This is a genomic window from Brevibacterium sp. NPDC049920, from assembly GCF_040656435.1.
Lineage (GTDB): Bacteria > Actinomycetota > Actinomycetes > Actinomycetales > Brevibacteriaceae > Brevibacterium > Brevibacterium pityocampae.
Genome location: NZ_JBFAMF010000004.1, coordinates 115,344 through 229,131, shown reverse-complemented (window position 1 = coordinate 229,131; position 113,788 = coordinate 115,344). Strand labels below are relative to the sequence as shown.

The following is a 113,788-nucleotide window of genomic DNA, read 5'->3' as shown; positions in this document are numbered from 1 at the left end:
GGCGACTTGCCCGGCTTCGTGCGACCGTCGGCCGTCAGCGTCCAGTCCACGGTCTGGCCCGGTTCGAGGTTGGTCACGGTGACCTCCACGCCGGACTTCTTGAGGTCCTTGACGGAGACACGGTCCCGATCGACAGAGGCGACCGGATCGAGATCGTAGGCGACGACGTGGGCCGCGTAGGCCATCGCCGGCACCATGATGCCCATGGCCTCCTGGTCGACGTTCTCGTAGGTGTCGTCGATCGTGTGGTAGTTCCGGTCCTGCTGGACGCCGGCGGTGCCGCCGAACAGCTCCACCTCTTCCTCGGTCTTGATCGCGTCGGCACCGGTGAACAGGCCGGAGACCGGGATGCCGTTGTCGATGAACGCCTGGTAGTCGGAGCGACCGGAGAACTCGGTGCCGACGTGCGGCTGGCCGATCGAGTCGAAGTAGCCGGTGAAGATCTCCTCGAGCTCCGCCGATCCCTCCGGCACGTTGACGCCGTCGGGGATCGGGACGTCCGAGCCGTCGGAGTCGAGCGTGCCGATGACGTAGTTCTCCGAGCCGATCATGTCGTAGTTGAGGTACGAGGAGATCCGCTCCTTCTCCTCGTCGCTCAGCGACGCGACGTACTCGGTGGAGCCGACGAGACCGATCTCCTCGGCACCCCAGAATCCCATCCGGACCTGGTTGTCGACGTCGTGCGGCTGGGCGGCGAGGCCTTCTGCCACGGCGAGCAGCCCGGCCACGCCGGAGGCGTTGTCGTTGACGCCGGGGCCTTCGGCTACGCCGTCGAGGTGCGCGCCCATCATCTGCACGTCGTCGGGGTCGCCAGCCTTGGTCTCGGCGATGACGTTCCAGGTCTCGATGTCCTCGAAGGTCGTCTCCACGGTGAGGTCGCCGAGCACCGGGGTGTCCCCGGCGGCGAGGATCTGCTCGCGCAGCGCATCGCCCTCGGCGAGCTCCATCGAAGCGCCCGCGATGTTGCCCTCGACGCGGTCGCCGACGGTGCCGTTGAGCGCGCCCGGGGAGTGGTTGTAGATGATGACGGCGGCCGCGCCGGCCTCGGTCGCGGCGGTGACCTTCTCGCCGAAGGCGCAGACACCGCGCTGCACGAGCACGATCGTGCCGGCGTTGGCGTCGCTGTAGTCGCCGGTCTCGCAGCCGAGCTCCCCGCCGGCCTTGTCGCCGTAGGCGTCGTCGGTGGGCAGGGTGACCGCGGTGTCGGTGAGCGGGGCGTCGGTGCCCTCGGCGTTCGACAGCGTGGAGAACGTCTCCTGCGCCTCGCCCTCGACGCTGAAGGAGACCTCGCCGAAGGTCTGGGTCGGCACGGTGAAGGTGTCGCGCGTGACGTCGAACTTGCCGCTGGCCTCGAGCACCTTCTCGACGTATTCGCTCGCAGCCTTGTAGCCGGGGGTGTCGACAGCACGGTAGCCCGCGTCGGCGTGGTCGAGGGAGATATCGGAGAGCTCCTGGAGGTGGGCCAGGGCGGCCTCTCCGGTGACATCCATATCGGTGTGCACGGAGATGGGCGCCGCGAGCACGGGGCCCCCGGTGGCGAGCCCGAGCGCGGCGGCCGCGGTGACGGCGAGCGCGCTGTGGGTGAATCTCTTGGACATGTCGACCTTTCGTTCCTTCGTGTGTGATGAGCCCCTGTCGGTCCATGCGGTGGTGCCGGAGCTGCGCGGACGCGATCAGTGATCACTGGGCGGAGTGCCCGGAGGACTGGGTGTCGCTATGGGCTGTGCGTGGTGCGAAGGTCACGTTTTGGTGACGCGCATCACATGGTCCACCACGGTAGTACACAGCCAGTTCTCATTTGAGGCCCGAAAGTCACGAAACGATAACGAAAAAACGGCAATTGTCTTGACATCCGAGACATCGATAACTTCTCAGACTCGAGTGGAACAGTGATCCCATGGTGCATCCCGAGGACCCGAACACCGCCCCCGCCCGTGACGACCTGCTCTCCGCAGAGGACTTCCTCTCGCTCCCGAGCGAGACCCTCGCCGAGGGCGAGCGCGGCCGCATCGACGCCACCCGGATGGGAGCGGTCGACCTCCTCGTCCTCCGCTTCGACACGGCTGTCGCCGTGGTCTCGCGCTTCGGCGCGCAGGTGCTCGCCCATCGTCCCGCCGGCCGGCCCGACACCCTCTTCACCTCCTCGCTCGCCCGTTTCGACACCGGGGCGGCGATCCGCGGCGGGATCCCGGTGTGCTGGCCCTGGTTCGGCCCCGCATCGACCCCACAGCACGGCTGGGCGCGCCTGCACACCTGGGACGTCGAGGCGCTCGCCGTCGACGGCACCGGGGCCGAGGTGCGCCTCGGCTTCTCCCATCGCGGCGCCGCGGCAGGCCTCACCGTGCGCCTCGGCGACGGGCTCTCCGTCGAGCTCGCCCACCGCGCCGATCCCGTGCCGGAGACCACCACCGGGGCTCCCCTGCGGGCCGCGCAAGCACCCGGTGCCACCCCGGCCCCGCCCGAACCGCCCGTCACCGCCGCGCTCCACGCGTACTTCGCGGTCGGCGACGCGCAGCGCACCGAGATCGCAGGAGTGACCGACCGGACGCTGCACGTCCCGGCCGAGGGCATCGACTCGGTGTTCCCGCTCGCCGGAACCGCGGGCACCGCCGACCACCGCATCGTCATCACCGATCCCGCGCTCGGCCGGCGCCTCACCGTGACGACGAACGCGACGGACGCCGTCGTGTGGAACCCCGCACAGCAGCTCGGCGACACGACAGCCCGGGCGCACCACGGCTTCGTGTGCGTCGAGCCCGCCCGGATCTCTTCACCGCTGCCCCCCGGCGACACCCTGCGCATGCACCTCGCCGTCGACTGAGGCGCGCACCGGCCGCAGTCCCCCCGGCGAGCCCGGACCCGCGCCTTCCCAACAGCCCCCCCGCGCCTTCCCAACAGCCCCCCACGCCTGCCCCGACCTGTCGCACCCGTCATTCAACCAATTGCGCAAGTGTTGAATTCATGCGCGGATCCTCATATGCTCATGACCGTGCCCGAACGCAGAGCAGTCCCCCAGGAGCCGAGCTACAAGCTCATCCATCGCTGGCAGCGCCACCTCGCCAACGAGCGCCTCGAGGAGCGCGTCTACCGCAGCCTCGCCGACCGCAAGACCGGCCAGGAGCGGGAGATCCTCCTCGGCCTCGCCGACGCCGAGCACCGCCACCAGCAGCACTGGATCACCCTGCTCGGCCCCCATGCCGAACGGCGCCGCCTGCCCGACCTCGGCACCCTCATCCTGTCCGTGCTCGGCCGCATGTTCGGCTCGGTGTTCGTCCTCGCCCTCGCTCAGCAGTCGGAGACGAGCTCGCCCTATGACAGCGACTGGTACGCCACCGACGCGATGGCCGCCGACGAGAAGATCCACGCCGAGGTCGTCCGAGCGCTCGCCGCCCGTTCCCGCGCCAAGCTCTCCGGCAACTTCCGCGCCGCGGTGTTCGGCGCCAACGACGGCCTCGTCTCCAACCTCGCCCTCGTGCTCGGCGTCGGGGCCGCCGGCGTCTCCACCGGCACGATCCTCCTCACCGGCATCTCCGGCCTGCTCGCCGGCGCGCTCTCGATGGGGGCCGGCGAATACGTCTCCGTGCGCTCCCAGCGCGAGCTCCTCGAGGCCTCGACCCCGGACCCGGAATCCCGCACCGCGATCGCCGCCCTCGACATCGACGCGAACGAGCTCGCCCTCGTGTTCCGCGCCCGCGGCATGGACACCGACGAGGCGGAGGCCGCCGCCGCCGAGGCGATCCGCACCGCCTCCCACCCGGGCGGCCGTCACGGACTGCACGTGCCCGCCGAAGGCGAGCACGAGGAGCTCGGCACCGGCCTCGGCGCCGCCTCCTCCTCGTTCTGCTTCTTCGCCTCCGGCGCGGTCATCCCGATCCTGCCCTACATGTTCGGCATGTCCGGATACCCCGCGATCATCCTCGCCGCCGTGCTCGTCGGCCTCGCGCTCCTGTTCACCGGCGGCGTCGTCGGCGTGCTGTCCGGCCGCGCGCCGCTGCCGCGGGCGCTCCGCCAGCTCGCGATCGGCTACGGAGCGGCGGCCGTGACCTTCGCCCTCGGCCTGCTGTTCGGCACCGCGATCGGCTGACGCGAGCGCTGCGCCGGCGGGCGCGGCGGGCGGGTACAGTCGCTCGCATGTCCCGGTTCACCCTGAGCGATGAGGCGCGCGCGTACCTCGCGGAGAATGCGCGCCGCAATCCTGTCCCCGCCCCGCAGCTCACCCTCGCCGAGGCGCGCGCCGCCGCCGTCGACCTCGCCTGGCGCCAGTCCGCACCGGTCCCCGTCGCCGCGGTCCGCGATACCTTCGCCGTCGGGCCGGCCGGCTACGTCCCGCTGCGCATCCACGACCCGGGGCCGGCCCCCGCGGCGGGCCCGCAGGGAGCCGCGGGCACCTCGGGCACGGATGCCGCGGATCCGGCTCCGGCCCCTGCGGAATCGCCCCTGCGCCCCGCGCTCCTCATGCTGCCCGGCGGAGGCTGGGTGACGGGGACCGCGGAGATCGCGGACGTCGCGGCCCGCCGACTCGCCGTCGACGCCGGCGCGGTCGTCGTCACCGTGACCTATGCGAAGGCCCCCGAGCACCCGTTCCCGCTCCCCCTCCTCGACTGCGTCGCGGCCTTCGCCTGGGTCGTCGCGCACGCCGCGGAGCTCGGGGTCGACCCCGCGCGGATCGGGATCATCGGGGACTCCGCGGGCGGGAACCTCGCCGCCGCCACCGCACTCGCCCTGCGCGACGCGGCGGAGATCCCCGTGCCGCAGCACCGGGCGGCCGCGGGGGCCGACCCCGCCGTCCCACCCGTCCACCGCTGCACGAGCACCCACCGACCGGCGGCCCTCGTCCTCCTCTATCCCGCCACCGACGCCGCCTGCGACACCGCCTCCTACCGCGACTTCGCCACCGATCACGGGCTCACCGCCGACCGCATGGCCTACTACTGGGACTGCTACACGGACGCGGGATCGCGCTTCCACCCGCTCGCCTCGGTGGGGCGGGCGGAGCTCCACGGACTCCCGCCCACCATCGTCGTCACCGCCGGCTGCGACGTGCTCCGCAGCGAGGGCGAGGCGTTCGCCGCCGGCCTCGCCGCGTCGGGCACGTCGTGCGAGCTCTGGGAGTACCCGCGCACGGTCCATGGCTTCTTCCACTCCGATGGGGTGCTCCACGACGCGGCGGAACTCCTCGACCGCCTCGGCCGCAGGCTCCCCGCCCTGCTCGACGACCGCGCATCGCTCTAGGATGAGCCTCATGTCAGCTGCCCCCGTGTCCGACTCGCTCGCGCTCATCGACCTCGCCGGCGCGGAGTTCCGCCTCGTCGACCCCCGCGCCCCGCACCTGCGGGTCGACGACCTCGCCCCGCACCGCGGCGACGGCATCTTCGAGACCGTGCTCGTCACCCGGCTCGCCGGCGCCGACCACCTCCACGCGCGCGAGCTCCACTTCTCCCGGTTCCGCGCCTCGGCCGCGATGCTCGACCTGCCCGCACCGGACCCGACGCTCTGGCACGCCGCGCTCGACGCGGTCATCGCCGACCATCGGGAGCGGCGCGGCGACGACGAGGCGTTCACCGTCCGCTACAGCATGAGCCGCGGCCTGGCCGAGGCCTCGGGCTGGGTGCTGTCGATCCCCCTCGACGCGAAGTACCCCGGGCAGCGCGCGCACGGGATCGACGTCATCACCCTCGACAAGGGGTTCCCGGCCTACGTCGGGCAGTCGGCGCCGTGGATGCTCATCGGCGCCAAGACGCTGTCCTATGCGACGAACCAGGCCGCCGCGCGCTGGGCGGCGTCCCAGGGCGTCGACGACGTCATCTTCCTCTCCCACGACGGCCGGGTGCTCGAGGGCCCCACCGCGAACGTCGTGATCCGCCGCGGCGGCGAACTCCTCACCCCCGACCCCAAGGCCGGGCTGCTCCACGGCACCACCCAGCAGACGATCTTCGCCCACGCGGCCGAGGCGGGCCTCCTGTGCTCCTACACCGACCTCACCGTCGACGACCTCACCGCTGCCGACGGCGTCTGGCTCACCTCCTCGGCCCGCATCAGCGTGCCGCTCAACACCCTCGATGGGGAGGAGCTGCGGCGCGACCCGGAGCTCTCGGAGCAGATGCTCGCCTGGGTGCTCGGCGGCTGAGACCCGGAGCCGCGCGCCGCACCCGGGCACGCACCCCGGAACCTGCGCACGCACCGCACCGGATCCCGCGCCTTCGGACTAGGCTGGACCCGACACACCCGATTCGACTTCTGAGGAGACCACTCGCATGGGCGGAAAGATCGCTTGGCAGATCATCGGCGTCGGCGGTGCGGCACTCGCCGCCATGGCCGCGCGCAAGACCCTCGGCCTGGTCTGGGAGAAGACCACCCACAAGCCGGTGCCGATCAACACGCAGGACGACGAGATCGGGCTCGGCGAGGCACTCGCCTGGACGATCGTCTCCGGCGTCGGCATGGCCGTGGTGCAGCTCGTCGTGCAGCGCGCCGCCGCGACCACCGTGCGCAACAACTGGGGCGAGACCGCCCTGCCCAAGAAGCTCCAGAGCGCCGCGCGCGTGAGCAAGGACGACGAGCGCGGCTGAGCCGCACCGGCGGATGCCCGGAGCGCGTGGGCCACTCACCCGCGCGCTCCGGGCATCCGCTCCGCCGCACCATCCCGGAGTCCTCCTCCGGCACAGCTCCGACACCGGGCGCTTCCCGCGCATGTGTCCAGGTCATGGGCGATTCTGATCAATCGTTCAGGCCCCGGTTACAGTAGGCTGAGCAGTTCAGTAGAATTGCCGCACAACTGTATCCGCGCCCGACTTCCCCTCGGGCCACCTGGGAGGTTCACTCATGCACGCCCTGCAGATCCTCGCGATCATCATCGGCGTCGGCGCGACCATCGTCGGCTGGTCGTTCTTCCTGACCCGGGTCGGGAAGTTCGTCGGCTTCTTCAAGCTCGGCGCCCCGACCGCCGCCGGGGAGCGGACCTCCGAGCCGGGGAAGCGCACCGGAACCCTGATCAAGGAGTTCCTCGGCCACACCCGCATGGCCCGCCTCCCGATCGTCGCGATCGCCCACTGGTTCACGATGATCTCCTTCGGCGTGCTCGTCCTCACGCTCGCCCAGGCCACGATGCAGCTGTTCGACCCGCACGCGGTCCTCCCGCTCATCGGCCACTTCTTCCCGTACGAGTGGATCACCGAGTTCTTCGCCGTCACCGGCCTGCTCGGCATCATCGCGCTCATCATCATCCGGCAGCGGAACCATCCGCGCGATCTCCATCGCAAGTCGCGCTTCTTCGGCTCGAACTTCTGGCAGGCGTACTACGTCGAGTTCACCATCCTCATGGTGGCCCTGTGCATCGCCCTGCTCCGCGGCCTCGAGTACGTGCTCCAGGGCCGCGCCGGCCAGGAGAACCTGCTCCTCCACTTCCCGCTGACCTTCTGGATCGGCGAGCTCTTCTCCGGCCTGTCGACCGGCGCCGTCGAGGCCCTCATCGTCGTCATCGCGCTCGTCAAGATCCTCGTCTCCTACGCCTGGATGGTCACCGTCGGCCTCACCCCGACCATGGGTGTCGCCTGGCACCGCTTCCTCGCGTTCTTCAACATCTGGTTCAAGCGCCATGCGGACGGCCGCACCAGCCTCGGTGCCCTGCAGCCCATGCAGAACAAGGGCGAGGCGATCGACCTCGAGGCCATGGAGGACATGGACGAGGACGCCGTGCTCGGCGTCGGCAAGGTCGAGGACTTCACCTGGAAGGGCCTGCTCGACTTCTCGACCTGCACCGAGTGCGGTCGCTGCCAGAGCCAGTGCCCGGCCTGGAACACGGAGAAGCCCCTGAGCCCCAAGCTCATGATGATCAACCTCCGCAACCACGCCGACGCCAAGGCGCCGTGGCTCAAGGCCGCGGAGCAGGCGAAGGCCGAGGCGACGCCCCCGGCCCCGCTGCCCGAGGACGCGGACAAGAAGGCGAAGAAGGCCCACGCCAAGGAGATGGCCGCCTACCAGGGCATCACCGACCCGCACGAGAACCTCGACCTGCTCGGCACCCTGTCCCAGGCCGCCCAGACCGAGGCGGTCCGCCCGCTCGTCGGCGCCCAGGACGTCGAGGAGCTCGCAGAGATGGGCGTCATCGACCCCGATGCCCTGTGGTCGTGCACCACCTGCGGCGCCTGCGTCGAGCAGTGCCCCGTCGACATCGAGCACGTCGACCACTTCGTCGACATGCGTCGCTACCAGGTGCTCATCGAGTCGGCCTTCCCGACCGAGCTGTCCGGCCTGTTCAAGAACCTCGAGAACAAGCAGAACCCGTGGGGCATGTCCCAGCGCAAGCGCATGGAGTGGGCGAAGAACCTCGACTTCGAGATCAAGCAGGTCGGTGCCGACATCGAGGACCTCGGCGAGGTCGAGTACCTGTTCTGGGTCGGCTGCGCAGGCGCCTTCGAGGACCGCGCGATGAAGACCACGCAGGCGATCGCGGAGCTGCTCCACACCGCGGGCGTCGACTTCGCCGTGCTCGGCGACGGCGAGTCCTGCACCGGCGACCCGGCCCGCCGCGCCGGCAACGAGTTCCTCTACCAGATGCTCGCGCAGGCGAACGTCGAGGTGCTCAACGAGATGAAGGCGCGCAAGATCGTCGTGTCGTGCGCGCACTGCTTCAACACGATCGCCAACGAGTACCCGCAGATCGGCGGCAAGTTCGAGGTCGTGCACCACACCCAGCTGCTCAACAAGCTCGTCCGCGAGAAGCGCCTCACCCCGGTCGCCCCGGCCGCCGGTGAGACCGTGAGCACCCCGGTGACCTACCACGACCCGTGCTACCTCGGCCGTCACAACGGCATCTACACCCCGCCGCGCGAGCTCATCGGCTCCCTGCCGGGCCTCGAGTACCGCGAGATGGAGCGCTCCCAGGAGCGGTCGTTCTGCTGCGGCGCCGGCGGTGCGCGGATGTGGATGGAGGAGACCATCGGCTCCCGCATCAACATCAACCGCACGCAGGAGGCCGTGGCCACCGGTGCCGAGCAGATCGCCGTGGGCTGCCCGTTCTGCCGCGTCATGCTGTCCGACGGCCTCACCGCCGAGCAGTCCGAGGGCAACGCCTCGGAGGGCGTCGAGGTGCTCGACGTCGCGCAGATGCTGCTCGCCGGCGTGCGCCGGGGCCAGGGCGGACAGGGCGGTCGCACCGACGCCGAGGAGCCCGCTCCCGTCTGATCCGCAGGACCGGGAACGCGCTCACATCACCGGATCCCCCGCACGGCCTGCACCGCTGGCCGGACGGGGGATCCGGTGCGTCCGGGCACGAACGGTGCCGCGGCCCGAGCTCGCGGGAGCGCGGCCCCTGCGACTCGGGGCCTCCTACTCGAAGGGCAGGGTGACGGCGCCGAGGCCGGCGAACTCGGCGCGGACCACCTGGCCGGCGGCCACCGGCACGGCCGCGCACACCGAACCGAGCATGACGACGGAGCCGGCACGCATGACCGTGCCGCGTGCACCGAGCTCGTTCGCGAGCCACACGAGGGCGTTGAGCGGGTTGCCGAGGACCGCACCGCCGGCACCCGAGGCGACGGTGCGGCCGTCGACCTCGAGGACGCAGCCGGTGAGGACCGGATCGAAGTCGTCCCAGCGGATGCGCCGGGTGCCGAACGCCGCGGCTCCGAAGCTCGCGTTGTCGGCCACGGAGTCGACGACGGTGATCCGCCAGTCGGCCACCCGGGAGTCGATGATCTCGAGCGAGGCGAGCGCGTGGTCGATCGCGGCGAGCGCCTGCAGCGCGGTGACGCCGGGCCCGGCGAGATCCTGGCCCAGGACGACGGAGATCTCCGGCTCGATCTTCGGTGCGATGAACCGGCCGGTGTCCACGGGAGCCCCGGACAGCAGCAGTCCGCTGCGGGTGAGCACCCCGAAGTCCGGTTCGCGGACACCGAACTGGTCCTGCATCGCGCGCGAGGTCAGACCGATCTTGTACCCGACGACCGCATAGCCGGATCCCACTCACTCCTCGATCTGGAGACGCTGCACCGCGTAGGCGTCGTCGAGGTCCATGCCGGGGTGGGCCGCGCTCGGCTGCGGGATCGGCGTCCCGGTGCGGTGCGCCTCGGCGAGGGCGGAGGCGAGTGCGGAGCGCTGGGTGTCCTCGAGCATGGTGTCCTCCTGGCGGGCGGCTCCCGGCGGGTCTGTTCCGGCAGGAGCCGGTGGGGGCTGAGGTCAGTCGGCGCCGAGCGCGTCGAGCGCGGCCCGCACCTGGGGGACGGTGAGCTGGCCGGGTGCGGAGATCTCGCCGACGGCGGCGAAGGTGGCCGCGGAGCCGAACTCGCTGCCGACGAGGCGGGTGGCCTTGCCGAGCTCGCCCATGGAGATCGCGACGACCGGGATCGGCAGGGTGGCCTGGGCGCGCTCGCCGACGCTGAGCACCTCGAGCACGTCGGTGCGGTGCTCGGGCATGACGGCGATCTTCGCGACGTCCGCACCGGCCCGGTGCATCTTCGTCATGAGGCTCATGAGGTGCTCGGCCGGAGGGGTGTGCTCGAAGTCGTGGAAGGACGCCAGCACGGACACCCCGGCGTCGTGGGCGCGGCCGATGAGCGACTCGGCGGTGTGCCGCTGGAACTCGATGTCGACTGCGGCGGGGGCGAGCTCGATGAAGGTGCTCACGAGCCCGGCGTAGGCGTCGTCCGTGAGCGGGGCGAAGCCGCCCTCGCCCCGGGTGCGGACGGTGACGAGGACGGGCTGGTCGGCGGCCGCGCGCAGTGCCTCCCAGCCCTCGCGCACGATGCCGCGGATCCCTTCGAGCTCGTGGGTCTCGAGCGGGTGGTCGGCGCCGCGGAGGACGTCGAGGGCGTCGACGCGCCATTCGATGACGTCGACGCCCTCGGCGCACCGGGCCGCCTGCTCGCCGAGCGCGGACGGGGTGGGTGCGGTGAGCGGGACGATGACGGCGGGAAAGGCATCCGCGGGCGCGAAGGGCAAGGGCTTCATGCGTCCCACTGTAGTCCGCCCGCGCGGCGTCTCATCCCTCGAACAGGCGGCTGCCGATGTAGTCGCCGTCCGCGATTCCCGGCGGGATCGCCCACACCGTCGAACCGATCGGGGTGGTCCACTGGTTGAGCAGGTCCATGCCGCCGAGCCGGCGCTGGATGGGGAGGAACTGGCGTCCGATGTCCGCCTGGTACGAGGCGAACATCAGTCCGGCCGTGCTCACCCGGCGGGACCCCGACGGGCCGGTGCCTGCCGTGGAGGCCTCGGGCACCCCGTGGTAGTTGTACACCCGCCGGAAGATCTGCTCCTCCGGCTTCGCCTCGTTCCGGGACCGCGCCACGTGGCTCGCCGGCGAGATCCTCGTGAGCCCGCGGGCGTCCACCGCGGTGAGGTCCGGGACATCGTGCTCGTCCGTGCCGGTGAGCGGCGCGCCGGAGGCGAGGTCCCGGCCGACGGCGAACTCACGTGCCGGCCGGTCCGCCTCGTCCCAGGTCTCCATGTCCATCGCGATGTCGCGCAGCACGAGGGTGGTGCCGCCCTCGCGCAGCCAGGCGGGATGATCCGCGCCGAGGTCGAGAGGCGGCTCGCCGCGGGCGGAGAACACCGGATCCGCCCGGCCGGTGCTCTCTCCCCAGACGAGGCGGGCGAAGTCCTCGGAACCGGGGCCCGGATTGGCGGTCCCGTCGACCTGGCCGAACATGTTGCGCTGCGTGGTGCCGGTCGGATCGGACCCGTAGGCACGGCGGAACGCGGTGCGCGACCAGGCGACCGCGGCGAACGCGCGCGCGTCCTTGAGCAGCATCCGTGCGGCGTGCGCGACGGCGAGCGCATCGTCGCCGCAGATCTGCAGGAGCAGGTCGCCGCGGCTGCGCTCCGGTTCGAGACGGTCGATCGTGAACTCCTCGAGGGGTCGCAGCCAGTCGGGGACGTGGCGGCGGCCGGCGAGCGCGACGAGTCGCTCGCCGAATCCGAACGTCACGGTGAGCCTGGCCGGCTGCGGCGTGAGCTCGGGCTCGGGGTCGGCGAGCGGGGCGCGGCCCTGGGTGAGGGCCGCGGCGTCGTCGGTGAGCAGCCGCAGCATGCTCACCGCTCGGCGCGCGGTCGTCTCCTCCTCGAGATCGATGCCGATGAAGAGGGCGTGGGCCTGCGGAATCGTCTCGACCCCGGCCTGGTGGCGGGCGTGGAAGGGCTCGAGGCGGGCTCCGTTGAGGCCGGAGGTGTCGGGCAGCGCGGCGGGTGCCGGTGCCGGGTCCCGCGGTGCGAGGAGACCGGCGCCGACCCCGGCGCCGACACCGAGGACCGAGGCGCCGAGGACGTGGCGGCGACGGATGTCCATGGGTTCAGCTCCTGGAGGTGTGTGGTGGTGGATGGGCAGCGCATCGGAGTGGGCAGTGCGCTGGAGTAGGCGGAGATGGTGGGCAGTGCGTCGGGGTGGGTGGAGACGGGACCGGGGCGGAGCCGGCCCAGCACCGGTGAGGAACCGGTCCCAGGAGGAGCGGGTCGAGGTGCTCCGCGGCCCGGGCACCTCGCGCCCGGGCCGCGGTGCACCCTCGGCCGGTCAGTGGCCGTGGTCCTGCACGTACTCCTCCTGGGCGCCGGTGAACTCCTTGGCGACGACCGTCGTCTCGACCTCGCCGCCGGCGGTGAGCAGGGTGATCGTCACCTCGTCGCCGGGGAGGATCGGCTCCTGCAGGTCCATGAGCATGACGTGGTCGCCGCCGGGCTCCAGGGAGAGGGAGCCGCCGGCGGGAACGAGGAACCCGCCCTCCTTCTCCTGCATCATCGTGCTCCCTCCGTCGTCGCTCGCGGTCTCGTGGAGCTCGGCGGATCCGGCGGCCGCGCTCTCGGCCCCGGTGATCCGGAGTTCGGAATCGGTGGGGTTGCGCAGGGTGCCGAAGGCACCGGTCATCCCCTCCTCGGCGGCCTTGACCCAGCCGTCCTCCCAGACGAGGGGCGCTGCGTCGGAGGCCTCGGCAGCGGCATCTCCGGTCTCGGAGCCGCCGGGGTCCGCTGCGGCCCCCGCAGTCGGATCCGCAGCGCCGGATTCGGACGGGCCGGGTGCGGAGCTCCCTGTCGGACCGCAGGCGGCGAGGCCCAAGCTCAGGCCGATCGCGGTCGCGGTGAGGAGCGCTCGGCCGAGCCCTGGAGCGACTGCTCGCGAGGTGGCCCGGGTCGTGGTGGTCGGTGCTGTAGCGGCCAGTGCTGTTCTGGCCGGTGCTGTGGTGGTCGGTGTCTTCACGGTGTGTCCTACTGGGGGTGATCGGTCGAGCCGCTCGGCACCGGGGACAGGAGTCGGCACCGCCGCGCTCCGCCGTGGTGCCGCGCCGGCAGCCGCAAGGCCGGTCGGCCGGTTGGGCAGACGGGCGGACCGGCGGGAAGGCCGGCGAACCGTCGTCGAGCGCGCGATCAGTTGGGCCGGGGCCATGGGCTGGGCCGGCGATTGCGCCGAATGCTGGACCGACGGTCCATCACGGCCGGCGGGCCGCCGCGGGGGCGGGTCAGCGGGAGCGTGCGTGCACCTCGGCGTCGGAGCGATCGACCGATCGGTGGATGGGATGAAGCACCCGAGCGGGTGCGCTGTGCCGGACGACGGCGGCGTCAGGCAGGGAGCGCCGACGGGGGCCCCCGGCGGAACTGCGCGCCGAGGACCGCCGTGGAGACCCGCATGACCAGCGGGGACCGCGGAATGCGGGGCGCACGGCGCTGCGCGGGCCGGGCACGCGGAGCGAGGAGGAGTGCGAGCGGGGCGAGGAACTCGTCGAACAGTGCGAGCAGCATCCCCTCGCCGTGCCGCAGGAAGGCGACGGTGAGGACGGTGGCGCACAGGTGGGCAAGCAGCATCGCCGAACCGGTCCCGGCGCCCGCCGTGTGGGCGGCGTGGGCCGCGCTGTCCGCGGTGCCGAGCACGAGCAGTTCCGCACCCGAGTGCATGCTGCGCACCTCGATCGGGCCTGCGGAGAACACGGTCATGGTGCCGTGGAGGAGCACCTGGGCGAGCGCGACGACGGCGGTCAGGGAGAGGACGCCGAGGCGCCGGCGGGCGAGCATCGCCCCCACCCACAGGGTGAGGACGAAGGCGACGACGACGGCGAGCACGGATCCGGCTCCCCCGGCCCCTGCATGGAAGACGAGGGCGGTGAGCGTCGCGCCGGAGGCGGCGGCCAGTGATCGCCACAGGCGCACGTGCCCGGACATCCGATCGCCTCCTCCTGGCTGTCGCCGTTCCTGCGGGCCGCGGTGGCGAGCGAACGACAGCGCCACCGGGTCGGCGCCATTCTACCAAGCGTAGAAGTGCCTGATCCCGACGGGAGGAGCACGTGCGGATGCACAGCCGGGGAACCGGCCTCGCGCCACGGCAGTCGGGGGGCGACTCCCCAGGTCAGAGGCTCGGGATTGTGATCGCGCGGGCCGTTTCCGACCGGCCGGGAGTAACGATCCCGTAACTCCCCACTGGCGAGCATCGTCCCAGGTGAGAAGGTAATAAGTGGCCAGATTCGCACCTCGGCCACGGGATGGGACCGCTCGCTGAGACAGTCCTGACGACGCCGGTCGATATGGTCGATGAGTCAGAGGTGGAGCACACCCGGGGTCCCCACGCGCTTCTCGCACCGTCTTCCGCGGTCGTCCGCGACGCCCAGCGCAGCACCGAGCGGCCCCGCAGCCGGCACCGGCGAGCTCGCTCCACTGCACGCACCGACAGGAAGGACTCGTCCTCGTGACAGCTGTCCGCGCCTCCCACGTCTACAAGGTTTTCGGCCGCAACGGGAAAGAGGTCGTCCAGGGCCTCAAGGCCGGTAAGACCCGGGACGAGCTCAAGAGGCTCGGCACCGCGGCCGTCATCGACGCGAGCTTCGAGGTCGAGAAGGGCGAGAGCTTCGTCGTCATGGGCCTCTCCGGCTCCGGCAAGTCGACTCTCATCCGGATGATCAACGGCCTGTGGGCCCCCACCGCCGGCACCGTGGAGGTCGCCGGTCAGGACATCTCACGGATGAGCTCCGGCCAGCTGCGCAAGCTCCGCAGCGACAACATCGCAATGGTGTTCCAACACTTCGCGCTCCTGCCCCACCGCACGGTGCGGGAGAACGCGGCATACGCGCTCGAGATCAAGCAGGTCTCGAAGACGCACCGGCTCGAGCGCGCCGACCACTGGCTCCAGGTCGTCGGGCTCGGCGGCTGGGGCGACAAGTATCCCGGCCAGCTCTCCGGCGGCATGCAGCAGCGCGTCGGCCTGGCGCGCGCGCTCGCCGCGGAGACCGACATCCTCCTCATGGACGAGGCGTTCTCCGCACTCGACCCGCTCATCCGGCGCGAGATGCAGGACCAGCTCGTCGAGCTCCAGTCGACCCTCAACAAGACGATCATCTTCATCACCCACGACCTCAACGAGGCGATGTACCTGGGCGACCGGATCGCGGTCATGCGCGACGGCCGCATCGTGCAGATCGGCACGGCCGAGGACATCCTCACCGACCCGACCGATGAGTACGTCGCGAGCTTCGTCCAGGACGTCGACCGCACCCGTGTGCTCACCGCCTCGTCGATCATGCAGAGGCCGACCGCGGTCATCACCGACACCGCCGGGCCGCGCATGGCGATCCGGATGATGGAGGACGTCAAGACCTCGGGCCTGCTCGTCACCACCCGCGACCGGCGGCTCGTCGGCCAGATCAGCGACCGGGCCGCCGTCAACGCCTCGCGCGAGGGCGCCAAGGACCTCCGCAGCGTCATCACCACGGAGAACGTCCTCACTGTGCGACCCGAGACCCCGATGTCGGAGCTGTTCGCCCAGAGCTCCTCCTCCCCCGTGCCGCTGGCCGTGGTCGACGAACAGGACCGTCTCATCGGCGTCGTCCCGCGCATCGCGCTGCTCAACTCGATGGCGAGCGTCAGCCCGTCGACCGGCGAACTGCCGATCACCCGGCTGTCCGACAGCGACACCGGCCAGCAGGCGGAGGCTGATGAGGTGGTCGCGAGTCGGCCGACCGCCGGCGATCCCGCCGGTGCTTCCGCGGTCGGCGGCGCATCCGCAGTCGACTATGCATCCGACTCCGCCCCAGAGGGCGTCTCGGGCGAGGGGCCGAACGACATCGACGATGCCGGACGACCGGGAGCGGCCTCACCGATCGGCGGCACCGCCCCCTTCGTCTTCACTCCCCCGGAGTCGGCCGGCGCGTCCGCATTCGGCGGCGAGTCTCCCGAAGCGGAGCCCCCGACCGGCCCCGATGCCCCCGCACCCACCGACGAGAAGGGAGTCTGAGCCATGGAGTTCGATTTCTTCAACCCGCGCATCCCGTTCGGTCAGTGGATCGAGAGCTTCATCGATTGGTCCACCGAGACCTTCAGCCTCCTGCTGAGCCTCCTCTCCACCGTGCTCGGCGGTCTCTACGACTTCTTCTTCTGGGCGCTGAGCTCGCCGGTGTACCTCATCATGATCGTCGTCCTCGCCGCACTGGCCTGGCTCGCGAGCGGCTGGAAGCTCGCCGTCTTCACCCTCGTCGGCTTCTATCTGATCCGCGCGCTCGACCAGTGGACCAACTCGATGTCGACGCTCGCTCTCGTCATCGTCGCCGTCCTCATCGCAGTCGCGATCTCGATCCCGCTCGGCATCCTCGCCGCCAAGTCGGACATCGTCTCGACGATCCTCAAGCCGGTCCTCGACTTCATGCAGTCGATGCCGGCACTCGCCTACCTCGTGCCGATCATCGTGATCTTCGGCATCGGCCAGGTCCCGGGAGCGATCGCCACGATCATCTTCGCGCTGCCCCCGGGAGTGCGCCTCACCGAGCTGGCGATCCGCCAGGTCGATCCCGAGGTCGTCGAGGCCGGACAGGCGTTCGGCGCCTCGGACGGGCACATCCTCTCCCGGATCCAGCTGCCCCTGGCGATGCCGACGATCATGGCGGGCATCAATCAGGTGATCATGCTCGCCCTGTCGATGGTCGTCCTCGCCGGCATGGCCGGAGCGCAGGGCCTCGGCGGTGCGGTGATCTCCTCGATCAGCTCGCTCAACATCGCTCTCGGTGTCGAGGCCGGGCTCGCCGTCGTCATCATCGCCGTCTACCTCGACCGTGTCACCGCCGCGCTCGGCAACCGCTCCGCCCTCGAGCGGGCTCGATCCGCATGACTCGACCCGGGCACGGGCGCCGACCCCGGTGCTCGCTGCGCGGCTCTTCAGCCCCATCGCACTGACCATCTTCCGATACCAGCATCTGATCCACCGAGGAGGAACCATGAAACTCACCACGATGTCCAAGGTCGGCGGCGTCCTCGCCGCCTCCGTGCTCGCACTCACCGCCTGCGGCGTCTCGAACGAGGGCGGAAATTCCGGAGGAGGCGGAGACGAGACCGCCGCCGGCGGCGGCTCCGAGGTCGACTGGTCCGACTGCACTCCGGGTGAGGAGTCCGCGGACACCAGCTCGATGGAAGCCGATTCGGACACCGACATCACCATCGGCGCCTTCGACGGCTGGGACGAGTCCTTCGCCGCGGCCCACCTCTACAAGTACCTCCTCGAACAGGACGGCTACACCGCCGACGTCCAGTCGTTCCAGGCCGGGCCGGGCTACACCGGCCTCGCCGAGGGCGACATCGACGTCATCCTCGACGGCTGGCTGCCCCTGACCCACGCCGACTACCTCGAGCAGTACGGCGAGGACATCGAGGCGCACGGGTGCTGGTACGACAACGCCAAGCTCACGCTCGCCGTGAACGAGGACTCGCCGGCCCAGTCGATCGCCGACCTCGCGGAGATGGGCGACGAGTACGGCAACCGGATCGTCGGCATCGAGGCGGGCGCAGGCCTGACGAAGACCACCGAGGAGTCCGCCATCCCGACGTACGGCCTCGAGGACTACGAGTTCATCGTGTCGTCGACCCCGGCGATGCTCTCGGAGCTCAAGAAGGCGACCGACAGCGGGGACAACATCCTCGTCACCCTGTGGCGTCCGCACTGGGCCTACGACGCCTTCCCGGTCCGTGACCTCGAAGATCCCGAGGGTGCGATGGGCGAGGCCGAGCTCATCTACAACTTCACCCGCTCCGGATTCAGCGACGACCACCCGAAGGCCGGTCAGCTGCTGAAGAACCTCGTCATCGACGACGAAGCCCTCTCCAGCCTCGAGAACGTCATGTTCTCCGAGGAGAACTACAACGGTGAGGACCTCGACGGTGCCGTGGAGGAGTGGGCCGGCGACAACGCCGAGTTCTTCGAGAACTGGAAGTCGGGCTCGATGGCCGGCTGATCCCGACCCGACCGACGAGGAACGGCCCTGCAGCGTCACGCTGCAGGGCCGTTCCGTGTGCAGGGCCGTTCCGACAGCTGCTCTCCACAGCATCCGGTGGATGAATCCTGCCGCGCGAAACTCTGTTCGAATATACCCTTGCACTGTTCGATTCCATCGGCTAGCATGATTGTATGATTCGAACACATTATTCATTCGATGACGATTGGATCGGAATGCGTAGAGGAAGCGACGGCGATGCTCACTGTGCATGAGCCCACGGGCTACCGCAGCCGCCACACGCGTCCTTCACCGGCGCTGGTCTCCGAATCGGACCTCAGCGCGATCACCGCAGGCTTTCCCGAGGTCCTCGAATCGATCACCGCCATCACCCGCCTCGCGGCCGACATCCGGGCGCACGCCCGCAGCCTCAGCGCGTCGGACATGCTCGCCGGTCTGCGTGGGATCGAGGACCTGCGTCGCCGCCTCGATGGCCTGTCGGCCGAACTCACCGCCCAGTTCTCCCGTGAATCCGATACCGCTGCCTATGGCGCGCGCAGCACTCGCTCGCTGCTGCGGGAGAAGCTGCGCATCTCCGGCGGGGAGGCGCAGAGGCGGCTGCGACTGTCGGAGGCAGTCGGTTCGCGTACGAGCCTGACCGGGGAGAGCATGGAACCGGAGATGCCCGCACTCGCCGAAGGCATCCACTCCGGCACCTTCTCCGCCTGCCAGGTCACCGGTGCCGCCCGGGTCGCACACGAACTGCCGTCGACGGTGTGGGAAGCCGAAGCTCCGACGATCGACCGGCTGTTCGCCGAGAACCTCAACACGGTGCAGGTCGCCGACATCCCCACCCTCAGCCGACGGGTGCTCGATCGCCTCGATCCGGATGGGGAGATGCCGAGCGAGCGCACGCACCCCGACCGCTACCACGTGACGCTGTCCTCGCGGAAGAACGGCGACTGGTCGCTCACCGGACTGCTCACTCCCGCGACCGGCACCGCCCTGCACGCACTGCTCACCGACCGGTCCGCCGACCGCGCGGACCAGCGCTCAGGGGATCCGCGATCAGGCACGCCAGGATCGATTGACGCGGGCTCCTGCGAAACCTCACCCCCGAGCGGTGGTGACGGAGCCTCACCCCCGAGCGGTGGTGACGGAACGACCGCAGACATCCCTCCGCGCACAGCAGAAGCAGCAGATTCACCCGCCGGATGGAGCTTCCTCACTCCATCGGCCACGGGTGTCACGCGGGACGGAGAGCCGGCCCATCATCATGTGGAGCCTGATCGCCGCCCCGACGGCGTCCGCCGGCACGAGCGCTTCTCACAGCTCATGACCTCCGTCGCCCGTGATCGCACGCAGCACGGCCCCGGGTTCGCTCTCATCGTCAGCGCGACAGCAGAGCAGATGGCCCGGGGCCGCGGAGAGGTCGAGACCCAGGCCGGGACCCCGATCCGGCTCGAGGATCTGCTCGCGCTGTCAGCCGGCGGTCAATTCTTCTACCACTCGACCAAGCCGGGCACCGAGAAGGTCGAGATGCGCACCGAGAACCGCTTCGCGAACAAGAAGCAGATGGTCTGCCTCACCGCACGCGACCACGGGTGCACCTTCCCCGACTGCGACATGCCCGCCGGCTGGTGCGACGCCCACCACATCGTTCCCCACGCCCGCGGAGGGCCGACCGACACCGAGAACCTCACCCTCGTCTGCGCCTTCCACCACCACCAGCACGAGCGATGGGGCTGGGAGGCCGTGATGATCGACGGGCTGCCCGCCTGGCGCCCGCCGGGATATCTCGATGCCTTCCGCGAACCGGTCTTCCACTCCCGCTTCCGCGCTCGGCTCCTCGAGCTCCCCGCCGCACTCGTCAGCACCCCGTCCGGAGCGAACGGCAGAGAGGAAGCACGCCGACGATCATGGGACGACGATGTGCCGCCGTTCTGAGAGCGTGGGGTCGCTCAGCTCTGTGCGCGTGCGGTCCCTCAGATCTGAGAGCGGGTGTCACTCAGTCCTGAGCGCGTGCGGTCGCTCAAGGCGCGGGCCGGTCGCTCAAGGAGACAGAGCGTCACATCCGCAGCCAGACGTCGGCGACGTCCTTGATCATCGCGCCGGACTCCTCGGCGTCGGAGAGCCACTCGACCGGCGTACCGGAAAGATCGCGGGTGCCATCGGCGAGGACGATCACATCGAAGTTGCACGCCAGCGCCGCCATCGCGGTGTGACGGATGGCCTCCTGGACGTCGACGCCGCCGATGATGATCCGGTCGACCGCGAGGTCATGGAGACCCGCCGCCAGATCATCGACACCGTCGAATGCATCGGCGGACTCCGACACCAGGCCCAGGTCGTCCCCGACCTCGAACACCGACTCCGGCAGCTCCGGGGCGCCCGGCGCCACGGGTGCCGACACGAACACCACGACCCCGCCGGTGGCCCGTGCACGGGAGATCAGATCAGCGATGACCTCGGTGATGCCCGTCGCCTCCGCGCGCGTCTCCTCCGTGTTCATCACCATGAGTGCGTCCATGGGATTAGCATGCCATAGTGAGGCATCACCCGATCGGCGCGGACATTCGGCCCCATCCCGGGGCGGCGGACACGCGGATCCACGCTCGACCGAGCGGCACACGAGGAGGCACAGGATGTCCGACCCGAGCGACGAGGCGCCTCCCGGTCCCGGCGGAATGCCGGGCGGCTCCGCGCCGGGTGAGCCACCTCGACGCCCCGACACCGCCTCGACCTCCGGCACCTTCGTCCTCTACACCGACGGCGAGGACTCGACTCACCTCTCCACGATCACCGAGGCCGCCGATGCGCTCGCCGCGGCACCCGCCAACCCCGACGCCCCGCCGTTCCTGTGGATCGACATGCTCCGACCCACCGACGCCGAGCTCGCCGAGCTCGCCGCACGCTTCGACCTCCACCCGCTGGCCGTCGAGGACGCCGTGGAAGCCCATCAGCGCCCCAAGTACGAGCGCTACGGCTCCACCGACTTCATGGTCCTGCGCCCGGCGGCGCCTTGGCCCGGACGCCGACCTGCGCACTCCCCCGTGAACCGGTTCGCCGAGGCGCCCGCTGTCGACTCCGGCCCCGCCGAGCCCCGGTCGTCAGCCGCCCTGACGACCGCGCACGCCGCCCCGCGGGCCCCGCACACCCCGGAGGCCGCGGAAGCCGACGCCGCAGGGCTCGACCGCACAGCCCCGGAGGAGGCCGAGATCACCGAGGTCGTGATCGGCGAGCTCCACATCTTCCTCGGCACCGACTTCATCATCGTCGTCCGGCACACTCCCGCCTTCGACATCGACGCCGTGAGGACCGTGTTCGAGGACGACCCGCGCTTCCTCGACCACGCCCAGTTCTCCGCGCTCTACCGGATCATGGACCGGGTGGTCGACGACTACGACCCTCTGCTCATCTCTCTCGAGGATCGCGCGGACGGTCTCGAGGAGCAGCTCTTCGGCACCGGCCCCATCCCCTCTCAGCAGGTGTACCGGCTGTCCCGCGAGCTCATCGAGCTCGAGCGCGCGGTGAGTCCCCTGTCCCCGCTCATGTCCGCCGTCTCCACCGTCCTCGAGCAACACACCGCTCCTCCGGACCTCGCCCGCGGGCTGCGCGACGTCGCCGACCACGTCCACAGCGCCACCGAGCGCATCGAGCGGCTCCGCCAGCTCCTCCGGGAGATCTTCACGGTCAACTCGACCCTGATCTCCGAGCGCCAGAACGAGGACATGCGCCGCATGAACGAGCTCTCGATCACCCAGAACGAGCACATGAAGAAGATCTCGGCGTGGGCCGGCATCCTCTTCTTCCCGTCCCTCGTCGCCGGCGTCTACGGCATGAACTTCCAGCACATGCCGGAGCTCCACTGGCTCATGGGATACCCGTTCTCGCTCGCGATCATGGTGGCCGGCTGCGCGATCTTCTATGTCATCTTCAAACGCGTCGACTGGCTCTGAGCACCGGCCCGCCCGTCGACGACTGCCGCGCGACGGCGCGGACCTTCCGGCGGCGCTAACCTAGCGGCGACGCTAACCTACCGACGGCGCCGTGCGCCCCGTCTCACCGGTAGCCGAGCCCGTCCCGCGCCTGCTCACGGAGGGCATCCACCGTGCGTGCGATGAGCGGACGCTCCCGCGCACCCCGACGGATCGCGGCGACCACCCGTCGGTGGGGTGCCGCCGGGCCGGCGACGGGGGCCCGGACCACCCGGTAGTCGCTCGAGATCCGCGCCAGCCGCGGGACCAGCCCGATCCCCAGACCCTTCTCGATGAGCGTCGCCTCGGTGTCCCACTCAGCAACTTCGTGCGCCACCCGGGGTGTCGTCCCGGCGGCCGTGAATGCCGCGATGAACAGGGCTCGGTACGGAGTCCCCGGTCGCGCCGCGATCCACGGCTCCTCACCGACCTCCTCGAGGGAGATCGACTCCCGCCCGGCCAGGCGGTGGTCCGCCGGCAGCATGATGTCGAGCGGATCATCGAGGAGCGCGATCCGCTCGTAGCGGGGATCGCCGGCCCCGGCGCTGGCCTGCATCGACACGACGATCGCCAGGTCGAGGCGGTCGGCGAGCAGGAGGTCGAAGCAGCGCTGCGGGTCCGCCTCGACGATGGAGATCCCCAGCCCGGGGGCCTCGGCCCGCAGCCGCACTGCGACCGGCGCGAGCAGCGCCGCCGTGGCTGTCGACATGCCGCCGAGCCGCAGCTGCTCCGCCTCCGCTCCGCCATCCGCGGCGAGGGCTGCACGCACGCCCTCCCAGTGCGTGAACAGGCCGTCGGACTCCTCGACGAGCCGCCTGCCGGCCGAGGTGAGCCTCAGCCCGCGTCCGTCCTTGTCGACGAGTCGCAGTCCGAGATCCGCCTGCAGCCCTCTGAGCTGGGCGGACACTGCCGACGGGGAGTAGTCGAGTGCCTCGGCGGCAGCCGTCACCGACCCGCAGGCGGCGAAAGTGCGGAGCACGGTGAGCCGATGATCGATCATCCACCTATTCTGCACGATACTGTCGATTTTCTTGCGCTTTTATTCGTCACTCACCGCTCGTACGCTGAGAGGACATGAGGATTCCGGGGCCGCCCCGGAGCCTTTCGGCCCCATCGCCGTGGAGCACAGATCATGACACTCGACTCGGTCCAGCACACCTCGGCAGCCCCGGCCCGCCGAGCCGCTCCCCCATCTCCCGCCGTGGGAGACGCCGCGTCCCCCGAGCGGCTCCGCACCCTCATCGACCGGCGTCGCCGGTGGACAGCGCTCGAATCGCCCTTCTACTCCGACCCGGCGATCTTCGCCCACGACATCGCCGGGATCTTCGATCGTCACTGGTTCTTCGCCGCCTCGGTCGCGGAGATCCCCGAGCCCGGCGACTTCGTCACCATCGACGTCGGCAGCCGCTCCATCATCCTCATCCGCGACGACGACGGCGGGGTGAATGCGCTGCGCAACGTCTGCCGCCACCGCGGCGCCCGCGTGCTCACCGAGCCCAGCGGAAGCGTCGGCAACCTCGTGTGCGCCTACCACTCGTGGACCTACGGCCGCGACGGCTCGCTCATCCACGCCGCCGCGGCAGGTGCGGACTTCGACCCGGGCTGCTTCGGTCTCCGCAAGGTCCACAGCATGACGGTCGCAGGCCTGGTCTTCCTCTGCCTCGCCCCCGAACCACCCGCCGACTTCGCCGCGGTCGCCGAGATCTTCGCCCCCTTCGTCGAACCGCACGACATCCCCCGGACGAAGGTCGCCTTCCAGCAGGAGATCGTCGAGGAGGGCAACTGGAAGCTCGTCATGGAGAACAACCGCGAGTGCTACCACTGCGACGGCCACCCCGAGCTCGCCTGCTCCTACTTCACCACCTGGGGCCTGGAGGAGCACGAGGTGCCCGAGCACCAGATCGACACCTGGCACCGCTCGGTGCTCGCCGACCACGAGCTGCGCGATCGCTGCGAGCGCTACGGCATCCCCTGGCAGGTGTACGACGCCCCGGATTCCCGCGAGGCCGGGATCCGGATGGGCCGCGATGCACTCGACGGGGACGGCGAGTCCTTCTCCGCGACCGGCCGGAGACTGAGCGAGAAGCTGCTCGGCGACCTGCCGGACTTCCGACTCGGCGACGGTTCGCTCCACCTCCAGCCCAACAGCTGGTTCCACCTGCTCGCCGACCACGTCATCACCTTCGCCGCATTCCCCATGAGCGAGAACCGCACCCTCGTGCGCACCACCTGGCTCGTCGCCGACGACGCCGTCGACGGGGTCGACTACCGCGCCGAGGACCTCACCCACGTATGGCGGCAGACGAACATCCAGGATGCCGGCTTCGTGGGTCTGACCCAGCGCGGCGTCACCGATCCCGGCTACGTCCCGGGCCCCTACACCCCGACCGAGCACCAGGTCGAGGCCTTCGTCAACTGGTACACGATGCGCATGCAGGAGTACATCCGATGACCGCAGAGACGCAGCTCCATCCCCATTCCGGATTCGCCGACACGGCCGCGGAGGACTTCCCCCGTGATGACGCGGGACGAGAGCACCGTGCCCTCGCCGAGGCGTCGGCGGACATGGCCACCGGGCCGGCGCTGCCCCAGGAGCACGTGTGGTGGCGGACCATCGGCCCCCGGTCCCCGGCGCGGCGCGGTGTGCGGATGCCGTGGGTCGCCGACCCGTCACAGCGGGCCGACCGGACGGCGTCCGCGGAATCACCCGGGCTCGAGGCCGCGGCCGAGGCCGTGATCGCACGCACCCCGGCACCCATGCACGCCCACGAGTTCGACATCGAATGCCTCGCCGTCACCCCGGAGACGCCCGAGATCATGAGCTTCACCTTCCGGCGCCGCGACGGCCGGCCGCTCGGGTTCCGGCCCGGGCAGTACCTCAATGTCGTCTTCCCCACCGACGCCGGACCGCGGGAGCGGAACTACTCCCTGTCGTCGTCCCCGACCGACCCCGCAGCCTTCCGGCTGAGCATCAAGCGGGAGGATTCCGGCACGGTGTCCCGCTGGGCCCACCACCACGTGCGCCCCGGCACCGTGCTCGAGGCGCTCGGACCGCTCGGCGGCTTCCACCTGCCGGACTTCGACCGGCGCGCCCGCTACCTCCTGCTCGCCGCCGGGGTCGGCGTCACCCCGCTCATCTCGATGGCGCGCACCCTCCACGCGCTCGACGGCAGCGCCGACGTCGTCGTCCTCCACCACGCGAGCACACCGCGCGACTTCGCCTTCGCCCGCGAGCTCCGCATCCTCGACGAGACCGATCCGCGGTTCACCGTCCGCTTCAGCCTCGGCGACCGGCCCAGCTCGGACTGGCGGGGGCTCACCGGCCGGCTCAGCGCGGACGCCCTCGGCGCGCTCGTCCCCGACGCCTGCGGCCGGATGGTGTTCGCCTGCGGGCCCCCGGACTACCTGGCGCGGGCCCGCGCGGTTCTCGCGAAGCTCGGCGTCTCCCCCGTCTCCTTCTTCACCGAGACCTTCGATGACACGACCACTATCGCGGGCACGGGGATCATGGATCTCACCGGAGCCGGTGACGGGCCGCGGGCCGGGGAGCGCACGCCACGCGATGGCGGCGCGAGGCCTGCCGGCGGCGCGCTCACCCGCGATGCCGCGCCCGCCGCGGCCTCGCCTCAGCGCGACAGCGCGGATACCCGCCCGTGGGTCACCTTCGCCCGGACGGGCACCTCGGCCCCGGTCGAGGACGGGGACACGCTGCTGAGCGCCGGCCGGCGGGCCGGCGTCCCCCTCCGATCGAACTGCGCCTCCGGCATGTGCGGCACCTGCAAGGTCGGCCTGCTCTCCGGGCCGGTGGAGATGAAGCACGCCGGCGGCATCCGACAGCGTGAGATCGACGCCGGCACGATCCTCCTGTGCTGCTCGACCCCGGACGGCGACGTCGTCGTCGACGCCTGAGCCCCGGCTCGCACAGGGCCGGCCGGTCTCAGACCTGCACCACCGGCTGCACACCGCCGGGTTCCGCATATCATCGGGAGTACGAGGCGACGCAGTCCGCGCGCCCCGCCGCTCCGATCGCAGAGGATCCGCATGACCACCGAGAACGTCCGCCGCGCCCTCGCTTCCGGCGACCTGTCCCTGGGCACCTTCGTCATCGAGTTCGCGACCGAGGGCATCGGCGCTCTCACCACCCGCGCCGGAGCGGACTGGGTGCTCTACGACCTCGAGCACACCGGCTGGTCCCTCGACCGGATCCGCCCCGCCCTGGCGGTGTCCCGCCGGGAGGAGATCGCCTCGTTCGTGCGCGTCATCGGCACCGCCCAGCACCTGGTGTCCGGCGCCCTCGACGCCGGGGCCGAAGGGATCATGGTCCCCTACGTCAACTCCGCGGAGCAGGCCGCGGCCGTGGTGTCGTGGATGAAGTACCCGCCGCTCGGCGTGCGCGGCTCCGCGATGGGCATCGCCCACGATCTCTACACCGGCGGCAAGCCCGGCACCAAGCAGGCCGCAGCCAACGAGTTCACCCTCTTCCTCCCGCAGATCGAGACCCCGGAGGCCGTCGCCCACGCTCGTGCGATCGCCGCGGTCGACGGCGTCGACGTGCTGTTCGTCGGCCCGATGGATCTGAGCACCAACCTCGGCGCGCCCGGCGACTTCACCACGGTGGAGTTCCGCGATGCCCTGGCACGGGTGGGCGAGGCCGCGCGCTCCGCGGGCAAGGCCGCGGGCATCTTCTCCGTCGACGACGAGCTCACCCGCGCGGCGATCACCGAGGGGTTCCAGGTGATCTCCCACACCGCCGACTTCGCGATCTACCAGAGTGCCCTGCGCTCCCAGCTCACCGCCATGCGGTCCTGGGCCTCCGACTCCGGGGAGTGACCTCCCGGTCGGGGTGGGCGGCTGCGGAGCGGCCGCCTCCAGGGTGATCGCTCGGCCGACATCATCGATTGCGGAGTGGCCTTCTGCGGCACCGCCGGCTGCGCGGGTGACCGCTCAGCCGGCCCAGTCGGGCATCGGCACGAACCGGCCGTCGACCTCGACGAAGTCCGCCGCCGGCTGCAGCCGGTGCTGGCCCGCGACGTCCTCGGTGGGCGCGGTCGCTGCGTACTTGAGCGTGAACAGGCGACCCTCGGCGGTATAGGCGATGTCGGCACCGTAGAGCATCGTCTGAGAGGTCCCGGCGAAGATCTCCCGCGGAGACATGTCGACCTGGTAGCTCCAGAAGTAGCCGTTGCCGAACTGCCCCTTCCGCTCGGCGATCTTGGTCGTCCCCGCCTCCTGATAGCCGTAGCTGCGAGTCGTCTCGATGTGCTCGGCCGCGGTCTCGCTCAACACCGAATCCGAGCAGTAGATCGAGATCGTCGGGTCGTCGAGCGCGGCGGTGCCCTCGACGAAGGTCACGTAGTCGCCGGCGGAGGAGCCGACGGAGAACCCGTCGGGGACCGCGACCCGCATCGGGACCCCGCACCCCTCGGAGAACGGCACGTCGACGAGCTGGTAGCCGTCGGCAAGAGCCGGTCCGGTCTCCGTGGGCGTCGGGGTGGGGCCGGCGGTCTGTGCCACGCGCACCCCCATCACGCCGCCGCCCTCCTCGGAGGTGCGGACCTGGAAGGCTCCGCAGCCGGCCAGCAGAACGGCCGCGCCGGCGGCGCACAGGGCCTGGATGCGCCGGCGCATCAGTGCCGGGGCTCCGAGCCCGAGGTGGTGTCCCGCGGAGGCTCGTCGCCCTCACCGGAAGGGGCCTGCTGGGCCTGCCGGGACGGAGCCGCACCGCGCTCATGGGCCACCGGGCCGCCCTGCTGAGGCGCGGAGCCGTACTGCTGTGGCGCGGAGCCGTAGTGGTGAGGAGCGGAGCCGTAATGCTGGGGAGCGGGCGCCGGTCGTTCCATGGGAGCCCGGTCCATCGCCCGCTGCTCCGACCCGCCCTGCTGATACGGCTGCGCCGCAGGTGCCTGCTGGTACGGCTGGGCCTGGCCCGGGCCGCCCGGGCCCACCGGCCCCGAGCCGTACTGCTGGGGGCCTGAACCGACGTTCTGAGGTCCCGAGCCGTACTGCTGCGGCACCGAACCGACATTCTGCTGGCCCGGCCCGAGGTCCTGCGGCCCCGGCGCGTGCTGCTGCGGTCCCGACCCCATCGGCTGCGGGGGCGGCGCGGCCGGCCGCGGCGGCTTGAAGTGCTGGTAGGGACCCGAGTCGAACGGCACCTGATCGCCGAAGGTCTCGCCGGTCGCGGAATCGTGGAGCTCGCCGTTGACCCGCTGCAGGCGACGCTTCGAGGTGCGCCTCGGGGTGCCGAGGATGCGTCCGTCGAGCTCGGCCTCGGAGGGCTGACGCGGCGGCAGGAATCCGCCGGCGCCCCCGCCGCGGCTGCTGTCGTTGAACGGTTGCACCGGGGCAGACGCCGCGGCGGCCTGCGCCCCGTCGTCGTGGGGCGCGCCGGGTGCCTGTGCGTCGCCGAGCACCGGGAGCACGAGCCGCACCGAGGTGCCCACGCCCTCCTGGCTGAACAGCTCGACCGATCCGCCGTGCCGGGCGATGATCGAGCGGACGAGCGACAGGCCCATGCCGGAGCCGGCCACGGAGCGCACGCGCTTGCCGCGTGACAGCTCGTCCCACACGGTGTCCTGCTCATCGGACGGGATGCCCTGCCCGGTGTCGGCGACCTCGACGACCACCCAGCGGTGGTTGCGGATGATCTGCTCGTTGGCGCGGAGCTCGACGACGTCGGTGTCCGCGGAGTACTTGATCGCGTTGCCGAGCAGGTTGAGGATCGCCGACAGCAGCAGGTCCTCCTCGCCGGCGACATCGGGCAGCTTCCACGGGGCGCGGGCGACCGTCGCGACGATCATCCGGTCCTCGGCGCCGGGTGCGGTGCGCGCATCCTCGACAGCCTGGTGGATAAGTCGATCCATGTCGACGCGGGTGAACTCGATCGTGCGGGACTCGACATCGGCGAGCTTGCGCAGATCGGCGAGCAGGCGCGCGACCCGGCGGGCCGAGGTGTCGATCTGGCGCACGACGGGCGCGATCTCGTCCGGGTTCGGGCTGTCGTCACGGATCATCTCCCGCACCGTCGCCGCGGAGGTGCGCAGCGCGGTGAGCGGGTTCTTGAGCTCGTGGTCGAGGCGGATGAGCATCCGATTGCGGCGGGTGAGTGCGTCCCGCTCCGCCGTCCGCCGGTTCTCCGCCACCAGCCGCGCTTCGCGCCGCTGCAGCCAGCGCCACGCGAGGTAGGCCGCGCCGGCGAGCAGCAGCAGACCGACGAGCAGGAGGACGAGGAAGAGCCAGATCCGGATCTCGAAGACGAGGAAGGTGTTCATCGGCCGCCCAGATCGTTGGCGCCGCGCACCTCGGCGACGAACCGGTAGCCGCGGCCCTGGACGGTCGCGATCCACCGCGGGTTCGCCGCGTCCTCGCCGAGCACGCGTCGCAGCTCGGCGACGCGGGAGTCGACGGCGCGGGTGCCGACGGCATCGTCGAAGCCCCACAGCACCTCGAGCAGGCGGGTGCGCTCGATGAGCTCGTCCTGGTGCACCATGAGGTACTCGAGCAGCGTGAAACCCTTGGGGGTGATGACGAGGTTGCGGTCGTTGATCCATGCGCGGCGGCCCACCCGGTCGAGCTTGAGCCCGAACGTCGAGATCAGCACCGGGGCGTTCGCCAGCGGCGGCCCGTCCTGACGGGTCCGGCGCAGCACCGCGCGGATCCGGGCGATGAGCTCGTGCGGGTCGAAGGGCTTGTTGAGGTAGTCGTCGGCGCCCTCCTCGAGCGCCATCGCCCGCTCCACCGCCTCGCCCACCTGGGTGAGCAGCAGCACCGGGACCCAGTTCTCCTCGCTGCGCAGCGTGCGCAGCACCTCGCGGCCGTCCGCACCGGGCATGAGCACGTCGAGGACGCACACGTCGGGCTGATGGCGGCGGATCTCATCGAGGGCGAGCTTGCCGTCCGGGGCGCTGATCACCCGGAATCCCGAGCGGCTGAGGAAGGGCACCACCGCGCCCAGCACATCGGGCTCGTCGTCGGCGACGAGGACGAGCGGTCGATCGTCCTGGGCGAAAGCTGAGGTCATGTCTGCGAGTCCTTCGGCACTGTGCGGGCGGTGCGCTGTGCGGAATCCCGCGCCTCGGCACGGGCGACGGCGTCCGCCAATTCATCTCGGTACAGCATAGATCGGCGCAGCCGTTTCGTGCGATAGCCCGCGCGGCCCACCATGTGAGTGCCCACCGGGGTGGTCATCATCTGGAAGGTCACGACGAGGAACATCGTGGTGATCGGCCCCCAGTGCGGGATCTGGATCGCGATCGCGAACATCATGAGGATGAGGCCGAGGATCTGCGGCTTCGACGCCGCGTGGAGCCGGCTCATGAGGTCGGGGAAGCGGACGAGGCCGATCGCCGCAGCGAGCGACAGCGCGGCTCCCGCGCAGATGAAGACCAGGGTGACGATGTCGGCGATCATGACCGCCCCTCCTCCTCGTCGTCGCCGAACAGGGGTCCGACGGAGTGCTCGGTGGCGCGGTGCTCAGTGGCGCGGTGCTCGACAGGTGAGTGCTCGTCGGTGGGCGCCGCGGCGGGTGCGGCGCTGCTCGGCTCGATGCCGATCTCCGCATCGGCGTTCTTCGCCGCGGAGTCGCGCACCGCCTCATCGACGAGATCCTCCTCGTCGGGGCCGGCCGCGGGGTGCTCCTGCTCGGACGGCGCCTGCCCCTGCCCGGGCCCTGCGCCCTCGGGCGCGGTTCGCGCCTCGCCCTCCTCGGGCGATCGCTCGCGCTGCTCGGGCAGCGTGCGGATCGGCTCCTCCTCGCCCGTCACCGCCGGGCCGGCGACGTCCCCCGCGGGCCCCGGATGGTGGTCACGGGCGGCTCCGGCGGCCACCATTCCGTCGTCGGGACCGCCGGCCGGCGACGCCGCCCCACCTGCCGAGGTGCTGGCCGCGGTGCGCGCGGCGCGCGGGATCGCGCCGTCCGCGGCCACCTCGTCGTCCGCCTCGTCCATCTCCTCGAACACCGACGACCCGATGACCGGGGCGGAGGTCTCCGAGCGGGACACGTAGCGCGACACGCTCACCGAGCCGAGGAAGCCCAGGCACGACAGCGCGAGCAGCACCGGCAGCAGATCGACGCGACCGGTCACTGCGACGTACCCGCCGAATCCGCACATCAGCGTCGCGAGCAGCACATCCGAGGCCATCATCCGGTCGAGGATCGATGGGCCCCTGATGATCTTGAACACCGCGATGAGCATCGCGACGAAGAAGACGACGCCGATGATCGGTCCGGCGATCCGGAGGATGTCAGGATCGACGATCGGCGTGGACGAGAGCCCGGTCATCGGTCGGCCTCCTTGCCCGCAGGTCGGATCGTGCGCTGTGCGAGGACCGGCTTCCGGCCGTTCTCCACCCGCCACTCGTTGAGCGCGGTGAGGTCGTGGGCGGAGCCGAAGGTCGCGATGAGCAGGTGCTCGATCCGGTAGATCTGCTCGCGCGCCTTCTCGATCGCCTCCTCCGTCGAGCAGTCGAGGACGTGGACGTAGATCACCGAGTGCGGCCGGTCGACCTCGATGCAGATCGAGCCGGGGATGAGCCCGAGCACCACGGAGACCGCGGTGATGAGGAGATCGGAGCGCGTGTGGAGGTCGAGCTCGATGACGCTGCCGGCGCGCACCCCCCGGCGGCGCACGGCCGACCAGCTGACGTGGACGGAGGCGATGATCATCGAGGCGGTGAACCAGAGGATGAACTGGACGGCGTAGAAGGGGTTGAACCGGCCCGAGAGCTCGACCGGCGGCAGGTAGAACCAGCGCGTGACGAGGATCCCGAGCACCAGCCCGGTGACGATGTTGAGTACGGTGAACTGGTCCCACAGCATGATCCACAGCGCGCACAGCACGAGCACGAGCAGGGCCTGCTGGAGGATGGAGCGGCGCGCCTTCGACCGCTTGGTCGTCATGATCCGTCCTCCTCTCCGAGCACCGAGGACACATAGGTCGACGGGCTCCGGAGATTCTCCGCGGCCCGCGCGCTGATGTCCCAGAGATTGCCGGCGAACACCGTGACGAGCACGCTCACCGCGACCATCACCGTGGCCGAGCCGATCATCGTGCGCGGCATCGTCTGCGTGCTGCGCCAGCTGCGGCCGTCGGCGACGGCCTCCTTGCGCTCCTCGAACTCCTCGACGAGCTCCGGGGTGGGCTCCTCGGTGTCGTCCGGGTCCCGCCAGAAGGCGAGGTTCCACGTCTTGCCGATGACGTAGAGCGTGAGCAGCGAGGTCAGCGCGCCGGCGCCGATGAGCACGAAGATCAGCCAGTCGCGGGTCTCGAACCCGGCCTGGAACAGCGCGGCCTTGCCGATGAACCCGGAGAACGGTGGGATCCCGGCGAGGTTGAGCGCGGGGATGAAGAACAGCAGGGACAGGCCCGGGGCGAGCACGGCGAGGCCGCCGAGCTTGCGGATCGAGGTGGTGCCGTTGCGCTGCTCGACGAGACCGATGGCGAGGAACAGCGCGGTCTGCACGATGATGTGGTGCACGGTGTAGAAGATCGCCGCGGTCAGACCTTCGACCGTCCCCATCGCCACGCCGAAGATCATGTAGCCGATGTGCGAGATCAGGGTGAAGGACAGGAGTCGCTTGATCTCCGACTGCGCGACGGCGCCGAGGATCCCGACGAGCATGGTGAGCGCGGCGACGACGAGCAGCGGGGTGCGCAGGTTCGATTCGGCGAAGAGCACCGTCTCGGTGCGGATGATCGCGTAGATGCCGACCTTGGTGAGCAGGCCGGCGAACACCGCGGTGACCGGAGCGGGTGCGGTCGGGTAGGAGTCGGGCAGCCAGAACGCGAGTGGGAACACCGCGGCCTTGATCCCGAACGCGATGAGCAGCGTGATGTGGAGGATCATCTGGATGTCGGGCGGCAGCTCGCCGATCCGCACCGACAGCTGCGCGATGTTCACGGTGCCGGTCGCCGCGTAGACGAGCCCGATCCCCATGAGGAAGATCAGCGAGGACACGAGCGAGATGACGATGTAGGTCACCCCGGCGCGGATCCGCTGCGCCGTGGCGCCCAGGGTGAGGAGCACGTACGAGGCGCCGAGCAGCATCTCGAAGCCGACGTAGAGGTTGAACAGATCGCCGGCGATGAAGGCCGCGGCGACACCGGCGCAGAGGATGAGGTACGTCGGGTTGAATACGCTCACCGGCGTCTCGTTCGCGGTGTCGGCCATCTCCTGGCCCACCGCGTAGAGGAGCACGAGCAGGGTGACGATCGCGGACACGACGAGCATGACCGCGCTGAGCCGGTCGACGGCGAGCGCGATACCGAAGGGCAGCTCCCAGCCGCCGACCGCGACCACCTGCGTGCCGCGGGCGTCGACGCCGAACAGGAGCACGAGGTCGATCGCGAGCACGATCGCGAGCGTGATGACGGTGACGGCGGTCTGGCCCCGCCGGCGTCCGGACAGCATGAGGGTGATGCCGGCCCCGATGAGCGGCAGGACCACGGGCAGGGGCACGAGGACGGCGAGCATCAGGTGTCCCTCCCGGTCTGATCGGAGTCGGTGCGGCGGTCGGCGGCGCCCGGTTCGTCCGAGCCGGCCTCGCGGGAGCCGGGTTCACCGGAGTCGGTCCGACGGGAACCGGCCCGCGCCTCGGCCCCGGTGTCGGAGCCGCCCTCGGCCCGCGCCTCGGCCCGGTCCTCCGCCCGGTCCTCCGCCCGGCGCTCGACCGGCGAGCCGTCCTCGTCCAGGTCGAGCGCCCCGGCGATCGGGGTCTGGGCCTCGTCGCCGAACTCGGTGTCGTCGTACTCCCCGCTCGTGCCCGCCTCGTCGCCGGAGCCGCGGCCCTTGGCGAGCGCGATCCGCACGTCCTCGATGTCGTCCTCGAGGTTCTCGTTGCGGACCAGGCGCCAGGAGCGGTAGATCATCGCGAGCAGGAACGCCGACAGCGCGAAGGTGATGACGATCGCGGTGAGCACGAGCGCATGCGGCAGCGGGTCGTTCATCCCGTCGGTGGTGAGGTTCTCCCCGTCGGTGAGAGGCGGCCGCCCCGGAGGGCCGGCGGTGAGGATGATGAGCATGTTCACCGCGTTGCCCATGAGCAGGAAGCCCAGCAGCACACGGGTGAGCGAGCGGTCGAGCATGAGGTAGAGGCCGCAGGCGAACATCACGCCCATGGCGAGCAGCATCACGAAAGAGGTCGTCACAGTCGGCTCCCCCCTGCCGGCCCGTCGACCTCGACGTCGTCCATGCGGCCGAGGATCGCGTGGAGCTCGGTGGTGTCCGGCCCGGCGTGCTCGTCGCGGGAGAGCGATTCCGCCAGGCGCTCCTCGTCCGCCTCCTGGTGGCGGTCGACCCCCGCGCCGAGGCTGCGGAGGATGTCGAGCATGAGGCCGACGACGACGAAGTAGACCCCGATGTCGAAGATCGTCGAGGTGCCGAACGACACGTAGCCGAGCACCGGCAGCTCGGTGCTCCAGTAGGCGGACTCGAAGAATACGCTCCCCCAGAGGAAGCCGCCGAGCGAGGTGCCGGCGGCGAGCGCGAGCCCGAGGCCGAGGAGCAGGCCGGCGTCGATCGGGGCCGCCTCCGCGAGCTCGTGGCGACCGGCGGCCAGGTAGCGGGCGACGAGCGCCATACCGGCGACGAGGCCGGCGGCGAATCCGCCGCCGGGCAGGTTGTGGCCGGCGAACAGGAGGTAGACGGAGAACACGAGGATGGGGTGGAACAGCAGGCGGACGAGCACCTCGAGGAGGATCGAGCGGTTCTTCGGGGCGAGCGCGCGCCCGGCGAGCAGCCAGGCGCTGCGCTTGGTGTCGGTGCTCGGGCCGTCGTCGGTGGTGCGCATGGGCGAGAACAGCTCGTCCTCGACGGGCCGGTGGCGCGCGGCGAAGCTGTCCGGCCGGTGGCTCTGGAAGCGCTGCAGGCGACCCTCCCGTCCGCGCACGAAGATCAGGCTCGCCACGCCGGTGGCGGCCGCGACGACGACGGACAGCTCGCCGAGGGTGTCCCAGGCGCGGATGTCGACGAGGGTGACGTTGACGACGTTCTTGCCGTGGCCGTACTCGTAGGCGAGGAAGGGGAACGCCTCGGAGATCGGAGCGGCGGTGCGGGCGCCGAGCGCGACGAAGGCGACGAGCATCATCATGATCCCGAACACCGCGGCGATGAGGCCGCGCAGGGACGGGGAGAGGCGGCCCGAGGAGTTGCCGATCCGGGCCGGCAGGCGACGGAGCACGAGGACGAACACGACGATCGTGATGGTCTCGACGAGCACCTGGGTGAGCGCGAGGTCCGGCGCGCCCTGGAGCGCGAAGAACGCGACCATCATGTAGCCGGCGATGCCCACGATGACGACCGCGGCGAAGCGCTTCTGCGCGCGGGTCGCGGCGAGCGCGGCCATGATGATCGCGAAGGCCACGATGATCTGCAGGGCGTTGTCGGCGAGCGCGATGCCGCTGGGCCAGGTGTCGTTGAGGAGCAGCGCGGCGGACACCGAGCCGATGAACACGATGTAGATGACGCCCTGGTAGAACGGCATCGAGCCGCGCTGGGTGCGCGCGGTGACGTAGGCGGCGAACGCCTCGAGCCCGGTGATCGAGCGGCGGTAGAGCCCGTGGAAGTCGATGCCGTCGGGCATCGCGGCCTGGAACACCGAGACCTGCCGGGCGAACCAGAACATCGCGAGGCCGAGCGCGAGGTTGCCCGCCGACAGGAGCAGCGCGGGCTCGAGACCGTGCCACAGCGCGAGGTAGTAGGGCTTCTCCGCGCCGCCGGCCAGGCGCGCGGACCACGAGGCGATGACCGGGTCGAGGAAAGAGGAGGCGAGGCCGGCGAGCACGGTGAGCGCGGCGAGCAGATAGGGCACCGACTTGAACAGCGGACTCTCGCGCGCCGGCTCGATCGGCTCCACCCCGGGCTTCGTGGCGAACGCGCCCCACACGAAGCGCGCGGAGTACGCCACGGTGAGGACCGAACCGAGGAAGACACCGATGACGGCGATCGCACCGGCCTTCGTGCCGTCCTCGAGCAGCGTGGTGTAGACCGCCTCCTTGGCGACGAATCCGAACAGCGGCGGGACGCCGGCCATCGAGGCGGCGGCGACAAGGGCGGCGATGAACAGCCCCTTCGAGCGCGCGCCGTAGCCACTGAGCTTGCGCAGGTCACGGGTGCCGGCCCGGTGGTCGATGATCCCGACGATGAGGAACAGCGCGGACTTGAACAGGCCGTGGGCGAGCAGGAGCGTCGTCGCGGCCAGGGTGATGTCGCGCGTCCCGAACGAGCTGACGATGATGAGGAAGCCGAGCTGGGACACGGTGCCGAAGGCGAGGACGAGCTTGAGGTCGAACTGCCGCAGCGCCTGCCAGCCGCCCATGAGCATCGTCGTGATCCCGAGCGCGAGGAGCACGGCGGTCCAGCCGGGCATGCCGTGGAACCCGGGCGCGAGGCGCAGGACGAGGTAGATCCCGGCCTTGACCATCGCCGCGGCGTGCAGGTAGGCGCTCACCGGGGTGGGGGCGGCCATCGCGCCGGGCAGCCAGAAGTGGAACGGGATCAGGGCGGACTTCGACACCGCGCCGACGAGGATGAGCATCACCGCGGTGATGACGAGGCCGTCGTTGATCCCCACGGTGTAGCCGATGTCGACGATCATCGAGATCCGGCCGGTGCCCATGACCACGGTGAGGAGGATGACGCCGACGAGCATCGCGAGCCCGCCGGCGGTGGTGACGACGAGGGCCTGGAGAGCCGCACGGCGGGACTGCTGGCGGCTGTTGTACTGCCCGATGAGGAGGTAGGAGAACACCGTGGTGCCCTCCCAGAAAATGAAGAGGAGAAGCATCTCGTCGGCGAGGACGAGGCCGTACATCATGCCGGCGAAGGCCATGAGGACACCGGCGAAGCGGGCGAGCCGGGGCTCGTCGGCGGCGAAGTAGCGCGCGCAGTAGACGAAGACGAGCGCACCGATCCCGGTGACGAGCAGGCTGAGCAGCCAGGCCAGGGGGTCCATGAGGAAGACGACCTGGAGGTTGAGCGCCGGGAGCCAGTTGAAGCGCTCCATCCAGTCGTCGCCGCCGGACAGGATCCGGGGCAGCTGGGCGAGGGAGACGACGAAGCCGGCGCCCGGGACGAGCGCGAGGACGAGGAAGGCGGCGCGTCCGCACAGGCGGAACAGCGGTGCGGCGAGGAGCGCGGCCACGAAGAACGCCCCCACCAGCACTGTCATGCTCCAGCCCTCTCCGAAAATCGACGCACGTCCGGACATTTTTTCACAGATCGCCCGAGTTCACGAAGTCGATCCGGCCGGTGACGTGTGATAATATCCAACCCGCTCCGTTCTCGGAGCGCCGTGCATGCGGGCCCGATCGGCCCGGTGCGGCTCAGCCCAGCTGGTGCTCGCTGAGCAGGAAGCCGTCCTGGTCGACGCCGACCCCGGCGGTGAGCCGCATGACCTCCGCGGCGAGCCGGTCGAGGCGCAGCGCGGCCGCGGTGCGGATCCGCCGCAGCTCCGCGTCGATCTCCGGCAGGTAGCGCCGCTGCTCGGTGTCGACCCAGCGCAGGTGGTACATCACCTGCGGCGATTCGAGATGCGCGGCGACGGCGCGCGGCAGCGCCTCCTCGACGAGGACGCCGATCTCGAGCAGTCCGGCCCGCGGGCCGAGCGAGTCGAGGGGCACCTCGACGGCGTAGCCGTCCCGCATCTCAGGGTCGTCGGCCGAGATCAGGTGGGCGATCTTCTCGAGCGCCTCCGGCGGCACCGGGTCGGGCTCGCGCGCGCCGGCGTCGACCTCGGTGAGCCGGGCGAGCAGCACGTCCGGAGCGAGCCAGTACGGCGAGTACACGAAGACGTCGACGTGCGCCTCCGGATCGGGCACGAGGATCCGGGCCGGCGCGTCGGCCGCGGCGGCGAGTGCGGCACGGGAGGCGGACGGCGCCTCGAGCGCGAGCGGGTCGACCGGCTCGTCGGCGAGCCGGAGGGCGAGGTGGAGGCGCCGGGCGAGCGCGATGAGGAGGTCGAGCGAGCGCCCCTCCTCCCGGTTGGGGAGACCGGCGGGGAAGAACAGGTGGAGCCCGTCGGAGTCGGTGAGCCAGGATGGCGGCGGAGCGGGCTCGCGGTCGCGCGGGCACACGAGGGCGAACACCCGGGTGGCCCAGTCCGGCAGCTCGAGCTCAGCGCGTACCGCGGCGGGCACGAACATCGGGCCGTGCAGTCGGGAATGGCGGGTCAGCCGCCACTCGAGCACCTCGTGGCCCCAGCGCGGATCCGCGTCGGCGACGACGACGGGTTCGGCGAGGGCGGGGAAGTGGTTCGTCACGAGCGCGATCACATCGCTCGGCTCGACCTCCTCGTCGAGCAGCAGCAGGTGCCGGGCGCAGAGCGTCTCGGGCGAGCGCGGATCGCGGGAGTCGTGGGCCCCGGCCATCAGGGCATGCCCCGACGGAATCCCACGTGGGCGCGCGATGCGGTGGGTCCGCGCTGCCCCTGGTAGCGGTTGCCGGTGGCGGGGTCGGAGCCGTAGGGGCTCTGCGCCGGCGAGCTCAGCGAGAAGAAGCACATCTGACCGATCTTCATCCCCGGCCACAGGGTGATCGGCAGGGTGGCGACGTTCGACAGCTCGAGGGTGACGTGACCGGTGAATCCGGGATCGATGAAGCCGGCGGTCGAGTGGGTGAGGAGACCGAGGCGGCCGAGCGAGGACTTGCCCTCGAGCCGGGCCGCGATGTCGTCGGGCAGGGTGATGAGCTCGAGGGTCGAGCCGAGCACGAACTCGCCGGGGTGGAGGACGAAGGGCTCGTCCGGGGCGACCTCGACGAGACGGGTCAGGCCCGGCTGCTCCTGAGCGGGGTCGATGACCGTGTACTTGTGGTTGTCGAACAGCCGGAAGAACCGGTCGAGGCGCACGTCGACGCTCGAGGGCTGCACGAGCGTGGGGTCGTAGGGGTCGAGACCCACGCGCCCGGAGTCGAGCTGGGCACGGATATCGCGATCGGAAAGCAAACTCACACGGCCAATCTACCGTCGATCAGGCAACGATTCGATCACTATCCGGCTACGGGAATGGAGAACTCCCGCGCATTCCCTTGGAGAATGCTCTACAGTGGGTGCTGTTATACGCCCGCGCCGATGGTGCCTTCCCCCTTGACCGAAGGGCCGGGAGTAACACTGTCGCCTTTGCGTGGTCGAATACGCCACGACCGAAAGGCCATACTGTGAAGACCTCTGCGAAGAGTCTTGTGCTTGCCCCCGCAGTAGCCGCCGCGGTTTCCGGTTTGATCGCCGTTCCCGCTGTTGCGTCCACCACTGCACCGTCGGCCCCTGCGCCGGCCGAATGCCTGCCCTCCGAGGGCGCATCGCCATCGACTCCTGCCGCCGTGCCGGCGCTCGCGGATGCCCCCGAGGCCACCGTCGAGGTGCCCGAGGTGTCCCAGACCGACATCGCGGACACCGAGGAGGGCATCGGCTTCTCCGGGACCGGCTTCACCCCCGAATCCACTGCCACCGTCACCGTGATCGGCACCGAGGGCACGGAGTACGCGGTGAAGGATCCGCTGACCGTGACGCCCGAGGGCGAGGTCAACGGAGTCTTCTTCTTCACGACCACGGACGCGGCGAAGGTGCCCACCGGCACGTACACCCTGTTCCTCACCGACACGGAGACGAAGAAGGACTCCTCCAAGGTCACCTTCGACGTCGTCGAGAAGGTCGCGGAGACCCCGACTCCGGCCCCGTCGCCCACTGAGTGCGCGACGCCGAGCGCCACCCCGACCCCGACCGAGACGCCTGAGGAGACCACTCCACCGGAGACCGCGACTCCCTCGGAGACCGCATCACCCACCCCGAGCGCGACGCCGTCCGAGACCGCGACCCCGAGCGCGACGCCGTCCGAGACCGCGACCCCGAGCGCCACGCCGTCCGAGACCGCGTCTCCGACCCCGACGGAGACGGCGACGCCGACCCCGACCGAGTCCGGCGACAGCGAGAACCGCCGTGAGGCGCCGAGCCCGACGCCGACTGCACCCGAGTCGCAGATCCCGGCCCCGCCCACCTCGTCCGCGCCTGCGGGCAGCGACGCGGCCGAGGCGGCGGCGTTCAGCATCGCGATCGATCCGACCGAGATCTCCTCGTCCGACTTCGCCGACGACGACAAGGGCGTGACGATCACCGTCACCGGCGCCCAGCCCGGCGAGCAGATCACCGTCCAGGTCGAGCACGCGCAGGGCCAGGTCGAGCGCTTCCAGATCGACAAGATCGCCAACGAGCAGGGCGACGCCGTCGTCGGCGTGCACGCCGCGAGCGACCCGGTGCTCGGCGAGTACCGCGTCACGGCGTTCGGCCCCGAGTCCGAGGCGCAGGCCGGTTCCTTCACCGTGGTCACCAACAGCACCTCGGTGGGCGACGAGGCCGGCAACCGTGCCGGCGGCGAAGGCAGCGGCAGCGGTGGAGGCAGCGGCTCCGGCGGCTCGTCCGACTCCGGCACCGCGCTGCCGCGCACCGGTTCCGAGATGACCGGACTGGCGCTCGGCGCCGGCCTGCTCGTCGTCGGTGCCGCTGCGGTCGTTGTCACCCGTCGCCGCACCCGCTCGACCGACCCGTCTGACGTCTGAGCCGCCCGGCTCCAGGCACCGCACCCCGGCCGCACCGCATCTCGCCCATGGAATCCGCCCCGACGCTCGATCTCTCCGGGATCCGGGTCGCGGGCGAGGCGGTGTCGGCTGAGCCGCTGAACGCCCTCGACAGGCTGACCCTCCTCGGGCAGCCGCCCGATGTCGGGGGCGTTCTGCACGCCATCGGACGTCTGGCCGGCACCGCCCGCGTCGCCTGGCCGGAGGAGCCCGGGCGGCTCACCGTCGGCCGGTTCACGGCCGCCCACGGCACGCCGTCGGCACTCGCCGACGCCTGCGCGCACTTCGGCTTCCCGCTCGACCGCAGCCGGCGCACCCGGCTGCGCGACCTCGATGCGGACTCCCGGGCGCGCCTGATCTGCGCGCTCACCCTCGCGACCGGCGGCCAGTGGCTGGTGCTCGAGGATCCGCTCCGCGGTCTCGACGGGCAGGCGCGCGCGGGCCTGCGGGGCCGGCTGCTCGATGCCTGCACCCGGTTCGAGCGCGGGCTCGTGGTCTCCGGCTCCTCGGTGATGGACGCCGCCGTGCTCGGCGGGCGGACGGTGACGATCGAGAAGGAGCAGATCGCCGACACCGCTCCGCTCGCGGTGCAGCTGCGCGAACCGCGGAGCAATCTCGCCGCTGCGGCGACGGGCGTCTCCGTCTTCTCCGGCCTCGCCCGGCGCGGCTGGCTGTCGATCGGGCACTCGCAGGTGCGGGCGCGGACCGAGCTCGACGGCAAGGTCTACGTCACCATCCCGACCTCCGCCGCGCGCCTGTCGTTCGACGAGTTCGATCCCGCCTTCACCTCCGAGTCCGTGTTCGAGGCGCTCGTCGTCGCCGTCCGCGACTCCGGGCCGCTCCTCCAGGTCGTGCTGTCGCCGGCCGACACCGAGGTCGGACTCGCGATGACCGTCGACCTCCTCGACTTCTCAGCCACCCGGCCGGCGGAGGACACCGGGTTCGGTGTCATCCACCCGGGCCTGGCGAGCACCGTGGCGGACACCGTGGCGCGGGTCCGCACCGGCACGCGCCTGTTCGTCGACGTCGACACCTCCCGCATGCGGGCCTATCCGGCCGAGGCACCGGCCGGGCGTCTAGACTGATCGTAGAGCCTCCGCGACCGCCCCGGTCGGTGCCGGGGCGGTCGGCAGGCGTGCGGGGGAGGAAGGGGTCCATGACCACGACACCTCCGCCGCAGGGGACGCAGAAGCAGCCGCGCCGCCCATTCCTCGTCCTCGACCCGCGTGCTTTCCGCCTCCTCCTCGCGGCGATCGTCGCGGTTCTCCTCACCGTCGCCTCCGTGCCGGTCCTCAACCTCACCGCCCACGCCCCGCAGCGCGCGGTCGTGGCGTACCTGTCCGCGCTCGAGGACGGCGACGCCTCCCGGGCCCTCGGCCTGCTCGCCGCCCCGTCGACCCGGAACACCGCCGCACTCGACGATGCGGTGCTCGCCGGCGCCTGGTCGCTGCCGAGAGACCCGCGGGTCGTCGACTCCCGGGTCGAGGGTGACCGGGCCTCGGTCACCGTCGGCTTCACGCTCGGCGACTCCTCCCACGAGGAGACGTACTCGCTGGTGAGAGCGGCCCCGCAGTGGGGCCTGTTCGACCGGTGGCTCATCGAGGTCGACAAGTGGCCGCGCCTGGGCCTCGACGTCACCGGCTCCTCGGTCGTCGAGATCAACGGGGTCGCCGCCCCGGCGGACCGCGGCGGCGTGCCGCTGCTCTTCCCGGCGGGCTACACCGTGGGCTTCAACGCCGAGTACCTGCACGCCGATCCGGTGCGCGTCGATGTGCTCCGGCCCGGTGAGATCGCCCCGGTGACGCTCGATCCGGAGCCCACGGAAGCGCTCGCGAGCGAGGTCGCCGCCGAGGCGGTCGCGCAGCTCGATGCCTGTGCGGAGCAGACGACGCTCATGCCGTCCGGGTGTCCGTTCGGGTTCGAGACCGACCACGAGATCCTCGGCGACGAGGTCGCGTGGTCGATCGTCGAACACCCCTCGATCACCCTCACGGCCGACGGCACGCAGCTCACCGTCGCCCCGGCCGAGGCCGTGGTCGAGGTGTCCGGCCGCTCACGCGACATCGTCACGGCCTACGAGTCCGACTTCACCGAACGGATCATCGTCCGGATCACCGGCCTCGTCACCGTGGCCGACGGCGAGGTGTCCGTCACCCTCGTCAACGAGGGGCAGTCGCTCGGCCAGTCGCCCCCGGCGAGCTGAGCCGCTCCACCCGGGGCACCCCCCAGCGGGCGGGCCCGCGAGCCGGACGGAGAGCTCCGGAACGAGCCGGACGGGGACCTCCGGTGCGAGCCGGATCGCACGCGAACGCGCGGACGCGGCGCGGCTCGGATCCCGCCGGTCAGGTCCCGCGCAGATCGAGGTGGAGCGTGTTCTCAGCGCCGTCGGCGATCGTCACCGGGATGCCCCAGTCCTGCTGGTAGAGGTGGCAGGCGGCGTGGAGGGGGATCTCTCCCCCGGGCTCGCCGTCGCAGGCCGCGGCCCGCACGGTGACGTGGAGGACCCCGGAGTCGATCCCCGGGTCGAGGGTCACCGTGCGCTCCATCCCCTCCGCACCGCCGGCGCCGTCGGTGATGAGCTCCGGCGGGGTCGACGACACCTGGAGGTAGGTCGGATCGCCCCAGCGGTCGTCGAGCTTCTGGCCCGCGGGGACCGTGAAGCCGATGCTGATCTCCAGCGGCCCGCGACCGATCTCGGTGGCCGGACGGGTAGTGCTCTTCGCACCCTCGTCGACCTGCTGCGCCTCGGCGGGGATGCTCACCCGGGTGAGCCGGTGGGCCGCGGACTCCGCGACGAGCAGGGCCGGCGGGGCGCCGTCCTCACCCGGGAGCACGAGGATGTCGGAGGGCTCGGCGAGACCCCGCGCCAGGGTGGTCATGACGCCGGAGGCGGGATCGAAGCGGCGGATCGCCCCGTTGTAGGTGTCGGCGACCGCGACGGATCCGTCGGGCAGCGCGGCGACGCCGAGCGGGTGCTGGAGGCGGGCCTCGTCCGCCGGGCCGTCGCGGAACCCGAAGTCGAACAGGCCGGTGCCCACGAGGGATTCGACGGCACCGGTCCGCGGGTCGAGCCGACGCACCGCCGAGGTCTCCGAGTCCGCGACCCAGATCTCCCCGGAGGCCGCGGCGTCGAGGCCCGAGGTCTGGGCGAACCAGGCGTCTTCCGCCGCACCGTCGAGCAGGCCCTCGTTCATCGTGCCGGACAGCAGGCGGATGGTGCCCGCGTCCGGGTCGAAGGACCAGATGGTGTGGTTGCCGGCCATCGCCACGACGACCTCGCCGGTGGCCGTCGAGTACTCGACGTCCCATGGGCTCGAGAGCTTGATGCGGTCCGCCCGACCGTCGTAACGGCCGGTCTGCCGGTGCTCGCCGGTGATGTTGTCGATCGCACCGACCATGTACTGCTCGCCGGTGCCGGCGATCGTCGTCACCGTGCCCGCCTCGAGGTCGACCCCGCGCAGCACGTGGTTGACGGTGTCGGCGACGACCACGCGGTAGCCGAGCCGCGCGGCGAGCTCCTCCGGCAGCTCGGTCATGCCGCCGGGCTCGGAGAAGCGGGCCTCGGTCAGGCTGCCGTCGGTGTACCCCCGCTCCCCCGTGCCGATCCGGCGCAGCACCTCGGTGCCCGTGGGGTCGTACTCGACGAGCGAATGGTGACCGGAGTCGGCGACGAGGAGGTTCCCGTTCGCCAGGCGCAGCAGCTTGCCGGGGTAGAACAGCTCGGTCTCCACCGGCTCCGGGGGGACGTAGGGACCGGTGCCGCGGTGGAGCGTGCCCTTCTCCGAGTGCTCGGCGATGAGCTCCTCGATGAGCCCGGCGAGCCCGGCGGAGTGGCCCTCGCCGGACATCGAGGCAACGAGGTAGCCCTCCGGGTCGATGACGGCGAGGGTGGGCCAGGCGCGGGCGGTGTAGGCCTGCCAGGTCACGAGGTCCGGATCGTCGAGGACGATGTGCTCGACCTGGTAGCGCTCGACGGCCTGATCGACGGCCTCGACGGTGCGCTCGAACTCGAACTTGGGCGAGTGCACGCCGATGATGACGAGCTCGTCGGCGTACTTCTGCTCGATCGGACGGAGCTCGTCGAGGACGTGGAGGCAGTTGATGCAGCAGAACGTCCAGAAGTCGAGCAGCACGACCTTGCCGCGCAGGTCAGCCAGCGTCAGGTCCGTGCCACCGGTGTTGATCCAGCGCCGCCCGGTGAGTTCCGGGGCGCGCAGCCGCACGCCGCGGGACGCGGTGGCCGGGGTCCCCGTGGTCGGGGCCTCAGTGGTCGGGGCCTGACCCTTCTCCGTGGTGGTTGGGGCCTGACCCTTCGCCGTGGTGGTCGGGGTCGACCCGTTCGAGGTGTTCGCAGACGTCGTGTCGGGGCTCATGGCTCCATCATGGCACGCGGCACGGACACCCGCGGCGGACCGCGTCATCGCCCGTCATCGGCCGCCTCGGGCCCCGCCCCGGCGCAGCGCTGCGCCCGAGCTCCGAACTGCGCGGTATCCGGAACGCACCGCGCAATTGTGCGCCGATCATGGGATACCCCGCAGTTCGGCCCGCGCTCCGGGGGTCGGGCGCATCAGACCGACCCGCTGCGGAGCCGCCGGTCGCGCCTGCGGCGCATGCGGCGGCGAACGACGACTGCGACGACCACGAGGCCGATCACCGCGAGGACGACGAGGAGCGGCAGGAACACGGCGATGAGCGAGAGCCCGGCGGACACGATGTCCTCCCCGGTGGAGAGCACGGGGGCGGCGGTGCCGGCCGTCGCGGTGTTCGCCATCGGCCGGGTGAGCGCCTTCGTCAGGTGGACGACGAGCGCGATGACGATGCCGGTGACGACCGGCACCCAGGTCTGCCAGCCGGCGACCGCCCCGGGGTCGGTGACGGCGAGGGTGCCAGCGCCGAGCCCAGCGATCTCCGAGGTCGCAGCGGAGCCGAACACGATGCCGCCCGAGGTGGGCCGCACGACGGTCTGGATCGCATCGTTGATCGAGTCGACGGCCGGGACCTTGTCCGCGAGCAGCTCGATGACGAGGAGCACCGCGAGGAGCCCGAGGATCCAGCCGTTCGACAGCCAGGCGAAGCTCGGCCCGAGCTCGACGACGGGGGTGAGCCGGTCGAGCAGCCCGAGCACGAGCAGCGGGATGTAGGCGTTGAGGCCCGAGGAGGTCGCGAGGCCGAGCCCGGAGAGGAGTTCCATGGACACAGAGTAGCGCCGCGGCGCAGGGCAGTCGTGCGGCTCGGAGCGCCGGCGGGCACAGCGCAGCCGTGCGGCACCGCGCAGCCGTGCGGCACAGCACAGCCGTGCGGCACCGCCCGCGCGACACCGGCGGGTCCGGTGCCGTGGCCGCGGCGCACGACTGGTGAGACGATGGGGGCATGTCCGCATCCCACGACAGCACCGAGCCCCGTGCCAGCACCGAGCCCCGCACCGGCACCGAGATCCACGGCAGCCTCGCGCCCGAGGTGAGCGCCGCGTCCCCCGGCAGCCTCGCGCCCGAGGAGGCGACGGCGGTCCGCGCCCGCCTCGACGAGGTCGCCGCGCGCGTCGCCGCCGCGGCCGAGTCCGCCGGCCGGCCCGCCGACAGCGTGCGCATCATGCTCGCGACGAAGACCCAGCCCGCCGCGCGGATCCGCGCCGCGCTGGCGCACGGATTCACGCTCATCGGCGAGAACCGGGTGCAGGAGCTCACCGGCAAGGCCGAGGCGCTCGCCGACGTCCCCCACGAGGCGCACCTCATCGGCCCGCTGCAGAAGAACAAGGTCAACCACGCGCTGCGGGTCGCGACGTGCATCCAGTCGATCGACTCGCTCGAGCTCGCGCAGCGGATCCAGCGCCGCCTCGAGGCGACCGAGGCGCGGATCGAGTACTTCGTGCAGGTCAACACCTCGCGCGAGGACTCGAAGTCCGGCGTCGCGCCCGAGGCCGCCGGCGAGCTCGTCGGCGCGCTCCAGGGCCTCGACCGGATGCGGATGCGCGGCCTCATGACGATCGGCCTGCCCGGCTCGACGGAGGTGGAGATCCGCCCGAGCTACCGCGAGCTCACCGGGCTGCGCGCCGCGCTGCTCGAGCAGGGCATCATCGACGAGACGATGACCGAGCTGTCGATGGGCATGAGCAACGACTTCGAGCTCGCCATCGACGAGGGCGCGACGATGGTGCGGATCGGCTCGAGCGTGTTCGGCGCCCGCCCGCCGGCGGGCTGAGGCGCGCTCGCACCCGGAGCGGACCGAGCGGGTCCGGAGCGGGCTGCCTGTCCGGCCCGCCGGGCTCGCCCGCACCGACCCGACCCGAGCAGCCCGGCTCGGACTGTCCTGCCCTGACCGGCGAGGCGCGGCCCGGCCCGTGATCAGTCCTGCGGGACGCCCGGCGCCTCGGGGTCGATGTTGCGGATGACGAGCGAGCAGTCCTTGTCCGCGTAGCCGTCGTCCATGAGCTTCTGCAGGTTGTCGAAGGCGACCTGGGCCGCCGGCAGGGTGACGCCGACGGACTCCGCGCCGGCCATCGCGAGCCCGACGTCCTTGTGGGCGAGGGCCGTCGCGAAGGTCGCGTCGAAGCCCTTGTTCGCCGCGGCCGTCTCGACCACGCCGGGCACCGGGTACCAGGTGCGCAGCGGCCACGAATCGCCGGAGGACACGTGGGCGATGTCCCAGAAGGTCTGCGCGTCGAGGCCGATCTTGCGGGCGAGCACCGCGCCCTCCGCCGCGCCCTGGAGGCTGATCGCGAGCATCATGTTGTTGACGATCTTCGCCGCCTGGCCCGCGCCGTTGCCGCCGGCGTGGAAGACGTTGCCGGCCATCGGCTCGACGAAAGTGCGGGCGCGCTCGACGTCGGCCTCCGCCCCGCCGAGCATGAAGGTCAGGGTGCCGGCCGCGGCGCCGGAGATGCCGCCGGACACCGGGGCGTCGACGAATGCGAACCCGGCCTGCTCCGCGGCGTCGTGGAGCGCGTTCGCGGAGTCGACGTCGATCGTCGAGGAGTCGACGAGCAGGGTGCCGGGCGCGGCGAACTCGAGCACCCCGCCGTCGTCGAGGTAGACGCTGCGGGCGTGCTCGCCCTTGGGGAGCATGGTGAAGACGACTTCGGCGCCGTCGACGACCTGCGCGATCGAGCCGACCGCCTCGACGCCGTTCTCCGCCGCGGCGGCGACGGCGCGCTCGTCGAGGTCGTAGCCGCGCACGGTGTGCCCGGCGGCGATGAGGTTCTTCGTCATCGGCCTGCCCATATTGCCCAAGCCGATCCATCCGATGGTTGCCATGGCGCCTCCTTGCACACGTGGCGGCCGGCTCCGGTGCGGCCGGGCCGCGCTGTCCTGGTCGTGGCACCAGCCTACGTCCGTCCGTGCGGGCCCGGCACCGTGCCCGCGGGGCCAGTTGCGCAAACCGAGTGTGCAGCCCTGCAGATACACTCCGAACATGCCCCACACCGATGCACACGGCGAGCCGGTCCGCGGCCGGACCGGCGCCGGCCCCCGCCCGGGCAGCGGACCTCGGCCCGGCACCGCTCCCCGGCCGGGCCCGCACTTTCGCCCCGGCCACAGCGCGCACCCCGTCGCGCCGGACGACCTCCTCACCCTGCTCGCCGTCGCCCGGCTGGGGAAGTACACCGCGGCCGCGCACAGCCTGGGGATCAACCACACGACGGTGTCCCGCCGGATCGCGGCGCTGGAGAAGAGCGTCGGCGACCGGGTGCTCGTCAACGCCCCGGAGGGCTGGGAGCTCACCTCGCGCGGACGCGAGCTGCTCGCCGTCGCCGAGGACATCGAGGCCGCCCTCGCCCGCGCCCAGCAGACGGTGACGGGCGCCGCGGAGCTCACCGGGATGGTCCGCGTGGCCGCCCCGGAGGGCTTCAGCCTGACCTGGGCCGCACCCGCGCTCACCGAGCTCCAGCGCCGCCATCCCGGGATCCAGGTCGAGCTCGTCGCCGCCACCCAGCGCGCCCGCCAGTACCGGTCCGGGGTCGACATCGAGATCGTCGTCGGCCGCCCCCAGGTGGCGCGCTCGCTGAGCTACCAGCTCAACACCTACAGCCTGGGCCTGTTCGCCACCCGCGAGTACCTCGCCGCCAACGGCACCCCGCGCACGGCCGCCGAGCTCGCCGAGCACCGGCTCGTCTACTACATCGAGCACACGCTCGGCGTCGACGTCCTCGACTCCGCCGGCGCGCGCCTGCCGGAGCCGCGCGGCTTCCTCCGCTCGAACTCCATGCTCATCCACGTCCGGGCCGCCGAGCACGGCGCCGGGATCGGGCTGCTCCCGAACTACCTGGGCCAGGCGAGCCCCGCGCTCGTCCGGGTGGTCCCCGAGCTCGACCTCCGCATCACCCACTGGGCGAACGTGCGCCGCGAGGCGCTGCGCAACCGCGGGGTCGAGGCCGCGCTCGCGATCCTCCGCGAGTTCTCCGCCCGGCCGCCGGTCGTGCCCGAGGTGCTCCCCGGCTCCGCCCTCCCGGCGGAGGGGCCCGAGCCGGCCGCCGACTGACGGGGGCGGGGAAGCGGCGCCCGCATGCGAGTCCGGCCCCGCAGGGGGCCTGCTCAGCCGGCGGACCAGCCCCCGTCGACGACGTGGGCGGCACCGGTGATGACGGCCGCGGCGTCCGAGGCGAGGAACAGCGCCAGCTCGGCGATCTCCTCGGGCTCGGCGAGCCGGGGCACGGCCGAGTGGGCGAGGAACACGTCCTCCATCACCTGCTCCTCGCCGATCCCGCGCGTCTGCGCCTGGTCGGCGACCTGCCGCTGCACGATCGGCGTCATGACGTAGCCGGGATTGATCGCGTTGCACGTCACCCCGTGCGGACCACCCTCGAGGGCGGTGACCTTCGTCAGGCCCATGAGCCCGTGCTTGGCCGCGACGTAGGCGCTCTTGTACGGGGAGGCGCGCAGACCGTGGATCGAGCTGAGGTTGATGATCCGCCCCCAGCCGCGTGCGTACATCCCGGGCAGCACCGCCTTGGTGAGGAGGAAGGGCGCCTCGAGCATGAGCCGGTTGATGAGCCGCCACTCGCTGAGCGGGAACTCCTCGAGCGGGTGGATCCGCTGGATCCCGGCGTTGTTGACGAGGATGTCCGCCTCGAGGGTGATCCCGTCGAGCGCGTCCGTGTCGGAGAAGTCCGCGATCCAGGTCTCCCCGCCGATCTCCTCGGCGACCGCGTGCGCGGCCTCCGCGTCGATGTCGGCGACCGTCACCCGCGCACCGGCACCGGCCAGGGCCGAGGCGATCGCGCGCCCCAAGCCCGAGGCGGCGCCGGTGACGAGAGCGCGCTTCCCGGCGATGCCGGCCCCCGCCGGCCGCCCGGTCATCCGGCCGCCCGGGCGGCGCGCTCACCGGCACGGCGCTCGTTGTCGAGGCGGTCGATCTCGAGCAGGTCGATGCCGCGGGTCTCACGGGTGAACAGCAGCGCGACGAAGCTCACCGCTGCGGCCGCCGCGAGGTAGAACGAGATCGGGATCGAGGACTCGAAGTTCCGCAGCAGGAAGGTCGCGATGATCGGCGCCATCGAGCCGGCGACGATCGCGGTCACCTGGTAGCCGAGCGAGACGCCGGAGTACCGCATGCGGGTGGGGAACATCTCCGCCATCATCGCCGGCTGGCAGGCGTACATGAGCGCGTGGAACAGGAGTCCGGCGACGACGGCGACGAGGATGAGCATGTCCTCGCCGGTGTCGAACAGCGGGAAGGCGAAGAAGCCCCAGGTCGCGGTCAGCACGATGCCGATCCCGTAGGGGATCTTGCGGCCGACGATGTCGCCGACCTTGCCGACCAGCGGCACGGCGGCGGCATGGATGGCGTGCGCGACGAGCAGCAGGCCGAGGATCTCCATGCTCTCGACGCCGACCTGGATCGAGAGGTAGGTGATCGAGAAGGTCACGACGAGGTAGTAGTGGATGTTCTCGACGAAGCGCAGGCCCATCGCGGTGAAGACGCCGCGCGGGTAGCGCTTGAACACCTCGGCGACGCCGTAGCCGGCCTCGCCCTCGACGACCTCCTCCTGCGCCTCCTGGAAGATCGGGGCGTCGGCGACCTTGGTGCGGATGTACCAGCCGACGAACACGATGACGGCCGACAGCCAGAAGGCGACGCGCCAGCCCCAGGACAGGAAGGCCGCATCGGACAGGACGGCGACGAGGCCGAACAGCACGCCGGTGGCGAGCAGGTTGCCCATCGGCACCGCGGCCTGCGGCCACGAGGACCAGAAGCCACGAGCGTCGCGCGGGGAGTGCTCGGCGACGAGGAGCACGGCGCCGCCCCATTCGCCGCCGACCGCGAAGCCCTGGATGAAGCGGAGCAGGACGAGCATGACCGGCGCGATGTAGCCGACGGCCTCGAAGGTCGGGATGCACCCCATGAGGAACGTCGAGGTGCCGACGAGGATGATCGAGAGCTGGAGCAGCTTCTTGCGGCCGTGCTTGTCGCCGAAGTGGCCGAACACGATGCCGCCGAGCGGGCGGGCGATGAATCCGATCGCGTAGGAGCCGAAGGCGAGGATGATCGCGTCGAACGGGTTGTCCGACTGCGGGAAGAGGATCTTGTTGAAGACGAGGGTGGCGGCCGCCGCGTAGAGGAAGAACTCGTACCACTCGACGATCGTGCCGGCCATCGAGGCCGCGACGACGCGCTGCAGCTGCGTGCGCTCCTCGGGCTTGAGCGCCTCCGATGTGTTCGTGCTCATGATGCTCCTTCGCTCGGCGGGTGCCGAGCCGGGTCGACCCGGGGCTCCCGGGATGGTCCTCCCGCCGGACGGTGATCCGCAGGCGGGTGAGTGAAGGAGATGACGTAGTCGTACCGGTCACAGCGCTGTGGGCCGGTTGAACGCGGCCACTCCTTCGGGGTGCGTTCGATAGCCCATCCTGAACCTTTCCTGTGTGCCCTTCAAGCACGGATCGCACTTCGTGACCCGATTGCAGTGTGCAAGTCCGCAGATGATGTGTGCCCTGCGGTGCACCCGGGCACAGGAGAGGGAGGTGGGGAGCGGCCCGGCGGCCCTGCCGCACAGCCCCGCGGCCCTGCTGGACAGCCCGGTGGATCGGCCGCGCTGCTCAGCGGCGCCGATCGAGGCCGGCGAGCATGTCGTTGTAGGCCTTGAGCTCCGCGTCGCCGCTGCGGTCCTCGGCGCGGTCGCGGCGCTTCGCCTCGCGGTCCGAGGAGCGCGACCACTGGACGGCGGCGATGATCGCCAGCGCGAGGGTCGGCAGCTCGCCGATGCCCCAGGCGATCTCGCCCCCGCGCACCTGGTCCTCGATCGCCGGGATCCAGCCGTGGCCGATGTTGCCGTACCAATCGCCCTCGATGAGGGTCGTCGAAGCCATGATCGACAGCCCGAAGAAGGCGTGGAAGGCCATGGTGATGAGGAGCAGCAGGAGCCGCAGCGGGTAGCGGAAGCGGCTGACGCCGGGGTCGATGCCGATCATCGCCTGCGCGAACATGTACCCGGCGGCGGTGAAGTGGAGGATCATGAGCTCGTGGCCGATGTGTGTCGACAGCGCCCACCACATGAGTCCGGAATAGTAGAAGACGACGAGCGAGCCGGAGAAGTTCACCGCCGCCACCACCGGGTGGGCCCAGAACCGCAGATACGGGTGGTGGACGGCGCCCAGGATCCAATCGCGGGCGCCGCGCGAGCCGTCGGTGCGGGCGGGCACCGCACGCATGAGCAGGGTGATCGGCGCGCCGAGGACCATGGGCAGCGGGATGAACATGACGATGAGCATGTGCTGGATCATGTGGGCGGAGAACAGCACCCGCCCGTAGACCATCGGCCCACCGGAGGTCACGTAGACGAGCAGCGCCATGCCGACCAGCCACAGGATCAGGCGTCCGACCGGCCAGGCGTCCCCGCGCCGGCGCAGGCGCACGAATCCGGCGATGTAGGCGATCGCGAGGCCGACGGCGACGACCACCCACAGCGGGTCGAGCTGCCACTCGGTGAAGAACGTGGCCCAGGTGGGCTCCGGCGGCAGGGGCTCGGAGGTCAGCCGCTCGGCCGGGGTGGGCACGGCCGGCGGCTCGTCGGGCACGGGCGGCTGGGAGCGGGCGAGCACGGTGCCGAGCGCCATGACGGCCGCGAACAGCAGTGTCTCGATGCCGATCAGGCGCCAGAACTCGACCCGGGAGGAGACGGTCCCGCTCGTCCCGGTGGCCTGCACCGGCGCTCTCCCGGCGGCGGGCTTCGCCGCGGCCGTGCCCGGCCGCCCGGCAGCGGCGCCGTCCGCGGGCGAGCCGGCGAGGCGGCCGATGACGAAGCTGCGGTGCCACCAACCGATGACGCCGAGCGCCGCGGTGAGGGCGATCTTGACCACGACGAGCAGCCCGTAGGGGGTCGTCCAGTCGGCGAGCGAGTCGACGCGCAGGACGGCGTTGAAGAACCCGGAGACGATCATGAGTGCCCAGGCGAACAGTGCCAGCGCGGAGAACCGCGAGACGAGCACGCCGAGGTCCCCGCGGCCGGTGAGCACGGGGGCGAGCAGCGCGAGGGCCAACAGCCCGCCGAGCCACACGACGACGGCGACGAGGTGGAGCCCGATGCTGTTGACCGCCTGCATGTGGCCGGAGGCCTCCGCCGCATGCCCCATGAGGGCCTGAGGGACGAGCGGGATGAAGGACAGGACGGTGACGAGGCCGATCCCGGTGAAGCTGCGGACCGCGAACACGAGGGTGGAGACGATCGCGGCGAGCACGACGATGAGGGTCCACATCTGGCCGTAGGGCACCTGGGTGACGTACACCCCGAGCTGGGCGGAGAAGTCGCCGGTGAGCGCCTGCGCCCCGGCGGTGTCGACGAAGGTGAGGATGAGCACGGCGATCGCGGACACGGTCCATGCGACCGAGGCGACCTCGGCCACCCGCAGGCACGCCGACCAGGCGGGATCGAGCTCCTGGTCCGCGTCCGCCTTCCGATCCCTGTGGCGACGGCGGACCGGGGCGCTGCGGGGCAGCACCACGGAGGCGAGCACGAGTGCGCCGATCGTCACCGCCATCGCGGTGTTGAAGAGGAACTTCGCCGCCGGCAGGCCGAAGCGGCCGAGCGGGCCGGCGTCGTTGAGCAGGGTGGGGGCCGCGGCACCGGTGGAGTCGAGGGCGAGGAGGCCGACGACCGCGCCGAGGACGATGAAGCCCGGGAGCGCGGCGAGGCGGAGCCGGCGCGCGGTGCGGCGGTCCGCTGCCGCCCCGGCGGGGCCGCGACCGGCCGGACCGGTGGTGCGCGTGGCCTGGGTGGTGGTCACCGGCCGCTCAGCGCAGCCGTCGGTCGGCGAGCGCGGGGAAGCTCTCGCGGCGGGTGTGGATCGCGTCGATGTCGATGTCGGCGACGATCACGGTCTCATCGGTGGCCGCCTCGGCGAGGACGGTGCCAGAGGCGTCGACGATGACGGAGTGCCCGCCCATCTCCGTGCGCGAGTGGAAGCCGGCGGTGTTGCAGGCGATCACGGCCATGAAGTCCTCGGCTGCGCGGGCGCGGGCGAACAGGCTCCAGTGGTCGACCCGCGGCGCGGGCCAGGCGGCGGGCACGGCGACGACCTCGGCCCCGGCGTCGAGCAGGGCGCGGAACATCTCCGGGAACCGGAGGTCGTAGCAGGTGGCGAGGCCGAGGGAGACAGTGCGGCCGTCGACCTCGAGCGGCACGGTGACGATGTCCTCACCGGCCTCGAGGAGCTTGGGCTCGCCGGAGCCGAACCCGAAGCGGTGGATCTTGCGGTACGTCGCGATGACCTCGCCGGCCGGCGACACGACGACCGAGGTGTTCCACAGGTGGCGCTCGCCGTCGGGCAGCTCCGGGAGGGCGGTGACGTCATGGTCGTATTCGGCGAGCCGGGCCAGGGCGGTCTCGCTGCCCTCGATGACGGAGCCGATGTGCACGTAGGCGCCGATGTCGCGGGCCGCCTGGGCGAGCGCGGTGACGGTCGGCCCGTCGGTGGGCGATTCGGCGCGGGGTCCCCAGTCGCGGTAGGAGAAGCCGCCGGGCGACCACAGCTCGGGCAGGACGACGAGATCGGAGCCGTGCTGGGCCCTCACGAGCCGGGCGGCGCGCTCGATCCGCGTCTGCTGGGAGTCCTCATCGGTATAGGCGAGCTGGATCGCTGAAACACGCATGTCTCAAGGGTAGTCGCCGCCTGCGCCCCGGACCAACGCACCCCCTGGAGCGCAATTTCCGAAGGTTCCTGAGAGCGAAACCTTCGGCGATCGCACTCTCAGCGAGCACCCTGGGGGTGTGACCGCGCCCGGCGATGTGCCTTCGGGCCTGGGCGACCGACCCCGGGCGCCCGGCCCCGGGACCGGGCTCGGGCGACACGCCTCGGGAGGGCCGGGCCACCTCGGCCCATGAATGGGCGAAGGCCCGGACCCTCAGGGGGTCCGGGCCTCCAGCGCAGGTGCGCGAAGAATCACTTCTTCGGGGTACCGGCGGCAGCCTTGAGCTTCGAGCCCGCGGACAGCTTGACCGAGTAACCGGCAGCGATCTGGATCTCTTCACCGGTCTGCGGGTTGCGGCCCTTGCGAGCGGCACGCTCGGTGCGCTCGACGGACAGCCAGCCCGGGATGGTGAGCTTCTCGCCCTTGGCGACGACGTTCGAGAACGACTCGAAGACGCCGTCGAGAACATCGGAGACCTGCTTCTGGGTCAGGCCGGTGCTCTCTGCGACCTCGGAGACGAGTTCACTGCGGTTCTTAGCCATAGTTGTGCCCTCCTTCAGGACATCGGATCTGTTTAACCGATTACGAACTTACCAGAGACTACCAGCTGGACTTGGTGATCCCGGGGAGTTCGCCGTTGTGCGCCATCTCGCGGAAGCGGACGCGCGACAGACCGAACTTGCGGAGGTATCCGCGCGGGCGACCGTCGACCTGGTCGCGGTTGCGCAGACGGACCGGCGAGGCGTCGCGGGGCAGCTTCTGGAGTGCCAGACGTGCCTCCTCGCGCTCGTCGTCGGTGCTGTCCGGGTGGGTGAGCTGACGCTTGAGGGTGGCGCGACGCTCGGCGTAGCGCTCGACGACCTCGCGGCGCTGCTGGTCACGGGCGATCTTCGACTTCTTGGCCATGTGCGCTCAGCGCTCCTCTCGGAATTCGACGTGCTTGCGGATCGTGGGATCGTACTTCTTGAGCACGATGCGATCCGGGTTGTTGCGGCGGTTCTTGCGGGTCACGTAGGTGTACCCGGTGCCGGCCGTCGACTTGAGCTTGATGATCGGGCGGATGTCCTGTGCTTTGGCCATCAGAGCTTCACTCCCTTGGCGATGAGTTCATTCACCACGGAGTCGATTCCGCGGGCGTCGATGATCTTGATGCCCTTGGTGGACACCGTGAGGGTCACGGAACGCCGCAGCGAGGGCACGAAGTAGCGCTTCTTCTGAATATTCGGGTCGAACCGGCGCTTGGTGCGGCGGTTCGAGTGGGACACATTGTGTCCGAAACCGGGAACGGCTCCGGTCACCTGGCAGGTTGCTGCCATTTCTCTCCTCCAGTTTCACTAATGCCGACGGTCCACCGGACTGCCGGTTCCCCACCGGTCCGCGCACGGACCGTTCGGGGTGGACACGCCGAAGACATCACACATGATTCGACACCGGGCCGGCGCCTGCTGACTCCGCGGTGCGGAGGGCCGACATGCCTGCGCCCGGCGAAGGGCTCGTGTCCGTCAGTTCCGCACGCTCCCGCGGACGGGAGCGCACTTTCGTGACGAGATGTCTCATCAGCGCTGAGCTGAAGCCTGTGAGAGGGGGCCGAAGCAAGATGCAGCGCTCAATGAGCACTGTGTCGATGTCCGGTGATCGGATCCTCCACGCGACGCGGCGGATGCGCGGGCCGTGCGGGGGAAGCTGATCGGTCATCGATCGACACAACAGAAGACAATCCTATGGGAGCCCGGTCGGACCAGGCAAATCCGGTTGATCCCGCGCAGCGGACGTGCCACAGTATTCTCCATGGACTGCCCGCAGGCTGCCCACGGACCGAGGCCACGCACCCGATGAGCCCCCTTCCTCCGGACGGCACGACGCCCGGCCGAGATCCGCGCAGACCCCGGATCCGCCCGGCACAGAGCGAGAACTGGGATCCCGATCGCCCGGCACGCATCGACGCACCCGCAGACGGGCGACCGGCACCCCGGGCGCTCCCGCATCCCACCGCGCCGTACCCGGCCCCGCCGACGTCCCCGCCCGCCTTCCCGGCTCCTCCCTCCTCCGCCCCGAGCCCCGCCCCGCAGTCTGCTCCGCAGCCCGGGGCACCGGCGACGGGGCACTTCACCGGACCCGACGGCCTGGCCTGCTTCCGCGCCGCCGACGGCTCCGTCTACTTCCAGGCCTCCGACGGTCAGTACTACCCGCTGTCAGCACTCGACAGGTCCGCGACGGGCGGCACCGGGCAGACAGGCCACGACCGCAGCGACGTCGACCGGTCCACCTACTACGAGTACATCGCCGCGCACACCGGTGAGCAGCCCAACGCGGTTCCCCGAACGCACCCCGCTCCCGGAGCCGAGGCGCCCGCCGGGTCCGGCAGCGGCGGCACCCCGACCCGCGACAGAGGGGGCCGTCGCAGCGGCCCGCGCATCCTGCTCGCCACCGTGGCCGGTGTTTCGGTCCTCGCGATCGCGCTCGTGCTCGGCGGGAACTTCCTCGGCCCCGACAACGGCATCCGCTCCACCGAGATGCCCTCGGACAGCTCGCAGCCGCAGACCGATGCGGGAACGGGCCACGCCTCCGGCTCCACCGACTCCGCCGCAACCGCCGTGGCCGCCGGCGAGCAGCTCCGGTCGATCTCCGAGGACGACACCGCCCGGGCGATGGACGAGCTGCAGGACCGCTGGGTTGTGCAGCTGAGCGCCAAGCAGGACGGCCTGCGCACCGAGGGCCGCACCTGGACCGAGGAGGACATCCTCGAGGAGTTCGAGCAGAACCGTACCGAGCACCCCGAGGCGATGCTCCTGTGGAGCGGCGACTGGTCGACGTTCCGATTCAACGACTACTGGATCACCGTGCTCGACACGGGCTACGAGGACCCGCAGGAGGCGCTCGCGCACTGCCGCGAGCTCAGCATCGACCGCGACCACTGCTTCGCGAAGAAGCTGTCGACGACCGAGGGCCCGGACGAGGCCACGAAGCTCAATCCCTGAGCGGCCCTGCCCGGCAGGAGCAGGTCAGCGGTGAGGGTGCATGCCGGCGCGCACCCTCCTCGGCGGCCCCGGCTCAACTCATGGCGCTCGCACTGGGAGCGCACTGCGGCCGGGGTGCCGCAGGCGCGGCGCCCCGGCCGCTGCGGCGGCGGGCCCGGTCAGGACAGCATGACGAGGGGCTCTTCGAGCGCCCGGCCGATGTCGGCGAGGAACTGGGAGATCGCCGCCCCGTCGACGACGCGGTGGTCGGCGGACACCGACAGGGTCGTGATCTCGCGGGGGACGATCTCGTCGTCGACCACCCAGGGACGCTTCCGGATGCTGCCGAAGGCGACGATCGCCGATTCGCCCGGGTTGATGATCGGCGTGCCGGAGTCGACCCCGAACACCCCGACGTTGGTGATGGTGATGGTGCCGCCGGCCTGGGACGCCGGGGTCGAGCGGCCGGCCCGCGCGGCCGCGGTGAGGCCGACGATCTCCTGCGCGAGTGCGCCGAGGCCGAGCGCGTGAGCGTTCTTGATGTTAGGGACGACGAGCCCGCGTGGGGTGGCCGCGGCGATCCCGAGGTTGACGTAGTGCTTGATGACGACGTCGTCGCCGTCGAGGACGGCATTGATGCGCGGGGTCCGCAGCGCCGCCCAGATCACGGCCCGCGCCACGACGAGCAGCGGGGAGACCTTGACGTCGGGGCCGAGCAGCTGCGTGGACTTGAGGTGGCGGACGAACTCCATGGTTCGGGTGACGTCGACGTCGAGGAACTCGGTGACGTGCGGGGCGGTGAACGCGGAGTCCACCATCGCCTTGGCCATCATCCGGTTGACGCCCTTGAGCGGCACGCGCTCCTCCGAGCCGGGCTGCGCAGCAGCGGCCGCGGCGCCGGCAGCAGCCGACGCCCCCGCACTGCCGGCCGGCGTCGAGGCGCCCGCCGGGGTCTCCTGTTCGGAGCCTCCGTCGAGGTGGGCGAGCAGGTCGGCGCGGGTGACCTCGCCCCGCGAGCCCGTGGCCCGCACCCCGGCGAGGTCGATGCCGCGATCCTTCGCGAGCTTGCGCACCGGCGGTTTGGCGAGCACCCGCCCGGTGGAGGAACCGGGGTCGGCCGGCCCGTCCGTCCGCGGCTGTGCCTCGGCCGGGGCGGCAGACGGGGCGGTCTCCGTGTCAGCGGCGGGCGCGGCCCGGGAGGCGGGCGCCTCGGGTGCGGGTTGTGCCGCGGCCTGCGGGGAGCCCGCCTGCTTGCGCGGGCGGCGCTTGGAGGACGCGGCCCTCACCCCGTAGCCCACGAGGTTGGGACCGGCCGTGCCGTCGCCGGTCTCCGTCGGCGCGGGGACGACATCGGTCTGGTCCGGCGCGGGAGCACCCGGCTCCGCGACCGGGGTGGTGCCGGCCCTCTCGGATCCGTCGGAGCCCTCGCCGCCGAAGCGGACGATCGGGGTGCCGACGTCAACGGTCTCGCCCTCACCCACGAGGAGCGCCTCGATGGTGCCCGCCTGGGGGCTGGGGAGCTCGACGAGGGACTTCGCGGTCTCGATCTCGACGAGGATCTGGTTGACGGTGACGGTGTCGCCCTCGGCGACCTTCCACGCCACGATGTCGGCTTCGGTGAGGCCCTCGCCGACGTCGGGGAGGGGGAAAACGTTGGACATGAGTACCCTTGCTTGTCTGTCGTCGGGTGGTCGGTCGATCCTCGGGGCGGCCGGCGGCGCTCAGCGTGCTGCCGACCCGCGGCGCCCCGCCCACCGGGCCGGGGCGCCGGGGGCGGGGCGGGCGTCAGTAGGCGAGTGCGCGGTCGACGCCGTCGAGGATCCGGTCGAGGTCGGGCAGGTAGTGGTGCTCGAGCTTGGAGCCGGGGTAGGGCGTGTGGAAGCCGCCCACCCGCAGCACGGGCGCTTCGAGGTGGAAGAACGCGCGCTCGGTGATCCGAGCGGCGATCTCCGCGCCGAGGCCCAGGAACACCGGGGCCTCGTGGGCGACGACGAGCCGGCCGGTCCTGCGGACCGAGGCCTCGATCGTGTCGAAGTCGATCGGGGACAGCGAGCGGAGGTCGATGAGCTCGATGCTCGTGCCCTCCTCCGCCGCGGCCGCGACGACGTCCTTGGCCGTCGGCATGAGGGGGCCGTAGGCGAGGAGCGTGAGGTCGGTCCCCTCGGTCACGACCTGCGCCCGATCGTGGGGCAGGCCGCGCTCGGCGGTGTCGACCTCCCCGCGCATCCAGTAGCGGCGCTTGGGTTCGAAGAACATCACCGGGTCCGGGCTCTGCACGGCCTCCTGGATCATCCAGTAGGCGTCGTGCGGCGTCGACGGTGAGATGAGGCGCAGCCCGGCGTGATGGGCGAACACCGTCTCCGGGCTCTCCGAATGGTGCTCCGGGGAGCCGATCCCGCCGCCGTAGGGCACGCGGATGACGAGCGGCATCTGCTCGTGGCCCTGCGTGCGGTTGTGGAGCTTGGCGAGCTGGGTGACGATCTGGTCGTAGGCCGGGTAGATGAAGGCGTCGAACTGGATCTCGATGACGGGCTTGTAGCCGCGGATCGCCATGCCGATCGAGGTGCCGACGATGCCGGACTCGGCGAGCGGGGCGTCGATGACGCGCGCCTCGCCGAAGTCCTTCTGCAGGCCCTCGGTGACGCGGAAGACTCCGCCGAGCTTCCCGATGTCCTCACCGATGAGGACGACCTTGTCGTCGTCCTCCATCGCCCGGCGCAGCCCGGCGGTGATCGCCTTGGACAGCGGCAGGGTGGTGAGCGAGGACCCGGGGGCCTCGGTCGTCGTGGTGTCTGCTGCCATGTCAGCGCCCCCCGTCCGTCGTGTCGGCGAAGGAGTCGAGGTAGTCGAGGTACGCGGCCTTCTCCTCGGCGACGAGGGAGTGCTCCCCGGCGTAGGCGAAGTCGAAGATCTCCGCGGGGTCGGGTTCGGGCATCTCCATGCATGCCTTGCGGATGCGTGCAGCCAGGGTGTCGGCCTCGGCGTCGACCTCGGCGAAGAAGCCGTCGTCGGCGAGACCCGACTTCTCGAGGTGGGCGCGCAGCCGGCTGATCGGGTCCTTGGCCTTCCACTGCTCGGTGACAGCGGCGTCGCGGTACTTGCTCGGGTCGTCGGCGGTGGTGTGCGCGCCCATCCGGTACGTGAAGGCTTCGATGAGCATGGGACCGTGTCCGGCGCGGACGCTGTCGAGCGAGGCGCGGGCGACTGCGTACATCGCGATGATGTCGTTGCCGTCGACGCGGACTCCCGGCACCCCGAAGCCCTCGCCGCGCTTGAACAGCGGCACCGTGGTCTGCACGCTCGTCGGCTCGGAGATCGCCCACTGGTTGTTCTGGCAGAAGAAGAGGACGGGGGCGTGGAAGGCACCGGCGAAGGTCAGGGCCTCGGAGACGTCGCCCTGCGAGGTGGCGCCATCGCCGAAGCACGCGATGGTGGCGCTGTCGCGCTCGATGTCACCGGTGCCGACGTCCCCGTCGAGGCTGATCCCCATCGCGTACCCGGTGGCGTGGAGCGCCTGGGAGCCGATGACGATCGTGTAGGTGTGGAAGCGGTTCTCCTGGGGGTCCCAGGCGCCGTGGTTCTGCCCGCGGAACATGCCGAGCAGGGTCTCCGGCTGCACGCCGCGGCACCAGGCGAGGCCGTGCTCGCGGTAGGTCGGGAAGACGAAGTCCTGCGGGCGCAAGGCCCGGCCCATTCCGATCTGGGCGGCCTCCTGGCCGAGCAGCGGGGCCCACAGGCCCAGCTGACCCTGGCGCTGCAGGGCGTTGCCCTCCGCGTCGACGCGGCGCACGAGCACCATGTCGCGGTAGAAGTTCCGGAGGTCGTCGTCGGTGAGCTCTGCGGCGAAGGCGTCGTACTCTCCCGAGCTCACGCGATCGCCTTCGGGGGTCAGCATCTGAATCATTCTCGGCTCCGAGTTCGTCTTCGAGTCGGGGGCCTGCGCAATGTTCGATGTCATACCAGTTCTCCTCATGTCGTGGCCCCCGGATGAGGGTGTCGTCCGGTCGCCAGCGGCTGTGGTGCCGTGATGCGGGTGTGCTCGGCGGCCCCGTGGTGGTGATGCATTTCACATAGTGGATATACGCTAACGGATTCATCGCACTCTGCAAAACTATGCGGCTCGCCTTCCCGGGCGCCTCCCGGCGCCCGTCCTCGCGGCGCGGCGGCATCGCTGCCCTCGGCCCGTCGGCACCGCGGCCGGTGCCCGCGGATACCCCTCACGCTAGGCACCGTCCGGCGTCGCTTGTCGAGGACTGCCGAGGTCCGATCGGGTTTTGTCATCTCCTCCACAATTGCTCGGACGTCGGAGTGAATCCCCTCGTCAGCGGCCTGGATCCGCAGCCGCGAGCGTGCTCAGCGGCGGGTGCCGACGGAGTCCTGCACCGATTCCACCTCCCCGGAGAAGAACCCGGCGCGGGAGTCCTGCCAGGCGAGCAGGCCCGGCTCCCCCTCCCGGTGGAGGCGGTCGATCGTCGCGGCGTAGACATCGCCGCCGTGGGCGAACCCGGGATTCGCGAGCACCTCGTCGATCTGGTCCTCCGTCCGCCCGGCGGACAGCTCATCGTCGCGCAGCGCGTCGGTGTCGAGGTCGACGGTGATCGTCGTCCAATGCGGCCGGTCCGGGTTCTCGCCGCCGTCGAGGTCGGGGACGAGGTCCTGCTCGTGCTCGATCGACAGCGTCGAGATCCCGTCGGGGATGTCGAAATCCGAGACCGGGCTCGCGACGGTGAGCAGGGCCGTGACGGAGACCGAGTTCCGGAACGCGGGGTCCGCCGCGAGGGAGGCCGCGGTGATGCCGCCCTGGGAGTATCCGACGAGCATGACCTCCTCGTCCGCGCCGATCCCGGCCTCGGCGACCGCCTGCCGCACGGTCTCCCGCATCGCTGTGTCGTGCCCGGCCACGCCCTCGACATTGGTCGTGAGATCGGTCGAGTTCTTCCCGGTGCGGGCGGACCAGTCGGTCGTCGCGGGCACGTACACGATCCACCGCACCGCGCCGTCGGCCCCGCGGATCCGCTCGATCTGCACCCGCCCGTTGTCCCTGCCGCGGTGACCGGCCAGCGTGCGGGCGAACAGCTCGGGGAGGCCGGCGGGCGCCCGGGCCGGCCGCCGGCCCGGGGAGCGCTCCGCGTGCTCGACGTCGACCCCGGTGCGACGCATGAGCCCGCCCGCCCGACCGCCGGCGATCACCCACTCGGTGACCGACTGCGAATCGTGCGGCCACGGCCCCCGGTCGCCGAACTGCGCCTGGAGTCCCGGCGGCACGCCGAGGAAACCGGCGGCGAACCCGGGCAGCACGTGCTCGATGATCCGGGCGGCACCGTCGGAGCCGGCGAACAGCTCTCGCCCGAGGACGGCCAGACCCGCCGCGGTGATCTCCGGCAGGTCGATGCCGAACGCGTCCTCGAGGAGCTCGTCGAGACCGATCCGGTCGGCGATGGCGAGGACGACGCCGGCAGTGACGAGGCCGCGGAACAGGACCGGGGCGAGGAGGGGGATCGCCGTGCGAACGGCGTGCCCGAGGACGTTGCCCATGGCCGTGAGCACCCGGTCGAAGAGACGCGCGGCGAAGTCCTCGGCAGCCCGGTAGGCGAGCATCGCCGCCCCGAGCGCTATCCCGGTGCCGGCGAGCCGCCCCGACACCCCGGCCGCTGCGCCGAGGAACTCCGTGCTCCGCCGGGACACCTCGAAGGCGGTCGTCGGCGCCGTCACCGCGGAGAGCTCGAGCACGAGGTCGAGCTCGCTCCCGGCGCTGCGGAGGAAGAGCTCGGCGACCTCCTCGGCGATCCCGCGCAGCTCCGCGGCGAAGTCGGCGAGGTCCTCGGTCCGCGCGCGGGTGCCGCCGGGCCCGCCGTGGGTGGAGACTCCGTGGCTCATCGACGACCCGTCCCGCACCGGCCGCCTCGACGGGAGTCACCGACGCCGGGCTCCCCGACGGGCCCTCCGGTCGCGCTCCCGCGGGTCTCCCCGGCCGCGGCGAGAACGGCGCGATGCAGATCGGCGCGGACCCGGTCACGCACCTGTGCGGCGAGGGGATGCGCGCCGAGCGCGGGTGCCGCCGTGCACGCCACCGGCCCCGCCCCTCCCCTTCCGGGCGGGGACGCCGACCGGCCGATCGTCCACGGCTCCGGTTCGACCCCGCGGCACCCGAGGACGCCGAGCGCCGCCGCCGGGGTCTCGCGGGGGACGAGCTCGGCGATGAGCTCCGGCAGGCGAGCGGCCCGATCGACCCGGCCGAGCAGGCAGCCGCCACCGGGGTGGGTCGACCGGCCGTGAGCGTCCGTCCAGCGCCAGACCACGCAGCATGCGCGGTGGAGCACACCGGCGCTCACGACGATCCGGAGGCCCGGACCGAGCAGCTCGAACCCGCCGACCACCGGGGCCCCGCCGAGGATGAGCGAGGCCCGCGCGACCCAGGCCGCGGTCGGCCCGGTCGACAGCTCGGTCGGTGCCGGCTCGGGGTCCGACGGCCCGGCCGACAGCGGCCCGGTCGGCGATGGGCCCTGTCCGCCCGGCCCGGGCCGGGCGGACAGGGCACAGCTCACAGCCGTGGGACGCTGGGTGTCCGGCCAGCCGGCCTGCAGATCCGGCGGCAGGGCGAGCACCTCCGCAGCGGAGAACGGGATCCAGCGCCTGTCCGGCCCATGCTCCCGAGGCGATTCCACGACCCCCCTCCTCATGGCGATCCCCCTCCTCACAGCAGGCCCCCTCCTCACAGCAGGAGCGCATCGGCGGGCAGCTCGGCGTCCTGCACCGCAGGAATATGACGCGCATAGGCGTCGACGACGGCGAGTGCGAGCTCCCGGAGCCGGTGGAGCTCGGTGACGCGGTCGGCGAGCTCGTCCCGGAACCTGTCCGCGGACGTCGACGCCCACTCCGTTCCACCGCCGCGCAGGCAGCGTTCGGCGATCTGCGCGAGGGAGTCCGCGACCTCCTCCCAGCCGCGCCGGTTCTTCTCGAGTTCGTCGATGAGCATGCGCCCACCGTGCACCGGGCCGCAGCCGCCCATCGAGCCCTCGGTGCTCCCTGTGGACGGACGTTGATCCGTCCACCGTCGGGAACCGCACAGGAGAGACCACGATCCCCGCCCCGGGGTCGCAGGGGAGGCAGCCCTGTCCACAGGCCGCGCTCGCACCGGTCGCACGGCCGTGCGCCGATCACCCGTGCACCCGGCCCGCAGGCGCATCCGCTCACCCCTCAGCGCGCTCCGTCGCACCCCACAGCGCGCTCCGGCTCGCCCCCTCGATCACCCTCCGGTGCGCCCGCCGGACTCCCCTCCCACCGTCGGGACGCTCGTGCGAAGATGTGGGCATGACTCGCGTGACTCTCGCCCAGCTCGATCCGACCATCGCCCTCGGACCCCTCGACGGCCGCTATCGGGCGGATGCCGCTCCGCTCGTCGACCACCTGTCCGAGGCCGCCCTCAATCGCAATCGGATCCATGTCGAGGTCGAATGGTTCATCCATCTGGCCGATGCCGGCGTGGTGCCGGGCACCCGCGCGCTCCTCGACGAGGAGCGCGCCCATCTGCGGTCGATCGTCACCGGCTTCGACCAGGAGACGATCTCCCAGCTCGCGATGTTCGAGGCCGTCACCGTCCACGACGTCAAGGCCGTCGAGTACGCGATCAAGGAGGCGCTGAGCCACGTCGGCGCCGAGGACCTGTCCGAGCTCGTCCACTTCTGCTGCACCTCGGAGGACATCAACAACCTGTCCTACGCCGTGGGCATCAAGGATGCGGTGGAGACCGTGTGGCTGCCCCGCGCGGCCGCCCTCATCGACGCGCTCGCGGCGATGGCGCTCGAGCTCGCCGACGTCCCCATGCTCTCCCACACCCACGGACAGCCCGCGACGCCGACGACCATGGGCAAGGAGGTCGCAGTGGTCGTCCACCGGCTCCACCGCCAGTACGACCGGATCGCGGCGACGGAGTACCTCGGCAAGATCAACGGGGCGACCGGCACCTATGCCGCCCACGCCGTCACCGTCCCCGACGCCGATTGGCCGCGGATCGCGCAGACGTTCGTCGAGGGGCTCGGCCTCACCTTCAACCCGCTCACCACGCAGATCGAGTCCCACGACTGGCAGGCGGAGCTCTACGCCGACGTCGCGCGGTTCAACCGGATCGCCCACAACCTCGCCACCGACATGTGGACCTACATCTCGATGAACTACTTCACGCAGATCCCGGTCGAGGGCGCGACCGGCTCGTCGACGATGCCGCACAAGGTCAACCCGATCCGCTTCGAGAACGCCGAGGCGAACCTCGAGCTGTCGTGCGCGCTCCTCGACTCCCTGGCCTCGACGCTGGTGACGAGCCGCCTGCAGCGCGACCTCACCGACTCGACCTCCCAGCGCAACATCGGCGTGGCGCTCGGCCACTCGCTGCTGGCGCTCAACAACCTCGTCAAGGGCCTCGACAAGCTCGCGATCAACACCGCGGCGCTCGACGCCGACCTCGACGCGAACTGGGAGGTCCTCGCCGAGGCGATCCAGTCGGTCATGCGCGCGGCCTACCTGCAGGGCGTGCCCGGCATGGACAACCCCTACGAGAAGCTCAAGGAGCTCACGCGCGGCCATCGGGTGGGACGCGAGGAGCTCGTGGAGTTCGTGCGCGGGCTCGGCCTGCCGGAGCCGGAGACGGAGCGGCTCGCAGCGCTCACCCCGGCGACGTACACCGGTCTGGCCGCAGACCTCGCCCGCGCGAAGGGGCGCGCCTGGCAGGAACGCAGCGCGGGCTGACCCTGACGACGGTTCCGGAGCAGTCCGGGCGACCGTGCACAGGAGCTGCGACATCCCGGGATCCCCGCGGAATCAGCCCATCCGCAGGGCGCGCATGACGTCGAGGGCGCCGGTCATCACCTGCTGGAAGCGAGCCGGGGAGAGGCGTCCGCCGGGTGCGAGCGGCACGAGAGCCTGGTGAGCGATCGTCCGGGTGCGGGTGAACTGGAGCAGGCCCTCCGGCCCGTGGCGGTGCCCGAGCCCGGAGTCCTTCCACCCGCCCGAGGGCGCGTCGATCGACCCCCAGGCCGCGGCGAACGCCTCGTCGACGTTGACCATCCCGGCCTCGAGGCGCCGCGCGACGGCCATCCCGTGCCGCCGGGAGCCGGAGAACACGCTCGCGTTAAGACCGTAGGGGGTGTCGTTGGCCGCGAGCACCGCCTCGTCCTCGCTGTCGACCGCGGACACCGCCACGACTGGGCCGAAGGTCTCCTCCCGGCACAGCTGTGCGGACTCCGGCACATCGACGAGCACCGTGGGCTCGAAGAAGAACGGGCCGAGGTCGGGCCGCGCCCGGCCGCCCGCGAGCACTCGGGCGCCGGCGGCCACGGCATCGACGATGTGCTCCTGCACCCGATCGAACTGCGCGGCCGAACTCAGGGTGCCGACCTCGGCCGAGTGATCGAAGGCCGCCCCCAGGGTGAGAGCCCGGGTCGCGGCCGCGAAGCGCGTGCAGAACTCCTCGTAGAGCGGCCGCACGACGTAGATCCGCTCCATCGACAGGCACAGCTGGCCGCTCGAGCTGAAGCTCCCGCGCACCGCGCCGGCGACCGCGGCGTCGATATCCGCGTCCGCACACACGATCATCGGGTTCTTGCCGCCGAGCTCGAGGACGGTGGGCAGCAGCCGGGCCGCCGCCTCGGCCGCGATGCCGCGCCCCGCGCAGGTGGACCCGGTGAAGGACAGCCCGTCGACGTGGTCGAGCAGACTCTCCCCGACCTCGGCGACCTCGCCGGGCACGAGCTGCCAGACATCGGCCGGGAGTCCTGCCCGGATCGCGAGCCGCCGCACGAGCACGCTCGACAGCGGGGTCGCGGAGTCGGGCTTGTGGACCACGGCGTTGCCGGCGACGAGGGCGGCGAGAAGATCCGTGGCACCGAGCGACAGCGGATAGTTCCAGGGGCTGATGAAGCCGACGACACCGAGCGCGGACCGGTCGATGCGCGTGGTCGTCAGCCCCGGGATCGCGCCGCGCCGGGAGCGCGCCCGGAGCACCCGCGAGGCGGTCACCCCGGTGTAGCGGCATACGTTGTAGGCGTCGAGCACCTCGTCGTAGGCGTGCAGCCGCGCCTTGCCGTTCTCCGCCTGGATGACATCGAGGATGAGCTCCTCGTGGGAGCGGATGAGGGTATGGAGTCGCAGCACGACGGCGGCGCGCTCCCGCACCGGGCGGTCCGCCCAGGCCCTGCCGGCGATCCGGGCGGCGCGGGCGCGCACGGCGACATCGTCCGCCGTGCACCCGGCGAAGGTGCCGAGCAGCTCCCCGGAGAAGGGTGCCCTGACCTCGACCGGGGCGCCGGAGCCGGAGACATCGGCGAGCGGATCCCCGGCGAGGAACTCCCGCAGCCGCTCGGGCAGGGCGACCGGGTGCTCGGCCGAGGCGGTTGCAGGAGAGGCCGCGGAGGAGGCGGCAGGAGTGGTAGCGGCAGGAGAGGTGCCGGTGTCGGCGGTGCGCTTCGCAGTCATCCCCCCATGATCCCAGACGCGCCCCCGGGATCACCCGACCCTACGCATGAGTAACAAATCGGGTCGCCGTCGATTAGGCCGGCGCCATGGTGAGTGCAGAGCTGCGCAGGGCCGTCGGCGATCTCGACGGGCCGTTCGGCGTCATCGATCGCGATGCCTTCGATCGCAACATCGCCGCGCTCCGCGCCCGTGCCGCCGGGCTCCCGATCCGGGTCGCCTCGAAATCCCTCCGCGCACCCCACGCCCTCGAACGGGTCCTCTCCGCCCCCGGCTACGGCGGGATCCTCGCCTTCTCACTGCCCGAGGCGCTCGATCTCCACCGGCTCGGCTTCCGCGACATCGTCGTCGCGTATCCGACCGTCCACCGGGAGGGTCTCCGCGCGCTGGCGGCCGACGCCGAGGCGCTCGCCCACATCACGCTCATGGTCGACTCGGACGAGGGCATCGATGTCCTGCTCGCAGCGCTCGCCCCCACTCACGGCCCCGCCGGTTCGACCGCCGCGCAGCCGCTGCGCCTGTGCCTCGACCTCGATGCCTCGCTCCGTCCGGCGCACCGATTCACCCGCGGTCGGGTGCACTTGGGCGTCCGCCGAAGCCCGGTGCGGGAGGTCGCCGAGGCGCTCGCCCTCGCCGGGCGGATCGTGGCCGACCGGCGACTCCGGCTCGTCGGCGTGATGTCGTACGAGGGGCAGATCGCCGGTCTCGGCGATGCCGGGCGCGGTGCGCACGCGCTCGCCGTGCGCACCGTGCGCCGGATGTCCGTCGCGGAGCTGCGCGAGCGCCGCACCCGGGTCGTCGCCGCGCTCCGCGAGGTCGCCGAGCTCGAGTTCGTCAACGGCGGCGGCACCGGTTCGCTCGAGACGAGCGCGGCCGAGGGCACGCTCACCGAGCTCACCGCGGGCTCCGGCCTGTTCTCCCCCGGCCTCTACGACACCTACCGCGGCTTCCGTCACGAGCCGGCGGCGTTCTTCGCCCTCCCCGTGGTCCGCAGGCCGGCCCCCGGCTGGGTGACGGTCGCCGGCGGGGGCTGGATCGCCTCGGGCCCGCCCGGGGACGACCGGCGGCCGACGATCGCCTGGCCGGAGGGCCTCGCCTACAGCTCCACCGAGGGCCCCGGCGAGGTGCAGACCCCGCTCCACGGTCCGGGCGCGGACACGCTGCCGCTCGGCGCCCACGTCTTCCTCCGGCACGCCAAGGCCGGGGAGCTCGCGGAGCACCTCACCGGATTCCACATCGTCGCCGGCGGTCAGATCATCGACTCATGGTCGACGTATCGAGGTTCCGGATGGGCGCACTGACAGGTGCGCCGACGGGCGGGACCGGACGAAGCCGCCGCGTGAGCACCTGGTCGGGCACCGCGCATGCCCACCCCGCGGCGTTCCATGCTCCCGCCGACGAATCCGAGCTCGCCGCGGTCGTCGCCGCGGCGAACGGGAGCGGGGAGCGGATCCGCGTCATCGGCGCCGGGCACTCCTTCACCCCCGTCGCACTCGGGACCGGGACCATGATCTCCCTCGACGCGCTGAGCGGGATCGTCGCCGTCGATGCCGCCACCCGGCGGGTGCGCTTCCGGGCGGGCACCCGGCTGCGCGACATCCCCGCGCTGCTCGCCCCGCACGGCCTCGCGCTGGCCAACCAGGGCGACGTCGACCCGCAGTCGCTCGCCGGCGCGATCTCCACCGGGACCCACGGCACCGGGCTCGGCTTCACCGGGTTCGCCGGGATGGTCACCGGCCTCACGCTCCTCACCGCCGACGGCGCGCGCCGCGAACTCTCCCGAGCCGCGGACCCCGACGTCTTCGACCTCGCCCGCCTCAGTCTCGGCGTGCTCGGTGTCATCACCGAGATCGAGCTCGCGTGCGTCCCGCGCTTCGACGTCGTCGCCCGCGAGCAGTCCGAGCCCTTCGACGATCTCCTCGCGACCTTCGTCGCCCGCTCCGCGCAGTGCGATCACCTCGAGTTCTACTGGTTCCCGCACACCGACCGAGCGCTCGTCAAGACGAACGTGCGGGTGGCCCCCGGCCAGGCGCCGCCAGCCGGGGTGTCCGCCGCCCGGCCCCGCCGCCGCCTCGCGCAGCTGCTGAACGAGGAGGTGCTCGACAACGGGGCGCTGCGGGCGATCTGCGAGATCGGCCACCGCGCGCCGGCGCTCGTGCCGTTCTTCAACCGGGCCGCCGCGGAGGCGGCCTCGAACCGCCTCTACCGGGCGCCCGCGCACGAGGCCTTCGTGTCCCCGCGCCGCGTCAGGTTCACCGAGATGGAGTACGCGGTGCCGCTCGCCGCCGGGCCCGAGGTGCTCGCCCGGATCCGCGACCTCATCGAGGAGCGCCGGTGGCGGATCTCGTTCCCCCTCGAGGTGCGCACGACGGCCGCCGACGACGTGCCCCTGTCGACCGCGACGGGCCGGGAGTCGATGTACATCGCCTGCCACCGGTTCTTCCGCGACGACTCCGCGGAGTACTTCCGCCGCATCGAGCAGATCTGCCGCGAGTTCGACGGCCGCCCGCACTGGGGCAAGGTCCACACGCTCACCGCCGCCGAGCTCGGTGCGGTCTACCCGCGCTTCGAGGACTTCCGGACCCTGCGGGCGCGCCTCGACCCGCACGCGGTGGTCGGCAGCGCCTACACGGATTCGCTGTTCGCCCCCGAGCGCTGACAGCCGTCGCCCGGGGTGGTCGGCCGCTTGGCGCGGCGGGCGCTCACCGGCCGGTGCGGCGGCTGCTCAATCGAGGATCCGGTACTCGAGCACCGGCCTGCCGGCGGAGCCGTAGCGCGGCCGGCGGTCGAGCGCTCCGGCGTCGGTGAGCGCCTCGAGGTACCGGCGGGCGGTGACGCGCGAGACCCCGATCCGGTCCCCGACCTCGGCTGCGGACATCGCGCTCCCGTCGGCGAGCACCCCGGTGATCTGCTCCTGCACCGCTTCCGGCACCCCTTTGGGGGCCGTCTTCGCCGGCGCGGCGCCGAGGGCCGCGAGCGCGGCGTCGACCTCGGTCTGCGTCATCTCCGCCCCGTCGCAGTCGGCGGCGAGCGTGGCCCGGTAGCCCAGGTACGCCTCGAGCTTGGACTTGAATACCGGGAAGGTGAAGGGCTTGATGATGTACTGCACGACACCCAGCGACAGCGCCTCCTGGACGACCTGCATGTCGCGGGCGGCGGTCACCGCGACGACGTCGACGGGGATGTGCTTGCCGCGGATCGCGCGGAGCAGCTGCAGCCCGTGGCCGTCGGGCAGGTTCATGTCGAGGAGGACGAGGGTGATCCGCGCCGGGTCCATGCCGATGATCTGGCCGCTGAGCGCGGCGAGCGCCTGCGTCGCGTTGCGGGCGATCCCGGCGACGTGGAATCCCTCGAGCCGATCGACGTACTGGGCGTGCGCCTTCGCGGCGACGCTCTCGTCCTCGACGACGAGGACTCCGACACCGTGATCATCGGTCTGCCTGTGCTGCGCTCCCATACTCGTCTCCAGCCTAATGGATTCCCTCGGATCCGGGCCGCGAGCCGGCTTCGGGCGTCGTCGCGGGCCCGATGGAAGACCCCGTCGCGGGCCCGGGCGCGGAGGCCGGCGCGGCATCGCGCGACACCCCGGACCCCGCGGCGCCTCCTGCGGCATCCCACGGTTCCTCCGGCATCGCGACGATCGGCAGGCTGCCCGTGGGGACGCCGGACTGGCGGATCGGCGGTGTGCCGGGCAGCCACACCTCGAACGCCGCGCCCAGCGGGTCGCCCTCGCAGTCGGGCCCGCCGCGCACGTCGATCGCCCCGCCGAGGCGGCGCACCGCCTGCACGACGAGCGACAGCCCGACCCCGCGGGCACCGTCCTCGGTGCGGCCGGCGCCCGAATCCTGCTCGACGCCGTCGTGCTTGGTGGAGAAGCCGCGCTCGAACACCTGGTCCACGGAGTCCTCGGAGATGCCGGGGCCGTCGTCGGCGACCTCGACGGTGTAGCCGCGCTCCTCGGCTCCGGAGATCGTGAGGTACACCCGGCGGCGCTCCGGTGCTGTGCCGGCCCGGGACACCGCGTCGAAGGCGTTGTCGAGGAGGTTGCCGATCACGGTGACGAGGTCGCGGTCCTCGGCCGCCAGCCCGCCGGTCAGGCCGCTCGTGTCGACCTCGAGGTCGATGCCGGCCTCCTTGGCCTGGGAGAGTTTCGTGAGCAGCAGGGCCGAGAGCACAGGGTGGTCGAAGCCGCCGAGCAGGTTGTCCGCCGGCCGGTCCATCTGGTCGATCTCACGGGTGGCGAACTCGAGCGCCTGGTCGCTGTGACCGATCTCGATGAGCGACACCATGGTGTGGAGCCGGTTGGCGTACTCGTGGGTCTGCGAGCGCAGGGACTCGGAGAAGGACCGCACCGACACGAGCTCGCCGGACAGCTCCTGGAGCTCGGTGTGGTCGCGCATGGTGGTGACCCAGGTGTCCGGGGACTGCTCAGTGGGCTGCTGGTTCACGACAAGCACGTGGTCATCGGTGTAGTGGATCTCGTCGCGCGCCCAGCGGCCGCTGACGAGCAGCTCGCGCAGCGATCCGGGCAGCTCGAGGTCGGCGATCCGCACCGGGTCCCCTGTCCCGTCCGCGGGCAGGCCGACGAGTTCGGCGGCCTCGGTGTTGTGGAGGACGATGCCGTGGTTGCGGTCGACGAGGAGCAGCCCTTCGCTCACCGCCTGGAGGACGGAGGAGTAGAAGTCGAGCATCTCGCCGAGCTCCTGGGTCCCGTAGTCGCCGGTCACCCGTTTGAGTCCGCGGGAGGCGAGCCACACCGCGATCGTGCCCATGAGGATCGTCAGCGCACCGCTGCCGATGATCCAGCGACCCTGGGGGGCGAAATCGGCGCGGATGGAGTCGGCCTGGAGCCCGGTGGCGACGACGGCGGCGACCTCGGCGTCCGCGGCCGGTTCCTCCCCCGGGGGCGTGCTGTAGACGGGGGCGACGGCGTAGAGGGTGCCACCGGCCTCGCCGTCGACGAACTGGAGGACGGTGCGCCCGGAGAGCACGGGGTCGGGATCGATCGCGGCGAGGACCTCCGCGGCGGCCTCCTCCGTCGCCGGGCCGCCGGTGGCGGGGATCGTTTCCCCCGGGTTGCTCGTCCCGGAGCCGATCTCCGCCCCGCGCAGCGCATCGGCGGAGAACACCGCGAGCCGATCGAGCTCGTAGTCGGCCTTGACCGCGGTGAGGTAGTCGGTGAAGTCCTCGCGCCCCTGCGTGCCCTCGACCCACCCGGGGCCGGCCCCGGGGGCCTGCTCATCGGGGGAGTAGAAGGCGGAGTCGGCGAACAGCGCCTCGTGGACGGCCGGGGAGGCGGCGAGCGAGTCCGCGGAGGAGGCCAGGAGGCTCTGGAAGTGCTCGTTGTTCTTCTGCGAGAGCTGGATGTAGAGGATCGTCGTGGTGAGCAGCACGATGCCGAGGAACATCACGGTGATCGCGCGGAGGATCTGCCCGGCGACCCCGATCCGGAACCAGCGCAGCGGCCCCCTGCCGCGGCGGCGACGGCGATCGGGCCGACGCCAGTGCACGGCCCGGGCGGACCGGCGGCGCGGTCGCTCGGCATCCCGCTGCGGCTCGCCTCCCGATTCCGCAGGCGCGGCGGCGGGGACCTGCGCACGCGACCCGTCCTCCGGCTTCGGCTGCGGCACAGGCGGTTCGGGCAGATCACGGGCGCTCATGGGGACATTGTGCCGCAGTCCGCGCCCGGGCCGGGCCCATCGGGTCGCCGGATCGGCACATGCGCGTGGTGGATCCGCCACGTCCCCGGGCCGGCGGCTACCCGGTTCCCCTCACCTCCCCGGGCCGGGCGCCTCACCTCGCCGGACCGGGGTCCACCCGGACGCCACCCGGGCTCCGGCCGCCGACCGCCCGCCCGGCTGATCCGCACATCCTGCCGCCCGGCCCTCCCGTCACCCTCTTGATTCATACCCCCTAGGGGTATATTCTCCAGATATGGACACACCGCAGACCCACCCGGAGCCGCAGCCGCCGCACGGCTACACCGCGGACAAGGCCGCCCACCTCGCACGGGTCAGACGCATCGAGGGGCAGGTGCGCGGGATCGGCCGGATGATCGAGGACGACAAGTACTGCATCGACATCCTCACCCAGGTCTCCGCCGCCACCGCCGCGCTCCACTCCCTGTCGATCCGCCTGCTCGACGAGCACATGCAGCACTGCGTGGTGACCGCGGCGCAGGAATCGCCCGAGTCGGCCGAGGCGAAGATCGCCGAGGCCACCGCCGCGATCGCCCGACTCATCAAGAGCTGAGGGGCTGCGCCGGCTTCACCGGATCCACCCGCCCATCACCGCCATCCACCACTGAAGGAGCACCACATGACCACCACCACGATCACCGTCACCGGCATGACCTGCGGACACTGCGTCGCCGCCGTGAAGGAGGAGGTCGGGGCGCTGCCCGGCGTCTCCGCCGTCGAGGTCGACCTCGTGGCCGGCGGTGGCTCCCCCGTCACCATCACCTCCGAGCAGCCGCTCGATGATGCGGCCGTCGCCGCCGCGGTCGACGAGGCCGGCTACGAGGTGAAGTGACATGACCTCCCCCAGCGCCTCGCGCACCTCGGGACCGGGCGGAGCCGCAGGACCGGCGGGCACCCCCGCCGGCACCTCGGCCCCGGTGGGGGTGCGCGAGCTCGACCTCGACATCACCGGGATGACGTGCGCCTCGTGCTCGGCCCGGATCGAGAAGAAGCTCAACCGGCTCGACGGCGTGAGCGCGAGCGTCAACCTGCCGCTCAACTCCGCCCATGTCGAGGTCACCGGCGACGTCAGCGATGAGCAGATCACCGACACGGTGTCCCGCGCCGGCTACTCCGCGACCGTCCGCGCCCCTTTCACCGGCGGCGCCGGCCCGGAGGTCGTCGACTACGGCACGGAGCGGCTGCGTCCCCGCCTCATCGGCTCGGCGATCCTCGGCGTGCCCGTGATCGCGATCTCGATGGTGATGGGCTGGCACTTCCCCGGCTGGCAGTGGGTGGTGCTGGTCCTCAGCCTGCCGGTCATCACCTGGGGCGCCTGGCCGTTCCACCAGGCGGCGTTCAAGGCCGCCCGCGGCGGTTCGACGACGATGGACACCCTGGTCAGCGTCGGCATCACCGTCGCCGGCCTGTACTCGCTCTTCACCCTCGGCCTCGCCGTGTCCCGCGGCCACGTCCTCCACCTGCCGCACGACTACCACATCTGGTTCGAGGCGGCCGTCGCGATCACGGTGTTCCTCCTCATCGGCCGGCTCACCGAGGAGCGCGCGAAGGGCGCCGCGACGCGCGCGCTGCGCGAGCTGCTGAGCCTGGGCGCCCGTTCGGCGACCGTGCTCCGGGGCGAGGGCGCTGCCCGCACCGCGGTCGAGGTGCCCGTCGAGGACCTCGTGATCGGCGACGTGTTCCGGGTCAGGCCCGGGGAGAAGATCGCCACCGACGGGGTCGTCGTCGCCGGCCACTCCGCGATCGACGAGTCGATGCTCAGCGGTGAGAGCGTGCCGGTCGAGGTCGCCGAGGGCGATCCCGTCACCGGGGCGACCGTCAACACCTCCGGCGCGCTCGAGGTCCGCGCCACCCGCGTCGGTGCGGAGACCACGCTCGCCGCGATGGCTGATCTCGTCACCCGCGCGCAGACCGGCAAACCGCCGGTGCAGCGCTTGGCCGACCGGGTGTCGGCGGTGTTCGTGCCGGCCGTCATCGTCATCGCCGTGCTCACGCTGCTCGGCTGGGGGCTGCTCGGCGGCACCTGGACCACCGGGCTCCATGCCGCGCTCACGGTGCTCATCATCGCCTGCCCGTGCGCGCTCGGACTCGCCACCCCGACCGCGCTCGCGGTGTCCTCGGGCCGCGGCTCGCAGCTCGGCATCCTCGTCTCCGGGCCCGAGGTGATGGAGAGCACCCGCAAGGTCGACACCATCGTGCTCGACAAGACCGGCACCGTGACCGAGGGCCGCATGGAGGTCGTCGGGCACGATCTCGCACCCGAGCAGCTCGCCCGGGTCGGCGCCGCCGAGTCCCGCAGCGAGCACCCGATCGCCCAGGCGATCGCCCGCGCGGCGGAGTCGGCGAGTGCCGGGGACGCCGGGCCCGCGCGTCTCGACGTCACCGACTTCGAGAACATCCCCGGCGGCGGCATCCGCGCCGTGGTCGACGGCCGGACGCTGCTCATCGGGCGCCCCGGGCTGCTCCGCGAGGCCGGGATCCCCGGTGTCGCCGACGAGTCCGAGGGGGCCGCCGCGACGCTCGTCGCCGCGGCGATCGACGGGGAGTACGTCGGCCGCATCGAGGTCGCCGACACCGTCAAGCCGAGCGCCGCCGCCGCGATCGGCGAGCTCCGCGAGCTCGGGCTCGAGCCCGTGCTCCTCACCGGCGACCACGCCGGGGCCGCGCACGCCGTGGCCCGCGAGGTCGGCATCACCCGGGTCCACGCCGACGTCCGCCCGGCGGACAAGGTCGCGGTCGTCGAGCGGCTGCAGGACGAGGGCCGGGTCGTGGCGATGGTCGGCGACGGGGTCAACGACGCCGCAGCGCTCGCCCGCGCGGACCTCGGGCTGGCGATGGGCAGCGGCACGGATGCCGCGATCGCGGCCTCGGACATCACGCTCGTGGCCAGCGATCCGCAGCAGATCCCGCAGGCCGTCCGCCTGTCCCGGCGCACGCTCAGGATCATCAAGGGCAACCTGTTCTGGGCCTTCGCCTACAACACCGCCGCGATCCCGATCGCCGCGGCCGGGCTGCTCGACCCGATGATCGCCGGGGCCGCGATGGCGTTCAGCTCGGTGTTCGTCGTGCTCAACAGCCTGCGCCTGCTCCGCTTCCGCTGACCCCCGGAATGCGATATCTCGCGGTTCCTGAGAAGGAATCCGCGAGATATCGCAGTCTCAGCGCTCCACGTGAGGACGCCACACATGGGCTCGCCGGCACGAGTTCGCCCCCACGAGGCCGCCCGCTCAAGGTCGCCCGCATGCGGCCGTCCGCACGGGGACGGGGAGCTCACTTGAGGACGGGGAACTCCGTGTTCTCGTGCTGGGTGTCGTTGCGGGTGACCCAGTTGAGCAGCGCGGCCACAGCGGTCACGACGACGAAGGTGATGGCGGTGTAGAGCACCGAGAGGCCGAGCGCGGTGAGCGACTTCCAGGCCTGCGTGAAGATCACCGTGGAGACGAACACGACCATCGCCGCGATGAAGCCGAAGATCATCGTGTGCTGGTAGGTGACGGCCTTGGCCGGCTGCCCGGCGGGTGTAGTGGGCTTCCGAGGTGAGGTCATGGCCTCCATTCTACGCCTCGGCCCCGCACCCGGCCTCCCGGCGGCGGCGGGCGCCACCACGGAGTATCCGGATCCTGCCGCGCAATTGCGCGGCAGGATCCGGATACTCCGCAGTACGCATGGGTACGCATGGCAGCAGGCGTCCGTCCGCATGGACGTCCGCCGCGCAGTCCGCGGTCCAGCGGGGAGGCACCTCGTGCTCCGGACACGCACCTGCCGCGCCTTGAGAGGACGCCCGAGGCGGGGCACACTGAGGTGGTGACGAGGCAGCCCGGATCCCCCCGACAGGCAGCACGTCGCCCTGCCCGCACCTCGGGATCCCGCCGAACCTCGGGATCCCGCCGAACCTCGGGAAACCGTCCCACCTCGACGACCGCCCGCACCTGCGCACCCCGCCAAACCTCCGCACCTCGCCACACTTCGGCACCCCGCCGCACCTCGGCACCCCGGCGCCTGCTCGCGCTGCCGGCGCTCGGTCTCGCGCTCGCGGCACTCCTCGCCGGCTGCGGCCCGGACCCCGGACTGCGGATCGAGAACCCGCAGGACCGGTCCTCGAGCACCGTGAGCCCGCCGCCGGCCGGCCCGGCGGACCAGCCCTTCGACCTCCCCTCGATCCGGGAGGCGATCCTCGCCGACACGACGATCAGCAATCAGCCCGACGCCTCGCAGGTCGACGAGGTGCTCCTCGTCTGCACCGAGTGCATCGAGCTCGCCGAGCCGTTCGTCGCCGACGGGCAGAAGTTCCAGATCGCGCTCGTATCCACCCCGAGCGACGACCGGGTGTTCGCCGGCGTCGTCGTCTCCCAGGTCGAGGACCGGCCCCGCGTGAACCTGATAGTTTCAGGCCATGATCTGACACTCACCCCGGGTCGCGGCGGCACCCTGGTCGCCCAGGAGTCGATGTACCGGGAGGGGGATCCCGAATGCTGTCCGTCCGGGTGGTCCGTGCGGGTCTACCGTCATCGCGACGGCGGGTTCGAAGCCGGGCAGCGGATCACGCAGAACGACGGGGCATGAGGAGCGAGGAGAAGAATGCATATCGTGCTGGTCGAGGATGACGAGGTCATCCGCGAGACCACCCAGATCTCACTCGAGCGGTTCGGGTACACCGTGTCCGCGTTCGAGGACGGCCGCGACGGCTACGAGTTCGTCGCCGCCCACGGTGCCGACGTCGTGCTGCTCGACCTCATGCTCCCGACGATGAACGGCGCCTCGATCTGCCGTGCCATCCGCGAGCGCTCCACCACCCCGATCATCATCATCTCCGCCCGCTCGGAGCCGATCGACATCGTGCAGGCGCTCGAGGCCGGCGCCGACGACTACCTCACCAAGCCCTTCGACATGCAGGTGCTCAACGCCCGCATCCGCGCGGTGGTGCGCCGGTTCATCACCGCCGGCACCGGCCGCATGGGCTTCTCCCCCGACGAGGTCGGATCCGCGGCGGACGCGCCCGCCGCCGGGCTCGGCGCCTCGGGCACGGTCGGCACCGACGGGATCCCCGAGGTGCTCGGCCCGTCCCCCGGTCTGGCCGAGCCGCCCTCCCAGTCGCCCCACCGGAGCGCCGAGGGCCACTCGGCCGGGTACCCGGCGCGCCCGCACCAGCGGCCCACCGCCGGCGCCGCCCAGGCCCCCGCCCAGCAGCAGCCGTCGGGCCGGTCCGGGCCCACCGAGCGCGAGGAGCTCGGCCCCTACCGCACCCAGCTCGGTTCGCTCGTGCTCGACACCGGGCGGCTCACCGTCATGGTCGACGGCGAGGAGGTCCACCTCACGCCCACCGAGCTGCGCGTGCTCCTGCTCCTCACCGAGGAGCCGGGCCATGTGTACTCGCGCGAGAAGATCGCCTACACGGTGTGGGGCTACGAGTGGGCGGGCGACTCCCGCGTCGTCGACGTCCACATCCAGCGGCTGCGCAAGAAGATCGGCGCCCGGATGATCGAGACCGTGCGCGGTTTCGGCTACCGGTTCGCCGGCTGACCGGAGTCGCCCGTGTCACTCCGGTGGAAGATCGTCATCCTCATCGTGTCCTCGGTGATCATCGCCGTGCTCGCCTGCGGTGTCATCGTCCGGCAGAGCGCCGCGGCGGCGGAGGACGACCGGATGCGTCAGAACATCAGCAGCCAGCTCGCCGACGCGATCTCGATCTACTCCGACACCGGCGTCCTCACCCTCAACACGAGCGTCGACGACCCCGAGCTGCCCGACGAGGCCCGGGAGGCCGCGCTCGCCGGCCGGAGCGTGACGATCCGGGGCATCGCCGACGGGACCGAGGTGATCTGGGCCGCCGCCCCGATCGAGGTCGGCTCCCACACCGCGGTCATCGCGGTGCGCGCCTCGACCGCGGAGTCCCAGCAGCTCCTCAACGCGATCGACCGCGCGATCCTGTTCGGGATGCTCGGTTCGGCGATCGTCATCGGCGGCATCGGGTCGATCGTCGCCGGGCAGATCTCGCGCCGCCTCACGCTCGGCGCGCAGGCCGCCCGGAAGATCGCCGCCGGCGACACCTCGACGCGGATCTCCGACGTCATCGACACCGGCGACGACGAGGTGGCCGCCTTCGCCGCGGCGGCGGACTCCGCCGTCCAGCGACTGGCGGAGAAGCTCGACTCCGAGCAGCGCTTCACCGCCGACCTCGCGCACGAGATGCGCACCCCGCTCACCGGGCTCGTCAACGCCGCGAACCTCCTCGAGGAGCAGTCGCGGCCGGCGGAGCTCGTGCGCGACCGGGTGGCCCGCCTGCAGGTGCTCGTCGAGGATCTCCTCGAGGTGTCCCGGCTCGACGCGGGCCGGGCGCACCCGGAGTTCGCTCCGATGTCGCTCGACTCCTCGGTCCGCTCGCTCATCACCACGCTCGGCGCCTCGGGGGTGACCACCGGGCACGAGATCGAGGTCACCTACGCCTCCGAGGGGCGCACCGTGGTCACCGATCAGCGCCGCTTCGAGCGGATCGTGTCCAACCTCATCGTCAACGCGACGAAGCACGGGGCGGATCCGATCATCGTCACCACGACGCCGCACGCCGTCGTCGTCGAGGACCACGGGCCCGGCTATCCGCCAGACATCATCGCCACCGGGCCCACCCGCTTCGTGTCCGCCGGGGGCGGCGGCATGGGGCTCGGCCTCGTCATCGCGCAGGGCCAGGCCCGGCTGCTCGGGATGCGGATCGCCTTCAGCAACGGCCCGTCCGGCGGCGCCCGAACCGAGGTGTTCCTCCCCGAGCACGATCCCCGCACCGACGCACCGGGCTGAGGGGCGCGCCCGCCGCCGGACTGCGGAGTATCCCGGGACCGCCGCGCAATTGCGCGGCTGAGTTCGGATACCGCGCGGTTCGGCGAGGGGTGGCGCCCCTGGACCCGCCGCCGAGGCGCCCCGGCCCCAGATGACGCGTGACCCGGAAGGCGGGTGACCCGGAGGGTGCGTGGCTCAGATGATGCGTGCGCTGCGGGCCCGGTCGATCGCCTGGGTGCGGTTGTCCACCCCGAGCTTGGCATAGATGTGCACGAGGTGGGTCTTCACCGTGGCCTCGGAGATGAACAGCGCCTGCGCGAGCCGGCGGTTCGTCGCGCCGGTGGCGAGCAGCCGGAGGATCTCGATCTCGCGTGGGCTCAGTGCCGTCGCCGGCGCCGCCGCCCGCTTCCTCACCTGGGCGGACACGCTCGGGGACAGCACCGGCCGGCCGGCCGCGGCATCGCGCACGGCTCGGCGCACCGCATCCGGCGGCGCATCCTTGAGGAGGTACCCCGTGGCCCCGGCGTCGAGCGCGGCGACGATGTCGGCCTCGGTGTCGAAGGTCGTGAGGATGAGGACCGGGGGGCCGTCCTCGGCACGGATCCGGCGGGTCGCCTCGATCCCGGTCAGCCCCGCGCCCATCTGCAGGTCCATGACGACGACGTCGAACGCCCGGTCCGGCGCGGCGAGGAGCGCGAGCGCCTCCTCCCCGGTCCCCGCCTCCGCGGTCACCTGCACGCCGCCGGCGTCGAGGAGCGCGCGCAGTCCCGCGCGCACCACCGGGTGATCGTCGACGAGCAGCACACGGGTGCCGGTCATCGCGCCTCCCCGTCCGTGCGCGGCTGGCCGATCCGCGGGTCCTGCGGCTGGATGCGCTCAGTCTGCAGGGCAGCCGGCGCGGGCCCCTCGCTCCGCGATGCGTCCGGCAGCGGCAGGCGGACGCTCACCGCCGTGCCCTCCCCGGGTGCGGACTCGACGACGAGCGTGCCGTCGAGCTCCGCGATGCGGGCACGGAGCTTCACCAGCCCGTAGCCGTGGTCACCGGCAGCCATCGCGGGACCCCCCTCGCCGCCGGCATCTCCCGCACTGCCCGCCTGCGCGGCATCCACCCGGAAGCCCGCACCGTCGTCGTAGACGTCGAGGGTCACCGCGTCGTCCCAGGCCGCGAGGGTGACGACCGCGGTGCGGGCGCCGGCGTGGGCGGTGACGTTCGCGAGCAGCGATTGCGCCGCCCGCAGGAGCACGGCGCGGTGCGCCCCGGGCAGGGCCGCGCCGTCGAACACGCCCTCGGCCCGGAAGCAGCAGTCGAGCTCCCGTCCGGCGGCACGCGCGAGCTCGGCGGTCTGGGCGCACAGCGCCTGCAGCGCCGAGGGCAGGTCCGCATCGAGCGCCGGAGCGCTGAGATCGCGCACGAAGCGCCGGGCTTCCGCCAAGTTCCGCGCCGCGGTGTCCTCGATGACCTGCAGGCGGCCGGCGGCGAGGTCCCTCTGCTCCCCGGCGAGCGCCTCGTGCGCGGCCCGCGACATGAGCACGATCGAGGCCAGTCCCTGCGCCAGCGTGTCGTGGATCTCGCGGGAGAGCCGCTCCCGCTCCCCGGCCCGGCCGGCTGCCCGCTCCTGCAGTGCGAGCTCCGCGCGCGCCGCCTCGAGCGCCCGCACCGTGCGCCGGTGCCGCTGGGCGTCGCGGTACAGCGCGCGGTAGGCGAATCCGATGACGACGGCGACGATCGCACCGATGACCGGCCCGATCGCCATCGCCGGACTGAATCCGGACGGCGGGGCGTGGAGGATCTGGGCGAGCACGACGACGGCGGTGAGCCCGGCGATGCACACGAGCGCGGTCGCCCGCCCGAGGACGACGAGGACGACGAAGAAGAGCGGGAACGCCGCCCAGGAGAAGTCGGCGCTGTGCAGGGTGAGGACCGTCCACAGCGCGATGATGAGGAGCAGCCACGGCACCGCGAGCGGCCCGGGATCACGGCGGGTGCGGCCCTGCGCGAAGTTCCGCTCCCACACCGTGCCCGCGAGGTAGACGCCGGCGAGCACGAGGGTGAGGCTCAGGACGAGGACGACGACCGCCCGGTCGGGCCGATGGGTGAGGAGGACGCGCAGCGCGCCGATCGCCAGCAACGCGGCGAAGCTCAGGTGGAGTGCGACGCGCAGCGTGCGCAGCAGCGCCGGGGTCGATGTCGGTTCCACCGCGCCTCCCTTCGTGCCCGTGTGCCCGTCCGAGCGCCGCTGCCGTGCCGGTCCGGGCGCTCATGCCTCGGCACCGATCGTACTGCGGGGTATCCGAAAGCGGGCGCGCAATTGCGCGCTCGGTCCGGGATACTCCGCGGTTCGGCGCCCGGGGCCCGCTCAGGCCCGGTCCGTGTCCTCCACGTCGTCGAGGTCGGTGTGGCCGCTCGCGGGGTCGGGCACGCCGGTGAGGTCGTCGAGCATCCGTGCGACCCGGATGTAGCCGAGGTGCGAGTACGCCTGCGGGTGGTTGCCCAGGTGGGTCTCGGAGGCCGGGTCGTACTCCTCGGGGAACAGCCCGGTGGGGCCCATGAGGTCGTCGAGCCGCCGGAACAGGTCGCGCGCGTCGTCGAGCCGGCCGACGAGGATGAACGCCTCGATGAGCCAGGTCGTGCAGATGTGGAACCCGCCCTCGAGGCCGGGCAGCCCGTCGTCGTAGTGGTAGCGGAACACCGTCGGGCCCACCCGCAGGTCGCGCTCGATCGCATCGACCGTCGCGGCGAACCGCGGGTCGTCCGGCGCGAGCAGTCCGGACAGGCCCATGAAGAGGCAGGCGGCGTCGAGGTCGTCCTCGCCGTAGGCCACGGTGTAGGCGCCCACGCGCTCGTTCCAGCCGTGGGTGATGACGTCGTCGGCGATCGTCTCGCGCAGCTGCCGCCACGCCCCGGGCATGGTCCGCCCGAAGTGCTCGGCGATCGCGATCGCACGGTCGACGGTGACCCAGCACATGACCTTGGTGTAGACGTTGTGCTTGGGCTCCCGGCGGGCCTCCCAGATGCCGTGGTCGGCCTCGTGCCAGCGCCGCTCGACGGCGGTGACCATCTCGCAGGTGAGTCGCCAGTTGTCCTCCGACAGGTCCTCGAGGGTGAAGGTGAGGTCGCGGAGAAGCTCGGTGACGGGGCCGAACACGTCGAGCTGCACCTGGTGCTCGGCGGCGTTGCCCACGCGCACCGGGCGGGAGCCCGCATAGCCGGGCAGGTGCTCGAGGACGGCCTCGGTGGTGAGTGCGGACCCGTCGACGGCGTAGAGGGGGTGGAGCTGCTCGGGGCCGGCGGCGTCGGCGAGGATCCCGGACAGCCAGCCGAGGAAGCCCTCGGCCTCCGCGGTCGAGCCGAGGTCGATGAGGGTGCGCACGGTCATCGAGCCGTCGCGCAGCCAGCAGTAGCGGTAGTCCCAGTTGCGGATGCCGCCGATCCCCTCCGGCAGGGAGGAGGTGGCAGCGGCGAGCACGCCGCCGGTGGGCTCGTGGCACAGCGCGCGCAGCGTGATCGCCGAGCGCGTCACCTCCTCGCGCTTGAGCTGCGGCAGATCGAGGCTGTTCACCCAGTTGCGCCAGTAGCCGGCCGCCCGGCGGCGCACGAACTCCTCGCCGCCGTCGAGCAGGTAGTCGGTGTCGCCGAAGTACCCGCCGCACACGAGCACGAGCACGACCTTCTGCTTCTCGAACTCGCTCGGGCGCACCCGGGCGACCGCGGTGTCGGAGCCGTTCTCGGTCACGATCTCGAACTCGACGCCGCGCGCGTGGAGCATGATCGGCTCCGCGGTGCCGAGGACTCGGACGCCGTCGCCCACGCGCTCGAGCCGGGTCGGGTAGGCGCCGAAGTCCGGGCGCGGGGCGAACCGGATCTCCGCCTCGGCGTCCCCGGTCAGCGCGCGCACGAGCACGGTGTCCTGGCTGTCCTCGGGGACCGGGGCGAGGTAGTCGCGCGCGGTGAGTCCGGCCCAGCGGGTCTCGACGAGGGTGGAGTGCTCCTGGTAGCGCTGGGTCAGCGGCTTGGCCCCGGAGGCGAGTCCCACCGAGTAGTAGCCGGCGGCGTCGGAGCCGAGGATCTCGGAGAACATCGAGGCCGAGTGCGGCAGCGGGTGCGGCATCCAGCAGATCCGGCCGGCCGGGTCGACGAGCGCGGTCGACTGGCCGTTGGCGAGCATCGTGTGCCGCTCGATCGGGACGGCGTTCTTGCCGAACAGCCAGGCACGGCGGAGCTCGAAGATGCTCGTCAGGATGAGCGCGACGGTCTCCGGGTCGGGGATCGTGAACCGCGCGTGGGTGTCCGGGCGACCGGACGCCTCCCCGGTGCCGAGGTGCCCGCCGGCTGCACCCGCGCCGATCGCCGCGTCCGGCGCACCGGACCCGGGGCCCTCGCCCGCCGCGCCGGGTGCGACCTTGATGCCGAGGTCGCCCTCGCCGAGCGTGGCGAGCGCGAGCTCGTCGGAGATGTCGTCGCCGATGTAGAGCACGGCCCCGGAGTCGAGGCGGGCGCGCAGCTCGCGCAGGGCGTCGCCCTTCGAGGTCGTCACGACGCTGAGGTCGGCGACCTCCTTGCCGCGCACGAGGTTGACCCCGGCCTCGCGTGCGATGCGGCCGAGCGCGGCCTGGGCGACAGCACGGGAGTCGTCGCTCAGACCCCGCAGGTGCACGGCGGAGCCGGTGGGCTTGGTCTCGACGTGGAGGTCGGGGAGTTCGGCGCTGAGTTCGGCGACGGCGCGCTGCAGGCCGGCCAGGGCCCGGCGCTCCTCGGCGGAGAGCGCGTCGACGGCGTCGATGTCCGTCTCCGAGCCGTGGGAGCCGACGAGAGTGACCTCGCGGGGGAGCCGGGACATCGCGGCGAGGTCGCGGAGCGAGCGACCGGAGATCACCGCCACCTCGGTCTCGGGCAGCGCGGCGAGTGCGCGCATGCTCACCAGGGAGATCGGCAGCGGGTAGGCGTGCGTGGGCCGGTCGACGATCGGGGCGATGGTGCCGTCGTAGTCGGTGGCGACGAGCAGCCGCGGGGCGCGCGCGATGAGTCCGATCGCGGTGAACAGGTCGGCGTCGAGGGTGCGCATCGCCTCGGCGAGGTCGCCGAGGGGCCCGGCGGTCGGGGCCGCGGGATCCCAGGTGTCGAGTCCGGAGGTGATGACGGTCATGGGGCTCTTCTCACGTGGTGGCTGGTGGCGTGGGGGTCGACGTGGTGTTGGTCGGCGGGGCGGCGCCCGGCCGCAGCCGAGGTGCGGGCCGGCACCGCGCCGGTCGGTGGGCCGGGGCGGAAGCCGGGAATCGGGATCGTCGCGACGCGGATCGTGGGGCGGACGGTCAGGCGCGGGCGCGGGCGACCCGGGAGTAACCGCCCACCATATACAGTACCGAGGCGATGACGACCGCCGCACCGGCGAAGCCGAAGATCGTCAATGCCCCCATGTCCGAGCCGAAAGCGAGGATCACTCCGAGCAGCAGGTGGCAGGCGGCGGCGATGAGGTGGTCGGAGGCCATCGGCGCGGCGCGCAGGGTCCGGTGGATCCACAGCTCGAGGGCGCCGTGGAGGATCGCCCAGATGCAGACGGCGGCGCGCAGCTGCGGCGGGGTGTCGGCGATGAGGAGGAAGACGACGGCGGGGACGACGACGACCGCCTGGCCGAGCAGCGCAGTGCGCACCGGCTGCGGGGCGCGGCGCGCCGCGAGGACGAGGAGGACCGCGGAGAGCGCGAGGTAGGCGATGATCACCCAGTCGACGGTCTGCACGCCGAGGGTGAGCTGGGTGGCGTTCGCGAGGATGTCGCGCGGCCAGAACACCGTGGCCATGCCGAACGCGAACCCGAGGAGGCCGCGGGCGAACATCCAGCGTCCCATGCTCCGCAGCTGGTCTCCGGTGAGGACGGGGTCGACGGAGTCGGTGCCCTCGGGACCGGACTCGAACCGGCCCGGTGCGGGGTCGCCGTCGACGGGTTCGCGGTCGACGAGGGCGGGTTCGCGGTCGACGGGGTCGGTCGGGGTCTCCGGATCGCCCGGGGTCGCTGGATCGCTGCTGCCTGACATCACCGATCCAGTGTAGAGGACGGGCGATCCCGGCTCCTGCCGTTCATCCGGCGGCCGGGCGCCGTTCGTCCGCGGCCCGGCTCCGGTTCGTCTGCTGCGTCTAGCGTGGCGGCCGTGCCCGAGCTCGTCCGACCTGTTGCGGGGACACCCGCTCCTCGACGTCGCGAAGCGCCCCTCGGCCGCGCGGCGCTGTGGTTCTGCCTCGGGCTCGGTGCCGGGATCCTCGTCTGCGCCGTCCTCGTCGCACTCTCCGGACCGATCCGCTTCCTGGCCGAGGCGTCGCCGGGCGTCCGGGTGCTCGCGCTCGCCTGGCCCGTGGTCCTCATCGCGGCCGCCGCATCGCTCCTCCACGCCGGCACCATGGCCGCGTGCGACATCGCCGTGCCACGAGCAGAAGCGGAGACTCTGCTGCGCACGGGCGCGGCCGGCCTCGCCCGGATCCGCCGCGTCCACGTCGAACGGCTGGGATCGCAGCGCCTGGTCCGGATCGCGCTCGACGCCCGACGCCGCTCGGGGTGCGCGCTGCGCAGCCGGCTGACCTGGCTGCTCGAGCCGCTCGACGCGGAGATGCTCGCCCGCGGGTCGGTGATCCCGGTGCGGTTCGACGCCGCCGCACCCCAGCGCATGGTGTTCGACGTGCGTGCGGACTCGCGCGAGCACGCCGCCGGGATCGATGTCGAGGAGGAGTTCTCGCCGCGCGGCATCCTCCGCGCCCGGCTGCGGTCTGTGCGCGCGTCCTCCTGCGCGGCCCTCGCGCTCGGGCTCGCCGTCGGTGCGGCCACCGTGCTCGCCGGCTGACAGGCGGGCCATCACTGGTCGGTCCCGCATTCACCGCTCGAGAGCCGGATGTCCGCGCTCCGGCCGAGGCGCGGGCCGGCCCGCTCAGGACCGGCGGTGTCGCAGCTCCTCGGGGAAGCGGTCGCGCTCGAAGGTGATGTCGGTGTAGCCGTGCTCCTTCGGCTCTCCGGACTCGTCGAGGCCGACGAACACGATCTTCTCGATCGACAGGATGAGCTCCTCGGTGATGATGTTGCGGACCTCGCAGCGCATGGTGAGCGAGGTGCGACCGAAGCTCGTGGCCTGCAGGCCGATCTCGATGATGTCGCCCTGCACGGCGGAGGCGCGGAAGTTGATCTCGGACAGGTACTTGGTGACGATCCGCTGGTTGCCGAGCTGGATCATCGCGTAGACGACGGCCTCGTCGTCGATCCAGCGCAGCAGGCTGCCGCCGAACAGCGTGCCGTTCGCGTTGAGGTCCTCCGGCCGCACCCACTTGCGGGTGTGGAAGTTCATCTGCGCGAACCGGGCGCGCTCCATCTCCGCGGCCGGGGAGTCGTCGTAGGTGCCGGCGGACCGGGGCGCGGCAGGTCCTGCTGTGCCGGGGGCCGGGGGTACCGGGGTCGCGGAATCGGTCGGGTCGGAGGACGGGGTGCGGGGCGTCTCGCTCATGGATCCATCGTAGGCCGAGGGGCCGGTCAGCCCGATGCCGGATCGGTCGGCCCCACGCCGGCCCGGCGCCGGCACGGCCGGGCCGGCCGCGCCTCGGCCCCGACGCAGCCCTGCCCCGCTCGAGCGCGCACTCCCCCTGATCCTCCCGTCGAGGAATCCTCCATTTACGTAATTACAGGAATTACGTACTATGGACACATGACCGATCACCAGGACCCCGCTCAGACGCCTTCCCCGGGCGACGGGCAGCCGGCTGACGCGCACGGCCCGGCCGGGAACCACCCCCCGGCCGACGATCTCGCAGCTCGCCTCACCGCCCTCGAGGAGCAGGTCTCCTCGCTCGTCGCAGCTCTCGGCACCGAGCCCGGCACCGCCGCCCGCGCGCCGGACCTCGCCGACCCGCTCCCCGGTGACACCTCCGCCGGCGCGCAGCCCACCTCGGGCTCGGCTCGCGGCTCCACCGGTGCGCAGCCGACCGCCGGCGGCGTCGATCCCTTCTGGGCCCTCAACGGGCTCAAGGACACGCTCGGCGACCTCGGCGGTGTCGTGTTCGCCGGCTACCTCCGCAAACCGGACGGCAGGCGGGCCGACTGGCAGTACGGCCGCACGGCCGCGCACATCGAGGCGGCGGACTTCGCGGACTCGGCCGCCGCGCTCGCCGCGCTCGCCAGCCCGGTCCGCCTCGCACTCATCCAGGCCGTGTACGACGGCGCGCACTCGGTTGCAGACCTCGTCGAATCCGGCGACTTCGGCACGACCGGTCAGATCTACCACCACGTCAACCAGCTCGCCGCGGCCGGCTGGCTCGAATCACCGCGGCGCGGCCGCTGGACGGTCCCCGTCGAGCGCATCATCCCGCTGCTCACCATCATCCTCGCCACCCAGGGTTAGGAGCGCCCATGTCCCCCCGCACACTCGTCCCGGCCATCGCGGCGATGGCGGCACTCGCCCTCGTCCTCACCGCCCTCACCCCGTTCCCCCGCTCTCTGCCCGCTGCAGACGCCGCCACCGGTGATGCCGAGCTCGCCGAGGAGGTCCGCACCGCGCTCGACGGCGGACGCGGCCACCACGCCCTCGCCGTCACCCGGATCCATCCCGACGGCTCCACCGAGTTCGCCGGCTTCGATGCCGATGAGCGCACCGAGTTCGAGATCGGCTCGGTGTCGAAGACCTTCACCTCCATGCTCTTCGCCGACGCCGTGGAGCGCCGCGAGGTCACCCCCGAGACCACGCTCGGCGCGGTGTTCGGCGAACGCGCCGGCAATGCGCAGGAGGTCACCCTCGACGCGCTCGCCTCCCACCGCTCCGGGCTGCCGCGGCTCGCACCGTCGGGTGCAGCAGGCTTCGCCCGGACGTTCCTTCTCACCTTCCTCCGGCTCGACCCCTACGTCGAGACCCGGGAGGGACTGCTCGACGGGCTCTCCGCGGTGGAGATCGACGCCGAGCCGGAGCCGCTGTACTCGAACTACGGCACGGCCCTCCTCGGCATGGCGCTCGAGGAGGTCACCGGCACCGCCTACGCCGACCTGCTGCGCGACCGGATCACCGCACCGCTGGGCATGGACGACACCTACGCCCCCATCACCGAGGACGGTCTGGCGCCCGGTGCGCCCACGGGCTACACCGCGGCCGACCTGCGCTCGGGCGCCTGGACCCTCGGACCCGAGGCGCCGGCCGGCGGGATCCGCTCGACCCCGCACGACATGGCGATCTGGCTCACCGCGGTGCGTGACGGCTCGGCACCCGGGGCCGCGGCCACGGAGCCCCGGCATCCGTTCGAGGAGCCCGGGGAGGAGATCGGCTGGGCCTGGATCACCAATCCCCTGGAGTCCGGGGAGGGCACCCTCACCGCGCACTCCGGCATGACCGGCGGGTACGCCTCGTTCGTCGGCTTCACCGACTCCGGTGACGCGGTCGTGGCGTTGGCGAACACCGCACTCGCCGTCGGCGGCACCGCCGCCCTCCTCGGCGGCTCCGCAACTCAGGGCACCGACACTGCGGACGACGCACCTGCGAACGAAGGAGCAGATCGATGACCACTGTCCTCACCGCCATCCTCATCGTCGGCCTAGGGATCCTCCTCTGGCTGTCCGCATCCCGGTTCCTCACCATGCGCAGGCTCGCGGCCGCAGTGACCACCGGAGCCGCTCCCGCGGAGTCGATGACCTCCGTCGACTCCGCGGCCCCGGTGACCGTGTCATCGACGCCGGCCGGCCGGGCGGGTCTCTCCGAGAAGGCCGAGAAGACCCTCGCCGGGTCCTCGCGCACCGGGATCATCACGGGCTACATCTCCGTGGTCACGACCTTCGCCATCGTGCGGCTGCTGCTCGGCTTCCCGCTCTGGGCGTTCCTCCTGTGGACTCTCGGCGCGCTCGTCCTCATCGCCTCCGTGTGGTTCGCCGCGCGCGCCTTCCCGGCGCTGCCGTGGCTGCCGACCGCCGGGCGGCGGGCGCAGATCGCCTCCACCGTCGTCGAGTGCATCGTCGCCGTGCTCGTCCTCGGCGTGCTCTTCGCCCCGATGCTGCTCGCCTGAACGGTGAGCGCCCGCTCCGGCGGGTGACCGCACTCCCCACCGGTCGCGCTCTGCTCTCTCGCCGGTGCCGTGCGGCTCACCGGGCGTTCACCGGCGCTTCCTCTCGTCGTCATATGGCCTCATCGCCCGAGCAATACCGGCCGGTAAGACTGTCCTAGATCGCCGTCCCGTGCCACGATCCGACCTGGGAGTCCCATGCAGCGCCTCGGAGCCTCAATACTGATCGCCGCCCTCGTCCTCTCCCCTCTTCCCGCCGCAGCGCTCGGGAGCACCGATACCGGTTCGACCGGCACGACGCCCGAGGCGCAGGTCTTCTCCGATGCCGAGCTCGACGTCCGTCGACTCGTCATCAACCCGACCGCAGCCCCCGACACCTCGGTCGCGGTCAACTTCTCCGCTCCGCCGGCAGCCGGCTACGACATCGAGCTCGAGCACCCGGACGGCACCGTGGATGCGATCCCCACGGAGCAGGACGGCTTCTACCTCATCAAGCACACGTGGCACGCCGAGCTCACCGGACTGCGGCCCGACACCGCCTACCGGTACCGGGTGGTCCGCGACGACCTCGACGAGGAATCCGCGGCCGGTCCGGACAGCGGGGCCGGGGACTGGCACTCCTTCACCACCGCCGCCGCCGGTGCGGCCGACTTCGACTTCCTCTATTTTGGCGACGCTCAGGAGGGCCTGCGCGACGCCTGGCCGCCGGTCGTCGACGCCGGGTTCGAGGCCGTTCCCGAGGCCCGCCTGTCGATCCACGCCGGCGACATGGTCAACTGGGCGCCGATCCAGATGGAGTGGGATGACTGGTTCGCCGGGCTCGGCGAGAACGCCGCGGACCGGCTCGTCATGCCGGTCCCGGGCAATCACGAGACCTACGGCGACTCCCGCATGCGCTACTTCCGGATGAATTTCGCGCTCCCGGACAACGGCGCCACGGACGAGACCTCCTACTACTACGACTACCAGGGCGTCCGCTTCGTCGGACTCGACGGCAACCGGGACCTCGAGGCGCAGGTGGCCTGGCTCGACGAGGTGCTGACGGACAACCCTCACGACTGGACCGTCGTCACCATGCACCAGCCGATCTTCTCCTCGGCGGTGGGCCGCGACGAGCCCGAGGCGCGTGCGGCGATCGGCCCGGTGCTCCAGGAGCACGATGTCGACCTCGTCCTCCAGGGCCACGACCACACCTATGCCCGCGGCTACGTCGACGAGGACGCCACGGAGACGCCGGGCGTCACCTCCGGGCCGGTGTACGTGATCTCCAATGCGGGGCCGAAGCACTACCAGCAGCAGCCGATCGACGACAACACGTGGACGCAGAACGGAGCGACCCAGGTGGTCCGGCACGGTCAGGTGTCGACGTACCAGAGGATCGCGATCCGCGGGTGCGAGCTCGAGTACACCTCGGTCATCGGCGCGAAGGGATCGAACCCGACGACGGACCTCGGAGTGGGCGAAGTCCTCGATCAGTTCTCCATCGACCGCTGCGGCGAAGACAAGCTCGTGACCGACGGGCCGATCGCCGACGACGGGCGCGCCCCCGAGGACCAGAACCCCGACGAGGATCCCCGGCCGGGCGAGGAGGTGCCCTCGGAGGACCCGACGCCGAGCGACGACGACCCTACCGTCGCACCGACGGGCGACGCTTCGCCGGCCCCGGACGACCCGGAGACCGCCGCGCCGACCCCTGATCCGACCACGGACCCGACCGCATCACCGACCACGGACCCGAAGGCATCACCGACCGCCGGCCCGTCCGATGCGCCCGACGAGGAGCAGCCCGGGCGCGAGGACGATGAGGACGACGAGGGAACCGATCCCGGCCAGCCCGGGGATGACCGTTCCGATGGTGATCGCTCCGATGATCCCCCGCGCACGGAGCCCAGGGGCGGGAACGGCACCGAAGGTGGTGAGGACTCCGGCGGCGACCGGGGCACCCTGCCGCGGACCGGGGCCGAGGCCGGTACAGCGCTCGGGGTCGGTGCGGCCCTCATCGTGCTCGGCGCGACGGCCCTCATCCTCCGTCGGCGCCTCGGCTGACCCGGTTCCGGACGGCCGCGGCGCCGACGCTGCTGTCGGATCCGGCTCAGCTCGCCGGGCCGATGGTGAGCTGGCCGTCGGCCTCGGTCACCTGCGCCTCCTTGAGCGGCACATCCGTAGGCCCGGACATCACCGTGCCGTCGGCGGTGGAGAAGCGCGAGGAGTGGCAGGGACAGATGATCTCCGTCTCGGTGATCTCGCGCACCGTGCACCCCTGGTGGGGGCAGATCGCGGTGTAGGCGCGGAAGTCGCCGGCGGTCGGCTGCACCACCGCGTAGGTGTTGTCGAGCACGAGTCCGGAGCCCACGGGCACCTCGGAGGCGGCGACGGTGAGGGTTGGGCTGCTCTCCCCGCCGGAGTCGTCGGAGGAGCAGGCGGCGGTGAGGCCCACCCCGGCGAGTCCACCGGTGACGGCGGCGGCCTGGATGACGCGGCGACGGTTCGGCTGGCGGATCATGGGATTCCTCCTGGGGGCGGGGTCCGGGTGCGGGTGGTCGGTGTCAGCGCGGCGGGCGCTTGCCGGGGCCGGCGGCGGGCACGGGGCTCACGAGCCGAGCACCGCGCGCAGCACCGGCCAGGTGCTGCGCATGCGCGCGCGTCCGGTGCGCGCGTGCGGGTGCTCGGGCGGGGCGGTGATGGCGCGGGCGGTCCAGGTGCATGCGATGAGCGCCAGCCGGGTGAGAGCGGCGTGCTCGACGAGCGCGGACTCCGCCGGGTCGAGCGCCGCCGAGGTGCCCGCCGCCTCGGCCTGGTACGCCCGGTGGGCGGCGGTGAGGGCCGCGGCCGGATCGCTCTGCCCGATCATCGCCGAGACGGCGGCGATCGCGAGCTCGGCCAGCCGCGGCGCGGTGGCGGAGTCGTTGAAGTCGATGACGCCGGAGACCCGCCCGCCGGACAGCAGGATGTTGGAGTCGTTGAGGTCCTGGTGGACGACCTGGTGCGGGAGCCCGGCGAGCGCCGGCCGCACCGACTGCTCGAACTCCTGGGCGTGCGCGCGGACGAGCGCGAGGTCGGCCGACAGCGGGGTGCCGAACTCCTGCGGGACCTGCCCGGCGGCCTCGAGCGCGTTGATGCGGTCGCAGAGGGAGAGCACGTTCGCGCCGGTCGCGACGAACGACCAGGGGTGGACCACGGGTGCGGGTTCGGCAGGGGCGTCGGCGAGCGCGTTCGTCATCCGGGCGGCGAGCGCACCGGCGAGTCCCGGGTACTCCCCGGACCGCGCGGCGGCCGCCTCCTGCCCGGGCAGGAATGCGTGGAGCCGGACCATCGCCGGAGTGCCATCGACGTCGACGAGGGCGAGCGCACCGGAGGACTCCCCGGTCGAGGGGTCGGTGAAGGGGGTGCGGGCCGGGACCTGGGCCGCTACGGGGAGACCGGCGGCACGCGCCCGCTCCTGGGTGCGGCACACCCAGTCGAAATGGGCCGGCGTCATCGTCGGCGACGGGTACTCGGCCTTGAGCACGAACCGTGCAGGCGGCTGCCCGGGATCACCGGCCTGCTCGACGGCATCGGTCTGCTCGGGGTGATCGGATCCTCCGGGTCGATCGGGCTGTCCGAGCTCCGCGCGCAGCAGCACGTTGATCGCGGCGAGTCCGGGCAGGGACTCCTCGAACACGACGTCCACCCCGAACTCCGCGGCGCACAGCCCGACAATCTCCTCGGGAGCGAGCGAATGCAGCGGGCGCGTCATACCTTCCAGCCTACCCGTCGGCCCGCGGCGCGTCAGAGCCGTCGCCCGGGTCCGCAGGCGGTGCGCCGCCGGTGCGCGAGCGGTCGTCGCGCCCCTGTTCCTCCGCGTCCCGGGCCCCGGCGTGCCGCTCCCCACTCCGGCCCGTGGCGTGGCTGCCGGATGCGGTCGCCGGGCTGCGGCGCACCCACAGCGGGCGGAAGGCGGACCCGCGCTTCCGGGCCTGGGCGTGGATCTCGCGGAAGGACCAGCCGCGCATCGGCTGGGGCACGCGCCACTGGAGGCACCAGGCGAGCATCCGGAAGGCGAACACGAGCACCACGATCACGCTGCCCGTCCACACGTTCCAGATGTCGTTGAAGCGGACGAGCGCGGTGAGCACCGCGCCGACGAAGGCCGGGATCACGTAGAGGTCGGAGCCGTTGAACACGGCGGGCACCTCGTTGGCGACGACGTCGCGCATGAGCCCCCCGCCGGTCGCGGTGAGCACTCCGAGGATGACGGCGGCCGGGAAGTTCATCCCGCCGCCGATCGCGATGATCGAGCCGGTGACGGAGAACAGCGCGAGCCCCAGGGCATCGAACACGACGATCGGCACCCGCGCGCGTTCTGCGCGGTGTCCGAGCAGGTAGACGACGACAGCGGCGAGCACCGGCGGGAGCAGGTAGATCGGTTCCCGGAGCGAGTTGGGGGTGGTGCCGAGGATGACGTCGCGGATCACACCGCCGCCCAGCCCGGCGAGGAGACCGAGGATGAGGCCGCCGGTGATGTCGAAGTTCCGGCGCGCGGCAAGCAGGTTGCCGGAGATCGCGAAGAAGAAGACGCCGAGGAGGTCGAAGACGAGGAGCAGGACGGAGGGGGAATTCACGCCTTCCAGAGTAGTCCGCACCCACGCTCGTCGGCACAGACGGCGCCCGACCGTAGTCGGGACGGCAGACCGGCCCGGACCTCGGGCCGCACCCACCGAGCCCGGATGCAAGTGTTTCTCACCCGGACAACCGAATATCAGCTGAAGCGGTCCGGAACGCCCCCGAAACAGCTGCTGTTCGCAGAGGCACTCGCATCGGCATCCGCAGCCGGGGACGGGAGCCCGGCCCACAGCCGGGGACGGGAGCCCGGCCCGCGGCCGGGACTGCGGGCCAAAGGCCGACAGGTGGAACCTTTTGCTTCCCAGTGTCCGCGCGACCGCGATCGTATCGTGGACCATGGCGTCACCACGCCTCGGAGGTGCGCTGCCGGCCCGCAGCGCACCACTGCGCGCCGCCGCACCACGGCGCACCACCGCACCCAGCACCACCCAGCACCACGGCGCACTGCACCACGGCGCACCACTGCGCCACCGCACCACCCAGCACCACGGCGCACTGCACCACGGCGCACCACTGCGCCACCGCACCACCTAGCACCGCCGCACCTCGCGCCGGCAGGCCTCCGCCCGTCCGCCCCGCCTCCACGAAAGGTCTCCATGTTCACGCAGTCGGCCAAGCTCTCCAACGTCCTCTACGACATCCGCGGGCCCGTGCTCGAGGAGGCCGACCGGATGGAGGCGGAGGGCCACCGGATCCTCAAGCTCAACATCGGCAACCCCGCCCCGTTCGGCTTCGAGGCCCCCGATGCGATCCTCGTCGACATGATCAAGCACCTCCCGGAAGCACAGGGCTACAGCGACTCCCGGGGGATCCCCTCGGCCCGCCGCGCCGTCGTCCAGTACTACGAGACGAAGGGCATCCGGAACCTCGACGCCGACGACGTCTACCTCGGCAACGGGGTGAGCGAGCTCATCACGCTCTCCCTCCAGGCGCTGTGCGACCCCGGCGACGAGATCCTCGTCCCCACCCCGGACTACCCGCTGTGGACCGCCTCGGTGGCGCTGTCCGGCGGCACCCCGGTCCACTACCAGTGCGACGAGCACGACGCCTGGAACCCCGACCTCGACGACATCCGCGCGAAGATCACCCCGAACACGCGCGGGATCGTCGTCATCAACCCGAACAACCCCACCGGCGCCGTCTACTCCCCCGAGCTGCTCGACGGGATCGTCGCGATCGCGCAGGAGCACGACCTCATCGTGTTCGCCGACGAGATCTACGAGAAGATCACCTACGGCGACGCGGAGATGGTGAACATGGCCACCCGCACCGGCGAGGACGTGCTGTGCCTGACGTTCTCCGGGCTGTCGAAGGCGTACCGGATCGCCGGCTACCGATCGGGCTGGCTCGCGATCACCGGTCCGAACTGGAAGGCCGAGAGCTACCTCGAGGGCATCAAGCTGCTCGCGAACATGCGGATGTGCGCGAACGTGCCGGCCCAGCACGCGATCCAGGCCGCGCTCGGCGGCCACCAGTCGATCGAGGACCTCATCCTGCCCGAGGGCCGCCTGGGCTCGCAGATGGCACTCGCGGCCGAGCGCCTCAACGCGATCGACGGGGTCAGCTGCTCACCGGCACGCGGCGCGCTGTACCTGTTCGCCAAGCTCGACACGGAGAAGTTCGGGATCGTCGACGACGAGCAGTTCGCTCTCGACCTGCTCCGCGAGCAGAAGATCCTCGTCAGCCACGGCACCGCATTCAACTGGGGGCGGCCGGACCACTTCCGGCTCGTCACCCTGCCGAGCGTCGAGGTGCTCGCCGAGGCGCTCGACCGGCTCGAGGAGTTCCTCGCCGGGTACCGGCAGACCGAGGCGGCCGCCGCCCGCTGAGGGGAGCGGGCGGCCGCGGCGACCCGCTCGCCGCGCGCCCGCCTCCTGTGGGCGGCCTGGACGCGCCTGCCGGCGCGATTGGGCACAATGGGGTCATGAGTGAGTTCGATGACACCCCCACCGACGGCCCCGACTTCGACGACGCCATTGCCGGCACCGCCGCCGACGACACCCTCGACGACGCCGCATTCGACGACGTGCTCGCCGAATCCGCGGAGGGCGAGGTCGGCTCCGTCGAGCTCGAGGACGATTCCTTCGACCTGCGTGCCGTCGACATGCCGCTCACGGCAGCAGATGCCACAGCCCTCGGACTCACCGGGCTGCTCTCGCTCATGCGCCCCGACGACGTGGCCCCCGGCCCCGGTCGGTTCGCCTACCGGCTGGCCTACGGCGCACTCTCCGGTGCCACCCTGTGGCTGACGAACACGGCGGAGGAGACCACGGACCTCGACGCCTACGCCGCCCGCAACCTCAATACGGGCATCGCCCTGGGTGGCGGCGTGCTGTGCTCGGCCCTGTTCGACCCGCGGATCTCCGCGAACTGGTGGGCCGACGACCTCTTGGCGAAGCTCGGGATCAAGCACCCGCGGGTGGCGGTCGCCGGCCTGACCGTCGCCGCGACCGCCGGTGCGATCATGCTCGAGCGCTGGCTCGACGCCCGCACCAAAGGCATCGGCTTCGAAGCCCCCGAGGACGAGGAGACCGAGGTCGAGCTCACGCCCTCCCAGCGCACCGTGCTCGACCTGCTCGTCGTCGGCGAGTCCGCGAACGCGCGCTCGCTGCGCGACCAGCTCGCACGGGCCCGGTTCTTCGTCTACGGCGACCACAACTTCTACCGGGTCGAGGTGCCGCAGGAGGGACAGCGGATCCTCCCGCACTCCCACATCCACCCCACCCGGGGCCGCTTCACCGATGCCGACGGGCTGCCGGCGCTCATCACGCTCCACATCGAGGACGGGTACCTCTCCGCGGTCGAGGTCGGCCCCGACTGGCTCGACCTCACCGAGGAGCCCGAGGACTGGACCCCCTACGAATCCGCCGATGCGTGGCCCAAGCCGGCCGAGGTGACGCTCGTCAAGGACGAGCGCTGAGCCCTCACCCGGCGTCGTAGGCGGCGTACGTCCACAGATGCATGAGCGCCCGCGCCCGGTGCGGGCGCCACGGCTCGGCGAGGTCATGGGCGGCGCGCGGGGACAGGGTCGCCTCGGCCCCGGTGAGGCGGGCGAGCGCCTGCCGCAGCACGAGGTCCCCGGGGACGCAGGCGTCGGAGTCGACAGTGCACCGGAACAGCATGTAGTCCACGGTCCACGGCCCGACCCCGGACACCGCGAGCAGCCGCTCACGCAGCCGCGCCACCGCCTCGACGTCCGCTGCGGCGAGCTCTGCCGCCCCCACCGGGTGGTCCCCGGCGTCCGCGAACACCGCGGCGGTGCCGACGATCGCCCGCGCCCGCATGCCCGGCACCCGCAGCAGGCCGGCGAGCTCCCCCGCATCGAGTGCCGCGACCGCCCGCGGGTCGGGGAACCGCACACCATCCGGGGACAGCAGGGAGTGGAACCGGGCGTCGAGAGTGCGGGCCGCGGCGAGCGACACCTGCTGGCCGAGGATCGCGAACACCGCGGTCTGGAAGGGGTCGAAGGCCCCCGGCACGCGCAGACCCGGCCGCGCCCGCACGAGCGGGCCGACGATCGGGTCGCTGCCGAGCGCGGTGCTCACCTCGGCCGGATCCTGGTCGAGGTCGAGGAACTGCCGCACCTGGTCGAGCACCGCCGGGTGATCGGAGCCCGCCCCGCCGAGGCGCACCGTCACCGCGGACTCCCCCGAGCCCGGCAGGTCGATCTCGAGCGGGACGGGCCCGTGCGCGCCGTCCACCGAGCGGGAGTACGTGCCGCCGGTGAACGCATCGACCCCGACCACGAGGTGCGCGCGGAGGAACCCGGCGAACGCCGCCGCATCGAAGGGCGGGGTGAAGGGCAGGCGGTGGACCGCCGTCGGGCCGGGCCGGGTCACCCGGCCTCGGTCTTCCTGAAGTAGTGGAGGTTGTCGACGACGAGCCGCTCCGCCTCGTCCGCACGGCCGGCGGCGATCGCCTCGACGAGCTCGATCGTCTCCTGTGCGCTGCGGAGGTCGACAGCGGGGGACTTGGGGCCGAGGTCGGCGACCCGGCTCTGATCGCGCAGGCGCAGGCCGATGCTCGCCGCCCGGTGTCCCAGCCCGGCGCGGAGCACCTCGCCGTAGAAGCGTCGGTCGGCGGTGAGGAAGGCGGCGGAGTCCTCACTGCGCGCCGCCTCGAGCACCGATGCGGCGAGCTCGCGCAGCCGTTCGATCGACCCGGGCTCTCCCGCCTCGCACAGGCGCCGCACCGCGGGCACGGTGAGCAGGGAACGGAGCTCGATGAGCTCCTCGAGATCGGCCTCGGTCACCGGCACGAGCCGGTAGCCGCGGTTGGGCACCGCCTCGACGGTGCCGTCGGCGACGAGCGACATCATCGCCTCGCGCACGGGACTCAGCGACATGCCGAGCTGCTTGGCGAGCGCGGCGGCCGAATAGACGGTGTGCTCGGCGAGCTCGCCGGTGGTGATCGCCGCACGGATCGCGTCGAGCGCCTGTTCCCGGAACGAGGGGCTGCGCACCACGCGCCTCCGCTCGGTATCAGCGCTCATGCCACCGCCTCTCGATCGCCGGCCCGGGCACGCTCCGTCGCCCTGCACTCCATGGTCCTCGCTCCTCCCGTCTCGGGTCGACGCGGTGCCGACACCCCGGTGCGCCTCCGCGATCGGTGCGTACCGGACCCTTGACATCACTGTGATGCACATCACTATACTCATCCTATCGGTAATCGATTACCGATCACTCGCCGCCTCTCGTCCACGGGAGCACCCCATGTCATCGGACATCCTGCTCGAACCCTTCGACCTCGGTCCGCTGCGGCTGCGCAACCGCATCGTCTCGACCTCCCATGAACCGGCGTACACGGAGAACGGGATGCCCACCGACCGCTACCGCGTCTACCACCTGGAGAAGGCGCGCGACGGGGTGGGGCTGACGATGATCGGCGGCTCGGCGTGCGTGTCCGCGGACTCGCCGGCGGCGTTCGGCAACATCGACCTGTCCACCGACGCGGTCGTGCCCTGGCTCGACAAACTCGCCGCCGACTGCCACGGGGCGGGGGCGGCGGTGATGATCCAGGTCACCCACCTCGGGGCGCGGACCTCGAACTATGCCGGGGGCTGGCTGCCGGTCGTCGCGCCCAGCCGCTACCGCGAGCCGCAGCACCGCGCATTCGCCAAGGCGGCCGAGGACTGGGACATCGAGCGGATCGTCGCCGACTACGCCGCGGCGGCCCGGCGGGTGGCCGCGGCCGGCCTCGACGGCCTCGAGCTCCAGCACTACGGGCACCTCATGGACGCCTTCGTGTCCCCCTGGCTCAACGACCGCGAGGACGAGTACAACGGGAGCCTGGAGAACCGGCTGCGGTTCCCCCTCATGGTCATCGACGCGGTGCGCGCCGCGGTCCCGCCCGACTTCCTCGTCGGGATCCGGATGAGCGTCGACGAGTGCCGCGCGGACGGGCTCGTCGAGGACGACGCGGTGGAGATCCTGCAGGTGTACGCCGAGCACGGGATCGACTTCCTCTCCCTCATCAAGGGCCGGCTCGACTCCGACCGAGCGCTCGCCTCGACGATCCCCGGCATGGGCACGCCGTCCGCCCCGTTCCTCGACGTGTGCCGCCGGATCCGGCAGCGGATCACGATCCCGATCATGCACGCCACCCGGATCGCCGACGTCCCGACCGCCCGGCATGCGCTGGCCGACGGCTGCGTGGACCTCGTGGGCATGACGCGCGCGCACCTCGCCGACCCGCATCTCGTGGAGAAGATCGCCGCCGGTCAGGAGGACGACATCCGTCCGTGCGTGGGCGCGAACCTGTGCCTCGACAGCATCTACGTGTCCGGCGCCGCGCACTGCATCCACAACCCCGCGACCGGCCGCGAGCTCACCCTGCCGCAGGTGGTGCCCGCCGGCGAGGTGGCCCGTCCCCGGCACGTCGTCGTGGTCGGGGCGGGCCCGGCCGGGCTCGAGGCGGCCCGCGTGTGTGCGGTCCGCGGCCACCGGGTGACCGTGCTCGAGGCCGCCGGCGAGTACGGCGGGCAGGTGCGGATCGCCGCGCGCTCCCCGCGCCGCCGCGACCTCATCGGGATCGTCGACTGGCGCTGGCAGCAGGCGCTCAAGCACGGGGTGGAGTTCCGGTTCTCCGCGTTCGCGGACGAGGAGATGATCGCGGGTCTCGCCCCGGACGCGGTGGTCATCGCCACCGGTGGGCTGCCGGATTCCGCGGTGGCCCCCGGGGAGAGGCTCGTCCACGACGTCTGGGACGTCATGACCGATCAGCTCCCGCGCCGCGGCCGGGTGCTCGTGTACGACGACCACGGGCTCAATCCCGCGCTCGACGCGGTGGAGCGGCTCGCTGAGGCCGGCGCGGAGGTCGTCTACGCCTCACCGGAGCGGATGATCGGGATCGACGTCGGCTCGATGAACTCGCCGGCCTACCTCGAGGTGTTCGGCCGCCGCGGGGTCGAGGTGCGCCTGGCGGAGAGGCTCGCAGACGTCAGCCGCGCCGACGGGCGGCTGCGTGCCACCCTGCGCAACGAGTACTCCGACACCGACGCCGTGTTCGAGGTCGATGCGGTGGTCGTCGACCACGGCACGATCCCCAATGCCGAGCTCTACACCGCGCTCAAGCCGGGCTCGCGCAACGGCGGCGCGGTGGACCAGCAGGCACTGCGCGACCCGCTCGCCGCCCGGAGCCGCAAGCTCCCGGTGGCTGTGCGCGCGGGAGGGGCGGGGAGTGCAGAAGGTTCCGGCGGCGGCTCGGAAGGTTCCGGCAGCGGCGCGGCCGGCTACGACCTGTTCCGGATCGGCGACGCGGTGAGCAGCCGCACCATCCATTCCGCGATCCTCGACGCGCTCCGCCTGGGTCTGCTCATCTGATCCCGGTCACGGTTGATCCCGGTCAGCGTCGGGGGCCGTCGGCGGGTCCGTGCCCCGGGCGGTGCGCCTCGCCCGCGCTCTGCCCCGCCCCATCGCCGGACTCCGGCACACCGGGCGAGCGCCCGCCGGTCCCCTCGGGAGAGGAGGCCCGGGCGGAGCGCGACCCGGCAGCGCGCACCTCCGCATCCGTCGGAGCACCTGCGGTGACGAGTTCGGCGCCGACGACGCCATCGAGGATGCGCGGGTCGACCGGCTCCCCGGAGTCGAAGACCGAGAGCCCGCCGGTCGATTCGAGGATGACGCACTGGACGAGGTCGGGGTTCGGTACGCCGCGCGCCCGCAGGGCGGCCATGATGTCGCTGTACGTGACGTGGGACCGCCGCAGGTGCTCGTCGACCACCCTGCCGTGCGCCATCACGACGACCCCGGTCGATTCGAGGACGCGGCGCATCCCCCGCCAGTTCCGCACGGCCCCGAACACCGCCTCGGCGGCCATGAGCGTGAACAGGCCGATCACTCCTGCCGCGAGCGTCGGCGGGTGGCCGAGGATGACGCGGCCGGCGACCGCGCCGAACATGATCGTCACGACGACGTCGAAGCTCGAGGTCACCGCGAGCACGCGGGCGCCGAAGACCCTGACGAAGACGAGGAACGTCAGATAGATCGCGATCGCGGACAGCACGACGAGCGGGATCCGCCACAGCTCGATCCCGAGCGCGTCGATGAGGGTCTCGGTGTCCGGCATGATGCTCATGAGCCTACCGGCCGCACCACCGGGAACGGGCCGGCGGAGGGGTCACCGGCGGCTCGCAGCGTCGCAGGTCACCGCGCCTCGGGTGCGGGCGCCGGGGCCGGGGATTCTGCGGTGCGCGCCCTGCGGCGGTCGAGGTTCTGGCAGATCAGGGCGAAGAGCGCGCCGGACACGTTGTGCCACACGGAGAACACCGCTCCGGGCAGGGCGGCGAGCGGGTTCATGTACTGCGCGGCGAGGCCGGCGGCGAGGCCCGAGTTCTGCATCCCGACCTCGATCGCGACGGTGCGGCGCGAGGGCAGCGGGAGGCGGAACAGGGCGGCCGCACCGTACCCGAGCGCCATCCCGACCACGTTGTGGAGGATGACGGCGGCGAGGACGAGGAGTCCGGCCTCGATGATCCGGTCGGCGCTGCCGGACACGACGATCGCGACGATCACCGCGATGGTGAGCACGGACAGCCAGGGCAGGACCGGCAGCAGCCGGACGACGACCTTGGGCAGGAGCAGCCGGACGACGACGCCGAGCACCACGGGGACGAGGACGATCTTGACGATGGTGAGCGCCATGTCGCCGGCGGCGACGGGCATGTACTGCCCGGCCAGCCACAGGGTGAGCAGCGGGGTGAGGAGGGGCGCGAGCAGCGTGGACACCGAGGTCATCGTCACCGACAGGGCGACGTCGCCGCGGGCCAGGTACGCCACGACGTTCGAGGCGGTGCCGCCGGGCGCGCAGCCGACGAGGATGACGCCGGCGGCGATCTCCGGCGGCAGCTGGAGGAGGACGACGACGAGGAGCGCGACGAGCGGCATGATGACGAACTGCGCGATGACGCCGAGCAGCACCGGCAGCGGGCGCTTGGCGACGAGGGCGAAGTCGACCGGCCGGAGAGTGAGCCCCATCGTGAACATCACGACGCCGAGCAGGGTGTTGACCGCCGGTGCCGCCTGGGAGACCGTGTCGGCGGCGAGATAGCCGACGACGCCGCCGGCGATGATGAGGAGCGGGAACACGGTGACGGCGATGTAGCCGCTGCGCGCCTCCTTCGCGGCAGCTCGCGGGTCGCCGGGTCGGGCGGTGTCGTCTCGCAGTGCGGCGTCCGGCATCGGTCGCTCCTTCGGGTCGTGCGTCTGGAATGTCGGCTGATTTCCGCGATTCTACGCGGATGTCAATGATTGAGACATCCGTCTCACAATGTGTCGGCCTGCGGCGGCCCAGGGGCCTGGTGCCGGCGGATCCGCCCGCTCGGATCGGCACGCGCCCACACTCCGCCGTGGCACCCGGTGACCCTCCATGACAGCAGGTGTCACCGGGTGACCCCGGATGACGTGCTCCGGGTACGTGTTCCGGCCGACGCGGCAGACTGGTGGTGCCTCGCGAGTCCGCAGCCGCGTCGCCCATTGCACCGCTCCCTAACGGGCGGTCGAGCGCGCTGCGTGCCGATCGCCCTCACGGAGAGCACGGACCGATCCGAGTGAGGAATGATGACCGAATCCACTGAGCACCGCACCCCGGACTTCGACCCCCGGGACCACGGCCTCGACCCCCGGACCACCCTGGCGCGCGTGCCCGGCGCCGAGGAGTGCCGCCGCACCTCCCCGGGGCACGAGATCCACTTCATCCAGGCCCGGCTCCTCGGCCAGCACCCCGAGCGCTGGCAGGACGCCGTCATCACCGAGGCGGCCGAGGACGGCCGACTGAGCGGCCGGCTGCTCGAGGGCGATGAGCGGTGGTGGGGCGTCCACCACGCGTCCCTGGCCGATGAGCTGAGCCCCGGTGCGCCGGTGCAGGTGAATATCGGCACCTCGGCGATCTTCGTCGCACCCGGACAGGTGCGCTCCGTCCGCTTCTCGACCGACGGCCCGCCGGAGCCGCTCAACAGATGCCGCGGGCTGCGCCCGGTGATCCACCGTGCGCCGGACGGGACCGAGACCATCAGCGGGTACACCGCCGACGGACCGGGGGACTGAGCCGGTGGGTTGAGCCGGTCGCTGCGCCATCGATCAGCCGGCAGCCGCCGCAGCACCGATCGCGGCGAGCAGCGCCACCTCGGTCCCGGCGAGCCCGCGGGACAGGTAGACCCGCCGACCGGTGAGCGGGGCCTGCACGAGTCCGGCGGCCACCCGCCCGAGCGGCACGATCGCCTCGGCCCCGCCGAGTGGCAGCAGCGGGTCGGCCTCGCTGAGGTGCTGGGCCGGGGAATCGGCGGTGACGAACGCTCCGGCGAGCAGTTCGGGCGGGATCTCGCTGCGACCGCCGGCCGCGACCCCGAGCGTGTGGACGAGGACATCGGGGGCGAGCCCGGCGGCGTCGATCACCGGGCTCGCGGAGTCCGTGGCGAGGACGACGATGGTCGCCGCGCCCACCGCCTCCGCCGCCGAGGCGTACGCCCGGGCGGGCAGGCCGAGCACCGTGCGGGCGTGCTCGGCCAGACGCTCGCGGCGGGCCACGCGGGGCGAGTGGATGCGCACCTCGGCGATGTCGAGGACGCCGCCGAATGCCCACAGCTGGTTGCGGGCCTGCACGCCGGAGCCGATGACCGCCACGGTGTGCGGCCCCGGCCCGGCGAGCAGCGAGGCGGCCGCACCTCCGAGTGCGCCCGTGCGGCGCGGGCCCAGGAGGTTCCCCACCGCGATCGCCTCGACCGCGCCGGATTCCGCGCTGTGGGCTACGACGACCTGCTCTGCGGCCGGCCCGCCGGCGGCGGCATAGGACCGGTAGCCGTGATGGGTGGGCGTGGCGCCGGCGGTGAAGACCAGCGGTCCTGCGGTGACGCGGGCGGGTGCCGTGAGGGCGCCTCGGCCGTGGTCGGCGAGCGCGGCGAGCATGGTCTCGACGGCGAGCCGGGGCGTGAGATGGGCGCGGATGTGCGCGTCGGTGACGAAGCGGGGCGGCATGGAGCGAGGGTATCGCGGCGGCGCGGCCTGATCCTCGATAGGAGGACGGCGGCCCTCCGCCGTGTCCTCAGGTGCTGGACCCCTGCGAGGCGAGCCACTGCTCGTGGAGCTCGCGGCGGCGCTCGTACTCGCGGCGGTTGCGCACCCGCGGATCGTTGCGTCCGTTGCCCGTCGAGGGGCCGAAGACGTGGAGCAGGATGTACTCGATCCGGGCGAAGAATCGGTAGGACCGGGAGAAGCTGTCCTGTCCTCTGGGTTTGTCCACGGTGGCTCCAATCCTGGGGTGCCGAAGGCGGGCGGCTGAACCCTCGACCCTACCGGGCGACCGGACTGCGGGGGACGGCGGGTGCAGCGGTCCCGTCGGGCGGCCGCTCGGTGGGTGCCGTCCGTCTCAGCGGCCGAGGAGCCGGGCGAGGAATCCCGGCTTCCCGGCTTCCTTCTCGCCCTTCGGGTGCCCGCTGCACCGATCGGCGCGCGGGACGCCCTTCATCACCTGGTCGACGTGCTGGCCGCAGCCGGCCCAGGTGGTCTTTCCGCACTTCTTGCAGGTCACTGCTCGGCACATGATCGTGGTCCTTTCGTCGGTGGTGCACAGGTGATCGGGGGTCCGCTGCCCGCCGGGCGCGGTCGATGGCGGCCGATCCGGATGGACGGCCGCGCCGGTGGGTGTCAGGACAGTGAGAGGAACAGCTTCTCGAGCTCGTCGGTGGTGAGGCCGTCCTCGTCCTCGGCGGCACCCTCCGGGTCGATGAGGCAGTGCTGCATGGCCGAGGACACGACCATGAAGCCGGCCCGGTCGACGGCCGTGGACACCGCAGCGAGCTGGGTGACGACCTCGCGGCAGGAGCCCTGGGTCTCGACGGCGCGGATCACGGCGTCGAGCTGTCCGCGCGCCCGCTTGAGGCGGTTGAGGATCTTGCGCTGGGTGTCGGGATCGGCTGTTCGCATGTCGGTCTCGCTTTCTGGTTGCCCGCAGGGTGCCCCGGTCGGGGCCCCTGCGCTGGAGACGGGTGTCAGGCCTGCTGTGCGGCGACGGCCCGGTGGATCTCCTCCATGTCGAGATCCTTGACCTTCTGGATGAGCTCTTCGAGCGCCGCAGCCGGCAGCGCACCGGGCTGGGAGAAGACGAGCACGCCTTCGCGGAACGCCATGAGGGTGGGGATCGAGGTGATCCGGGCGGCGGAGGCGAGCGTCTGCTCGGCCTCGGTGTCGACCTTGGCGAAGACGATGTCGGAATGCTCGGCGGAGGCCGCCTCGAACACCGGGGCGAACATCCGGCACGGCCCGCACCAGCTCGCCCAGAAGTCGACGAGCACGATGTCCTGGTCGGCTATCGTCCGGGCGAAGGTGTCGCCGGTGAGATCGATGGTGGTCATGTCTGCGGTCCTTTCGGGATCGATGGTTCTCGAGTGGGAGATGCGGATCGGTGCACCCGGCGTTCCCGCACCGGCAGCGGGCACCGGTCGCCGAGCAGCAGGCAGACTCCGGCGAGCACCGCGGCGAGAGCGGCGGCCACGAGGACTGCGAGGTCGTAGGGACCCGGCAGCTCCTGCCACAGGACGATGACGCCCATGACGAGCACGAAGACTCCGAAGCCCTTCCGCAGAGCGGCCTCCGGCACCGTCGAGGACAGTTTCGCCCCGATCACGCTGCCGACGATCGCCGCGGCGGTGACGCCGAGGACGAGTCCCCAGTCGAGCGACACCGAGGTGAGGTACCCCGCGAGCCCGGCGAAGGACTTGAGCGCGATGACGAGGAGCGAGGTGCCCACGGCCACGGTCATCGGCAGTCCGGCGAGCAGGGCGAGCGCGGGCACGACGAGGAACCCTCCCCCGGCCCCGACGAGCCCGGTGACGAAGCCGACGACCAGGCCGTCGAGAACGATGCGCACGACGGGCAGTTCGCGCGCCCGCTCTCCCGCGTCTCCGGTCACGTTCTGCTTCTTCCGCCCGCGGAGCATGGCACCAGCGGTGGCGAGCATCATGAGCGCGAAGGCGATCATGAGGACGGTCCCGGGGATGAGTCCGCCCAGCAGGCCGCCGCCGAACGCCCCTGCCATGCCGGCCGCGCCGAAGATCAGACCCATCCGCCAGCGGACGTTGCCGCGGCGGGCGTGGGCGATGACACTGACCGCCGAGGTGACGCCGACGACGAACAGCGATGCTGCGATCGCCTCCTTGGCGTCGAGTCCCGCGACGTAGGTGAGCAGCGGGACCGTGAGGATCGATCCCCCGCCGCCGAGCAGACCGAGTGAGACCCCGATCACCACGGCGGCGATGAGGACACCGATCAGGGTGAGGTCCACTGCGCCTCCTCCTTCGTGTCGTGTGGGCGGTGGCGTCCACCCGGGGCCCACCCGGGTGGACGCGGGTCAGATGGCGTGCGGTGCTGCTGGGATCGCGCGGATGGAGTTCTCGAGCGTCGGGTCGGCCGCGGTGCGGTTCCACGGCATCTTCGACAGCGCCGAGGCCATCGCGCACGAATCGCTCGCCGCGGAGTAGGCGAGTCCGGCCCCGATCGCGCCGGCGAGCAGACTGAGCTTCGGGGAGATGAGCTTGCTGCCGAGCACGCCGAGCAGCACGAGTGACCCGGCGGTCATCCGCACCTGGCGGTCCATCGCCCGGCGTCGCGTGCCGTGGACGACGTCTCCGCCGGCGGCCTCGAACTCGGCGATGCCGCCGGTGAGCACGGTCGCCTCGGCGAGTCCGACGCCGTGGAGCCGCCCGCAGGCCTGCTGCGCCCGGTTGCCCGACTGGCAGATGAGGACCACGTGGCCCCGGAGCCTCTCGGCGAGCTCGCGGGTGTGCTCCGACAGGAGCGGCAGCGGCACGTTGTACGAACCGCGGATGTGGACGGTGTCGAACTCGCCGGGGGTGCGGACGTCGATGATGGTGAGCTGCTCGTCCGCGGCGATTCGTGAGCGGAGCTCGGCGGCGTCGATCGCGGTGATCCGCGTGGGTGCGGGGGCGGTCTGTGCGGCGGTCATCGGGCGGCCTCCGCGGATTCGGCCTGCCATGCCGACCATCCGGCGTAGCTGCCCTCGAGCTCGACGATGTCGTAGCCCTCGCGCCGCAGCGCACTGGCGGCCACGGAATTGCGGACTCCGGACTGGCAGTAGGTGACGATCGGACCGTCCTGCGGCAGCTGATCGAGGTTCCACAGCACGCGTCCGGCGCTGAGCTGGGAGGATCCCGGGATGTGGCCGTCGGCGTGCTCCGTCTTGTTGCGGACGTCGAGCACGAGGGCGGCGTCGAAGGAGTCGAGCTCGGACGGCGCGATCATCGCGGGCACGGTGGACGGCAGTCCGTCGATGTCGGGGGTGAACCCGATGACGGTGTCGATGCCCACGCGCAGCAGGTGGTCGCGGAAGTCCGCGGCGGTCTGCTGGTCCGGGGCGAGCAGGATGAGCCCGCGCGATTCGCGCTCGGGGTCGTAGGCCCAGCCGCCGTAGGTCGCGGCCTTGTCCGGGCCCGGGATGTTGAGCGACCCGGCGACCGTTCCGGCGTGCACCTCGGTGTTGGGGCGGGTGTCGACGAAGATCGCCTCGTCCGCCAGCAGCGCCTTCTCGACCTCGTCCGTCGACATCCGGCGCAGCTCCGGCAGCTCGCCGTGGATGCGCGGGCCGTCGCGGTTCTCCCGCTTCATGCGCCCGAAGTACGCATGGGCGTCGGGCTGCCCGTCGAGGAGCTCGTCGACGAAGCCCTGCTCGTCGTCGTTCCGCAGGTACGGGGCCCACCAGGCGAAGTTCCGCTCGTAGCCGACGGTGGTCGACGGGAGGGCGCCGAGCGCCTTGCCGCACGCGCTGCCGGCACCGTGGGCCGGGAACACCTGGACGTGGTCCGGGAGCTCGAGGAACACCGTCTTGAGACTGGAGAAGAGCTGCTTCGCCCCGCCGAACCGGGTGTCGACGCCGCCGGCCGCCTCGTCGAGGAGGTCGGGGCGGCCCAGGTCCCCGGCGAACACGAAGTCGCCGGAGAGCAGGTACCCGGGCTCGTCCGCGAAGGCGCCATCGGTGACGAGGAACACGAGGTGCTCCGGCGTGTGGCCCGGGGTGTGGCGCGCCTGGATGGTGATGTTGCCGATCGTGATGGTGTCACCGTCGTGCAGGCGGGTGGCCTCGAATCCGTACTGCCAGTCCGCGTCGCCGTCGCCGGAGACGTAGAGCTGAGCACCGGTGGCAGCCGCGAGCTCGCGGGAGCCGGAGAGGTAGTCGGCGTGGATGTGGGTCTCGGTGACAGCGGTGATGGTCATGCCGTGGCGGGCGGCGAGCTCGAGATATTCGGTGATGTCGCGGCGGGCGTCGACCACGACGGCCTCGCCCTTCGCCTGGCAGCCGATGAAGTAGCTGGCCTGTGCGAGGTCCTCGTCGTAGATGCGTTCGAGAAGCATGGCGTCTCCTGGGTCTGTCGGGTTGATGGATCCAGTCTGACATATACCCCTAGGGGTATTCAAGGCGAGGGGTGGAGACTGCGCGAGGCCCCGCCCGGCCGCCGTTCTCGCGCTGGTTCAGCGCCGCCCGTCCAGGCGACCGCCGACCTCGAGCCACAGCAGTGCGACGTGCACCGCGAGCCGTGAGTCGGCGTCCTCGAGGGATACGCCGAGCACCGATTCGATCCGGGCGATCCGGGCATAGAGGGCGGGCCTGCTGAGGTTCGCACGGCGGGCCGCCTCCGCCTTGTTCCCGCCGCACTCGAGGAGCACGCGGAGGAATCCGAGCGCCGCGGGGCCTTCGGAGGAGAGCAGCCCGCCGAGCTCCGATTCGACGAAGGCGCGCATCCGCGGCTCCTCCCGCAGGGCTGACAGCACCCCGCGCAGCCGCACATCGCCGAAGCGATAGAACGGGCGGCGGTGCACCTCCATCGTGGCGACGACCTCGACGGTCCGGCCGGCCTCCTCGAGACCTGCGGCCGCGCCGCTGAGCGAGTCCGCCGCGGGTCCGACCCCGACGATCCACGATGTCGGTTTCGCGCCGGCGGCATCCGGGCGCCCGCCGTCGAGGAGCGCGTCGGCCCGGTCGAGGAGGTCCCCCAGCCGCCGGTCGACGTCGTCGGCGGAGCCGAGACCGAGGAGGACGGCGAAGGACCCCGAGCGCAGACCGCCGGCGAGCGCCGGCAACCGCTGCGCACGGGCGGCAGCCGTCATCGCGTCCAGGGCCGCCCGCTCGCGCAGCTGCAGCCCGGTCGGATCCTCCCCGGGCACCGGCTCGAGCTGCAGGACGAACGGCAGGTACACCGGAGCGCTGCGCATGCCCAGTGCCTCGGCCCGGGCGAGAGCCTGCCCGGGGTCCGTGAGCGTACCGTCCATGAGCTCCTGGAGGAAGCCCGTCCGCGCCTGCTGCAGCAGATCGCGCCGGTCCTGCGCAGCCATCCGCGCAAGGGTGACCGCCTGCCCCGCGCGCTCGAGGACATGTGCGGCCGCCTCCGCCCCGCTCCCGGCGTCCGGGACCACGAGGCGACCCCAGCGCCGCCCGCTCACCCCCACAGGGGTGTGCAGCCGGACCGCCCGGGAGCCGGCAGGGCCGGCCTCGCGTGTGCGGCCGCCCTCACCGGTCGCGCGGGCCGGCCATTCGGCGAGCAGGGCGTCGACGCTCCCACCCGCGGCATTGAACGCGAGCACCCGGTGAGCGGCGTCCTCGAGCACGACGGCGGCGCCCAGGAGTTCGGCGGCGGTGTCGACGATGCGCTGCTCGTCCGCACCCTCGAGGCTCAAGCCGGTGAACACCTCGTGGACCCGGCGCGCGCTCTCGAGCCGGGCGACCTGCTCGCCGATGAGGAGCCGGTGCGCGGCCTGTGTCACGCGCACGAATCGCGCACGCCGGTGGAGCACGACCACCGGCAGCACCCGGCCGTCCACGGCGGATCCGATGCGGCGGCGGGCCTCGGCGTCGAACGCTCCGTCGGGGCCCACGAGCTCGACGACGACCGCCGCGACCCCAGCCGCCTCGATGTCGTCGAAGAAGCTGCGCGCCTGGTCATGGGAGTGCCGGAAGACCGATCCGGTCGTGAGCACGAGCTCTCCGCCCTCGAGCAGCGCACCGGTGTTCTCGGTGTCGACGATGTGCACCCACCGGACCGGGGTTCCGAGGAGATCCTGCCCGCAGAGCACCTCGGGCGCACCGGCCGCGAGGTCGGGGAGCTCGAGCACGCGCGCCACGGTCACCGGGGACTCCGAGCGGGAGTCGGGAGCGATGTGAGTCATGGGCCAACCGTACAGACTGTCAGCTGGCATCCTTGAGACCTGACACTGTGCACGTTGACGTCGCGGAGGACCGGGTCCAGCCTGTGTGTGAGAGCCGTCACTGCGCGGCGGCCCACCACATCCTCCCCGACCCGCCGAAAGGGCACTCACGATGACGACGATCACCCACTGGATCGACGGCGCACCGGCGCCGATCGCCGACGACGCGCGCCGCGGCGAGCTCCACAACCCCGCGACGGGGGAGCGCACCGGTGAGGTCCTGCTCGCCTCGCGCGCGGAGACCGAGGCGGCCATCGCCTCGGCGGCCGCCGCCTTCCCCGGATGGCGGGACACCTCGCTGTCGAAGCGGGTCTCCGTGCTCTTCTCCTTCCGCGAGCTGCTCAACTCCCGCAAGGAGGAGCTGGCCGCGATCATCACCGCCGAGCAGGGCAAGGTGCTCGCCGATGCGCTCGGTGAGATCAGCCGCGGCCAGGAGGTCGTCGAGTTCGCGTGCGGCATGCCGCACCTCCTCAAGGGCGGCCACACCGAGAACGCGTCCTCCGGGGTCGACGTCCATTCGCTGCGCCAGCCGGTCGGGGTGTCCGCGATCATCTCGCCGTTCAACTTCCCGGCGATGGTGCCGATGTGGTTCTTCCCCATCGCGATCGCGGCCGGCAACACCGTCGTGCTCAAGCCCTCGGAGAAGGATCCCTCGGCCGCCAACTGGATCGCCGCCCTGTGGCAGGAGGCGGGCCTGCCGGACGGCGTCTTCACCGTCGTCCACGGCGACAAGGAGGCCGTCGACACGCTCCTCACCGACGAGCGGGTCGCCTCGGTGTCGTTCGTCGGCTCCACGCCGATCGCCCGGTACGTCTACGAGACCGCGACCGCAGCCGGAAAGCGGGTGCAGGCGCTCGGCGGGGCGAAGAACCACATGCTCGTCCTCCCCGATGCCGACCTCGACCTCGCAGCCGACGCGGCGGTCAACGCCGGCTACGGGGCGGCCGGTGAACGGTGCATGGCGATCTCCGCGGTCGTCGCGGTCGACTCGATCGCTGACGCGCTCGTGGAGAAGATCGCGGAGCGCACCCGCACGCTGCGCACCGGCGACGGGACCCGTGATACCGACATGGGTCCGCTCATCACCGCCGCCCACCGGGACAAGGTCACCGGGTACATCGACGCCGGGGTGGAAGCCGGCGCGACCCTCGTCGTCGACGGCCGCTCGCCGGAGGTCGACGCCGACGGTGAAGGCTTCTTCGTCGCACCGACCCTGTTCGACGCAGTCACCCCGGAGATGTCGATCTACACCGACGAGATCTTCGGGCCGGTGCTCTCCGTCGTGCGGGTCGCCGGATACGACGAGGGGCTCGAACTCATCAATGCGAACCCCTACGGGAACGGCACGGCGATCTTCACGAACGACGGCGGTGCCGCCCGGCGGTTCGAGAACGAGGTCCAGGTCGGGATGATCGGCGTCAACGTCCCGATCCCGGTGCCGATGGCGTACTACTCGTTCGGCGGCTGGAAGAACTCGCTGTTCGGCGACACCCACGCCCACGGCACCGAGGGCGTCCACTTCTTCACCCGCGGCAAGGTCGTCACCAAGCGCTGGCTCGATCCCAGCCACGGCGGCATCAACCTCGGATTCCCGACCAACGCCTGAGCGGCACCCGAACCTGAAGGACACACCATGACCACCACCGTCGAATCCACCACTCGATCCGAGGCCGCGATCACCGAGGCCGAGATCGATGCCGGCCGGCGCGCCCATGAACTCGACCGGACGCACGTCTTCCACTCCTGGCAGGCCCAGG

The 113,788-nt window shown here is 71.8% G+C and carries 102 protein-coding genes (2 of these 102 only partly in view); 40 read left to right on the top strand and 62 right to left on the bottom strand.

Annotation, left to right across the window (positions count from 1 at the left end; genetic code table 11):
- On the bottom strand, positions 1-1,598 hold the 5' portion of the coding sequence (locus tag AB0I45_RS05620; RefSeq protein ID WP_345029239.1) for a M20/M25/M40 family metallo-hydrolase. Its footprint begins 163 nt before the window's first position; the window shows 1,598 of its 1,761 coding nt (coding positions 1-1,598); the start codon lies at positions 1,596-1,598; the stop codon falls past the left edge of the window.
- A 299-nt stretch (positions 1,599-1,897) separates the two neighbouring features.
- On the opposite strand from AB0I45_RS05620, the gene AB0I45_RS05615 reads away from it, so the two are divergent.
- The 6 genes from AB0I45_RS05615 to AB0I45_RS05590 all read left to right on the top strand — a co-directional run bounded on the left by AB0I45_RS05615 (position 1,898) and on the right by AB0I45_RS05590 (position 9,183).
- The gene (locus tag AB0I45_RS05615) at positions 1,898-2,821 is read left to right on the top strand and encodes a hypothetical protein (protein WP_345029238.1); all 924 of its coding nucleotides are present in this window, start codon (positions 1,898-1,900) and stop codon (positions 2,819-2,821) included.
- Positions 2,822-2,989: 168 nt separating this feature from the next.
- A complete protein-coding gene (locus tag AB0I45_RS05610; protein ID WP_345029237.1) occupies positions 2,990-4,084 on the top strand; it encodes a VIT1/CCC1 transporter family protein in 1,095 nt (364 codons plus the stop codon).
- Between the two features lie 47 nt (positions 4,085-4,131).
- Positions 4,132-5,232, top strand: a complete 1,101-nt coding sequence (locus AB0I45_RS05605) for an alpha/beta hydrolase (RefSeq protein ID WP_295688515.1) — start codon at positions 4,132-4,134, stop codon at positions 5,230-5,232.
- A gap of 10 nt (positions 5,233-5,242) precedes the next feature.
- On the top strand, positions 5,243-6,127 hold the full coding sequence (locus AB0I45_RS05600) for an aminodeoxychorismate lyase (protein WP_295688516.1): 885 nt from the start codon (positions 5,243-5,245) through the stop codon (positions 6,125-6,127).
- A gap of 127 nt (positions 6,128-6,254) precedes the next feature.
- Complete coding sequence (locus tag AB0I45_RS05595; protein WP_137318636.1) at positions 6,255-6,569, top strand: DUF4235 domain-containing protein; 315 nt, start codon at positions 6,255-6,257, stop codon at positions 6,567-6,569.
- 253 nt (positions 6,570-6,822) lie between these two features.
- Complete coding sequence (locus AB0I45_RS05590) at positions 6,823-9,183, top strand: (Fe-S)-binding protein (RefSeq protein WP_295688518.1); 2,361 nt, start codon at positions 6,823-6,825, stop codon at positions 9,181-9,183.
- 144 nt (positions 9,184-9,327) lie between these two features.
- Here AB0I45_RS05590 and AB0I45_RS05585 read toward each other — a convergent pair whose 3' ends face one another.
- From AB0I45_RS05585 to AB0I45_RS05560, 6 genes are all read right to left on the bottom strand, one after another.
- Entirely contained in the window at positions 9,328-9,963 is a 636-nt protein-coding gene (locus AB0I45_RS05585; RefSeq protein ID WP_295688519.1) for a fumarylacetoacetate hydrolase family protein, read from the bottom strand.
- On the bottom strand, positions 9,964-10,113 hold the full coding sequence (locus tag AB0I45_RS05580) for a hypothetical protein (protein WP_295688521.1): 150 nt from the start codon (positions 10,111-10,113) through the stop codon (positions 9,964-9,966).
- 63 nt (positions 10,114-10,176) lie between these two features.
- Complete coding sequence (gene aroD, locus AB0I45_RS05575) at positions 10,177-10,947, bottom strand: type I 3-dehydroquinate dehydratase (protein ID WP_295688523.1); 771 nt, start codon at positions 10,945-10,947, stop codon at positions 10,177-10,179.
- Positions 10,948-10,978: 31 nt separating this feature from the next.
- Positions 10,979-12,283: a Dyp-type peroxidase gene (locus AB0I45_RS05570; RefSeq protein ID WP_345029234.1), complete on the bottom strand. Its 1,305-nt coding sequence runs from the start codon at positions 12,281-12,283 to the stop codon at positions 10,979-10,981.
- Positions 12,284-12,505: 222 nt separating this feature from the next.
- Entirely contained in the window at positions 12,506-13,186 is a 681-nt protein-coding gene (locus AB0I45_RS05565; RefSeq protein WP_295688527.1) for a copper chaperone PCu(A)C, read from the bottom strand.
- A gap of 359 nt (positions 13,187-13,545) precedes the next feature.
- The gene (locus AB0I45_RS05560; protein ID WP_345029231.1) at positions 13,546-14,142 is read right to left on the bottom strand and encodes a hypothetical protein; all 597 of its coding nucleotides are present in this window, start codon (positions 14,140-14,142) and stop codon (positions 13,546-13,548) included.
- A 520-nt stretch (positions 14,143-14,662) separates the two neighbouring features.
- Here AB0I45_RS05560 and AB0I45_RS05555 point away from each other — a divergent pair.
- From AB0I45_RS05555 to AB0I45_RS05540, 4 genes are all read left to right on the top strand, one after another.
- Positions 14,663-16,204, top strand: coding sequence for a glycine betaine/L-proline ABC transporter ATP-binding protein (locus AB0I45_RS05555; protein ID WP_137318629.1), 1,542 nt, complete (start codon positions 14,663-14,665; stop codon positions 16,202-16,204).
- Positions 16,205-16,207: 3 nt separating this feature from the next.
- A complete protein-coding gene (locus AB0I45_RS05550; protein WP_137318628.1) occupies positions 16,208-17,071 on the top strand; it encodes an ABC transporter permease subunit in 864 nt (287 codons plus the stop codon).
- A gap of 106 nt (positions 17,072-17,177) precedes the next feature.
- Entirely contained in the window at positions 17,178-18,188 is a 1,011-nt protein-coding gene (locus AB0I45_RS05545) for a glycine betaine ABC transporter substrate-binding protein (protein WP_137318627.1), read from the top strand.
- Between the two features lie 237 nt (positions 18,189-18,425).
- A complete protein-coding gene (locus AB0I45_RS05540; RefSeq protein WP_295688531.1) occupies positions 18,426-20,114 on the top strand; it encodes an HNH endonuclease signature motif containing protein in 1,689 nt (562 codons plus the stop codon).
- Between the two features lie 121 nt (positions 20,115-20,235).
- Here the strand turns inward: AB0I45_RS05540 and AB0I45_RS05535 are convergent, their stop codons facing one another.
- The gene (locus tag AB0I45_RS05535; RefSeq protein ID WP_137318625.1) at positions 20,236-20,697 is read right to left on the bottom strand and encodes an isochorismatase family protein; all 462 of its coding nucleotides are present in this window, start codon (positions 20,695-20,697) and stop codon (positions 20,236-20,238) included.
- A gap of 115 nt (positions 20,698-20,812) precedes the next feature.
- Here AB0I45_RS05535 and AB0I45_RS05530 point away from each other — a divergent pair, with 115 nt between their 5' ends.
- Positions 20,813-22,126, top strand: a complete 1,314-nt coding sequence (locus AB0I45_RS05530; RefSeq protein WP_295688535.1) for a magnesium and cobalt transport protein CorA — start codon at positions 20,813-20,815, stop codon at positions 22,124-22,126.
- 103 nt (positions 22,127-22,229) lie between these two features.
- On the opposite strand, the gene AB0I45_RS05525 is transcribed toward AB0I45_RS05530, so the two are convergent.
- Positions 22,230-23,144 (bottom strand): LysR family transcriptional regulator, encoded by a 915-nt coding sequence (locus tag AB0I45_RS05525; RefSeq protein ID WP_295688536.1) that lies wholly within the window; start codon positions 23,142-23,144, stop codon positions 22,230-22,232.
- Between the two features lie 132 nt (positions 23,145-23,276).
- Here AB0I45_RS05525 and AB0I45_RS05520 point away from each other — a divergent pair, with 132 nt between their 5' ends.
- The 3 genes from AB0I45_RS05520 (at position 23,277) to AB0I45_RS05510 (ending at position 26,974) form a co-directional block, all read left to right on the top strand.
- Positions 23,277-24,596 (top strand): aromatic ring-hydroxylating dioxygenase subunit alpha, encoded by a 1,320-nt coding sequence (locus AB0I45_RS05520; protein WP_295688538.1) that lies wholly within the window; start codon positions 23,277-23,279, stop codon positions 24,594-24,596.
- On the top strand, positions 24,593-26,053 hold the full coding sequence (locus tag AB0I45_RS05515) for an iron-sulfur cluster-binding domain-containing protein (RefSeq protein ID WP_360317268.1): 1,461 nt from the start codon (positions 24,593-24,595) through the stop codon (positions 26,051-26,053). The genes AB0I45_RS05520 and AB0I45_RS05515 overlap by 4 nt, the downstream gene beginning before the upstream one ends.
- Positions 26,054-26,185: 132 nt before the next feature.
- The gene (locus tag AB0I45_RS05510) at positions 26,186-26,974 is read left to right on the top strand and encodes an aldolase/citrate lyase family protein (RefSeq protein WP_360317265.1); all 789 of its coding nucleotides are present in this window, start codon (positions 26,186-26,188) and stop codon (positions 26,972-26,974) included.
- 114 nt (positions 26,975-27,088) lie between these two features.
- On the opposite strand, the gene AB0I45_RS05505 is transcribed toward AB0I45_RS05510, so the two are convergent.
- The 11 genes from AB0I45_RS05505 to dcd form a co-directional block, all read right to left on the bottom strand.
- The gene (locus AB0I45_RS05505) at positions 27,089-27,772 is read right to left on the bottom strand and encodes a hypothetical protein (protein ID WP_247424141.1); all 684 of its coding nucleotides are present in this window, start codon (positions 27,770-27,772) and stop codon (positions 27,089-27,091) included.
- Positions 27,772-29,415 carry a HAMP domain-containing sensor histidine kinase gene (locus tag AB0I45_RS05500; protein WP_247424145.1) on the bottom strand — a complete coding sequence of 548 codons (1,644 nt, stop codon included), beginning with the start codon at positions 29,413-29,415 and terminating at the stop codon, positions 27,772-27,774. The genes AB0I45_RS05505 and AB0I45_RS05500 overlap by 1 nt, the downstream gene beginning before the upstream one ends.
- On the bottom strand, positions 29,412-30,164 hold the full coding sequence (locus tag AB0I45_RS05495) for a response regulator transcription factor (RefSeq protein WP_137318618.1): 753 nt from the start codon (positions 30,162-30,164) through the stop codon (positions 29,412-29,414). The genes AB0I45_RS05500 and AB0I45_RS05495 overlap by 4 nt, the downstream gene beginning before the upstream one ends.
- A complete protein-coding gene (mnhG, locus tag AB0I45_RS05490; RefSeq protein ID WP_137318617.1) occupies positions 30,161-30,553 on the bottom strand; it encodes a monovalent cation/H(+) antiporter subunit G in 393 nt (130 codons plus the stop codon). The genes AB0I45_RS05495 and mnhG overlap by 4 nt, the downstream gene beginning before the upstream one ends.
- Entirely contained in the window at positions 30,550-31,425 is an 876-nt protein-coding gene (locus AB0I45_RS05485; RefSeq protein ID WP_295688545.1) for a monovalent cation/H+ antiporter complex subunit F, read from the bottom strand. Before AB0I45_RS05485 ends, mnhG begins: the two co-directional genes overlap by 4 nt.
- Complete coding sequence (locus AB0I45_RS05480; protein ID WP_137318616.1) at positions 31,422-32,042, bottom strand: Na+/H+ antiporter subunit E; 621 nt, start codon at positions 32,040-32,042, stop codon at positions 31,422-31,424. The genes AB0I45_RS05485 and AB0I45_RS05480 overlap by 4 nt, the downstream gene beginning before the upstream one ends.
- Positions 32,039-33,616, bottom strand: coding sequence for a Na+/H+ antiporter subunit D (locus AB0I45_RS05475; RefSeq protein ID WP_137318615.1), 1,578 nt, complete (start codon positions 33,614-33,616; stop codon positions 32,039-32,041). The genes AB0I45_RS05480 and AB0I45_RS05475 overlap by 4 nt, the downstream gene beginning before the upstream one ends.
- The gene (locus tag AB0I45_RS05470; RefSeq protein ID WP_137318614.1) at positions 33,616-34,290 is read right to left on the bottom strand and encodes a Na(+)/H(+) antiporter subunit C; all 675 of its coding nucleotides are present in this window, start codon (positions 34,288-34,290) and stop codon (positions 33,616-33,618) included. Before AB0I45_RS05470 ends, AB0I45_RS05475 begins: the two co-directional genes overlap by 1 nt.
- Positions 34,287-37,310, bottom strand: a complete 3,024-nt coding sequence (locus tag AB0I45_RS05465; RefSeq protein WP_295688549.1) for a Na+/H+ antiporter subunit A — start codon at positions 37,308-37,310, stop codon at positions 34,287-34,289. Before AB0I45_RS05465 ends, AB0I45_RS05470 begins: the two co-directional genes overlap by 4 nt.
- A gap of 154 nt (positions 37,311-37,464) precedes the next feature.
- On the bottom strand, positions 37,465-38,508 hold the full coding sequence (locus AB0I45_RS05460) for a hypothetical protein (protein ID WP_295688551.1): 1,044 nt from the start codon (positions 38,506-38,508) through the stop codon (positions 37,465-37,467).
- Positions 38,508-39,089 carry a dCTP deaminase gene (gene dcd / locus AB0I45_RS05455; RefSeq protein ID WP_295688553.1) on the bottom strand — a complete coding sequence of 194 codons (582 nt, stop codon included), beginning with the start codon at positions 39,087-39,089 and terminating at the stop codon, positions 38,508-38,510. The genes AB0I45_RS05460 and dcd overlap by 1 nt, the downstream gene beginning before the upstream one ends.
- A 368-nt stretch (positions 39,090-39,457) precedes the next feature.
- Here dcd and AB0I45_RS05450 point away from each other — a divergent pair, with 368 nt between their 5' ends.
- From AB0I45_RS05450 to AB0I45_RS05440, 3 genes are all read left to right on the top strand, one after another.
- Positions 39,458-40,690, top strand: a complete 1,233-nt coding sequence (locus tag AB0I45_RS05450; protein ID WP_295688555.1) for an LPXTG cell wall anchor domain-containing protein — start codon at positions 39,458-39,460, stop codon at positions 40,688-40,690.
- 47 nt (positions 40,691-40,737) lie between these two features.
- Positions 40,738-41,793 (top strand): ABC transporter, encoded by a 1,056-nt coding sequence (locus AB0I45_RS05445; protein ID WP_295688557.1) that lies wholly within the window; start codon positions 40,738-40,740, stop codon positions 41,791-41,793.
- 71 nt (positions 41,794-41,864) lie between these two features.
- Positions 41,865-42,911 carry a hypothetical protein gene (locus tag AB0I45_RS05440; protein WP_360317254.1) on the top strand — a complete coding sequence of 349 codons (1,047 nt, stop codon included), beginning with the start codon at positions 41,865-41,867 and terminating at the stop codon, positions 42,909-42,911.
- A gap of 139 nt (positions 42,912-43,050) precedes the next feature.
- Here the strand turns inward: AB0I45_RS05440 and AB0I45_RS05435 are convergent, their stop codons facing one another.
- Positions 43,051-45,081 (bottom strand): NHL domain-containing thioredoxin family protein, encoded by a 2,031-nt coding sequence (locus AB0I45_RS05435; protein ID WP_137318608.1) that lies wholly within the window; start codon positions 45,079-45,081, stop codon positions 43,051-43,053.
- A 194-nt stretch (positions 45,082-45,275) separates the two neighbouring features.
- Positions 45,276-45,899, bottom strand: a complete 624-nt coding sequence (locus AB0I45_RS05430; RefSeq protein WP_360317251.1) for a DUF4126 domain-containing protein — start codon at positions 45,897-45,899, stop codon at positions 45,276-45,278.
- A gap of 179 nt (positions 45,900-46,078) precedes the next feature.
- Between AB0I45_RS05430 and AB0I45_RS05425 the strand changes: the two genes are divergently transcribed.
- The gene (locus AB0I45_RS05425) at positions 46,079-46,906 is read left to right on the top strand and encodes a YggS family pyridoxal phosphate-dependent enzyme (protein WP_360317248.1); all 828 of its coding nucleotides are present in this window, start codon (positions 46,079-46,081) and stop codon (positions 46,904-46,906) included.
- A gap of 143 nt (positions 46,907-47,049) precedes the next feature.
- Here the strand turns inward: AB0I45_RS05425 and mmsB are convergent, their stop codons facing one another.
- Positions 47,050-47,958, bottom strand: coding sequence for a 3-hydroxyisobutyrate dehydrogenase (gene mmsB, locus AB0I45_RS05420; protein WP_360317245.1), 909 nt, complete (start codon positions 47,956-47,958; stop codon positions 47,050-47,052).
- Between the two features lie 157 nt (positions 47,959-48,115).
- Between mmsB and AB0I45_RS05415 the strand changes: the two genes are divergently transcribed.
- Positions 48,116-49,180, top strand: coding sequence for a LysR family transcriptional regulator (locus AB0I45_RS05415; protein ID WP_360317242.1), 1,065 nt, complete (start codon positions 48,116-48,118; stop codon positions 49,178-49,180).
- A 53-nt stretch (positions 49,181-49,233) separates the two neighbouring features.
- Here the strand turns inward: AB0I45_RS05415 and AB0I45_RS05410 are convergent, their stop codons facing one another.
- From AB0I45_RS05410 to rpmB, 8 genes are all read right to left on the bottom strand, one after another.
- Entirely contained in the window at positions 49,234-49,998 is a 765-nt protein-coding gene (locus AB0I45_RS05410; protein ID WP_360317239.1) for a 3-hydroxybutyrate dehydrogenase, read from the bottom strand.
- Positions 49,995-51,368, bottom strand: coding sequence for an MFS transporter (locus AB0I45_RS05405; protein WP_295690634.1), 1,374 nt, complete (start codon positions 51,366-51,368; stop codon positions 49,995-49,997). Before AB0I45_RS05405 ends, AB0I45_RS05410 begins: the two co-directional genes overlap by 4 nt.
- 367 nt (positions 51,369-51,735) lie before the next feature.
- A complete protein-coding gene (locus AB0I45_RS05400) occupies positions 51,736-53,919 on the bottom strand; it encodes a cytochrome c oxidase assembly protein (protein WP_295690636.1) in 2,184 nt (727 codons plus the stop codon).
- Between the two features lie 7 nt (positions 53,920-53,926).
- Positions 53,927-54,784: a nitrilase-related carbon-nitrogen hydrolase gene (locus AB0I45_RS05395; RefSeq protein WP_247424193.1), complete on the bottom strand. Its 858-nt coding sequence runs from the start codon at positions 54,782-54,784 to the stop codon at positions 53,927-53,929.
- Positions 54,785-55,074: 290 nt separating this feature from the next.
- Entirely contained in the window at positions 55,075-55,365 is a 291-nt protein-coding gene (locus AB0I45_RS05390; protein ID WP_137318597.1) for an HU family DNA-binding protein, read from the bottom strand.
- A gap of 58 nt (positions 55,366-55,423) precedes the next feature.
- The gene (gene rpsN, locus AB0I45_RS05385; RefSeq protein ID WP_247424195.1) at positions 55,424-55,729 is read right to left on the bottom strand and encodes a 30S ribosomal protein S14; all 306 of its coding nucleotides are present in this window, start codon (positions 55,727-55,729) and stop codon (positions 55,424-55,426) included.
- Positions 55,730-55,735: 6 nt separating this feature from the next.
- Positions 55,736-55,906 carry a 50S ribosomal protein L33 gene (gene rpmG, locus AB0I45_RS05380; RefSeq protein WP_302630566.1) on the bottom strand — a complete coding sequence of 57 codons (171 nt, stop codon included), beginning with the start codon at positions 55,904-55,906 and terminating at the stop codon, positions 55,736-55,738.
- Positions 55,903-56,139 carry a 50S ribosomal protein L28 gene (gene rpmB, locus AB0I45_RS05375; RefSeq protein ID WP_101652986.1) on the bottom strand — a complete coding sequence of 79 codons (237 nt, stop codon included), beginning with the start codon at positions 56,137-56,139 and terminating at the stop codon, positions 55,903-55,905. The genes rpmG and rpmB overlap by 4 nt, the downstream gene beginning before the upstream one ends.
- A gap of 516 nt (positions 56,140-56,655) precedes the next feature.
- On the opposite strand from rpmB, the gene AB0I45_RS05370 reads away from it, so the two are divergent.
- A complete protein-coding gene (locus AB0I45_RS05370) occupies positions 56,656-57,801 on the top strand; it encodes a hypothetical protein (RefSeq protein ID WP_247424198.1) in 1,146 nt (381 codons plus the stop codon).
- Positions 57,802-57,959: 158 nt separating this feature from the next.
- On the opposite strand, the gene AB0I45_RS05365 is transcribed toward AB0I45_RS05370, so the two are convergent.
- The 6 genes from AB0I45_RS05365 to AB0I45_RS05340 form a co-directional block, all read right to left on the bottom strand.
- Positions 57,960-59,441: a dihydrolipoamide acetyltransferase family protein gene (locus AB0I45_RS05365; RefSeq protein WP_360317232.1), complete on the bottom strand. Its 1,482-nt coding sequence runs from the start codon at positions 59,439-59,441 to the stop codon at positions 57,960-57,962.
- Positions 59,442-59,565: 124 nt separating this feature from the next.
- A complete protein-coding gene (locus AB0I45_RS05360; protein ID WP_295691144.1) occupies positions 59,566-60,582 on the bottom strand; it encodes an alpha-ketoacid dehydrogenase subunit beta in 1,017 nt (338 codons plus the stop codon).
- Between the two features lies 1 nt (position 60,583).
- Entirely contained in the window at positions 60,584-61,684 is a 1,101-nt protein-coding gene (pdhA, locus tag AB0I45_RS05355; RefSeq protein WP_295691146.1) for a pyruvate dehydrogenase (acetyl-transferring) E1 component subunit alpha, read from the bottom strand.
- Between the two features lie 449 nt (positions 61,685-62,133).
- Positions 62,134-63,657, bottom strand: coding sequence for a hypothetical protein (locus tag AB0I45_RS05350; protein WP_360317229.1), 1,524 nt, complete (start codon positions 63,655-63,657; stop codon positions 62,134-62,136).
- Positions 63,654-64,445, bottom strand: coding sequence for a hypothetical protein (locus tag AB0I45_RS05345; protein ID WP_295690659.1), 792 nt, complete (start codon positions 64,443-64,445; stop codon positions 63,654-63,656). The genes AB0I45_RS05350 and AB0I45_RS05345 overlap by 4 nt, the downstream gene beginning before the upstream one ends.
- Before the next feature lie 47 nt (positions 64,446-64,492).
- Positions 64,493-64,756, bottom strand: coding sequence for a hypothetical protein (locus AB0I45_RS05340; protein ID WP_247424218.1), 264 nt, complete (start codon positions 64,754-64,756; stop codon positions 64,493-64,495).
- A gap of 335 nt (positions 64,757-65,091) precedes the next feature.
- Here AB0I45_RS05340 and purB point away from each other — a divergent pair, with 335 nt between their 5' ends.
- Complete coding sequence (gene purB, locus AB0I45_RS05335) at positions 65,092-66,522, top strand: adenylosuccinate lyase (protein ID WP_137318588.1); 1,431 nt, start codon at positions 65,092-65,094, stop codon at positions 66,520-66,522.
- 72 nt (positions 66,523-66,594) lie between these two features.
- On the opposite strand, the gene AB0I45_RS05330 is transcribed toward purB, so the two are convergent.
- Positions 66,595-68,247: a succinic semialdehyde dehydrogenase gene (locus AB0I45_RS05330; RefSeq protein ID WP_360317224.1), complete on the bottom strand. Its 1,653-nt coding sequence runs from the start codon at positions 68,245-68,247 to the stop codon at positions 66,595-66,597.
- Positions 68,248-68,333: 86 nt separating this feature from the next.
- Here AB0I45_RS05330 and AB0I45_RS05325 point away from each other — a divergent pair, with 86 nt between their 5' ends.
- Together AB0I45_RS05325 and AB0I45_RS05320 are read left to right on the top strand one after the other, a co-directional pair.
- Positions 68,334-69,545: an alanine racemase gene (locus tag AB0I45_RS05325; protein WP_295690649.1), complete on the top strand. Its 1,212-nt coding sequence runs from the start codon at positions 68,334-68,336 to the stop codon at positions 69,543-69,545.
- A gap of 38 nt (positions 69,546-69,583) precedes the next feature.
- The gene (locus tag AB0I45_RS05320) at positions 69,584-70,903 is read left to right on the top strand and encodes a D-arabinono-1,4-lactone oxidase (protein WP_360317221.1); all 1,320 of its coding nucleotides are present in this window, start codon (positions 69,584-69,586) and stop codon (positions 70,901-70,903) included.
- Positions 70,904-70,969: 66 nt separating this feature from the next.
- Here the strand turns inward: AB0I45_RS05320 and AB0I45_RS05315 are convergent, their stop codons facing one another.
- Together AB0I45_RS05315 and AB0I45_RS05310 are read right to left on the bottom strand one after the other, a co-directional pair.
- A complete protein-coding gene (locus tag AB0I45_RS05315; RefSeq protein WP_137318584.1) occupies positions 70,970-71,701 on the bottom strand; it encodes a response regulator in 732 nt (243 codons plus the stop codon).
- 13 nt (positions 71,702-71,714) lie between these two features.
- Positions 71,715-73,904 (bottom strand): ATP-binding protein, encoded by a 2,190-nt coding sequence (locus AB0I45_RS05310; protein ID WP_295689744.1) that lies wholly within the window; start codon positions 73,902-73,904, stop codon positions 71,715-71,717.
- 274 nt (positions 73,905-74,178) lie between these two features.
- Between AB0I45_RS05310 and AB0I45_RS05305 the strand changes: the two genes are divergently transcribed.
- The 3 genes from AB0I45_RS05305 (at position 74,179) to AB0I45_RS05295 (ending at position 77,044) form a co-directional block, all read left to right on the top strand.
- Entirely contained in the window at positions 74,179-74,496 is a 318-nt protein-coding gene (locus AB0I45_RS05305; RefSeq protein WP_295689746.1) for a metal-sensitive transcriptional regulator, read from the top strand.
- A 66-nt stretch (positions 74,497-74,562) separates the two neighbouring features.
- A complete protein-coding gene (locus tag AB0I45_RS05300; protein ID WP_137318581.1) occupies positions 74,563-74,775 on the top strand; it encodes a cation transporter in 213 nt (70 codons plus the stop codon).
- Between the two features lies 1 nt (position 74,776).
- Positions 74,777-77,044, top strand: coding sequence for a heavy metal translocating P-type ATPase (locus tag AB0I45_RS05295; protein WP_360317216.1), 2,268 nt, complete (start codon positions 74,777-74,779; stop codon positions 77,042-77,044).
- A gap of 169 nt (positions 77,045-77,213) precedes the next feature.
- Here the strand turns inward: AB0I45_RS05295 and AB0I45_RS05290 are convergent, their stop codons facing one another.
- Positions 77,214-77,489, bottom strand: coding sequence for a hypothetical protein (locus tag AB0I45_RS05290; protein ID WP_247424240.1), 276 nt, complete (start codon positions 77,487-77,489; stop codon positions 77,214-77,216).
- A 258-nt stretch (positions 77,490-77,747) separates the two neighbouring features.
- Between AB0I45_RS05290 and AB0I45_RS05285 the strand changes: the two genes are divergently transcribed.
- The 3 genes from AB0I45_RS05285 to AB0I45_RS05275 are packed head-to-tail and all read left to right on the top strand — an operon-like array spanning position 77,748 to position 80,735.
- The gene (locus AB0I45_RS05285) at positions 77,748-78,506 is read left to right on the top strand and encodes a hypothetical protein (protein ID WP_254668905.1); all 759 of its coding nucleotides are present in this window, start codon (positions 77,748-77,750) and stop codon (positions 78,504-78,506) included.
- Between the two features lie 15 nt (positions 78,507-78,521).
- Positions 78,522-79,463, top strand: a complete 942-nt coding sequence (locus tag AB0I45_RS05280; protein ID WP_137318578.1) for a response regulator transcription factor — start codon at positions 78,522-78,524, stop codon at positions 79,461-79,463.
- A 12-nt stretch (positions 79,464-79,475) separates the two neighbouring features.
- Positions 79,476-80,735, top strand: coding sequence for a HAMP domain-containing sensor histidine kinase (locus AB0I45_RS05275; RefSeq protein ID WP_265809562.1), 1,260 nt, complete (start codon positions 79,476-79,478; stop codon positions 80,733-80,735).
- 174 nt (positions 80,736-80,909) lie between these two features.
- Here the strand turns inward: AB0I45_RS05275 and AB0I45_RS05270 are convergent, their stop codons facing one another.
- The 4 genes from AB0I45_RS05270 to AB0I45_RS05255 form a co-directional block, all read right to left on the bottom strand.
- Entirely contained in the window at positions 80,910-81,533 is a 624-nt protein-coding gene (locus AB0I45_RS05270) for a response regulator transcription factor (RefSeq protein WP_137318576.1), read from the bottom strand.
- Positions 81,530-82,912: a histidine kinase gene (locus tag AB0I45_RS05265; protein ID WP_360317210.1), complete on the bottom strand. Its 1,383-nt coding sequence runs from the start codon at positions 82,910-82,912 to the stop codon at positions 81,530-81,532. Before AB0I45_RS05265 ends, AB0I45_RS05270 begins: the two co-directional genes overlap by 4 nt.
- A 159-nt stretch (positions 82,913-83,071) precedes the next feature.
- Complete coding sequence (gene otsB, locus AB0I45_RS05260; protein ID WP_360317207.1) at positions 83,072-85,858, bottom strand: trehalose-phosphatase; 2,787 nt, start codon at positions 85,856-85,858, stop codon at positions 83,072-83,074.
- Positions 85,859-86,024: 166 nt separating this feature from the next.
- A complete protein-coding gene (locus AB0I45_RS05255; protein WP_137318573.1) occupies positions 86,025-86,744 on the bottom strand; it encodes a hypothetical protein in 720 nt (239 codons plus the stop codon).
- Positions 86,745-86,858: 114 nt separating this feature from the next.
- Here AB0I45_RS05255 and AB0I45_RS05250 point away from each other — a divergent pair, with 114 nt between their 5' ends.
- On the top strand, positions 86,859-87,542 hold the full coding sequence (locus AB0I45_RS05250; RefSeq protein ID WP_137318572.1) for a hypothetical protein: 684 nt from the start codon (positions 86,859-86,861) through the stop codon (positions 87,540-87,542).
- 84 nt (positions 87,543-87,626) lie between these two features.
- On the opposite strand, the gene AB0I45_RS05245 is transcribed toward AB0I45_RS05250, so the two are convergent.
- The gene (locus AB0I45_RS05245; RefSeq protein ID WP_137320363.1) at positions 87,627-88,061 is read right to left on the bottom strand and encodes a hotdog domain-containing protein; all 435 of its coding nucleotides are present in this window, start codon (positions 88,059-88,061) and stop codon (positions 87,627-87,629) included.
- 330 nt (positions 88,062-88,391) lie between these two features.
- Here AB0I45_RS05245 and AB0I45_RS05240 point away from each other — a divergent pair, with 330 nt between their 5' ends.
- From AB0I45_RS05240 to AB0I45_RS05225, 4 genes are all read left to right on the top strand, one after another.
- The gene (locus AB0I45_RS05240) at positions 88,392-89,084 is read left to right on the top strand and encodes a winged helix-turn-helix domain-containing protein (RefSeq protein ID WP_345029152.1); all 693 of its coding nucleotides are present in this window, start codon (positions 88,392-88,394) and stop codon (positions 89,082-89,084) included.
- Positions 89,085-89,092: 8 nt separating this feature from the next.
- Complete coding sequence (locus AB0I45_RS05235; RefSeq protein ID WP_345029150.1) at positions 89,093-90,229, top strand: serine hydrolase domain-containing protein; 1,137 nt, start codon at positions 89,093-89,095, stop codon at positions 90,227-90,229.
- Complete coding sequence (locus tag AB0I45_RS05230) at positions 90,226-90,726, top strand: hypothetical protein (RefSeq protein ID WP_137318569.1); 501 nt, start codon at positions 90,226-90,228, stop codon at positions 90,724-90,726. Before AB0I45_RS05235 ends, AB0I45_RS05230 begins: the two co-directional genes overlap by 4 nt.
- Before the next feature lie 195 nt (positions 90,727-90,921).
- Positions 90,922-92,769 carry a metallophosphoesterase gene (locus tag AB0I45_RS05225; RefSeq protein ID WP_345029147.1) on the top strand — a complete coding sequence of 616 codons (1,848 nt, stop codon included), beginning with the start codon at positions 90,922-90,924 and terminating at the stop codon, positions 92,767-92,769.
- 46 nt (positions 92,770-92,815) lie between these two features.
- On the opposite strand, the gene AB0I45_RS05220 is transcribed toward AB0I45_RS05225, so the two are convergent.
- From AB0I45_RS05220 to AB0I45_RS05210, 3 genes are all read right to left on the bottom strand, one after another.
- Positions 92,816-93,226, bottom strand: a complete 411-nt coding sequence (locus AB0I45_RS05220; protein ID WP_137318568.1) for a Rieske (2Fe-2S) protein — start codon at positions 93,224-93,226, stop codon at positions 92,816-92,818.
- 87 nt (positions 93,227-93,313) lie between these two features.
- Positions 93,314-94,459, bottom strand: a complete 1,146-nt coding sequence (locus tag AB0I45_RS05215; RefSeq protein WP_345029143.1) for a phosphotransferase — start codon at positions 94,457-94,459, stop codon at positions 93,314-93,316.
- Between the two features lie 10 nt (positions 94,460-94,469).
- Positions 94,470-95,324 (bottom strand): TRIC cation channel family protein, encoded by an 855-nt coding sequence (locus tag AB0I45_RS05210; RefSeq protein WP_345029141.1) that lies wholly within the window; start codon positions 95,322-95,324, stop codon positions 94,470-94,472.
- Between the two features lie 597 nt (positions 95,325-95,921).
- Between AB0I45_RS05210 and AB0I45_RS05205 the strand changes: the two genes are divergently transcribed.
- Positions 95,922-97,154, top strand: coding sequence for a pyridoxal phosphate-dependent aminotransferase (locus AB0I45_RS05205; protein WP_345029138.1), 1,233 nt, complete (start codon positions 95,922-95,924; stop codon positions 97,152-97,154).
- A gap of 95 nt (positions 97,155-97,249) precedes the next feature.
- Complete coding sequence (locus tag AB0I45_RS05200; protein WP_345029136.1) at positions 97,250-98,245, top strand: hypothetical protein; 996 nt, start codon at positions 97,250-97,252, stop codon at positions 98,243-98,245.
- Positions 98,246-98,249: 4 nt separating this feature from the next.
- Here the strand turns inward: AB0I45_RS05200 and AB0I45_RS05195 are convergent, their stop codons facing one another.
- The gene (locus tag AB0I45_RS05195) at positions 98,250-99,164 is read right to left on the bottom strand and encodes an AlkA N-terminal domain-containing protein (protein WP_345029134.1); all 915 of its coding nucleotides are present in this window, start codon (positions 99,162-99,164) and stop codon (positions 98,250-98,252) included.
- Positions 99,161-99,817 (bottom strand): GntR family transcriptional regulator, encoded by a 657-nt coding sequence (locus AB0I45_RS05190; RefSeq protein WP_247424275.1) that lies wholly within the window; start codon positions 99,815-99,817, stop codon positions 99,161-99,163. The genes AB0I45_RS05195 and AB0I45_RS05190 overlap by 4 nt, the downstream gene beginning before the upstream one ends.
- A gap of 220 nt (positions 99,818-100,037) precedes the next feature.
- Here AB0I45_RS05190 and AB0I45_RS05185 point away from each other — a divergent pair, with 220 nt between their 5' ends.
- Complete coding sequence (locus AB0I45_RS05185) at positions 100,038-102,146, top strand: FAD-dependent oxidoreductase (RefSeq protein WP_345029131.1); 2,109 nt, start codon at positions 100,038-100,040, stop codon at positions 102,144-102,146.
- Between the two features lie 22 nt (positions 102,147-102,168).
- Here the strand turns inward: AB0I45_RS05185 and AB0I45_RS05180 are convergent, their stop codons facing one another.
- Complete coding sequence (locus tag AB0I45_RS05180; RefSeq protein ID WP_345029129.1) at positions 102,169-102,900, bottom strand: YetF domain-containing protein; 732 nt, start codon at positions 102,898-102,900, stop codon at positions 102,169-102,171.
- Between the two features lie 68 nt (positions 102,901-102,968).
- On the bottom strand, positions 102,969-104,003 hold the full coding sequence (locus AB0I45_RS05175; protein WP_345029128.1) for a bile acid:sodium symporter family protein: 1,035 nt from the start codon (positions 104,001-104,003) through the stop codon (positions 102,969-102,971).
- A gap of 378 nt (positions 104,004-104,381) precedes the next feature.
- Here AB0I45_RS05175 and AB0I45_RS05170 point away from each other — a divergent pair, with 378 nt between their 5' ends.
- On the top strand, positions 104,382-104,867 hold the full coding sequence (locus AB0I45_RS05170; RefSeq protein WP_137318554.1) for a hypothetical protein: 486 nt from the start codon (positions 104,382-104,384) through the stop codon (positions 104,865-104,867).
- Between the two features lie 33 nt (positions 104,868-104,900).
- On the opposite strand, the gene AB0I45_RS05165 is transcribed toward AB0I45_RS05170, so the two are convergent.
- From AB0I45_RS05165 to AB0I45_RS05125, 9 genes are all read right to left on the bottom strand, one after another.
- Complete coding sequence (locus tag AB0I45_RS05165; RefSeq protein WP_345029126.1) at positions 104,901-105,794, bottom strand: hypothetical protein; 894 nt, start codon at positions 105,792-105,794, stop codon at positions 104,901-104,903.
- Positions 105,795-105,861: 67 nt separating this feature from the next.
- The gene (locus AB0I45_RS05160; protein ID WP_137318552.1) at positions 105,862-106,059 is read right to left on the bottom strand and encodes a hypothetical protein; all 198 of its coding nucleotides are present in this window, start codon (positions 106,057-106,059) and stop codon (positions 105,862-105,864) included.
- Positions 106,060-106,185: 126 nt separating this feature from the next.
- Positions 106,186-106,359 (bottom strand): hypothetical protein, encoded by a 174-nt coding sequence (locus AB0I45_RS05155; RefSeq protein WP_345029125.1) that lies wholly within the window; start codon positions 106,357-106,359, stop codon positions 106,186-106,188.
- A 104-nt stretch (positions 106,360-106,463) separates the two neighbouring features.
- On the bottom strand, positions 106,464-106,742 hold the full coding sequence (locus tag AB0I45_RS05150) for a metal-sensitive transcriptional regulator (RefSeq protein ID WP_137318551.1): 279 nt from the start codon (positions 106,740-106,742) through the stop codon (positions 106,464-106,466).
- Positions 106,743-106,807: 65 nt separating this feature from the next.
- Positions 106,808-107,170, bottom strand: coding sequence for a thioredoxin (gene trxA, locus AB0I45_RS05145; protein ID WP_345029123.1), 363 nt, complete (start codon positions 107,168-107,170; stop codon positions 106,808-106,810).
- Positions 107,167-108,099, bottom strand: a complete 933-nt coding sequence (locus AB0I45_RS05140) for a sulfite exporter TauE/SafE family protein (protein ID WP_345029121.1) — start codon at positions 108,097-108,099, stop codon at positions 107,167-107,169. The genes trxA and AB0I45_RS05140 overlap by 4 nt, the downstream gene beginning before the upstream one ends.
- Positions 108,100-108,165: 66 nt before the next feature.
- Positions 108,166-108,780 (bottom strand): rhodanese-like domain-containing protein, encoded by a 615-nt coding sequence (locus AB0I45_RS05135; protein WP_345029120.1) that lies wholly within the window; start codon positions 108,778-108,780, stop codon positions 108,166-108,168.
- Entirely contained in the window at positions 108,777-110,183 is a 1,407-nt protein-coding gene (locus tag AB0I45_RS05130; RefSeq protein ID WP_345029118.1) for an MBL fold metallo-hydrolase, read from the bottom strand. The genes AB0I45_RS05135 and AB0I45_RS05130 overlap by 4 nt, the downstream gene beginning before the upstream one ends.
- Positions 110,184-110,300: 117 nt before the next feature.
- Positions 110,301-111,992 carry a PucR family transcriptional regulator ligand-binding domain-containing protein gene (locus tag AB0I45_RS05125; protein ID WP_345029117.1) on the bottom strand — a complete coding sequence of 564 codons (1,692 nt, stop codon included), beginning with the start codon at positions 111,990-111,992 and terminating at the stop codon, positions 110,301-110,303.
- A gap of 151 nt (positions 111,993-112,143) precedes the next feature.
- Here AB0I45_RS05125 and AB0I45_RS05120 point away from each other — a divergent pair, with 151 nt between their 5' ends.
- Together AB0I45_RS05120 and AB0I45_RS05115 are read left to right on the top strand one after the other, a co-directional pair.
- Positions 112,144-113,637, top strand: coding sequence for a CoA-acylating methylmalonate-semialdehyde dehydrogenase (locus AB0I45_RS05120; RefSeq protein ID WP_345029115.1), 1,494 nt, complete (start codon positions 112,144-112,146; stop codon positions 113,635-113,637).
- A gap of 27 nt (positions 113,638-113,664) precedes the next feature.
- On the top strand, positions 113,665-113,788 hold the 5' portion of the coding sequence (locus AB0I45_RS05115) for an aspartate aminotransferase family protein (RefSeq protein WP_247424286.1). The gene runs 1,262 nt beyond the window's last position; only the first 124 of its 1,386 coding nucleotides appear in the window; it begins with the start codon at positions 113,665-113,667; its stop codon lies off the right edge, out of view.

Bases quoted from the DNA above. Each gene is read 5' to 3' on its own strand.
- AB0I45_RS05615 (WP_345029238.1), top strand. From the start codon at position 1,898: ATGGTGCATCCCGAGGACCCGAACACCGCCCCCGCCCGTGACGACCTG.
- AB0I45_RS05605 (WP_295688515.1), top strand. From the start codon at position 4,132: ATGTCCCGGTTCACCCTGAGCGATGAGGCGCGCGCGTACCTCGCGGAG.
- AB0I45_RS05600 (WP_295688516.1), top strand. From the start codon at position 5,243: ATGTCAGCTGCCCCCGTGTCCGACTCGCTCGCGCTCATCGACCTCGCC.
- AB0I45_RS05595 (WP_137318636.1), top strand. From the start codon at position 6,255: ATGGGCGGAAAGATCGCTTGGCAGATCATCGGCGTCGGCGGTGCGGCA.
- AB0I45_RS05590 (WP_295688518.1), top strand. From the start codon at position 6,823: ATGCACGCCCTGCAGATCCTCGCGATCATCATCGGCGTCGGCGCGACC.
- AB0I45_RS05580 (WP_295688521.1), bottom strand. From the start codon at position 10,113: ATGCTCGAGGACACCCAGCGCTCCGCACTCGCCTCCGCCCTCGCCGAG.
- aroD (WP_295688523.1), bottom strand. From the start codon at position 10,947: ATGAAGCCCTTGCCCTTCGCGCCCGCGGATGCCTTTCCCGCCGTCATC.
- AB0I45_RS05570 (WP_345029234.1), bottom strand. From the start codon at position 12,283: ATGGACATCCGTCGCCGCCACGTCCTCGGCGCCTCGGTCCTCGGTGTC.
- AB0I45_RS05560 (WP_345029231.1), bottom strand. From the start codon at position 14,142: ATGTCCGGGCACGTGCGCCTGTGGCGATCACTGGCCGCCGCCTCCGGC.
- AB0I45_RS05550 (WP_137318628.1), top strand. From the start codon at position 16,208: ATGGAGTTCGATTTCTTCAACCCGCGCATCCCGTTCGGTCAGTGGATC.
- AB0I45_RS05545 (WP_137318627.1), top strand. From the start codon at position 17,178: ATGAAACTCACCACGATGTCCAAGGTCGGCGGCGTCCTCGCCGCCTCC.
- AB0I45_RS05540 (WP_295688531.1), top strand. From the start codon at position 18,426: ATGCTCACTGTGCATGAGCCCACGGGCTACCGCAGCCGCCACACGCGT.
- AB0I45_RS05535 (WP_137318625.1), bottom strand. From the start codon at position 20,697: ATGGACGCACTCATGGTGATGAACACGGAGGAGACGCGCGCGGAGGCG.
- AB0I45_RS05530 (WP_295688535.1), top strand. From the start codon at position 20,813: ATGTCCGACCCGAGCGACGAGGCGCCTCCCGGTCCCGGCGGAATGCCG.
- AB0I45_RS05525 (WP_295688536.1), bottom strand. From the start codon at position 23,144: ATGATCGATCATCGGCTCACCGTGCTCCGCACTTTCGCCGCCTGCGGG.
- AB0I45_RS05520 (WP_295688538.1), top strand. From the start codon at position 23,277: ATGACACTCGACTCGGTCCAGCACACCTCGGCAGCCCCGGCCCGCCGA.
- AB0I45_RS05515 (WP_360317268.1), top strand. From the start codon at position 24,593: ATGACCGCAGAGACGCAGCTCCATCCCCATTCCGGATTCGCCGACACG.
- AB0I45_RS05510 (WP_360317265.1), top strand. From the start codon at position 26,186: ATGACCACCGAGAACGTCCGCCGCGCCCTCGCTTCCGGCGACCTGTCC.
- AB0I45_RS05505 (WP_247424141.1), bottom strand. From the start codon at position 27,772: ATGCGCCGGCGCATCCAGGCCCTGTGCGCCGCCGGCGCGGCCGTTCTG.
- AB0I45_RS05500 (WP_247424145.1), bottom strand. From the start codon at position 29,415: ATGAACACCTTCCTCGTCTTCGAGATCCGGATCTGGCTCTTCCTCGTC.
- AB0I45_RS05495 (WP_137318618.1), bottom strand. From the start codon at position 30,164: ATGACCTCAGCTTTCGCCCAGGACGATCGACCGCTCGTCCTCGTCGCC.
- mnhG (WP_137318617.1), bottom strand. From the start codon at position 30,553: ATGATCGCCGACATCGTCACCCTGGTCTTCATCTGCGCGGGAGCCGCG.
- AB0I45_RS05485 (WP_295688545.1), bottom strand. From the start codon at position 31,425: ATGACCGGGCTCTCGTCCACGCCGATCGTCGATCCTGACATCCTCCGG.
- AB0I45_RS05480 (WP_137318616.1), bottom strand. From the start codon at position 32,042: ATGACGACCAAGCGGTCGAAGGCGCGCCGCTCCATCCTCCAGCAGGCC.
- AB0I45_RS05475 (WP_137318615.1), bottom strand. From the start codon at position 33,616: ATGCTCGCCGTCCTCGTGCCCCTGCCCGTGGTCCTGCCGCTCATCGGG.
- AB0I45_RS05465 (WP_295688549.1), bottom strand. From the start codon at position 37,310: ATGACAGTGCTGGTGGGGGCGTTCTTCGTGGCCGCGCTCCTCGCCGCA.
- AB0I45_RS05460 (WP_295688551.1), bottom strand. From the start codon at position 38,508: ATGGCCGGGGCCCACGACTCCCGCGATCCGCGCTCGCCCGAGACGCTC.
- AB0I45_RS05445 (WP_295688557.1), top strand. From the start codon at position 40,738: ATGGAATCCGCCCCGACGCTCGATCTCTCCGGGATCCGGGTCGCGGGC.
- AB0I45_RS05440 (WP_360317254.1), top strand. From the start codon at position 41,865: ATGACCACGACACCTCCGCCGCAGGGGACGCAGAAGCAGCCGCGCCGC.
- AB0I45_RS05435 (WP_137318608.1), bottom strand. From the start codon at position 45,081: ATGAGCCCCGACACGACGTCTGCGAACACCTCGAACGGGTCGACCCCG.
- AB0I45_RS05430 (WP_360317251.1), bottom strand. From the start codon at position 45,899: ATGGAACTCCTCTCCGGGCTCGGCCTCGCGACCTCCTCGGGCCTCAAC.
- AB0I45_RS05425 (WP_360317248.1), top strand. From the start codon at position 46,079: ATGTCCGCATCCCACGACAGCACCGAGCCCCGTGCCAGCACCGAGCCC.
- mmsB (WP_360317245.1), bottom strand. From the start codon at position 47,958: ATGGCAACCATCGGATGGATCGGCTTGGGCAATATGGGCAGGCCGATG.
- AB0I45_RS05415 (WP_360317242.1), top strand. From the start codon at position 48,116: ATGCCCCACACCGATGCACACGGCGAGCCGGTCCGCGGCCGGACCGGC.
- AB0I45_RS05410 (WP_360317239.1), bottom strand. From the start codon at position 49,998: ATGACCGGGCGGCCGGCGGGGGCCGGCATCGCCGGGAAGCGCGCTCTC.
- AB0I45_RS05405 (WP_295690634.1), bottom strand. From the start codon at position 51,368: ATGAGCACGAACACATCGGAGGCGCTCAAGCCCGAGGAGCGCACGCAG.
- AB0I45_RS05395 (WP_247424193.1), bottom strand. From the start codon at position 54,784: ATGCGTGTTTCAGCGATCCAGCTCGCCTATACCGATGAGGACTCCCAG.
- AB0I45_RS05390 (WP_137318597.1), bottom strand. From the start codon at position 55,365: ATGGCTAAGAACCGCAGTGAACTCGTCTCCGAGGTCGCAGAGAGCACC.
- rpsN (WP_247424195.1), bottom strand. From the start codon at position 55,729: ATGGCCAAGAAGTCGAAGATCGCCCGTGACCAGCAGCGCCGCGAGGTC.
- rpmB (WP_101652986.1), bottom strand. From the start codon at position 56,139: ATGGCAGCAACCTGCCAGGTGACCGGAGCCGTTCCCGGTTTCGGACAC.
- AB0I45_RS05370 (WP_247424198.1), top strand. From the start codon at position 56,656: ATGAGCCCCCTTCCTCCGGACGGCACGACGCCCGGCCGAGATCCGCGC.
- AB0I45_RS05365 (WP_360317232.1), bottom strand. From the start codon at position 59,441: ATGTCCAACGTTTTCCCCCTCCCCGACGTCGGCGAGGGCCTCACCGAA.
- AB0I45_RS05360 (WP_295691144.1), bottom strand. From the start codon at position 60,582: ATGGCAGCAGACACCACGACGACCGAGGCCCCCGGGTCCTCGCTCACC.
- pdhA (WP_295691146.1), bottom strand. From the start codon at position 61,684: ATGATTCAGATGCTGACCCCCGAAGGCGATCGCGTGAGCTCGGGAGAG.
- AB0I45_RS05350 (WP_360317229.1), bottom strand. From the start codon at position 63,657: ATGAGCCACGGAGTCTCCACCCACGGCGGGCCCGGCGGCACCCGCGCG.
- AB0I45_RS05340 (WP_247424218.1), bottom strand. From the start codon at position 64,756: ATGCTCATCGACGAACTCGAGAAGAACCGGCGCGGCTGGGAGGAGGTC.
- purB (WP_137318588.1), top strand. From the start codon at position 65,092: ATGACTCGCGTGACTCTCGCCCAGCTCGATCCGACCATCGCCCTCGGA.
- AB0I45_RS05330 (WP_360317224.1), bottom strand. From the start codon at position 68,247: ATGACTGCGAAGCGCACCGCCGACACCGGCACCTCTCCTGCCGCTACC.
- AB0I45_RS05325 (WP_295690649.1), top strand. From the start codon at position 68,334: ATGGTGAGTGCAGAGCTGCGCAGGGCCGTCGGCGATCTCGACGGGCCG.
- AB0I45_RS05315 (WP_137318584.1), bottom strand. From the start codon at position 71,701: ATGGGAGCGCAGCACAGGCAGACCGATGATCACGGTGTCGGAGTCCTC.
- AB0I45_RS05310 (WP_295689744.1), bottom strand. From the start codon at position 73,904: ATGAGCGCCCGTGATCTGCCCGAACCGCCTGTGCCGCAGCCGAAGCCG.
- AB0I45_RS05305 (WP_295689746.1), top strand. From the start codon at position 74,179: ATGGACACACCGCAGACCCACCCGGAGCCGCAGCCGCCGCACGGCTAC.
- AB0I45_RS05300 (WP_137318581.1), top strand. From the start codon at position 74,563: ATGACCACCACCACGATCACCGTCACCGGCATGACCTGCGGACACTGC.
- AB0I45_RS05295 (WP_360317216.1), top strand. From the start codon at position 74,777: ATGACCTCCCCCAGCGCCTCGCGCACCTCGGGACCGGGCGGAGCCGCA.
- AB0I45_RS05290 (WP_247424240.1), bottom strand. From the start codon at position 77,489: ATGACCTCACCTCGGAAGCCCACTACACCCGCCGGGCAGCCGGCCAAG.
- AB0I45_RS05280 (WP_137318578.1), top strand. From the start codon at position 78,522: ATGCATATCGTGCTGGTCGAGGATGACGAGGTCATCCGCGAGACCACC.
- AB0I45_RS05270 (WP_137318576.1), bottom strand. From the start codon at position 81,533: ATGACCGGCACCCGTGTGCTGCTCGTCGACGATCACCCGGTGGTGCGC.
- otsB (WP_360317207.1), bottom strand. From the start codon at position 85,858: ATGACCGTCATCACCTCCGGACTCGACACCTGGGATCCCGCGGCCCCG.
- AB0I45_RS05255 (WP_137318573.1), bottom strand. From the start codon at position 86,744: ATGTCAGGCAGCAGCGATCCAGCGACCCCGGGCGATCCGGAGACCCCG.
- AB0I45_RS05245 (WP_137320363.1), bottom strand. From the start codon at position 88,061: ATGGAGCGCGCCCGGTTCGCGCAGATGAACTTCCACACCCGCAAGTGG.
- AB0I45_RS05240 (WP_345029152.1), top strand. From the start codon at position 88,392: ATGACCGATCACCAGGACCCCGCTCAGACGCCTTCCCCGGGCGACGGG.
- AB0I45_RS05235 (WP_345029150.1), top strand. From the start codon at position 89,093: ATGTCCCCCCGCACACTCGTCCCGGCCATCGCGGCGATGGCGGCACTC.
- AB0I45_RS05230 (WP_137318569.1), top strand. From the start codon at position 90,226: ATGACCACTGTCCTCACCGCCATCCTCATCGTCGGCCTAGGGATCCTC.
- AB0I45_RS05225 (WP_345029147.1), top strand. From the start codon at position 90,922: ATGCAGCGCCTCGGAGCCTCAATACTGATCGCCGCCCTCGTCCTCTCC.
- AB0I45_RS05220 (WP_137318568.1), bottom strand. From the start codon at position 93,226: ATGATCCGCCAGCCGAACCGTCGCCGCGTCATCCAGGCCGCCGCCGTC.
- AB0I45_RS05215 (WP_345029143.1), bottom strand. From the start codon at position 94,459: ATGACGCGCCCGCTGCATTCGCTCGCTCCCGAGGAGATTGTCGGGCTG.
- AB0I45_RS05205 (WP_345029138.1), top strand. From the start codon at position 95,922: ATGTTCACGCAGTCGGCCAAGCTCTCCAACGTCCTCTACGACATCCGC.
- AB0I45_RS05200 (WP_345029136.1), top strand. From the start codon at position 97,250: ATGAGTGAGTTCGATGACACCCCCACCGACGGCCCCGACTTCGACGAC.
- AB0I45_RS05190 (WP_247424275.1), bottom strand. From the start codon at position 99,817: ATGAGCGCTGATACCGAGCGGAGGCGCGTGGTGCGCAGCCCCTCGTTC.
- AB0I45_RS05185 (WP_345029131.1), top strand. From the start codon at position 100,038: ATGTCATCGGACATCCTGCTCGAACCCTTCGACCTCGGTCCGCTGCGG.
- AB0I45_RS05180 (WP_345029129.1), bottom strand. From the start codon at position 102,900: ATGAGCATCATGCCGGACACCGAGACCCTCATCGACGCGCTCGGGATC.
- AB0I45_RS05175 (WP_345029128.1), bottom strand. From the start codon at position 104,003: ATGCCGGACGCCGCACTGCGAGACGACACCGCCCGACCCGGCGACCCG.
- AB0I45_RS05170 (WP_137318554.1), top strand. From the start codon at position 104,382: ATGACCGAATCCACTGAGCACCGCACCCCGGACTTCGACCCCCGGGAC.
- AB0I45_RS05165 (WP_345029126.1), bottom strand. From the start codon at position 105,794: ATGCCGCCCCGCTTCGTCACCGACGCGCACATCCGCGCCCATCTCACG.
- AB0I45_RS05155 (WP_345029125.1), bottom strand. From the start codon at position 106,359: ATGTGCCGAGCAGTGACCTGCAAGAAGTGCGGAAAGACCACCTGGGCC.
- AB0I45_RS05150 (WP_137318551.1), bottom strand. From the start codon at position 106,742: ATGCGAACAGCCGATCCCGACACCCAGCGCAAGATCCTCAACCGCCTC.
- trxA (WP_345029123.1), bottom strand. From the start codon at position 107,170: ATGACCACCATCGATCTCACCGGCGACACCTTCGCCCGGACGATAGCC.
- AB0I45_RS05135 (WP_345029120.1), bottom strand. From the start codon at position 108,780: ATGACCGCCGCACAGACCGCCCCCGCACCCACGCGGATCACCGCGATC.
- AB0I45_RS05130 (WP_345029118.1), bottom strand. From the start codon at position 110,183: ATGCTTCTCGAACGCATCTACGACGAGGACCTCGCACAGGCCAGCTAC.
- AB0I45_RS05125 (WP_345029117.1), bottom strand. From the start codon at position 111,992: ATGACTCACATCGCTCCCGACTCCCGCTCGGAGTCCCCGGTGACCGTG.
- AB0I45_RS05120 (WP_345029115.1), top strand. From the start codon at position 112,144: ATGACGACGATCACCCACTGGATCGACGGCGCACCGGCGCCGATCGCC.